We start from the raw sequence: 112,516 nt of genomic DNA on the forward strand, positions 1-112,516 counted from the left end.
CGCGCCGATCTCGTCGCGTTCCAGCACGCCTGGTTGCGGCCGGAGAAAGCGAAGATCTTCGTGGTCAGCGATCTGCCGCTGGCCACCGTCAAGGCGGCGTTCGACCAGCGCTTCGGCGACTGGAAGGGCACCGGCCCGGCCGGCAGCAAGACCTTCGGCCCCACCGCCGGCACGGCGACTCCCAAGATCATTCTGGTCGACCGCCCGGATTCGCCGCAGTCGCAGATTTCCGCCGGGCTCGTCACCGGACTCAATGGCAGCGACGATCTGCTGCCGGTGATCACCGCCAATGATGCGCTGGGCGGCAGCTTCCTCAGCCGGATCAACATGGATCTGCGCGAGGGCAAGCATTGGTCCTACGGCGTGAGCGGCTATTTCCAGCGCAGCGAGAATGCCGCGCCTTATGTCATCAGCGCGCCAGTCCAGGCCGACAAGACGGGCGAGTCGATCAAGGCGCTCCGCCAGGACATTGCCGAGTTCGTCGGCGCCAAGCCGCTCACCCAGGCCGAGTTCGATCGCTCGATTACCGGCGCGACGCGGTCGCTGTCGGGCAATTTCGAAACGTCGGGCGATGTGCTGAGCGCGATGCAGCAGAACGATCTCTACAAGCGCCCGGACGATTATTACGCCACCGTAACGCAAAAATATCGCGGGCTGACGCGGGACCAGCTTGACGCTGCGGCACGCGCGGCGATCGACCCCAAGAAGATCGTCTGGGTGGTGGTTGGCGACGCCAAGACGGTCCGGCCGCAGCTTGACAGTCTCGGCCTGCCCGTCGAGGTAATTGCCGCGGCGTCCGTTGCGGGCGGCGCCCCGAATTCAGGAGAAAAATGATGGCCGATGTCGATGGCACTTGGGATACCGTTGTTAAGTCGCCGCTGGGCGACCAGAAGTCCACGCTGACCGTCAAGAGCGACGGCAGCACCTTCACCGGCACCAACAGTGGCGGCATGGGCTCGGTCGAGATCGAAGACGGCAAGGTCGATGGCAACACGATCAGTTGGACGATGAAGATGACCGTGCCAATGCCGATGACGCTGGATTGCACCGCGACCGTCGACGGCGACACGATCACCGGCAGCGTCGGCGCCGGCGCGTTCGGCAGCTTCCCGCTCGCAGGCACGCGCGCGGCGTAAGCCGCAACGCGCTACGGCGTTGCAGAGCCCGCTTCTCCTATTTGGGGAAGCGGGCTTTTCTATGACTTAAGAGTCAAAGCGCGGCCTCCAGCCATGGCGGTATGATGGCATCGCCCAGCGCTTCGACGCGGCGATGCTCGACCATCAGGTCGAGCTCGGGATAGGTCGCGCGGGTGCGATCGGTCGGTTCGCCCAGCGGGGCGACCACCAGGCGGCGGTTGACCTTGCTGCGGTGGTGCATCCGCGCGGTATTTTCCTGGCCGACGTAACAGCCCTTGGTGAAGCTGACGCCGTTCAGCTCGCGCGCATTGCATTCGAGCCACAGCGTCTTGTCGCTGCCCAGTTCGGCCACGCCTTCGGTGACGCCGAGCGACAGGCGGTGGGCGGGCCAGCCGGTGGCGGGTTCGCTTGGCGGTGCGAGCCAGCGATAGCCCAAGGCAGCAAGCCGCGGATCGGGGGTGCCCTGCGCAGGCGCGGACGACCAATGCACCGTGCGCTCGTCCACCTCGATCGTAATTGCGCGGCGCAGGCGGTAGATCGACAGGCGGCGCTTGAGACCTTCAGCGGCGCTCGCTTCGCAATCGAGCAAGATGGCATCGCCGTCGGGCCACAGGATGAAGTCGAACAAGGCCTTGCCCTGCGGCGTCAGCAACCCGGCCCAGACCGGCAGCGGCCCGGCCAGGTCGGCGGTGACCAGCCCTTGCAGGAACCCGCGGACATCGTCCCCCGACAGGCGCAGCAGCGATCGATCGGCGAGCATGGTGGCAGTCATCCCGCCGAGGTAGGGCGGGCAGGGGGCAGCGGCAATACGCGGCTGGCGATTTGCCCGCCCAGGCGTTAGGCGAACAGCATGACCGAACGCCTGACCATCCGCCGCCCCGACGACTGGCATGTCCACCTGCGCGATGGCGATATGCTGCACGCAGTGGCACCGTATACCGCGCGCCACTTCGCGCGCGCGATCATCATGCCCAATCTCGCGCCGCCCGTGACAACGGTGGCCGCCGCCGCGGCGTATCGTGCGCGCATCCTCGCCGCGCTGCCCGCGGACAGCGATTTCACCCCGCTGATGACCTGCTACCTAACCGATGCGGCCGACCCGCAAGAGATCGCGCGCGGCTATGCCGAAGGCGCGTGGGCGGCGTGCAAGCTCTATCCGGCCAATGCGACGACCAATTCGGCGCACGGCGTGACCGACATCCGCGCGCTCGCACCGGTGCTCGAGACGCTGGAGCGGATTGGCATGCCATTGCTGATCCACGGCGAAGTCACCGATCCCGAAATCGACTTCTTCGATCGTGAGGCGGTGTTCGTCGATCGTACGCTCGGTAGCCTGGTGCGCGATTTTCCCGCGCTGAAGATCGTGCTCGAGCATATCACCACCGCCGAGGCGGTCGATTTCGTGACGGCCGCCGGGCCGACTGTCGCGGCGACGATCACCCCGCAGCATCTCCATCTCAATCGCAATGCGCTGTTCGCCGGCGGGCTGCAGCCGCACGCTTTCTGCCTGCCGGTGGTCAAGCGCGAGCGCCATCGCCTCGCGGTGCGCGCGGCAGCGGTATCGGGCTCGCCCAGCTTCTTCCTCGGCACGGACACCGCGCCGCACGTCCGCGGGCGCAAGGAAATGGCGTGCGGCTGCGCCGGCATCTTCAACGCGCCGTTCGCGCTGGAAAGCTATCTCGCCGTGTTCGACGCGGAAGGCGCGCTGGACCGGTTCGAGGGCTTCGCGTCGGAACATGGCGCGCGCTTTTACGGCCTGCCGTTCAACCAGGGCACGGTGACGCTCGAGCGACGCGACGTCGTGGTGCCCGACCTGTGCGGCGCAGGCGACACTGCGGTCGTCCCGTTCCACGCCGGCCAGACGCTCGCCTGGCGCATGGTCGACTGACCGCCGGCGCGTTTATCCCTGAGGACGCCGGTGCGTGAACGGCCAGTTGGTCACGCGGCCGGCAAACAGCGCCCACCACACGATCACCGGCTGCAACAGCAGGCGCGGCACGTGGTACCACAGGCTGCGCATTTCACCGGCGACCAGCACCTGGTCGATCGCGTGCTTGATGTTGGCGGGGTAGACGCAGACCGCATAGGCGGCGAGCAGCACGCCCGCCCACCAGCGCAGCCGCGTCGTCAGCAGCGCGACGCTACCGGCGAGTTCGCACAGGCCGGTGATGAGGATGATTTGGCTTGGGTAGGGTACCCAGGCCGGCGTGATCTTGAGGAACGGCTGCGGGATGGCGACGTGCGCGATGCCGGCGACCAGATAGGCGGCGGCGAGCGTCCAGCGCAGGATCCTGCGGGTGCGTTCGGTGCGGGGGGAGAGGGGCTGGAGCATGGGCGGGTAGCATGACGAGATTTATCTCACCCGTCACCCCGGCCTCGAGCCGTGGCTTGGCTTCCTGGTCGGCGAGGAAGCGGCCGCCTGAGGCAAACCCGGGTGACGAGGCATCCCTTTTGCTGGGCGGGCGTGGGCAAAGCCCACGCCGTCGGCCGGGCTGGTGCCCGCCGGCCGAGCTTTGCGCGAGTCAGGCGGGCGTGGCCGCCTGCCGCGCGGCACTCAGAACGGGAACCACTTCACGTCGTGGCTGAACTTCATATAGCCGATATTGACACCCTGCCGCCAACCGACGCCGAGCCGGATCGGGATCACTACCTGATTGCCCTTGCGCAAATAGCTGGCTGCGACGCCGCCGACGAAGAACAACCGGCCCTCGCCCGCGGCGAAGCGCTTGCGATATAGATCTTCGGTGTCGTTGAGGTTGTAGACCAATACGAACACCTTGCTGGCGTCTCCGCCGATATCGAAACCGACCGACGGGCCGGTCCAATAGACCGGCTGCTGCCCCTCGATCTTGTGGAACATCTCGCCCTGGCCGTAGCGCAGGCCGACGACGAACGCGCCGCCCGCCTCACGCCCGGCGATATAGGCATTGGGCTGGCCCTGATCCTTGAGGATCTTCTCGAGCATGCCGGCAAGCCCGGCAGTGCCCTTGCCCAGCGTACCTTCGGCGGCGCTGAGCAATTCGGCGCGGTTAAACGTGTCGCCTTGTTCGGCAATCGCGGTGGCGCCGTCGCGCGCGACGTCTTGTTGCTGGTCGCTGCCGGTGGCCGGCGGCGCAGCGGGCACGCGCGGGCCTTGCGGATCATAGGGCGGATAGGCCGGCGGCCGGTCGGTCGAGCTTTGGGCCGGTTCCGCCGCGCGATCGGGCCCGCGCGGCGCGGAAAGATCCGCGTCGATCGCCTGGTTGGGATCGATGGTGCGCACTTCCTGCGCCATGGCGGGGCCCGCGGCAAACAGCAGCGCGGTCATCATTATCGTCGAATACAGCCTGCCCATGGTCTACTCCCCCGGCGCTCAAACATGGTGAATAGCGCGCGTCGTGCTTGACCGGCAATGAACGATATCGCCCGCGGCGACGGGCTGAGTCGATTTTGCGATGATCGACGCACGGACGGTTGATCGCGCGCGCGACGCTCGCTATAGCCGCCGCTTGCCGCCGGGTCTGGAGACGTGGGTGAGTGGCTGAAACCAACGCTTTGCTAAAGCGTCGTACCTCTTAAAGGGTACCGAGAGTTCGAATCTCTCCGTCTCCGCCACCTAGTCCCAAGTCATTGTAATCGAACGACAATTTGAGCAAATTGGGCTCGAATTCGCGCGATTCCGCGCCCTTCGAATCTCGTTCGGTACCGCGGAGAGTCAGGGAAAAACGAAGAGTATCGATTTCCCCGCGGATTTCTCTGCGGCTTACCGGGAAGGTACCGTTTGGAATTCGGGACCCAGGTTTTGCCTGATCTGCCGGCCACCTGTCCTGAGATCTAGGGCCCATCGTCCATAGGCGGCCGAAAGTTGCGCGAGCCCGCGCCATTCAGTCGATCAATCGTGCCTCGGAGAACTCTCCGCGCATCTGTTCCCAACGAATTGCCGCGCATTCTCTGGCACCGAAGTCCGCAGCGCCGTCTAGCAAACCGCTGACACTTTAGCGCCGGAGGCGATCGCGTTGCCGTGCCTCTTTCCCTGCGAACAGGGAAAGATACAGGTCGCCAGTCGATAACAGGGAAGCAATCTGGTTCATTCCGCGGATGTTACCCCGTGCTGCACGGGCTTCAGCTGTTAGGTCGCTCTAAGAAGTGAACAGGGAAAGCCGCAGTCGGAACAGGGAATCACTCGCGATTTTTGGGGAACAACTGCTCGGACGGTGAACGAAATAGGGCGAGCGCTGTATATTGGTCCTTCACCGGAGCACCGACATGAAAGCGAAGATATCTGAAGGCCGTTCGCAGGCGCAGGAGCCTGTACCGCTGCCTCTTAAAGACGGCGAATGGGCCCACATTGAGAAGCACCTCACTCGCCATTCTTCAGGAGGCGGCCGGCCGACCAGCAACCGCCGCCAGCACCTCGAAGGAATGCGCTGGGTGGCGTGGACCGGCAAACCCTGGATCGACATGCCGAAGGAGTTTGGCAACGCCAAGACCGTTTACAAATACTACTCACGTCTGCGCGCGAACGGCGTTCTTATGACGCTGCTGACGGCGTTCCCGAGCACAAGCTATAAGGAAAGCCTCAACACGGTTCGTGCGCAACTGGAATGCCTTCACAAGCTGGAAGATCGTCGACCCAGAGGGACTGCTGCCCTGAATATGGCTGCACTGAAAGAAGGCGGTTTGTCACCAATTGGAGACAAACCTCGAGCCTTTCTCGAGTTCTGGTCACCGCCTGATCGGCTTTAAGCCATCCTGTTAGCGCGTTGCTGCCCCGGAAGGTCGACCGGACAAGACCGGTACTTACGGAGGTATCATGACCCAAACAGCCTATCAGCCCTTAGCGTGGCGGGAAGTGCCATGACCAAGAAGGTCGGGTACGGCAGCACCCCAGAATACACGCGCTTTCAGCCGGGCCAGTCAGGCAACCCAAAGGGGCGTCCCAAGGGCTCGCTCAACATCCTGACAGAGTTGGCGGCAGAACTCAACGAGACAATCGTGATCACCGAAGGCGGGAAGCCTAAGAAGATCACCAAACGTCGCGCGTTGATAAAGTCGCTTCTGACAGCGGCGTTCAAGGGCGACATGAAAGCCGCTCACTTGGCGCTTCAATGGGCCGCCGCAGAAAGCGCTCAGCCGCAAGGCGCGAGCGGTAACCTGCCGCCGCTCGGCGCGGACGACCTGCAAATTCTCAACAGCTTTATGAAGCGGCACCCGTTGCCGCAGGGAGACCAATAATGGACCAGCTTCTCATGCGCATTCTCGCGAGCGATTTTCTGAGCTTCGCGATCAAGTTCTTCCAAGTGCTCAACCCGGGCATAAAGTTCGAGGACAATTGGCACCTCGATGCGATGGCGGCGCAAGTCGACAAGCTGATGAGCGGGACGACCCACAACCTGCTTATCACGATGCCGCCGCGCTGCTTGAAGTCTTTCATCATGTCGGTGGCACTGCCGGCATTCTTGTTGGGCCGGTTCCCGTCCACCCGGATCGTCGTCGTCTCCTATAGCGAGCAGCTCGCCGAGTCGCTTGCCGTTGATACCCTCCGCCTGATGGAGACCGACCTATATCGTTTGCTGTTCCCCAGCGTGATTATGACGAAGCGCACGCAGCGTGACATCAAGACCTCCGCTGGTGGCCGACGCTTCGCCACAACGATCGGCGGCTCCATCACCGGTATGGGCGGCGAATGGATCATCGTCGACGATCCCCTTAATGCCTCGCATGCGTATTCGGATGCGCTGCGCGGCGAAGTGAATCGCTTCTTCGACCAGACGCTGTCCTCCCGCGGCGACAATCCCAAATCGACCAAGTTCATAGTCGTGATGCAGCGCCTGCATGAAGCCGATCTGGCCGGCCACATCCTTGCCGAAGGCGGTTGGGAGCACCTCAAACTGCAGGGGCGGGCAACCGAACCGGCGGACGTGGATTTGGGCGGTGGACGATCGCATCGCATAGAGCCTGGCGATCTGTTGCACGAGGCGCGTTATGACGATGAGACGCTCCTCCGGCTGCAGAAGCGAATGGGCACCCCCGGTTTTCAGGCAAACATTCAGCAGGAGCCAGTGCCGGCTGAGGGTAACCAGATACGCCGCGAGTGGCTGCAACACTATACGGTGCTGCCGACTGACGATCCGGGCATCGTGGTGCAGAGCTGGGACACCGCCAGCAAAACAGGCGTTGCCAACGACTATTCGGTCTGCACGACGTGGCGTTTGATCAACGGGACGAGCTACATGCTCAGCTGTTGGCGCGGAAAGCTCGAATTCCCCCAACTCGCACACAAGGCGATCGAGCTGGGTTCCACCTGGGGCGCAACATACGTACTTATCGAGGACGCGAGTTCCGGGCAGGCACTAATCCAGCAATTGCGGGCCGTTAGTAACCTGAACATCAAACCACAACGTTCGTTACTCGATAAGAAGGCGCGTGTCGATGCCGTTTCGGGCGCGATCGAAGGTGGGCGTGTCTTATTCGCGGTCGACGCGCCGTGGTGGGGCGACTTCGTGCATGAGCTGCTCTCGTTTCCAGGCGGTCGTCACGACGATCAGGTCGACAGCTTCACTCAATACACCATGTGGGCGACCGAACGCGGGCTATTCCGCTTTGAATTCGACTTTGGCCTCCACGATCAGCTGACGATGGAGGAAATTGCCAATCACCTCCTGCACAGGCGCGGCCGCTAAGGCGCGGCGTGCTTTCCCGGAATGCGGCTGAGCCAAGCGGCTCAGCCGCATCTCGCGGCCGCAACCAAGCAGACGGGTACGTGCCTCGATCACCACACTTTTCCCACCGCAAACGGTCGGCAATCGACCGGTAGGAGCATTTAGAATGGCCCATCCCCATCAGCTGGCGGCGGCTTCAAGGCAGCTTGACATCATTTACTTGCCCATCGGCGCGCTGGTGCCTGACCCCAAGAACGCTCGCAAACATCCGAAAAAGCAAATCGAACGGCTCGCCGCCGGCATGCGCGAGTTCGGGTTTACTAACCCGGCATTGATCGACGAGCATAACCAGATAATTGCTGGTCATGCACGTCTCGAAGCGGCAGCGCTGGTGCCGTTGGAGCGGGTTCCTTGCGTGCGCATCTCCGGCCTCACCGCGGCTGCCCGGAAAGCGCTAGCGATCGCCGACAACAAGATCGGCGATATGTCGACGTTCGACCTCGAGATCCTCAGTGCGACGCTGATGGAGCTCGAGGAGCTCGAATTCGACATGGAATTGACCGGTTTCGAGACCGCCGAGATCGATCTGCTGCTCGATCAGTCGGCCGGTCCAGGAGCGGCTAGTGTCGATCCGGCCGATCGAGTTGATGCCATCGACCCGAATGCCGTCCCGGTGTCGCGTCTGGGCGATCTCTGGTGCCTTGGCGACCACCGTCTGCTCTGCGGCGATGCACTCCAGGCCGCGAGCTACGAGCACCTGCTCGGGACGGATCGCGCCGACATCGTGTTCACTGACCCGCCTTATAACGTCGCCATTCAAGGTCATGTGTCAGGCCTAGGGAAGGCGCGTCACCGTGAATTCGCGATGGCCGCTGGGGAGATGTCGAATGCCGAGTTCACGACGTTCCTCACGACCAGTCTAAACCTTCTCGCGCGGTTTAGCCGTGACGGATCGGTCCACTACGTTTGCATGGACTTTCGGCATATGGGCGAGATGCTAGCGGCGGGCGAGGAGGCCTACGACGAACTAAAAAACCTTTGTGTGTGGGACAAGGGGTCCGGCGGCATGGGGTCGCTTTACCGCTCTCAGCATGAGCTTGTGTTCGTGTTCAAGAAGGGCAACGCCGCCCACGTCAATAACGTGCAACTTGGGCGGTTCGGTCGTTACCGCACCAACGTTTGGAGCTATCCAGGGCTAAACACTTTCGGACGCAGCCGTGACGAAGATCTGGCCAGCCACCCAACCGTTAAGCCGACCGCGCTGGTGGCAGATGCACTTCGTGACTGCTCAAAGCGAGGCGATCTCGTGCTCGATGGCTTCAGTGGCTCCGGCACAACCATCATCGCTGCCGAACGCACAAAAAGGCGCGCCGCGGTCATCGAATTAGACCCGCTCTATGTCGACGCCGCGGTGCGGCGGTACGAGAAGCTGTTCAGTAAGGTCGCGGTGCTTGAGGGCGACGGCAGAACGTTCGCAGAGATCGCGGAGGATCGCGCCCCGATAAGGCCTTTGGACTGCGAGTCGGTTGCCGGTCCTGGTGATCGAGGGCCTGTCGATCCTGGCGGCTGACAGTGTCGCCATTCTGCGCAATGATCACGATCTCGTCATCGTCTTGCGCGGTGAGCGACTGACTTACGATCTCGGCTGCGAGCGGCTCGCTCGCCGACGTGGCCAGCGTTACTGTCCCATCGGCGGCACTGACCCCGTTCGCGGCATCCCAAAACCCTCTCTGCAGGCGCCGAGTGACTTGTCGGGTGCTGCCGCGGCGGGAAGGGCGATTAGCTCGACCGTCCACCCGAGTGGCGCAACACTGGACGTGAGACGATGGATCCGCGTGGGACTGAGGTCCGCCGCGTCCAATCGATCGGATGCGGGCAACGGGCGGCTTTGGCGCCCTCGGGCGCATGAAGGACGGCGGCCAAGCGATCGGAGTCCGGGAGCCATGATGCTGCACGATCAACTGCGATCTGGCGCGACCGATCGATGCGTCAATTCCTGTGCCTGCTCGTACGTCGGTTGGTTACGCCTCGAGCCCGTCGATTGAGCCATATCTGGCCCGGATGACCTCGGCTGCGCGCGCTAGCACCACGGCATCGCTAGCAGCTGACCGGATCATCTCTATGCGCGTCCCGGCAGATGAACTCGCGCTGCGCACCAGCGCAACCTCGTGAACGTCCTCCAAGAGCATCCCAGCGAATGTGCACAGCCTATCGATCAGTTCGGTCGTGTTGGTCATCGTACCTCCTGTCCACAGGAAGGTACGGCGCCGCCGCAATGTCCATAACCAGCTTTTCGAGCCTTAGCAGAACGTCGCCCAGAGTTGATTCATGTCCGCCTCGCCGACTTCCTCTTCAACAGCGACCGTCCCGCCGACCACGAACCGTTTGGCTCCGTTCATGCCACCAAACCCATTTTTGGAGTTTACCTTGCCGCACACGATGATCGGCTTGCCGCCTCCAGCCGGTATTACGCGAATGTCGCTGAATTCAGCCGATGATGGGTCATGCAAATGTTGTTTGACCAGCTCTTGAGCAGCGGCGCGATAGGTGCCTGTGGTAATGCCAGTGTCGGACGTTACACTATTAGTGCCGTCGGACGTTAGATCACTGCTCCCGGGATTCGCGGAACGCGACATAGCGGCAACTACAAGCATCACCAGTATGGCGGCCGACACGATAAGGATGACCTTGGCGGCACTCACTGGTCGCGATGGGGCGGCGTTCGGCGGTGTCATAGCCGGCTCACCGCAAATTGGTTTCGGCTTGGCTGACCAAGCCGATATACTTACCGTCAGCTCCAAACATCAGCATGACCGACCGCGCCTGGCCCCGGCCAAGCATGTCACCGCGCGAATGAATCCACATCAGTTGCTGCTTGCCATCAGGAAGCGAGGCGACCGAGGTCGGACGACCAAGCTGAGCGATCACCGTAGCTTTATCCATGCCCGGCCTGAGCTGCTCGACCGCCGCCGGGTCATAGTCGGGTCCCATTGAAACGCATGCTGTTAACAGCGCCCCGGCAACAAGCGCCGAGGCTATCGATATACCGCGCATAGAAACTTCCTGTCGTTGATCAGTGACATGACGATGCTTGGTGCACCAACCATGTCAACCAGATTGTCTCTGATCGTCTGTAGATCAGTCAGTGACAGGCAGGCTTGAGTTGCGCGTGGATATTCGCCAGCGCCTTGCGACCAATCTGAAGCGACTGCGCGCCGAGCATGGCTGGTCGCAGGAGCGTTTCGCCTTTGAGGCCGGAATACACCGGACTTACGTCTCCGACCTCGAGCGGGCGGCGCGCAACCCGTCGATCACCATACTGGACAGGCTTGCTGCCCCGCTTGGGGTAAGCGCTTCGGTGCTGGTTGCCGCGGACCCGGCCGCCTCATAGCTGGGTGTAGGCTTGAACCGGCGGGGATGCGCCCTTCCCGCCGAACGTGGAGGGCGGCACGTCGGCCTCCTGGGTGCTTTGTCGACGATGGGCTGATCAGTGCCGACACGGTCGGACCGGACAGATCATGGGTGATAGGCGCCGCTGGATCGTACACTTCTGCCGGCCAGCACCTGTGCAATCGTCGGCTTGCGGACGGTGCACCCTTTGGGCAGAGCAGACTGGTATAACAGGAGCTGAAGAATGGCGTTGCGCCTCGAGATCGATCAAGCAAGCATCACCGACAACCATATCGCCCGGCAAGTGGAGTTCACGGGCGATCTTGATGGAGACGAGCGCGACTTTGCCGTTAAATATTCCGTGCTAAAAGAGTTGAGCGGCGACGAACCCGAGGCTGATGCGCTCGAAATGTTCGAGCGGTTTAGCGACGAGATCGTAGACGTCTGCATCGAGGCCGCTCTGCAACGACCTTCCGCAACCGTGGTCGCCATCGACGAGGGCGACCTGGAATAAGCCGCCGTGTTTAGCAGTTTATTACATGAATGACGGGGAACAGCCGGCCCTGGTGCAGTAATACCAGGCTTGGCAGGCGCTCCGTTTGCGGTGGTAACCGCTTTCTATTTTACGCGGCCGCTTCGACGATGGCATTTTAGTGATCGCGTACACTCCCTGTGACGCTGAACGCCAGCACGTCGTCGAAAGCGCCGTTTGCCGAGTGGTGGATGTCTGAAACCGGAACGCTATGGGCGGTGGGCGGACAGTCTGCTTTCATGGTGATTTGGGTGGAAACCGGCCCGGCCGCTTTAGAGTAATGCGGTGCAATAATGCACTTTCGTTCATCTCCGGGGGGCAGGCGCATATCACTGGTAGAAGCAACCCTCTGAGTGAATGGAGTCAAATCTTAAGCGGCTGCCCGCGGTGCATCGTTGCCGGCCGGCTCAACCAGTTCGATCGCTGGTGTCGCAGTCTCCCCACCAGTATGGCCGACACGATCGCCGCACTGGCGGCATCAGTGATGACCATTGCGAACCGCTCCTCGCCATCGGTGCGCCAGGCAGGGCCGGTGGTCAGGCCGTCCACCTCATCATTATAACGACCGACCTCGTCCAAAACGAGCCAGATCCTGGTAAGTCTGACAGTACCCCGCCGGAGCCCATGTCGGTCAAACTCCGCCCGTTCAGGCGCTTTTGCGCGCAAGTTGATGCAGCGTGTCGAACGAATCACGGATTCGTTGGACGCGCTCGGCCCGCGGCCATTGCCCAATTCCGGCATCGAGCGCCGCGGCTGCCTCACCCAGTTCGGCCTCCCCGAACATGCCCGCCGTGCCCGCCAGATTGTGCGCCAATTTGGCTACTTCGCTCACTTCGCTGTCAGTGAACTGTCCGGCGCGGATCATCGCATCAAGCGCCTCGAGCGTCGTCGTCCGCCTAATGGCGTATCGCTCGCGCAGCGATGGCGCAGCTTTCTGCACCAACTCGGGTCCGGGGGTGGGCTCGTCCTTGGCGGCAGCGCCAAGATAGCGTTCGAGTACAGCCTCCAGGGCTTGCGGGTTGAGCGGCTTGGTCAGGTGTTCGTTCATACCCGCAGCGCGGCACCGGGCCAGGTGCTCAGGCTGAGCACTCGCCGTCAGCGCGACGATCGGCATCTTCGCGGCGGGCCCGGTCTGCTGGCGGATCGCCCGTGTCGCTGCAAAGCCGTCCATCACCGGCATCTGGCAGTCCATGAGGACGAGGTCGAAGCTCTGCGTCTCGAGTGCCTCGAGCGCCTCTGCGCCATCATCCGCCAACTCTATCGTACAGCCATACTTCGACAGCATGGCGAGCATCAACTCCCGGTTGAGATCGACGTCATCGACGACCAGGATCCGCTTATCGTATAGCAACAATGGTCGCGGTGCGGACAGGTCCCGCTCGCTGCATTCTTGTACGTTGGCGACAGGAAGCGTGATTTCGAACCAAAAGGTTGATCCCGTGCCGACTTCGCTGGTGACGCCGATCTTGCCGCCCATCAGCGATACGAGTTGCCGCGATATGGCAAGGCCGAGGCCCGTCCCGCCATAATGGCGCGAGACTGAGGCGCTCGCCTGGACGAACCGATTGAACAGCATCGCAAGCTTATCTTCTGCTATCCCGCCGCCAGTATCGATGACTTCGACCCGGAGGCGCGCATCGCCGCCCGGACGCTCGACGAGCTTGACCCTGGTTGTCACGGAGCCGTTCTGCGTGAACTTCACCGCATTCGACAGCAGGTTGAGCAGTATCTGGCGAAGCCGTCCCGCGTCCCCCACCAGCTTAGCGGGCAGGTGCGGATCCACATCTACGTGCAGCCGAACATCCCGCGTCGCCGCTTGTGGCTCCAGCAGTGATACAGTGCTGGTGAAGAAAGCGTCCACGTCGAACGCACTACAATCGAGCACCAGCTTGTCCGCCTCGAGCTTCGAGAAGTCGAGAACGTTGTCGATGACCGCGTGCAACGCCAAGCCAGCGCTATGCACCAGTCCAACCCTACGCCGAACCTCCGGATCGAGCCCGCTGCTTTCGGCGAGCAGGCGGGAGAAGCCGATGATGCTGTTGAGCGGGGTGCGGAGTTCGTGGCTCATATTAGCCAGGAAGTGCTCCTTAGAGTGCATAGCCTCTTCGGCCGCAAGCTTGGCTGCCGCCAATGCATCCTCCTGCTCCTTCTGGGCGGTTACGTCACGGATGACGTCGAGATACCCGGTTACTGCTTGTGTAACCGGATCGCGAAGCAACGCCGGACTCGATTCTGCCCATACCCAGCGCGCTTCGGTCTTATGCCACACGCGCCAGCGGACATGCTCCCCGGTCGTACCGTCCTTCAGCCTGTGGAAGGTCGCCAGTAATTCCGTAATGTCATCGGGGTGCGTAATGTTCGCGGCGTGGTGGCCCATGCGCTCCTCGCTGGTGTATCCGGTGACGGCGACCGACGACGGCGAGACGAATGTCGTGCGGCCCTCAAGGTCGCTGGTGACGATGACGTCGCTCGAGTTCTCCGCCATCAGCCGGTATCGCATGTCACTCTCGCGCGCTTTCTCCTCGGCGCGCCTGAGTTCGGAGACATCGAGCAGCACGCCGAAGACGCTGAGCGCGACGTCGCCCTCGCGGTGGATAGTCCCCCGCGCGAGAATGTGGCGGATCTTGCCGCTCGGCAACAGCAGGCGATAGCTGCTCTCGTATTCGTGCGCGCCACTGGCGATCGCGTCCGCCATCACCTGCTCTGCCCGTTTGCTATCCTCGGGATGGCGACGGCCGAGCAGCTGGTCGATTTGGGGGACCTCGTGCTGCGGATCGAGCTCGAGCATGGTCAATAGTTCATTCGACCAGATCACCTCCTGCGTGATCAGGTCGAGCGTACAATATCCCATGTGCGCGATCTTCTCGGCGGTTTGCATCAGCACGTTGGCCTGCAGAGCGGCCACCTCCGCGCGCTTCAGTTCGGTAACGTCGCGCTTGCCGACAAAGACGCGGCGGACCTGACCGGCGGCGTCATGCAGCGGCACCACCCTCACATCGAAGATCACGTCGTTCCCCGAAGCGTTTCGCTCCTCGGCCGTGTGCCGCCCCTCTCCCAGAGCGATTGCCTCCTCCATATTGCGTTGCCCGCGCTGCGCACGTGCGGGGGGGAACAAGTCCCGAAGTTCCTTTCCTCGTGCCTCCGCGATGGTAAATCCCAGCGACCGTTCTGCAGCTTCGTTCATCGTGTTCAGTGAAAAGGTGTCGCCCGTCAGGTCATAGACGATGTTCACGTCGGGCGAACTCTCGAAGATGCCCTTGAAGAGCGCCTGAGCTTCCTGGATCACTGCCGCCGAATGTTCAGCGACGATGTTGGCGTGGATTAGCTCCCTTGTCCGTTCCTCCAGGGCTTGCTTTGCCTCGATACGAGCCGTGACGTCGCGGCATGCCGAGACGATGTACAGCGCGCCATCCTCGCCCGCCGCCAACCGCATAGCTATTTCGATATGGACGAGATGGCCGTCTCTGTGACGCAACCGGGTAAGGTGGGTCACGGTGGCGCCCATGGGCTCGGCTTGCAGCCGCGCAGCCGCTCCAGCCATCGGCCCGCGTTCCTCGGCTGGCATGAAGCCGAAAACCGTCTTTCCAGTTAGCGCTTCCGGCGCATAACCAAGTATCTTCTCGCTTGACGGTGACATGTAAGAGCTACGACCGCGTACTGAATATAGGCCGACCATATCACTCGCAGTGTCCGCGAGCAGGCGGTAGCGGTCTTCGGACTCGCGTTCAGCCGACAAATCTTGGATCTGGGCGATCAGATGTTTCGGCGTGCCGTCGCTTTCCAGCACCAGAGATGCCGATAGCCGCACCCACACCACCCGGCCGCTCTTGCGGATATACCGCTTCTCCAGCTGATATGACGGAATGTCACCGGCGATCAGCCTCTCCAACAGATGTAGATCGCCTGTCAGATCGTCGGGATGGGTGATCGTCTGGAAATCCAGGGTCGTAGCTTCATTATGCTCATAGCCGATCAGGTCGCAAAAGGCCGAGTTCAACTTCATCAGGCGGCCGTCCAACGCCACTAGCGCCATGCCTATCGGGGCATGGTCGAATGCGTTTTCGAACAATTCGGTCTGTGCGCGCCGCTCGGAAATATCCTGTATCAGCGCCGTGAACTGCCAGTCCTCGTCGATATTGGTGGCGCTGAGCGCAAGCTCGATCGGGAAGACGTCGCCATTGCGGCGCAGCGCCGTGAGTTCGATTTGGCTACCGATCAGCCGGGCCGTACGGCTCGACATGTAACGCGCCAATCCCGCGTCGTGCGCAGCGCGCAGTTCAGGCGGGACAATGATCTCGGACATGCGCTGTCCAATCACTTCCTCGGCGCTCCATCCGAAAGTCAGCTCGGCGTGGCGGTTCCAGCCGCTGATCATGCCGATCTGGTCGATCGTCACGATTGCCTGATGCGCGGTGGCGAGGATGCTCTTGAGGCGCTGCTCGTTGGCGCGCACTGCTTGTTCGAGAAGGCGCCGCTCCGCCGCTCCGTCGGCCAGCGCCTGGCCCGTCAGTTCGGCCGTTATTTGCTCGGCAGCCTCCCGCCGGGCCACTTCCCCCCGCAGCTCATGGGAGCGTCGCGCAAACAGAAAAAGCGACGCGGCCCCAATGAATAGCAGGACGATGATCGCCTCGTCGATCTGCCACACTTCATTCCTTTCGGCGAAGGCCGTGAGTTGCTCGAACGCGTTAGCCTTGACGCAAAAAATGCTCAGAAGCGCCGCGCCTAGCATCGCCAGGATCAGATCTGATTGTTTTCTTTGCAGTCGGCCTGTCGACGGATGGTTCAGGGTCCATCTCCTTCGCGCGTAATATGCCGCAAAGCCGATAACAGGTAGTGAAGACGCAATGACGACGGCTTACACGGACCGTTTGCCTGCACTGGCCATGTCACGTCGTTGCGCCAACGTTTCGCGGGAAGCGGGCGTGGGGCGGGCGGAGGCGCCCGCGCTCGGCAATGCCTCAGCTTGGATGGCGATCGAACCGGATTGCTGCGGCGTGGATGAAGGCGTGGTTTCGCAGCCGAGCGTCGCTTGAACGCGAGCGCTTCAGGCTGAATGGGAGTCATTTCCACAGGCTAATGGAACTTGGTGTCGCTGAGAAGCACCGCGCCGCAGATCTCGCACCGCAGCTACCAATGCAAAGTTAGCCTTTGAATCGCATGAACAAGAGTCCGTTATCGGAGACCATCCAGGCGCTCTGAATGACAGACTAGGGCCGTCTGCCATGAAAATCAGGCGGCGTAGATCTGGAGACTACCAGCTTCCTTCCGTCATCCGGCGCTGGCGCTCGGCTTCCGCCGCGCTGGTGCTTGGGTGAGGATGGTTGACCGTCGGGACTGGCCCTGCCGGTTCCCAACGCGTCACGATCGCGCCCTTTGCACCGACCTGATGGTCGAGCAGGCGCAACGCGCCTGACGGCGTGCCGGCGCTGAAGAGGCGCTTGCCGGTCCCGAGCACGACGGGAAAAGACATAAGAACCAGCTCGTCGATCAGGCCGGCAGCGAGAAGCGGCGGGTAGAGTGTCGATGACCCTTGGATCAAGAGGTCTGGGCCGTCGCTTCCCTTCAACGCTCGAACACCAGCGATGCCGTCGACGCGCTGGCTGTTGAGCCAGTCTAGCGGCTGGTCGCTACGCGTCACGACATGCTTTTCGGCCGCGGTCAGCGCCTCGCCCATACCGGCCATCTCGCCGTCTATGAACGGCCAGTAAGCCGCGAAGATGTCGTAAGTCCGGCGCCCGAGCAACAGGGCGTACGGAGGGTTAAACAGCCTACCCAGCACCGGATCGACCACATCGTCGCCAATGCCAAACACCCAGCCACCATGGTCGAAGCCGCCGGTGGGGTCCTCGGTTGGCCCTCCCGGTGCTTGCATTACGCCGTCGAGCGATACGAACGCCGCGCCGGTCAGCTTACGCATCGATCATTTCCCTTCCTGCGCACCTTGTTGATAGCCATTCTGGTCGAAACATTGTGGACAGCAAGCGCCCGGCTCCAGGCTCGGCCGCGCCTGTATGAATGACGCTTCCGAGAAGCCATTCAACGCAGCTGGATGTCGCTTTGTGGGTCGAAGCGGTCGGCAGGGGCATAGGTCTGGCCGGCCGCCAGTTTGCCGGTAGCCATGCACTATTTCAAGGCATTCGAGCAGATCTGGTTGTTCACCCGCAACCTAGCTTAGCGAGGGCAAACAGCCTTGGATGAGGGGGGCGCCGCGTTCACTCGCGCCTCTATCCAGAGATGCGTGGTAGAACGGACCTTGTCCGCCATACCCGTCGGGAAATGGATGAACCCGTGCGGCGCTTCGGGCAATTGGTGCAGCTCGACGTCGGCCGCCTCGCCCCATCGCTCCGCCATGCGGAGCGTATCATCCATCAGTGGGTCGCGCTCACCGACGAACATCAAGGCTGGCGGCAGGCCGGCAAGATCCCCGTAGAGCGGCGACAGGGGCGGCTGGCGACGTTCTGCGTCGCTCATCCCCGGTGTGAGCCGGCGCAGGCCGCCCACCATGCCAGGCCCGTCGAGCACCAGCGTGTCGGGTCCGGCCCGCCTGACGCTGTCCGTGCCGGACAGGTCGTAGACGCCGTAATAGAGCACCGCCCCGACCACGCGCCGGAGCAGTTCAGGCCAATGCTTCAGCCGTAGCAGCGTGGCGGCCGCGAGATGGCCGCCGGCGGATTCTCCGACGATGAAGACGGGGAGGTCGCCAAATTCGGCTATGCCGCCGCCGAGCAGCCAGCGTGCGGCCACGAGGCAGTCGTCCATCAGCCGCTGGATGGGAGTGTGGCCCGCGAGCCCGTACTCCACCGAAACCACCGCCACGCCGCATGCCTTGATCAGGGCGATGTTCTGCGCATCGTTCATCCGCGCATTGCCGATCACCCAGCCCCCGCCATGGATGTCGAACACGACGCCGCGCACCTGCCCCGCCGGGCGGAGCATCCGCACGCGCACCTTCTCGGCCCCTGTTCCGACGACACTTTGCTCGACCGACAGGCCTGCCTTCCTGGCCCTGTGATCGGCTCCAAACTGCGAAAGCCGCAGAAGAGATTGGATCAGGAGCGGTGCGAAGCGGTTTCGGACGCGAAAGCGCGGCGACTTGGCCAGCTTGTCGTTGAACCGCCGCGCTTCGGCAAGATCGCTCTCGTCGATCGAGATCATTTCAAGCCTCCTTCGGGCTCATGGGACCGAACACCAGCCGGTCGATGATGTCCGCAACCGCCGCCGCATCGTGCGGCCGATCCTGTTCCAGCCACCAGCGCAGGATCGTGAGTGTCGCGGCGACGCCGTGGACGATGCCCAGATCGCGCGGAAGCCATTCCGGCACGGGCGCCTCGGCAGTAGCAGCCGCCGCGACCGCGCGTGCGGTGATGTCGCGGCGCATCGCCTCCCCGGCGCCGACGAGTAGGCCCCGGCACAAGGGACGGCGAACGTCCACGAAGCGGGTCAGCGCCGACGCGGCTGCGGCGGTATCCTGCGCCAGCAAGAGCGGAGCGATGAGGACGAGAAGCTGACCGATGATATCATCCGCGATCTCCGCCAGCAGCGCTTCGCGGGACGTGTAGCGGCGAAAGAAGGTTGCATAGCCGACACCCGCGCGCGTCGTGATGGCCGCCACGGTCACCTCCTCGAACGGCATCTCTGCCACGAGGTCGAGCAAGGCCGCCTGAAGCGCATGGCGGGATTTAGTGATCCGCGCGTCCTGGCGCGGCGGCTCTCTTGACTTGTCGGCGCGCGTCGCCATTTTATGATCTATCATGTATCATAAATAGGCGTTTCTGATGATTGATCAAGCCATTTCCAGTCTCTGTCCTGTATCCGGTCGAGACGACCGCAAATCGGCGGCGGTCGCCCAATCGGGCGCGGGCGGCGCGCAAATGCGCATGGTCCGCGACTTCGCCGAAGCCCGTGAGCTGCTGCGCAATCCCGATGCCCGACAGGCGGGGTTCCTGGCCGATCTGGTCAACAAGGTGTCGCTGTCCCACCCTCCGATTCTCTACCAGCACGGAGCGGAGCACCGTCGTCAGCGCGGCGCGACCGCGCGCTTCTTCGCGCCCCGCGTCGTAACCACCGCGTATCGCGCGCTGATGGAGCGGACCAGCGACGAGCTGGTCGGGCGCCTCGCGACAGCAGGACATGCCGATCTGGACGAACTCGGACTCGAGATGGCCGTGACGATTGCAGCGGAGATTGTCGGGCTGACCGACAGTGACCGGGGCGGCATGGCCAGGCGGCTGGGGGCGCTGGTGACCGGCATGCCACAGGGTGGGTCGCGGCTGGCGACGGTGTTCGGCTTCGCGCGCGGTCAGGCACGATCGCTGAACTTCTTTTTGCGCGACGTGAAGCCGGCGATCGCCAGCAGGCGGCGTGAGCGGCGCGCGGACGTGATCTCGCACCTGATGGAGGAGGGCTATTCCGAGCGCGAGATCCTCACCGAATGCCTCACCTATGGCGCGGCCGGCATGATCACTACGCGCGAGTTCATCACCATGGCCGGCTGGCACCTGCTGGAGAATAATGTGCTGTGCGGGCGCTTTCTCGACGGCGACGAGGCATCGCGGATTTCGATCCTCGAGGAAATACTCCGCCTTGAGCCCGTCGTTGGCATGCTGTTCCGCAGGATCCACACCGATGCTGCGGTCGTCGCGCTCGACGTGCGTCAGGCAAATGCCGACGAGGCGGCGGTCGGCGGATGCCCGCATCGGCTCGATCCGGATCGCAGGACCGCCGACAAGGTGAGCCGGGCCGGGCTTGCCTTCGGTGACGGGGAGCATCGCTGCCCCGGCGCGCAAGTCGCGCTGCAGGAGGCGGCGATCTTCCTGGATCGGCTGCTGCGGGTGCCCGGCATCCGGCTCGCGCGAACACCGAAAATCGGCTGGAACGCGCTGATCGCCGGCTACGAACTGCGCGGCGCGACGCTCGCTTGCGATGGGGCGGCATCGTGATCGCGCGGGTCCTTGGTGCCGTAGCCGGAGTCTTGTCGCTGGCCTTCGCGATTCCGGCAGCGGCGGCGCCGACGAGTCCCGTCGGCCGCTGGCTGACCGAAGGCAATCAGGCGATTGTCGAGATCGCCCCGTGCGGGCCGGCGCTATGCGGCGCGATCCACAAGGTTCTGAAAGTAGATCCCAAGGCACCGAAGACCGACATCAACAACCCCGATGCGCGCCTGCGCAACCGCCCGACGAGCAGGCTCCGGATCCTCACCGGCTTCGTGCCGGATGGCTCCCGCTGGAGAGGACAGGTGTACGACCCGCGTAGCGGACGGACATACAAGTCCTTTCTCGAGGTGCGGCCGGACGGCGCGCTTGCCCTCACCGGCTGCATCTGGAAGCTGTGCAAGACCCAGTCGTGGCGGAAGGCGCACTAAGCACACGAATGATGGGCAGCAATCCCACCGTGGCTGTCCCAGTCAGATGAGCCGGACACTGAAACCCGAGTCGAAAACGGAAGCTTAATGAGTGTCTGGCTTCAGGAAACACTAAGGGCGGCATAAACGTCCAGAAGTGGGTCTTATAGCCGCGGGGCCGTCCACCGGCTATCGCTCGGTGGCGGTCAGTTGCCTGCAATTTGCATCGTAGTTGGGGGCGGCGCTTCTCTGTCCCCAAGTTCTAGACCGTATCAGCATCAGCGCGGCCAGCGTGCGACCCGGCTCCTCGATCATCGGTAGGTGCCCCGAGTTCTCGAACCAGCACAAGATCCGGCTCGGTGCCTTGAGCCTGCCTAGCCAGCTGGCCGCGATCTCTGAGGGGGTGGTCTTGTCGCGTCGGCCGAGCAGGAAGGCAGCGGGAACATCAAGCCGACGGATGGGCATGAAGGAGACGTCTGCCAGTCGGGGCCAGAGCGCTGTCACGGTGAAGGCGCTGCCCTTCGCCCATGCTTCCCGGTCTGCTGAGGTGTAGAGCGGCGACAGCTTCGTCGAGTTGAAGTAGAAATTGGCATCAGGACGCAGGCCCGCGAGTGAGCCATAGCGGTTGGCGTATTTTCGCCAGGCGTCCGCCTGCACGATGGTGAACGGCCCCTGTCAGGGTATGGCCGCAGTGCGGCGATAGCCTGCACCGCCTCATCGTCGCCGCGCTCGCGCGCGATCGCCAAGGTTTGCTGCATGCCGACCCGCTCGTTCTCGCGAAAGTCGATGAGCTGGCCCATGCCAATGTAGGCGTGAAGCAGGTCAGGTCGCACCTGTGCGACCGCAAGCCCCACCGCCGATCCGAAGCTGTGGCCGAGGACGAACACCTTGTGTTGACCCAGGCGCGCGCTGAGCTGTTCGATCAGCTCGATCGCGTCATCCCGATAGCGTTCCAGCCGCAGCGTCGGGGCGATGGTTGCAGGGTCGTTGAGCGGGTAGGAGCGTCCGGCGCCTCGTTGGTCCCACTGGACGACCGTGAAGAAATCCTCCCACGGATGCTGGAAGCTCCACGCCATCGGCATCTCGACCGAACCTGGACCGCCATGGATGTAGAGCAGGATCGGATTCGCGCGATCGGCCCCGCGGATGTTCACCACTTGCCTTGCGCCGCCCAGTTCGAGAACCAAAGTTTCGTCAATGCCGTTCGGCGTCACGATCCTCTGGACGTCGGCGATGATTGCGCGGGCTGGCGCGAATTCTTCAGGCGCCGCGGGCAAAGCCGCTGCCTTTTGCGCGTGGGCGGGCTGGAACAGTGAGGCAGCAAGCAATAGCACTGCGGCGAGTATCCGGATCGTGGCCATGCCCTTACCCTTCGTTAGCTGACCGTCGCCCACTAGATTATCGTATGTATCGTGTGGACTGCATCGATGAGTCAACGAACTGCGGCACCGATCGGCACATGAACCAACGGCTGGTTCAGGGAGCTGCATTGATGGCATCTTCGTCTGGTCTTGGGTCAGATCGCCGAAAAAGCATCTAGCTTGGACCTTATCGCGGGTCAGCTTCGGCGCAATCCGGCATGACCAGGTTTGGGTTCCAAGACGTGCAGAGTGCCGCGCTGAGTTTCACACCAGCCCCGTGTTGCCACTTGGTCCAGCATCCTACGATTAACGCGCCCCTCGTCGATGAGCCGAATGCGCCATCGGCCGGCGATCCTTTGCGCGTCAGCGACATTGATCGCACCGCCAACCGCCTCGAGCCAGAACGCATCTGCCGCGATCGGCGATGGCGTGCGGCGGACGCTACTTCGTATCTCGCTGGCGACCTGATCGGCGATCGGGCCGAGCACGACTTGGAACGCGTGCCCCCCTGGCCGGAAGACGCCACGCGCACCGAGCGCCTTCAGCGACGGTTCGTCGACCGCCGCGACATCGACCAGTTCGAGGCGCAGCCGAGTGGTGCAGGCGTCGATCGTGCGCAGATTGCCGCCGCCGCCGAGGGCGGTGATGAAGCGGGAGGCTCGATCGCCGGGTGTGCCTGCCTCCATGGCTACGGGCACCGCCTCAGTGTCGCGCCCCGGCGTTTTGAGCTCGAACCTGACGATGCAATAATGGAACGCTGCGTAATAGATCGCGAAATAGGCTGCGCCGACCGGCAGCAGCAGCAGCGGGCGCGTCGCCAGCCCGTAATTGAGCACGTAATCGAACAGGCCGGCGGAGAAGCCGAAGCCGAGCCTGACGCCCAGCGCATCCATGATCACCATCGCCAGGCCGGTGAGCACCGCGTGCACCGCGTACAGCACCGGCGCGAGGAACATGAAGGTGAACTCGATCGGCTCGGTGACGCCGGTCAGCAGCGAGGTAAGCGCAAGGCTGAGCAGCATGCCGCCGACCGCCTTGCGCCGTTCCGGCAGCGCGGTGCGATACATCGCTAGGCAGGCGGCGGGCAGGCCGAACATCATCACCGGGAAGAAGCCGCTCATGAACGCGCCGGCACTGGGATCACCGGCGAAGAAGCGTTTGAGATCGCCGGTCGCGCCGTTGAAGTCGCCGAGGATGAACCAGGCGATATTGTTAAGGATATGGTGAAGCCCCGTGACGATCAGCAGGCGGTTGAGCAGGCCATAGAGGAACAGGCCGACCGGCCCGGCGCCGACCACCCAGCGGCTCAGCGTATCGATTGCCGCCTCGAGCGCGGGAAAGCCGAGCCCGAAGATCGCTGCGCCGATCAGCCCTGCAAAGCCGGCGGCGATCGGCACGAAGCGGCGGCCGCCAAAAAAAGCGAGATAATCGGGCAGCTTGATCGTGGCATAGCGATTGTAAAGCCAGCCCGAGATGAGCCCCGAGAGGATGCCGGCAGGCACGCTCAGCTTGCCGAGTTCCTTTGCTTTCCACGCGACAGTGGCGAGGGTCTGCGCCGCCTGATCAGCGAATGGGGCGGCGACGCCCGGCGGTACGGCCAGCAGTGCCTTGCCGCCCTCGATCGTCACGAGATAGGCGATCGCGCCCGCAAGCCCCGCCGCGCCGTTATTCTCGCGCGCCAGCCCGACCGCGACGCCGATCGCAAAGATCAGCCCGAGATTGGCAAAGATCGCTTCGCCCGCCGCGGCGATGAAGGTGACGTCCAGCAGATCCGGCTGGCCGAGCCGCAGCAGCAGCCCGGCGACCGGCAGTACGGCGATCGGCAGCATCAGCGCGCGGCCGAGCGGCTGGAGGGCATCGAAGCGCAGGCGCATCACACGGTCTCCAGCAAGGCGCGAACGTCGGCGGCAGTAGCGCAGGCGAGCGCGCGGGCGGCGAGCGCCTGGCACGCAGGCAGGTCGTGCCGGCGCACCACGGCCTTGAGCGCGGGAATGGCGGCGGACGTGGCCGACAATTCGGTGATGCCGAGCCCGATCAGGATTGGCGCCGCGCGCGGATCGGACGCGATGCCACCGCATATGCCAAGCCAGCGGCGATGTGCGCGGGCGCCGTCCGCAGCGCGGGCAATGAGGTGCAGCACGGCAGGGTGGAGCGCATCGACCATCGCCGCGACCGCCGGATTGCCGCGATCGGCGGCGAGCGCATATTGCGTGAGATCGTTGCTGCCGATCGATAGGAAGTCGGCGTCACGCGCAATGCTTTCGGCAAGCAGCGCCGCGGCGGGGGTCTCGATCATCACGCCGAGCGGCACCGGGGCGACGATGCCGAGCGCGACGCGTGCCTCGTCGAGGATCGTGCGGGCGGCGGCGAGTTCGCCGGCATCGACGATCATCGGCAGCATGATGCGGCATTGCGCCGCGGGCACGCCGCGCAAGATCGCGCGCACCTGCGTGGCGAGCAGATCGGGGCGCGCCAGCGAAAAGCGGATGCCGCGTGCGCCGAGCGCCGGATTGTCCTCATGGGGGAAGGGCAGATAGGCGACCGGCTTGTCGCCGCCGATATCGAGCGTGCGCACGATCAGCGGGCGTCCGCCGAGCCCGGCGGCGACTGCGGCATAGGCGGCACATTGCTCGTCTTCGGAGGGCGCGGTGTCGCGGTCGAGGAACAGGAATTCGCTGCGCAGCAGGCCGCAGCCCTCGGCACCAAGCGCCACGGCGTGCGTCGCCTCGGTGGGGCTGGCGAGGTTGGCGAAGATCTCTATCCGCGTGCCGTCCGCCATCACGCAATCGTCGTGCGCGGCGGCGGTGTCGGTAGTGATGCGGTCGCGCCGGCGCGCCATCCGCTTGGTCGTCATCGCCAACGTGCCTACGTCCGGCGACGGATTCAGCGTGCCCTTGTCGGCATCGAGGATAACCGGTGACGCATCGGTAAGATCGAGCACGTCCGCCCCCGCAGCGACGATCATCGGAATGCCGGCCGCGGCGGCGAGGATCGCGGCGTGTGCCGTAGGTCCACCGTACGCGGTGCAGATGCCGGCGATTCCCGCGCTGGAAAGAATAGCGAAGTGGGAAGGCAGTATCTCATCGGCAATTACGATCGCGCCGCGGGGCGGGGTGGGCAGGCTGGCCTCGGTACCGGTAAGCCGCGCGATCAATTGGCGTTCGATGTCCTTCAAATCCGCAATACGCTCGATCAGTAGCGGATCGCGCGTGGCGAGGATCGCCGCGGCATGATCGGTGGTCGTAGCGCGCCAAGCGAAGGCGGCGCTCTTGCCGTCCGCAATATACCGCCCGGCGGCGGCGAGCAGTTCGGGATCGTCGAGCAAGGCGTGGTGCGCGGCGGCGATGTCACCGTGGGGCGTTATGGCTAGCAGGGCTTTGCGGGCGGCGGCGAGGTGGGCGGTCTCGGTTGCGACATCGGCGGCGTGCTCGGCCACTTGGATATCGGTGGCGCGCCATTGGAACACCGCACCGATAGCAAGTCCGGGCGCGGCGCGGACGCCGAGGACCAGGCCGTCAAGTGATGCGGTCGCCTGCGGTGTAGCGGCGGCCTGCGCGGTTTCTTCGATGCCGTGTTCGATCAGTGTCGCGACCGCGGTAACGGCGGCGCGCGCGTCGGGGCCGTGCGCGACGATCTCAATCTCGTCGTTATGCGCGATGCCGGCGGCGAGCAACGCGACGATGCTGCGCGCATTGGTGGGCTTGCCGTGCGCGGTGATCGTGACCTCGGCGGCGAACGGCTTGAGCGTGGCGACGATGCGCGCGGCGGGGCGGGCGTGGACGCCGTTCGCAAGAGGGACGCGGAGGCTGATCCGGGCGGTATCGTGGGCCACTCCTTCGTCACCCCGGACTTGTTCCGGGGGCCACGGTGCCGCTGAATCTGCCGGCGTTGTGGTTGCGTCCAGATGGACCGCGGCACAAGTCCGGGGCGACGATTGGGGAGGGGGCGGTGCGCAATCTGCGCGCGCTTCGATCTCGGCAAGCATGTCGCCGCTCGCTACGCGCCGACCAAGCTCGAGCGGCCGCAGCGCAAACCCTTCGTTCATCACCGTAATCGGCGTCACCAGGCTTTTGGCACGCAACGCCACGGCATCGAGATCGACCTCGAGCAACGGCTGACCGAGCACGACCACGTCACCGTCGCGCACCTCGGCGGTGAAGCCCGCGCCCGCCAGCGCGACCGTCTCCAGGCCGACATGGATCAGCAGTTCGGCACCATTCGCCAGTCTTAGTGTCACCGAATGCCGCGTCGGCGCTACGGCTATCACCGTCGCGTCGCACGGCGCGCGGATTGTGCCATCAAGTGGGTCGATCGCGAAACCGTCGCCCATCATGCGTTCGGCGAACACCGGGTCGGGCACCGCGTCGAGCGGCATCGCCCAGCCGGCCATCGGCGCATGTAACACGATCACGAGGCGGTCACCAATTGCACGCCGCTCAGCGCCCACAGCGGGTCCACGCCTGTCGCAGTATAGGTGATGCACAGATCATGCGCGCCGGTCAGCGGCGGAAGGGCAGCGCTGAGTGTGGTGACACCCGCGCGGCGCACCGCCGGCGCAAGCGGCAGCACGGCGAGGCGCGGGCCGGCGCAGCCGTCGCGCACTTCGACTTCGCCGGCCGGCGTGGCGGGGGGGCGGAAGACGATATTGTCCTTGTCGCGCCCGATCTGGAAGTTGAACGGCAGCTGCCCGACACTGATCTCGATGCGGCGCACGCCGTCCATCGGCGCGGCCTGATAGATCCAGCACGGATTGGCGATGTCGATCAGGAACGCCGCGCGCGGCTCGCGCGCGGGCGCGTCGTCGGCGAGGCGCAGCGGGATGCCCTGCGTGCAGAGCTTGAGCTCGGTATCGTCGCGGTGGCGCAGCGCGTCGGGCGTGAGGCGCAGGTCGATCGCGCCGGGTAGCGTGGCACGGTCCAGCACGCTGGCGGCGCGCAGGCGCGTTCCGGTCGGCAGCGTCAGCGGCGCGCTGTAAAGCGGCGCGGCCGGGCCGGGCGGCGTGCCGTCGATCGTGTAATGCACCGGCACGGCGGATTGCGTCGACAGCTTAACACCGGCCTGGCCATCGATCGGCGCAAGCGTGACGATCGGTCGGAATAGCGCCGCACTAGGCGTGATCCCCAGCGCGGTCAGCCGCGCCATTTGTGGCGCGAGACGGCGCACGAAATCGCCGAAGTCATGCGTCGCGGCGGGCGACCAGCCCAACTCGGCGATCGCCGCAGCGCGCGGGAAGGCGGCGGCGGCGACAAGGTCCTCGCGGCGCAGATGCTCGGTCCACACATTGCCCTGCAGCCCGAGGATATGGCGCTGCTGCGCCGCCGGGATCGTCGCCGGCGCGGGATCGAAGGCATAGACGTCGGCCAGCGGCACCCACGCGCCGTGCGAGGTCCCTTCCGCCGCGGCGAGGCCCTGGCGGTTGTTGAGGTACAAGGTCGGCGCGGGGGTCAGCACGGCGTCGTGACCGGCCTTGGCGGCGGCGATCGCGCCGTCCAGCCCCCGCCACGACATCACCGTGGCATCGGCCATGATGCCGCCGTCGAGGATCTCGTCCCAGCCGATCAGCTTGCGGCCGTGCGCGGCGAGATAGCGACCGATGCGCTGGATGAACCAGCTCTGCAACCTGTCCTCGGAGGCGATGCCGAGCGCCTTCATCTGTGCCTGGATCTTGGGCGAGGCTTTCCACTGATCCTTCACCGCTTCGTCCCCGCCGACATGGACATAGGCGGAGGGAAACAGCGCGATCACCTCGTCGAGCACGTCTTCCAGGAAACGGAACGTTGCCTCGTCGGTATTGTAGAGCCAGGGGAACACGCCCCAGTCGCTTTCCGTGCCCTTGGGCCAGGGCACGCCCATGCCGAGCGCGGGGTAAGCGCGGATCGCGGCGAGCGCGTGGCCCGGCATCTCGATCTCGGGCACGATGGTGATGCCGCGCTGGGCGGCATAGGCAACGATGTCGCGGATCTCGCCTTGCTTGTAGAACCCGCCGGTACGCGGCAGCGGCGGCGCCCCGGGGGCGGTGGCGGGCTGGCGCCAGCCGCTGATGCTGGTGAGCTTCGGATATTTCTTGATCTCGATCCGCCAGCCCTGATCGTCGACCAGATGCCAATGCAGCGTGTTGAGCTTGTTCGCCGCCATCGCGTCGATCAGCCGTTTGACGAGGGCGGGAGACTGGAAGTGTCGCGCGCTGTCGAGCATCAGCCCGCGCCATTTGAAGCGCGGGGCATCGTTGACAGTGACGGCAGGGACAATGCCAGTCGTCCCGGCGAGCTGCCACAGGCTGACCGCGCCGTAGAACAATCCGGCATCGTCGCTGGCGGAGATCGTCGCGCCATTGGCGTCCGTTACCAGGCGATAGGCTTCGGCGGAGAGGCCGGGGACGCGCTGGAAGCGGATCTTGCCGCTGGGGGTGACGGCCAATTTGGGGCCGCCGGTCTTGCCCAGCAGCTCGGCCAGCCGCTCGGCCGCATTGTCAGCGCCCGCATCGTTCGCCGGCACCGACATGCCAGCGCCCTCAAGCCGAAAACTGCCGTCACCCTTCACCATCGATTGCGGCGCGGGAAGCAAGCTTTGCGCGGTGGCGGTGCCGATCGTCAGGAGGCTGGTCAGCGCGAGGAGTGGGTAACGTACAAACCGGATGCGCGGCACGGCAGATCCTTCACGTCGACGGGCCGGCGGACCGGCCCGTCCTTGCTATCAGAAGCGCAGGCGCGCGCCGACATAGTATTGCCGGCCATTGTCGTAGATCGCGCGGAAGCGATCCTCGCTGCCGGAATATTGCTCGATCTTGGCATTGGTCAAATTTACCGCATCGGCGGTGAGCGAGATATTGTCGGTGACCTTGATGCTGGCCGAGGCATCGAGCGATTCGGTCGCCTTCTGGTTGAGCGGCGCGGCGCGATCGATGTTGATGAAGAATTTCGAGCGATAATTGTACGACAGGCGAACCGAGGCGAAATCGTTCTCGTAATAGCCGGTCAGGTTAATCGCGTGCTTGGAATTGCCCGGGATCGGATCGCCGGCATCCGACTTGGCGTCCGAGTAAGTGTAATTGACGATCGCGCCAAAGCCGTAGGCGATCGGCCGCGACACCTGGAACTCCGCGCCCTTGTTGGTGCCGCCCGACCCGTTCGAGCGGCGGTTGATGTCGAACAGGCAATCGAACAGCAAATTGCCCGGTGTTGATCCCGCCGATGGCGTGCATCGCGAGGCGTTGGGGTTGGTCGAATTCTGCACCGGATAGCGTTCCTGCACCGTGCGATTGACGATGTAGGACGAGATATCCTTGTAGTAGAGCGCGGCGGCGACGATCGTGTCGCGATCGGGATACCATTCGATCGACGCGTCGTAATTGTTGCTGCGATAGGGATTGACCGAGGGATCGCCGCCATCGCCGGTGAGCGAACCGGGGTTGAGCGACACGCGCGGCACGATGTCGGTATAATCCGGCCGCGCGACGCTGCGGCTGGCGCCGAAACGCAGCACCACGTTGGGCGTCACGTCGACGCTGATGTTCGCGCTCGGCAGGAAATCGGTATAGCTGCGCTTGACCTGCACCGGCACGTACACGCCGAACGCGTTGGTCGTTACAGCGCCGGGGGTCGAGGCGGGCACGCCGAGCAGATTGCCGCGTGAATCCTGATCGGTGCGGATCACGCGCAGGCCGAAATTGGCGTTCCAGCCGTCTTCCTTGCCGCCCAGCTTGGCCATCGCATAGCCGCCATAGGTTTTCTCGTTGATCGAATAGTTTTCCGGCGGATTGATGATCCGCTCACGAGCCGAGGCGGGCAGGCCGTTCAGGATATTCTGCAGCTTGGTGCGATCGACCTGGAAGAAATTGGTCAGCGTGCCGGGTAGCGCGACCCCGTCGAGGAAGTCGTCGGGCGTACCGCCGCCGGCGAAATCGTCCGAGGTGCACGGGCGTCCGCCACACCCGGAGCCGACCAGGTTGAGATAGAAGGCGCCGTAGGTGGTGGCGAGGAAGCGCGTGACGCGATCGTGATCGGTGAACTTGCCGCCGATCTTGATCGCGTGCAGCGGGCCCCACTCCACCTCATGCTCGTAATCGGCATAGGCGTATTTCTCTTCGTCCTTGTTGGTGATCTTGTGGAGCGAGGCGAAGTCGAGGATCAGGTCGGCAGGTTTGGTCGGGTCGATGCCGATGAAGCTGACCTGCGGCACGTCGCCCGAAATGTCGAACGTGAACCCGCCGGGGGCGGCGCCTTCGTAGAAGGGCTGCGACTCCGTATTGCCGTTGGCCTTGGTATAGCCGATCTTGAGATGCAGCGTGCCGGCATCGCTCGGGTGCCAGATCAGGTCGGCGTCGCCCGACAGCGTCTTGGCATAAGCGGTGCGATCGATCGCATCGTACACCGCGGCGCGGCTGGTGGCAGGCGAAGTGACGGTGCCCGACACGACCGTGCCGTTGCGCACCACCGGGTTGGTCAGCGTGCCGCCGTCGCCCAGCGCCTTCGATCCCCAGGCGAGATAATTCTGATTGAAATTGTTCGCGCCGAAGCGGGAATAGAGCCCGGTCAGGTTGATCTCGAGATCGTCCGACGGGCGGAACTGCAACGCGATATTGCCGCCGTAGCGTTCGCGCTCCTGCTGGAACAGCGCCGAGCCGATCAGCGAGGGGATCTGCGCGGTCTGGCCGCCGACGGTGACCGGCTGATAGCCCAGCACTTCGACGCCGTCGCGGCGGATGTCGCGCTTCTGGTACACACCGCCGACCAGGATGCCGAACGTCTCGGCATCGTTCTTCCAGCTGAACAGCCCGGAAGCCTGCGGATCGAACGAGTCGCGTTTTTCGGAATAGACGCCCTGCACCGAGGCCGAGACGGTGAACGGCTTCAGGTCGAGCGGGTTGCGCGTGTGGACGTTGATCGTGCCGCCGATCCCGCCTTCCTCGACATCCGCCTGGCCCGACTTGTAGACGTCGAGCTGCCCGACGATTTCGGCGGGGAGGGTGAGATAGTTGAAGCTGCGCGTCGCGGCGAGCTGTTCGAGGATGAACCAGTCGGCGGTGGCAATGGCATGGCCGTTGACCAGCGTCTTGGTGAGGTTGGGCGCGGTGCCGCGGAGCGAGACGCGCTCGCCCTCGCCGAATTCGCGGTTGATCACCACGCCCGGCACGCGCTGTAGCGCCTCGGCGACGTTCTTGTCGGGAAACTTGCCGATGTCCTCGGCGGAAATGATGTCGGCGATGACGCTGGAATTGCGCTTGGCGTCGACCGACTGGCGCAGCGAGCCGCGGATGCCGGTGACGATGATGTCGTCGTCGCTACCGGTATCGCTGGGCCCAGGCTGGACGGCGCCCGACGGCACGCTGTTGGAGGGGGCCGTGTCGCTCTGCGCGTGCGCGGTGGCGGCCAAGGCGAACGAACTTACGGATGCAGCCAGAAGTCGTAATACGGTCATTGCCGATCTCCCCATTGTCCCTGATTGATCCGGCAAATTCGTTATGACCAATGCCAGACCAATGTTAAGAACATGTTTCATACCAATGACACCGTCAAGCATCTATTTTGCTATCTTTTCACGTCAGAAACACTTTCCTATGGAAATAGGTATTTCATTGGTACTATACGTCTCCCCAACGGTAGAACGATGCGAACGGGTCGCGATCGAACGGGGGTGCGCCGATGACCAATCTGGCCGACAAGATCGGCGCCCTGGGCGATAACGGTCGTGCGCCGCTGTATCAGCAGATGCAGGATGCGCTGCGCCGCGGGATCGAGACCGGGGCGCTCAGGCCACAGGAGGCGCTGCCACCGGAGCGCGATATCGCCAGCGAATTCGGCATCTCGCGCATCACCGTGCGCAAGGCGATCGACGGTCTGGTCGCCAACGGCATGCTGACGCGGCGGCAGGGCGCGGGCACGTTCGTCGGCGGGCGGGTCGAGAAGCAATTCTCCAAGCTGACGTCTTTTTCCGAGGACATGGCGGCGCGCGGCCGCACCGCGCGCAGCGAATGGATCACGCAGACGGACGGCACGGTCAATTCCGACGAATCGCTGACGCTGGGCCTGAGCCCGGGCTCGCGCGTGTTCCGCTTCCACCGCATCCGCTATGCCGACGAACAGCCGATGGCGCTGGAATATTCCACCGTGCCTGGCTTCGGCCTGCCCGGGCTCGAGGTGGTCGGCGTGTCGCTGTATGCAGCGCTGGAAGCGGCTGGGCATCGCCCGGTGCGCGCCTTGCAGCGGCTGCGTGCGGTGCTGTTCACCCCTGAACAGGCCAAGTTGCTCGGCATCGAAGCCGGCGCGCCGGGGCTGTTCATCGAACGCCGCGGTTTCCTGGAGGATGGGCGCGCGATCGAGACCACGCACAGCTGGTATCGCGGCGACGCTTATGATTTCGTCGCCGAACTGAACGCGTCGGCATGAGCGTCGCGCCAGAATCGACGCTGATGTTCGCCGAGGCGGCCGAGGCCGGCGCGGTCGTGGTGCGACAGCGCGCGGCGAATGCCGCGGTGGTGGCGACACTGGCGCGCCGCTTGCGCGAGCAACCGCCGCGCGCCGTATCGACGATCGCGCGCGGCAGCTCCGATCATGCCGCGACGTTCGCCAAATATCTGATCGAAACGGTGATCGGCTTGCCTGTCGGCTCCACCGCGCCGTCGGTCAGCTCGGTCTATCACGCGGCATCGCGCGCCGAGGACACGCTGATGATCGCGATCTCGCAATCCGGCCGCAGCCCCGATCTGCTGAGCGCGGTCGAGGCCGGGCGCGCCGGCGGGGCGTATCTCACCGCTCTGGTCAACGACGCCGCTTCGCCGCTCGCGGCGATCGCCGATGTCGCGCTGCCGCTGCACGCCGGTGCCGAACGCAGCGTCGCCGCGACCAAGAGCTATATCGCGTCGCTCGCCGCGATCCTCGATCTGGTCGCCGTCTGGTCCGGCGACGCCGCACTGCCCGCGGCGCTGGACGACGCGCCGGCATTGCTGAGCAGATCGTGGGAACGGGATTGGACGCCGCTGGTCGATGGCTTGGCCGATGCGCGCGGCCTCTATGTCATCGGTCGCGGGCTCGGCCTCGGCATCGCGCAGGAAGCAGCACTGAAGTTCAAGGAAACCTGCGGGCTGCATGCCGAGGCGTTCAGCGCCGCCGAGGTCCGCCACGGCCCGATGGCGCTGATCGGCCCGGATTTCCCGCTGCTGGTGTTCCGGCAGGACGACGAGACCGGCGCGGGCGTCGATGCTTTGGTCGCCGCGGCACTGGCGCAGGGCGGCACGGTCTATTGCGCGGGCGCGGCGCTGCCCGGTGCGATTACGCTGCCGACGATCGCCGCACCGGCGGCGATCCAGCCGATGCTGCAGATCCAGTCCTTCTACCGCGCGGTCAACGCGCTATCCATGGCGCGCGGCTTCGATCCGGATTCGCCGCCCAATCTGCGTAAAGTGACCGAAACCCTCTGATGCCCATCGCTCTCTTCAATGCGCGCACGCTGATCGACGATACGCTGGTCGACGGCCGCGCCGTGATCATCGAACGCGGAACGATCGTCGCCGTGGTGCCCGATACCGACATTCCCGCCGATGCCGAACGGCACGACCTGAACGGCGACATTCTCGCTCCAGGCTTCATCGACTCGCAGGTCAATGGCGGCGGCGGCGTGTTGTTCAACGATGCACCGACGGTCGAGACGATCGCGACGATCGGTGCGGCGCACCGGCGCTACGGCACCACCGGCTTCTTGCCGACGCTGATCAGCGACGATCTCGCCACCGTCCGCGCCGGCGTCGCGGCGGTCGACGCGGCGATCGCCGCCGGCGTGCCCGGGGTGCTCGGCATCCATATCGAGGGGCCGTTCCTCAACGTCGATCGCAAGGGCATCCACGATCCCGACAAGATCATCACGCTGGACGATGTGGGATTCGCGGCGATCACCGGGCTCAGGCACGGCGTGACGTTAGTGACGCTGGCGCCGGAGCGCACCACGCCTGCGATGGTCGCGCGGCTGACGCAGTCCGGCGTGATCGTCGCGGCCGGCCATACCGACGGCAGCTATGACGAGATCGGCGCGGCGTTGGCAGCAGGAATGAGCGGCTTCACGCACCTGTTCAACGCGATGTCGCCGCTGACCTCGCGCGAGCCCGGCGCGGTCGGCGCGGCGCTCGATGCCAGGGCGTGGTGCGGACTGATCGTCGACGGCCGGCACGTCCATCCGGCGACCTTGCGGATCGCCGCGATGGCCAATCCCGATCGCCTGATGCTGGTCACCGATGCGATGCCCAGCGTCGGGCAGGTCGACAAGAGCTTCATGCTGCAGGGCCATTACGTGCAGGTGATCGATGGCGTGTGCATCAACGACGATGGCACGCTCGCCGGCTCCGACCTCGATATGGCCGCCGCCGTACGCAACGCGCAGTCCATGATGGGGGTCACGCAAGCGACAGCCTTGACGATGGCGTGCCGCAATCCGGCCCGCTTTCTTGGGTTGGATCGCCAGATCGGTTGGATAGCTGCCGGCTTCAGAGCTGATTTGGTGGTGTTGACGGAGGACGGCCACGTGCGATCGAGCTGGATCGAGGGCGTGGCTTCTACTTAGAATCGGCATGGCGTGGAATCTGAACAAATCGTGGGACGCGCTAGCCATATGATTCCGGCTTTAGATTGTTTGTTATAGCTTTGGTCGTGCTCGGGTCGATTGCTTCGGGCCGGATGGTCGTGGAGCAGAGCTGTCGGTAAACTGCGAGAATGGGCTTCCTCAAACCGCGCTGTGTGACATGAACAAGCGGCTGGTTTGTGGAAGCGGGAAGGGTAGCCTAATGTCGGCTTTTGGGTCATATTGCGCTCGACGCCCTGCTAGGGATGTCGCGCGCTTAGTCGCCGCGGCAGCACCAGCGATCGGATATGTCGCCCATCGGGAACTTACCCCGTCTTTCGGCCGTCTCTCCGGTAGTGTGAGGGGAAGTCATGCAGCGTAAGTTCGAGTGTATGGTCAGGGGCGGCGTTGCGGCGTTGCTTACGTTGTGTACTCCTGCGATCGCCCAACTGCCGTCAACCAGCTTGCCGGTATTTATTACCGATCAGCGGGTGCTAGTTGGCCGCTACCATTACGAAGAGAAAAGCGACAACTTCAAGATCGACGTGCACCTGAACGCCGATCACACTGCGCTGTATCGGATTACGACCGGCCCCGCCGATAGCGACTTCATCAAGGCGGAAGGCTTCTGGACTGTCGAGGGCGATGTCATACACATTCACAACCGGCCCAGCCCCGCCCGGTTGGACTCTGGCGGTTCTCCGACGCTTGATCCCACGGTCGCTATCTCGGTAACCGCGACTAATGCCGACGGCACGCCGGCAGAGGGGTTGGGCGTCACGTGGCCGGACGCGTCGGGGCTATACGCAATGAGCGATGGCCGCCATGCTAATCGGGCTGCCGAGAAGGTGCCGCGTAGAAAGGTCTCGATCGTGCGTCTTGCTGACCGAACAGTGTTGGCGACGTTCGACTTCGATCCACGGACTGCGAACAGCTTCCGGTTCACTTATCATCCGAGTGACGTGGAGCCTTTCGACATCCCCGCGATCGCGCTGGACTCGCGCGCGCAAACGCTGGAGGTCGAAGTTGGTACCGCTTCTGCCAAGTTGCAGCGCGTGGCCGGTTAGGGAACGCCGCGAGCCGGTTACATGTCACTGGCATGTCGCCCGGCCGTCAGCGCTGAGAATTCGTAGGTTCGTAGATCCTTAGAAACCGTCATACATGAATGGGCGTCCGCTTTTAGGAAGCGAGTCCATGTCCCTGAGCGTCCACTATTGGGTCCTTGTCGCTGTTGCGTGAGTCGCTCCGATCGCCAGCATCCTCAGCCCGGCGGCTTATTTAACCGTCTGGTCGCGCGCGACGGTAAGATAAGCAGATAAAGCAACCTGCCCATTTTATTAGCGGTTCCGCGTCACCAGCTGCGCTTGTATAGGCGCGATCGCTTTCGCATAAATCGCGGCGGACGGGCCAAGTTTGTCGAAGATCGCGACCGCCTCGTTCAGGGCGATCTTGCTTGTGGCGAAGTTGCCGCGCTTAAGCTCCAGCTTCGCCACGACTAGCAGTTGCAGCGCGTTGGGCAAGCCGGACGGCCCGGCAGTAACGATCCCCCGGGCATTGTCAGACCAAATGCACCGCTGATTTCCTATTTGGTTAGAGCGGCAAGTTGGTCCGCCTCGTGGTCGATTTGATCTGCTAAAGGCCCGGCTATGTTCTCACTGTGGCGCAGGCTTCGGGGCAAGGTTACGGCCGGTCGTCGTCCAAACGAACCAGATTCTGGTTAGTCTGACAATACCCTTTGGTGCACTGGCCGCAATCCATTGCCCTTCTCCGTTGCAGTGGCACGGGAGCGCACGACCGCGCGAGAACGACACAGGTAACGCTACCCTCTCAAAACGCCCAAGCGGCGGTTGGTCTGGTCCGCGTGACATAAGTTTGCGGTATTTCCTTGTCATTAGCGGGTCATATCACGATGCGATCTAGCGCTCATGAGCAAGGCTTATGACTTCATTTCGTCTCGCGCGGCTGTGTTTTCCACCGCTATCATGGCGGCGATGCTACTGGGGGTGCCCGACGCGAGCGCGCAGCAGCATCAAGCGTCCACATCGATCGACTGGGTTGCATTGGCCATGGGCGCGATCGGTGGGCTCGCGCTGTTCATGTACGGTGTCGGCATCCTTGCTGAGAGCCTGAAGCAGGCCCAGGGCGGACGCTTTCAGGCCCTGCTGAAACGATGCTCCTCGAACCGCTTCGCGGCCTTGGCGAGCGGCACTGCCGCCACAGTGGTGCTCGATTCCTCATCGGTGGTGATTATCCTCCTCATCACGATCATCGATGCAGGCCTGATTCCATTCGGCAATGCGCTGCCAGCGATTCTCGGTGCCAATATAGGCACGACGTTCTCGAGCCAGGTCTTTGCCTGGAACATCGACACTTATGCGCCTGTCGCCATTGCGGCCGGTCTGCTGTGGAAGGTTCTGGGTAAGTCGGACAAGGCAAAGCAGCGGGCCGACATCCTGCTGGGGCTGGGGCTGGTGCTGTTCGGGCTCAACATCATTGGCGCCGCGGCCGAGCCTCTTCAGGAACATCCCGAGATCATCGCGCACCTGAAGCAGTTGGAGAATCCTCTGCTCGGTGTTGCTGCTGGTGCGCTTCTGACGATTGCCATCCAGTCGTCGTCCGCAATGATGGGCATCGTCATCACCTTGGCGGGGGGCGGATTGATCACGCTGCCCGCGGGCGTGGCGATCATGCTGGGCGCCGAGATTGGCACCTGCGCCGACACGCTGATTGCGACGGTCGGACGTTCTCGGTCTGCCGTCAAAGCAGGGATCTTTCATCTCGGCTTCAACGTGGTCTCTGTCGCGCTCGGCGTGCTGCTGATCGATCAGCTTGCCAAGTTCGGCGCGGCGACGGCCACCGACACCGGACAGCGCATTGCCAATGCGCATGTGCTCTTCAACGTCGCCGGTGCGTTAATCGCGTTGCCGTTTGTTGTCGGCTTGTCTCGGCTGCTTGATCGGATTGTGCCGGAGCGGGCCAGGGAAGATGCGCCAGGCGACGCCGAACAGGCGATAGTGCAGGGGGCTTGATCAGGCGATAGACGGATGTGCCTCGCTTGGTCAGCATCTATCGATTGCACAAGCTCGGCTGCTTTCCCAGCGAACCGATCAGGGCTGATCGAAGTGTGGCCCCGCAGTCCGCGCCCAGCGACCGGCACGGTGGTATCTAACGACGCTGGTTCATCGCACCACTCCTTCTCATTATGAGAATGATGCGTTGTGACCACCCGTTGAACCCACCGATCCTTTCAGACAAAGCGGTCTACGGAACGACGGTCTGCAACGTGGCTTTAATTGGGGGGAACTGGGGTTGCCTTACCCAAGCAGGAATCGTTATTCAACGCGCATTCCGAGTGCATCTCCACACCGACCGCGCGCGGCGATGGCGGCAAAATGCGGATGGTGAGTAAAGAAGAGCACCTGCGTCGATTCCGCTAGCTCCGCGAGGACCCTGAACCCCGCCTCTGCCCGCTCGTCATCGAAGTTGACGAAGAGGTCGTCGGCAAGAAACGGCAGTCGGACACCGGCAACGACGGACTGCTCCATCACCGCCAGCCTCAAAGCGAGGAACAGCTGGTCGGTCGTGCCTTCGCTCATCGATCCCACGTCGACGATCGTCCGTCCAGGGACGACCGGTGGCGCTCGCCTCAAGCCGGCGCCCCTGCTCATCGAGCCGCCGGATAGCGGCCAGCTGCTCCGTCTCGCCCAGCAGCGGAGGTGCTGATCACCGGTCGGACGAACGGCCGGTTGCCGGACATAGTGCGGAAGACAGTGAGTTCCGTCTGGCCTGTTTTGCTCCGCGTCTGAAAGGAGGGGCGTGAAGATGTGAGATGGAGTTCGGCCGGGCCAGCCGCGCGCTCGACCCGATTCGAACGAATTGCAGGACCGCTCTAACCACAGTCGCCTCAGCCAGTGACGTGCCAGGCACAGTGGACCGCATCAAGAATCCAGCGGCAGGCGTGCCCTGCAGCTTCCGCACCAGGCGGCTCTCTGTCACGCGCAGTACTTCAATAATCGTTTAGTGGGGCCAGAAGCGCTTGCTGTCCATCAACGTAGCATAGGCATTATTCGCCTGTTTCAGAAGTGGAACGCGCAGCGAGAGATCCGGCTGAAGGGCATCTGCAGTGGGTGTGCCGACGAGGTTCAGTTCAGACAGAACAATTGGCGCTGTTGCCAGGTCGTTCAGATCGCCAAGATGCGCCTGCAGCTTTTCCATTGCATCATAAAACCCTCGGTAACGCCGAGCTGCTTTCTTTCCCTGGAACAGGCTAGCGAAAAACTCGGTGGCGTAACGCAGCTTTTTCGCCTCGATCCGGGCCTCATGCCGTTCCTCATCCCCCACCTCGTCGAGCTTGCGGCCAAGCCGTTTCAGCCGGCGCCGGTGCTTTTCAAGAGCATCCGCGGCGAACTGCTTGATCGGTTGCGCCCGTGCCTCAGTACCAGCAGCGCTGGAGGACCACGGGCCAATCGCCGTCCATTCGGACAGATCCAGCATCAACGCGCGCAACCGATCTGATGCAAGGGCCGCCTGTACGGCAGCATAGGCCTTTTTGCGTGCGGCCCGAAGTGGCTTGGTCACTTCCTTGCCCGAAACCCGCTCCAGCAAGACATCAAGGTTGCGGGCGTGGCCAAGTTCCGCGGCGATCCAGCGCAGCTCTGCCCGAATATGATCGTACCGATCATCCTGCACGACGCCCTTGAACGTCGACAGGGCGGAGCGCAGCCGTCGCAGCGCCACGCGCGCCTGATGGAGCGCGCCAGCGTTCCCGGTACGAACCAGAATGGCCTCGTTCAGACGAAACTGGCGCAGGCATGCGCCAACAATCGCCTGGAAGGCCGTCGCGGCCGATATCGCCATCTGCAATTCAAGCGGACTGGTCTTGACCGGTTTGTCCGGAGCTGCAGATCCCAGCCTGTACCCACGCTCCGACTTGGTAAGCACGCCCAGACGCATGGGTGCGGACTGATCGAGTTCTCTCGCCAGCGCGAACAGTACCGCGGGAGCACCACGCTTCAGTTCCAGTTCGACCTCGTGGACCTGATCCGAGCGATCTCCGGCGAGGATCTCGCCGCGGTCAAGCACAGCCTCGACGATCGCATCTTCCCGCGTCACCAAAGCGACAGTCCGGACAACCTTGACGTGGAAGATCGGGTCTAGCCGATCAAGCTCTGAGTCCGGAATCAAGCCTCGAAACGGCGAGCCATCGCCGTCGAACATCGGTTCCGCGCTGTCGATCTCGCGCTCCCATTCGGGCCGGACAAACAGCCCGGCTGCGGCCGTGCTTTCCGCCTTTATGGTCTGGATCCGCTTATCGCCAATCGTGCGGACGCGCAGCGAGAACCCCGCCTTGTGAAGCGATTGCTCCGGCGTATCGAAGTAGACCGAGTCCTGCTGACGATCGACTGCCTCATCACTACCCAGCGGCCAGGCGGCAAGCAGGGCGGCAAAGTTCGTCGGATCGACCTCCAGCTTCAGTTCGAATTCCTCACCGGGGCGGATGTTCTCAGTCCTGATTGCGTTAGCGGCCTCGTCAAACGCCAACGCACCGCTGTCACGCTTTGCCTTCTTTCCCAACACGGTCTCCAGTCACAGACGAGCACTCGCTCGTACCTAGGCCAGATACAACCAACGGCACTCGACGGAGGTCCGTGCTGTGTGATCCAGTCGAGGCGAAGCAGGTAAATCTTCCACCACTCCGAAACTGCCGGAGGACATCGGGATACGGATTGTTATTGTCACCAATCCCGCATTAATCTGATCGGTAACGATTGTCCGTTGAAGGAGCAGGCCGTGCCGGGAGCTCAGACCCAACCGTCGCCACCGCAGAATGGAAGCATTCCCTATGCAATTGGACAGGCCAGCGTTGTCCGGATCCCGGTGCCAGGTCAGGGCTCGCTCGCGATCGAACTGCGGCCCAGGGGGCACGTCCCTAAGGGAGGCTCGACCTCAACTCTGTTTTTCCAGGACAAGACGGGCAAGCGCCACCTCCGACTTGATTATGGCTACAACGTCAAGACGAAGACCATCGACTATCACTGGAACCAGAAAGGCGTAGCAGCCAATTTCGGCATCACTGACCACACCCCGGTGGGACGCGCAGGTTCAATCGCATACAAGGCGGCCAAGTATTTCCGATATGGGGGGCGGGTACTGATCGTGGCCGGTGTGGCCGTGGACGCTATTTCAATCGTGCAGGCGAGCAAGCCGCTGAAGCGAGCGACCGAAGTCGTGGCGGGCTGGGCGGGTGCGTGGGCGGGATGCAAGGTCGTCGGCGCCGGTGGTGCTGCACTCGGTCTTGCCGCATCTCCATTGGGGAGTGCCGTTGGTGGAGTCGGTGGCTGCATTATCGGCGGTCTGGGCGGCTACGCCGTCGGCTCGGCAGCAGGCCGCGAGGTTTATGACTGGGCGGAGCAGACCATGTTCACGCCGCTTCCGGAGGTACGTCAGTGACCCACGGCATTCTTGCAACGTGTCGAGGACCTGCGGATAGTCGTTGGGGGCTCGGTGGTAGTCCAGTAAACGATGGCGTGCTCGACATGATCGGCTGGCGGATCGAGCCCGCACCGGAGGATGCCGGGGTGCCTCCGTGCGTCGCTGAACTGCTCGCTCGCACCTTTACCGACGCTGCGCAGGTGACATTCAGGACCTCACGTCGGGACCTTTCAGTTGCGCCGTCCCAGACAGGCGCGGACCTGATAACGGAATTGTCTGTCGGCCTGCTGGATACCTTGCGCGGACGGCGTCGAATCCAGGTGTCAACACGGTCTGCCGCGACTGCGGCTTCATTATTCGACGATCCGGAATACCCGTGGTGGCTCGGCGCGCAGGCGGCGTTGTTGTCTGCGCAGGACGTACTGCCGACAGCCATGCGATCTGAGGATTGGGACGCGCTGATGGGTGACAGCTGGACCACGGCGTCAGCCGGTTTGGCGTCGACCGGTATTACTGCTGTCTGCCGGGCGGGGGTGGACGGCGACGTCGTCGGCCTGTGGAGCCGGGACACCGCGATCGCAGACGCTTTACTTGGCTCGATCAGGACCAACGCCGAAGCCGTGGGATTAGGGTGGGCAGAAGTGAACGAAGCCGAATTCTAGATCCGGGAATGAGCTGCTGCCGGTTTCGTGGACACGAGGTTATCCACTTCCTCGCCGAAACTTAACGGTCGCGTAGGCTATCGGCCAGTCCGAGCCGAGTCCAATTATGAACGAATGGCGGGTTTAGGGGTGCGGGCAAGTGCACTGAGTGGCGACATTCGGGTCTTACCGTCGCAGAGACTTCCGTTGGTACACGTCAGTTCTGCGCATTGACGAGACCGCCGAACCGGTCGGCGTTAACGACATGCCGACGCTTCTGTCGGGTGGAAACGCCTGCCTCTGCAGTGCCATCCGTCTGCCAGGATATTAGCATCTGTAGCGCCCTCCCGTAGCCGCCGCTGCCGGTTAGCCAGCTTGAATTCGATATTCACGAGGTGACAAACTGGCGAGGAGCGGACGTACTGACAAGCGCGACCGGCCTTTTGCTATGCGCTCGGGCGATTAATGATAACCGGTAACTCGTCTTCCATAAGCCATGCCAGTGCTTCCGCCTCGTCCGCAAAGGTAGAATGACCCGTGTCGGAGGCAACTCTCGCGGCCTGTAGCTTTGATAACGCGCTCTGCATGACCAGAGCCACGCGGGCCTCGCCGCGGTCCCTTACGGTTCGAAGGAATGCGGCATGTCCCTCCGCAATCTTTTTCGACTGAATGGGAAAGTCGCTCATATTTATCAGGATGCGTTTGCATCCTTCTGCTCGACGAAGTTCCGACGATTTTTGAACAACGATTTCCGAATACCGGGCCATTGTGTCGTCGTTCCAGAAACCCTGCATCACAATGTGCAAAAGCTTGCGGCGGCCATCGATCGTCACTTCAAACATAACCTCTCCCATGGGCCGGAAAACGCGCCCTAATCGAAATATGTCCGCGTTTAAGAAGCTTACCCAAGCGTTCTCTGAAACCCGCGGGATTGGGTGCTCAACTATTGAGGGGTGAGTCCGCGAAATCTAAAGGCCGAATTCAAAGTGCCGCCGCTGCTCAGTCCAGCAGGCGGGCAAGCCAGCCGTCAACGATAGCCGCTTGGCATCAACCGTCGCGACCTGCCGCCCGGCCAGGACGTCATCGACGATCGAGGGTGCCAAAAAAGCCAGCCGCACCACGCGCGTGACGTAGGAGTCCACGACCCCCTCGGCTTCGGCCAGTTCTTTGATGGTGATCTCGCCACGCTGCAGCTGCCTCCACCAGCTATGTGCTTTGACCAGCAGCTTGATCATCGACGCATCCGGGGGAGTGGCGGCAAAGCTGCGCCCATCGTTCTGTACGAGCCGGAGCCGGTTGCCAGTGCGGGTCATCCTAACCGGGCAGGTGAGCGTAATCACGGCGTCAGCCTCGGCCGCCATCTCGACCGATAGGGTCTCAGCTACTGCTGCGGTGGCGAGGTCGATCTGCAGAGCAGCAGGGTGCACGATGATCTGCCTGACGTGCGCGCGCAGCATCTGCGTCTCCCTTCGCTGTATCGCCGACGCCGCGACGCTCGCAGTACTGAAGATGCTTCCGACGTCCGCCGTTGCGAATGGGATCCCTAAGCGCGCCATGAGCGACATCGGATCATGGAACATCAACGCCAGCGCTTCGACGGTGGCTGTTTCGATCTCACGCGCCGGGATGCGCATGGCCTTGCCGTCACCGGTACCATGGTGAGCGGATTGGCTGACGTAATAGCGATAGCGTCTTTTGCCTTCAGCCCCGCCTGAACCTGGCTTACAGGCATGCACGGCAATCAGCTTTTCGCCCGTCTCATCGACGATAAGGCCAGCGAGAAGACTGCCGCTGGCAGTGTTGGACTTGCGCCGCAGGCCCGGGACATGTCCGGCGAGCAGGGTCTGGGTCGCCTCCCAGACAGGGCCGTCCATGATGGGCGCGTGAAGTCCCTTGTGGCGCTTATCCCGGTGCGGGATCTCGCCGATATAGATCGGGTTCTTGAGAATGGCGTAGACCTGCCCCCGGCTGAACGTGGCGCCGCCAAAGGAGCGACCATTGGCCATCTGTCGTACCGGCGTGCGGATCCGCTCGGCATTTAGCTGGTTCACCAACAGGCGAACGTTGCCGATATCGAGGTAGCGCCGGTAGATATCGCGCACGATGTCAGCATGCGCCTCGACGATCGCCAGCGTGCGACCGTCTGGCCGATAGCCAAGCGGCGGGAGACCGCCCATCCACATGCCCTTGGCCTTGGAGGCCGCGATCTTGTCGCGGATGCGCTCGGCGGTCACCTCGCGCTCGAACTGCGCGAAGCTCAGCAGCATGTTGAGGGTCAGCCGTCCCATGCTGGTAGTGGTGTTGAACGACTGGGTGATCGAGACGAACGAGACCCCGGCCTTGTCGAACACCTCGACCAGCTTGGCAAAGTCGAGCAGCGAGCGGGTCAGCCGGTCCACCTTGTAGACGACGATAATATCCACCTTACCCGCCGCAATATCGCCGAGCAGGCGCTGCAGGGCAGGGCGCTCAAGCGATCCGCCGGACAGGCCGCCATCGTCGTAGAGATCGGGGAGCGCATTCCAGCCCTCGCTGGCTTGGGACAGCACATAGGCGGCACAGGCCTCACGCTGCGCGTCGAGCGAGTTGAACGCCTGCTCCAGACCCTCCTCGCTCGACTTGCGGGTATAGATCGCACAGCGCACCCGGTTCATGCCGCAACCTTGCGCTTCAGCCCGAAGAAGGCCGGGCCTGACCATCGCGTGCCCGTGATCGCGCGGGCGACCTCGGACAGCGAGTTCCAGTCACGATCATTCCAGCGAATCACATTGTCCTCGCCGATAGTGACGATGTGCGCTGTCCCCTGCCACTCGCGGATCAGCCGGGTGCCGGGGCGGGCCGCCTGGGTTACGGTCTTGGCCGCGCCAAGCTGGGCAAGCCGTTGCTGACTGGCACGCGACAGGCCACCCAAAGCCTGCGCCTGCAGCTCATACCCTAGCGCAAGCCGCAACATGCTCGGGCTGATCAACGGCGCAGGCGAAGCCTTCAGCGCGCGCCACTGATCGCGCAATTGCGCTGACGACATCGTCGTCAGCGCCAGCATCTTATCCTCTAAGCGCGCCATTATTCGGCCACCGCCGCGATGCGGTAGCAGGTCTGGTCGGCGCGCTTGTACTTCTCGATCTGGTGCCCCTTTTTGCGCAAGCCTGTCAGCGCAGCCCGCGTCGTGTGCGGCAGCCAGCCTGTCGCTGCGATCATGTCGCCAAGCGTTGCGCCCTCTTCGCGCCGGAGCAGCGCCATCACGGCGCTGGCCTTGGTTACCCGCGGCGTATCCGGCTGGGCGGGGGAGGGGGGCGCCACCCCCTCACTGTCATCATCGCCACCGGCGATGCCGATTGCGGCGTTGCCGGCGTCGGTGATGTACACGCCGTATGCCATGTCATCCTCGGTGCGATGTGTTGTGGCCTTGTCGTGGGTCTCACGTTCCTCGGCGAGACCGTGCTTCAGCAGCGCGCTGATCGACTTGGTCAGGCGTGCGCCGGCCCCGCTCACATTTTCAGGGACAGGCAGCAGGCTGCCCGTGTCGCGTTGGGCAGCCGCGGACAAGAGGATGGTATCGAGGTCGGTCAGTTTGGTCATGATGATGGTCCTTGTTCGAGGTGAGCAGCACCGTTGCTGCTCCCACCATCATCAGCCCCACGGACCTGCGTCGGCGGGGCGGGGCGACCTATCGGGGCCGCGATTCAGTGCGCCGACGATTGCTCTGCTGGCAGCACAAGTCGAATGGTTTGTGCGGGTACGGTCCCCGTCGTGAACCGTGATGCCTGCTGGCAGGTCGTCGTGCGTGTCGCAGTCGGTCTTCCAGTCCGGCTTGAGTTCTTCTCTGAAGACGGGTCAACGTTTGGGCTGCGCTCAGCTGAAAAGCCGAGCGTTTCTCTGCAGGAAGGCGATCACCAGGGCGATCCGCTGGGGAGTGTGTTCCTGTGCCCGTCGGAGGACGGTGATGTCCATCGTGTGAGCGGTCAGATCCGTAAGGATGGGCTGGAGGCGGCCAGCCTCAATGGCCTCGATGGCGTTCCATTTTGGCGTCCAGATAATGCCCATGCCCGCGACGCCGGCTGCACGGATCGCGTTGCCCTCGTTGACGATCAGCATCGGCGTCGGATCCCTTCGGATCGCCGTCTCGCCGGAGGCGGTCCGCATGCGGTAGCGCCACGCTTCGATCAGGCCGGTGCCCTGATTGCGGAAGGCGATGAGATCGTGATGGGTCAGATCGTCCAACGTCATCGGCATCCCCCGCGCCGCCAGATAGTCGGGCGATGCGCATGTCACCCAAGGGAACGTAAACCAGCTCTGGCGTAGATGACCGGGGATCCCGCTGATCGGCCCGGCACGCAGCGCGAGGTCGATCCCCTCGTCCGCCAAGTCATCCATCGCGTCGCTGGCGCGGAACTCGAGCACGATGTCGGGATGCTCGGCACGGAAGCGGAATGCGAGCGGGATGAGGCAGGCGCTCAGGAACGCGATCGGCGCGCTGATGCGAACCTTGCCGCCGGCCCCTCTTGTCGCGACATCCTGCATCGCCGCTTCGACGCTGTCGATCCGGTCAAGCGCTTCACGCACCGAAGGCAGCAGACGCTCGCCCTCCGGTGTCAGCGACAGCGCGTGCGTAGACCGGTTCAGCAGGCGGATCGATCCAACCTTCTCCAGCCGGGAGATCGTCTTGGACACCGCCGAGGTCGATATGCCGAGCTGACGACCGGCTGCCGCGAAGGACCCTCGATCAACGATCGCCGAGAAGCATCGAAGCTGGAGGAGCGTCAGATCCGCGATCATCGGTGTTGATGTCATGGCAACACTGAATAGCTAGGTAGACGGCTACAGGAAATACCCTGAGACCGTATTTGAATGTCGCTTTGGAGCGATATTCATGAGCCTAGCATATAGTGACACCGGCACACCGACAGCGACGCGCACCGCGATCGCCTGGCCTGCGATCATGTCGTTGTCGCTGGGCGTCTTTGGGTTCGTGACCTCCGAGTTCCTGCCGGCCAGTCTGCTCACGCCGATGGCGCGGGACCTGGGAACCAGCGTCGGCATGGCCGGGCAGTCGGTCACGGCGACTGCCTTCGTAGCGGCGATCGCAGGTCCGACCGTCGTCATCGGCACGAGCCGCTTCGACCGACGGACGACCCTCCTTGCGCTGACGCTGTGCCTGATCGTGTCGAGCGTGCTGGCCGGATTGGCTTCCGATCTTACCGCGCTCATCGTGTCGCGCGTTTTACTCGGCGTCGGGCTCGGCGGCTTCTGGGCGATGTCCGTGGCGCTCGTCATCCGACTGTCTCCTCCCGGATCGGAGGCGCGCGCCATGGCGGTCATCATGACTGGCGTGTCCGTGGCGACCGTCTGCGCGGCTCCGCTCGGAGCCTGGATCAGTTCGACGCTCGGGTGGCGCCTTGCCTTCCACCTGACTGCAATTGTGGGCGTAGTGGCGCTTGTCGTTCAGATGGCAACGGTGCCGTCGCTGCCCTCGATGGGCATGACAAGCCTGGCCACGCTCGGTGCTGCGCCACGGCGGCCCGCGATCAGGATCTCGCTCTTCGCGACCTTCTGTATCGCCAGCGGCCACTATGCAGCCTTCACCTACATTCGACCCTTCCTTGAGGACATTTCGGGGCTCGACGCGCCATCTCTATCCCTGCTCCTGTTGGGGTTCGGTATTGCCGGCTTCTTCGGCAACATCTTGGGCGGCGTCGTCTCACAGCGGACAGCTCGCGTCGCCATCGCCGCTGCGGCGATCGGCATTGCCGGCGCGATGGCGGCCGCGGTCGTTGCAGGCACGTCGCATCTCGTCGCCTCGGCAGCTGTCGTCCTCTGGGGGCTCTCATTCGGTGCCTATCCGGTCAGCATCCAGACGTACCTGACGCAGGCCGCGCCTGACGATGCGGAGAGCGCCGGAGCCGTCCACCTCAGCGTCTTCATGATTGCCGTCTCTCTGGGAGCGATCTTTGGCGGCATTCTAGTCGACCGCCTCGGCCCGGTCACCACTTTCGCCGTGGCAGGTGTTGCCGCGCTTCTCGGCGCGATCCTGATCTCGGCGGCAAAACCTCTCCGCAAGGTGGCCTAGGCCTGACCGCGGCCGGACAATTCTCATCTTAACGCAAGAAGGATAAGCATCATGACGACGCCAGAAGTTCAAGCCGGCCTGACGATGGAAATCTACGAGGGGTTCAAGCTCAACCAGACCGAGCGTTGGAACGCCATCGTTCATCCCGACGTCATGACCAACAGTCCGGCCGGCCGCGACATTGCCGGCCGCGAGGCACTCCAGAACTGGATCAAGGCCTTTCACGAAGCGTTCGATCTTCGTGTCGACCTGATCGATCACTATCTGGTAGGCGATCGGGGGCTGGTGACGATCAACCTGCATTGGAAGCATGACCGGGGTCCGTTCTTCGGCCTCGAGCCGACTGGTCAGAGCGGCACATCGATCGAGAGCTTCATTCTCCAGTTAAAGGACGGACTGGTGACGTATTTCACCGTCGCCGACCAGTCGCTCGACCTTGCCATCTATCTTCACGAGCAAGGCATGGAGATGCCGAGCCGAGCCACGCCGCCAGCGCTGATCGCGGGCTGATCACCGCCTGTCGTCCGATCGGCAGCGCAACCGCTGTCGATCGGATCAGAACCGAAGGGCGCTAAACAGGCCCTGATCGTCGTTCAGTGACCATCAGCGACCATCGCCCGCACGCGGCGAAAGCCTCGCGTTCGAATGGCCGTATTGAGACGGTCTGCGGCGCTGCTCAGAGCTTACCGAAAGGAGACGAGATTTTGCCCCGTCATATAGAATTTTCCGAGTTCGGTGATCCCGAGGTGCTGACGTTCGTAGAGGCGGAAGCAGGAAAGCCAGGCCCCGACGAAGTGCTGATCCGCATTCGCGCGATCGGCCTGAACCGGGCCGAAGCCATGTTTCGTCGCAACGAGTACATCTTCGCGCCGACCCTCCCTGCAGCGCTCGGAAGCGAGGCGGCGGGAACCGTCATTGCCGTTGGCCAGAACGTCACGCATGTCTCTGCGGGGGATAGCGTCAACATCGTGCCCGGCTTCCCACTCGGAGACTACGGAATCTACGGTGAAATTGCCATCGCGCCGGCGCGCGCGGTGATCGCCAAGCTGCCCACCTTGTCCTTCGAAGAGGCGGCATCCGTTTGGACCATGTTCCTCACCGCCTATGGTCCTCTGATTGAAGAGGCGAAGATCCAGGCCGGCGAGCACGTGCTGATCTCTGCCGCGTCCAGCAGCACCGGCCTCGCGGCCATCCAACTCGCCAATCTCGTCGGGGCGATCCCGATCGCGCTGACGCGCACCAACACCAAGCGGCAGAAGCTCCTTGAGGCGGGTGCAGTTCACGTCGTCGCCTACGACGAAGACGATATGGTGGCGGAGGTGATGCGGATCACCGACGGGCGTGGTGCGAGTGTTGCCTTTGATCCGGTCGGGGGTTCTCTCCTGCCCAGGCTTCTCAAGGTAATGCCGTGGAAGGGCACCATCTACCTGTATGGGGCGCTCGGCGGGGACACCATGACGATTCCCGTGCTGGAGCATCTCGGGCAGATGGCGACAATACGGGGATGGATTGTCGCCGACCTGCTGGCCGATCCCGACCGGATGAACGCCGCGACCACCTACATTGGACAAGCCTTTGAGGCGGGTAATTTACGGCCGGTCATCGACTCAGTCTTCGGCTTTGACCAAATGGTCGAGGCACACTGTTACCTTGAGTCTGCGCAGCAGTTCGGAAAGATCGTCGTGACGGTCACTGATTGACCCACATCGGCGGAGGCCTGGCCGCCTCGGCTACCGCTCGCCTCCCGTATGCAAGCGGCCGTCATGCCATCTTGGCCGCTTTGCATCGGAGACGCGCATCAATCAAAACCTCACCGGATCAGCTGTTGCGGGCAGTCAGGCTTACCGCTGCAACAGTCCTCTCGCGTCCTTGACATGCTTGTCGGCCGAAGCGAGAAAATCCGATGGTTCGGGCACGTCGACGCCGCGCATACACCCCGGACGAGCCGCCATACGCTCTTCCCAGGCCCGGAGTTTGTCGAGGCCGCTCACGTCGATGCCGCCCCACTCATGGATGCGGATCCAGCACCAGTGAGCAATATCCGCGATGCTAAATTCGTCGCAGAGGAAGTCCCGCCCCTGCAATTGCCGGTCGAGGACCTCGAAAAGACGGCGGCATTCGCTCTGGTAGCGTTGGATCGCCACGGGGATTTTCTAGGGCATGTACCGGTAGAACACATTGGCCTGTCCCATCATAGGCCCCACGCCCGACATCTGGAACATTAACCACTGGAGAACACGCGACTCCCCGTTCGGGTCCGACGGGAGAAACCTGCCGTACTTGCGCGCGAGATAGATCAGTATGGCGCCGCTTTCGAACACCGCGAAGTCCCCGTTCGACCGGTCCACGATCGCCGGGATGCGTCCGTTGGGGTTGATCGCGAGGTAGGCCTCTTGCTTCTGCTCCTTGCCGACAAGGTTCATCGGCGCCACCTCGTAGGAAACGCCGAGTTCCTCCAGCATCACGGATACCTTCCACCCGTTCGGCATGGGCGCCGTGTACAGCAGGATATCGGGCTTGCTCATTGCGCTGTTCCTTGGTTCGGAACCGTCGGGCCAGGAGCGCCGCGATCGACTTGCACTGTCGACAGGAGCAGGGTCACCCAGCCAAGTGCCAGGCAGACGGCTCCGACGGAACGGACGATGTCGAGGCTCTCGCCCGGTGGCCAGGAGAGATAGATCGGGACACTGTAGAAGACCGTGCCGAGCACAAACAACAGCGGCACCCGCGCTGCGGAAGAAGCGCCCATGTTCATGAAGGCCGCGCAGGCGATCGTGCCCATTGCATGCATCAAGGCGATCTAGGCAGCTTGACGCAGCAGCGCGCTGTCAGCGCCTTGCCCGAGTGTGGAATGGCTCATCATCACGATTCCGGCGAGGAAAGCGTTGATGACCGCCGTACGCAACCACATGCGCCGCGACCACCATCGATACGGCGTGAACCGGCGCAGGATGTTCGGACGACACCGACCTTTGACCTGCGCGCCATCCAGCTTCTCGCAGTGTCAACCGGCCCGACGAAGACACGCCGTTCCTAATCGGCAAGCTCGATCGACACCCGGTCTGGATAGAAAGCGAGGTGGTTCGCGATCTCGCCCACCGCTTCAAACGGCGCCTCATAGGTCCACACGCTGTTCATGCCTGCCTCGCCGAGCGCCGTAATGCTGTAATAGTTCGCGTCGCCCTTGTACGGGCAATAGGTCGTGTGTGTGGAGCGCTCCAGCTGCAACATATCGACGTCACCGCGCGGAATATACCGGACCGGTAGGTAGGCCGCTTCTGAAAGCGTCAGCGCGCTGCTCGTCCGGGCGATCTCAAGCTGGCCCTTGCTGACGATGACCGTCGACGAACAGTCCTCGATCTCGATCGGGTGACTTGCGTTCGGGATCAGTATCTTGCGGTCGGTCATCGAAAATCCTCTCGTCAGGGAAGTCGCGGCGTTCGGGGCATCAGGCACGGCGGTTCTGCAGCGGGCTCACGCTGCGGGCAGACCAAGCGCCTTGCGCACATCGGGCCCGGACATGCCGGTGTCGTAGACGGGCGCACCGAAATCGAACTCGCGCGAGCGATCGAGCGACCCGACGATCACCGGATCGAAGCCCGCGTCCGTCACGAGCGTGGCGGCAACGCCCAGCGCTTCGCCGTCATCCGACGCGAGCGGGATGCCGACGCGGGGCGGGCCCCGATGCGCCTCCGTCTCCAGCGTGCAATCCCACACGCTGTTGAAGGCGCGCACGATCCGCACGCCCGGAAACCACTCGCGCAGATAAGGCCCGGTTCCGCGGCCCGATTGCCGCACCTCCTCCGCCATCGCCCCGTCCCGATCCGGATAAGGGTTCGCAGTTTCAAGGACGACCTTGCGACCAAGCGCTTCGGTCATGCTGCGCCCGAAGTCCGGCAGCGCAACGAACGGGATCGACAGCAGGACGACGTCGCCGAAGGCGATCGCCTCTTCCGGCGTGCCCGCCCGGGCAGCGCCGCCCGCTTGCTCGACCAGCTCGGCCAAACTCTCCGGATGTCGCGACGAGAACAGCACCTCGTGGCCCGCCTGCGACCAGAGCTTCCCGATCTGACCACCGATCTGGCCACTTCCCACGATTCCGATCTTCATGGTTCGTCCTGTCCTGTTGCGTTTGGAGATTGGAGGCGCCTCAAAGGCTCCTGTCGAGGGTCGCCGCCGCCTAGAAACCGTTCACGGCACCAGCACCGAGATGCCCGATGCGGCGCGGCTCTCGACCTGGGCATGAAGCGTCACCGCCTCGCGCAGCGAGTATCGTGCGGGGGAGATCTCGCCGAAGGCGCCGCTAAGATAGAGGGCGAACACATCCGACATGCCGGCGCGAAGCTCTGTCGGCGTTTTGATGTAGTTCGGGACCTGCGGTACAACGACGGTGGCGCCGCGCCGCGCGATTGCGCCGGCGTCGGCCCTGGGCCAGCCCCCGGACGCTCCGGACGAGATGATCATCCCGCCGGAACGCACGGTCCCGGCGTCGAGGAGGCGGTTGGCGGTATCCGCGCCGATCCCGTCGAACACGACATCGACCCCGTTTCCGTCGGTGAGCCGCGCGACCAGTTCGATCGCCTCGTCCAGCCCGACGGCGACGTCGCCTGCGCCGCTCTCGTGCGCAAGACCGCGCTTCGCCTCGCTACCCACCGCGCCGATCACGCGCCCGCCGCGATAAGCAGCGAGCCGTGCCGTCAACGACCCGACCCCGCCGGCAGCGGTGGTGACAAGCACAGTCTGGCCGGGCTGAACCTCAAAGAGCCGCACCGCGCAGAGCCAAGCCGTGAAGCCCTTCACGGTCAGCGCGGCAGCGGTCTCGAAGCTGATACCTTCCGGCAACGGGAACAGCAGATCCGCTTCCATCAAGCGCTTGCCCGCATAGGCTCCCTGCGATCGGAGATATCCGACGCGATCGCCGACCGCAAAGTCGGTGACATCCGCGCCGATCGCCGTCACCACCCCGGCGCCTTCGATCCCCATCACGCGGCCCGGCTCGTCCTCGGAGATCAAGCCGCGGCGCTGCAGGACATCGAAATAGTTGAAGCCGATCGCCTTCTGCTCGATTTCGACCTGCGTGGCGGTTGGCGCTGCAACGTCGCGCTCCTCCGCACGCATCACTTCCGGGCCACCCTGTCCGTATTGAGCAATCACCAATGTCATTTCGACCACCTTCGAATCCTGGAGTTGCTACGCGAATGTCAGGCGCAGATCGTTCTCGATGCTGGAGTTCAGGCGACGAACCGCACCACTCCGCCATCGACGCGCAGGGCGGCGCCGCTGGTCGCGGAGGCCTGTTCGGAACAGGCGTAGACGATCATGTTGCCGACTTCCTCGACGGTGGCGAAACGCTGGATAAGGCTCGTCGGGCGGAACGCTTGCAGGAAGCCCTGCTCGGCCTGCTCGACTGTCATGCCGTTGTCCGCTGCCTGCTGGACCATATAGTTACCCATGATCTCGGATCGGGTCGGCCCCGGAAGCACCGCGTTGACCGTGACACCCGTGCCCGTGACCGCTTCGGCCAAGCCGCGCGAGATGGCGAGCTGCGCGGTCTTGGTCATGCCGTAATCCAGCATCTCCTTGGGAATGTTGACCCCGGACTCGCTGCTTACGAAGACGACGCGTCCCCAGCCTTTGCCGACCATGCGAGGCAGATAGTGGCGCGACAGGCGCACGCCGCTCATCACGTTGAGCTGGAACAGCCCAAGCCAGTCCTCGTCGGGGATGGCTGCGATGTCGTCGATACCATTATAGTCCCGCAGGAACGCGGTGCCGACGTTGTTCACGAGGATGTCGGAGTCCGGCGCTTGCGCGATGAAGGCGTTTGCGCCTTCCGCGGTCGCCAGATCGGCGGCGATGCCGGAAATTGTAGCTTGCGGAAACGCAGCGCGCATCTGTTGCAGCGCTTCATCAACCCGCGTCTGGGTGCGGCCATTGATGATCACCGAAGCGCCCGCCCGCGCCAGCCCTTCCGCAACTCCTCGGCCGATGCCGGCGGTGGAACCTGTTACGATGGCCGTGCGGCCGCTCAAGTCGATGTTCATGGAACTGCCTTTATGGTTTGGCGCCGGTCACCCCCAAGGGTGCCGGCGCCATAGCTTCAGAGCGTGATACCTGCGCCGGCCAGAGCGCTGTCGATGCGATCATCGACTTCGCACTTCGTTGCAGCCCATGCGGGCACCGTATCCAGCAGGCGCTGCTGCCAGGCGACGAGGTTGGGGAACTCGTTGAACGGCACCTTCGTGCGCTCGTTCTGCGAGAAGGGGGCCGCGATGTCGATGTCCGCCAGCGTCAGATGATCGCCCACGATGAAGTTCCGCTTCGCGAGGTGCGCATCGAGGACGGCGCCGGCGGCGCGGATCTTGGCGAACGTCAGGTCGGTGACGCTCTTGTCCTCGGGCTGGCCCATGAAGCGCTTGCCGATCCGCTCATCGAACGTGAGCACGGAGAAGATCCTCCACTGCTCACCCGACCAGAACATCCACTGCAGCACTTCGTACCGCTCCCGCGGCGTGGCGCCGAGCAGGTCGCTGCCGACCTTCTCCGCGAGGTAGATGTTGATCGCCGAGGATTCGTAGAGGACGACGTCGCCGTCGACCATCACCGGCGACAGGCCGTGCGGGTTCAGCTTCAGGAAATCGGGCGTGTGGCTCTCGCCCTTGAAGAGGTCGAGGCGCACGCGCTCGATGTCGATGCCCATGACGGCTGCTGCCGACGTCACGCGACGCAGGCTGCCCGAACCGGGATCGCCGTAGATCTTGATGGCCATTGGAAAATACTCCTTCTTGTTAGGTAACTTCGAAAATCAGGCCGGGATGCCGGCACGCAGCCGATCGAGCACCGGCAACAGCTCGGACGGATCGGGGCGCCGGGTGTAGTCGGGGTTGACCTCGGCATAGGCGATCACGCGGTCCGTCCCGATGACGTAGCGCGCCGGCATTGGCAGCACGCCTGACGGATCGTCGTTGACCGTCGCCAGGTCGGCGCCAAACTGTCGGTACACCTCGATAAGATCAGCGGGCAGCGCGAAGCGCAGGCCGAACTCGGCGGCGACGGCGGCACCCGGATCGCTCAGGATCGGAAAGTCGAGCTTGTTGTCGCGCTGCGACTTGCGGCTGTTCGCCTGTGTCTGGGGCGAAATCGCGACGAGGCTTGCGCCGCGTGCCTCGATCTCCGGCCGGACTTCTTCCAGCGCCTGAAGATCGTAGTTGCAATAGGGGCACCAGATGCCGCGATAGAAGGTGGCTACCAGCGGCCCGCGCGTGAGCAGCTCCCGCGAGCTCACGGTGATACCGTCCGCGTCCTGAAGCGTGAATTCGGGCGTCGTGTCGCCGGCCTTCAATGCGTGATCGGCCTGCCCGCTGTCTAGGAGCGCCTGCGTGGCCCGGTTCATTGTGTCTAGCTGTTCGCGGTTTGGTACGAGCGGAAAACGTCCGTTCTCGAAATCCTCGCGCATCGCGTCGAGCTTGTCCTGCAGCGTCATCGCCATTCTCCGTATTGCGGCAGAGCCGCCGCGGACGGAGATCTAGGTTATCCCAGAGCGACGGTGTATCTACTCGATGTGGACAACATATATCCGGATATTGAATGAGTGATCGTTGGCAGGAGATGACCGTGTTTGTCCGCGTTGCGGAGAGCGGTAGTCTTTCGCGCGCGGCGCGCGAACTGAAGCTGTCCCAACCCTCGGTCTCGCGTATCGTCGGCACGCTGGAGGCGCGGCTGGGCACGACGCTCCTGTTGCGCACCACCCGCAGCATCTCACTGACGGAAGCCGGCGCTTTGTACCTGGAGCGTGCGAGAAATCTGGTTGCGGAGATGGAGGAGGCGGAACAGGCGACCCGCGGCGTGGACTCGCTCCACGGAGTGATCCGCCTCGCGATGCCGGTACTCTACGGATCGCGTGCGGTGATCCCGGCGATGGCGCCCTTCCTGGCCCGGCATCCGGATCTTCGGGTCGAGATGATCATGAGCGACGCGCGCCAGAACCTCATCATGGACGGCATCGATGTTGCGATTCGCCTCGGCGTCGGGCCGCTGAATGACTCCACCTTCGGTGCCCGCAGGCTTGGTCTGGTCGAGCGACTAGTGGTCGCGGCCCCGGCCTACCTCTCGACGAACGGCGTCCCTGCCAATCCGGCGGAGCTCGCCCAGCACGACTGCATCATCCAGCATGGGCTGTTCGGTAGGGAGAGCTGGCGCTTCACCCACAATCAGACCGTTACCTCGGTCAATGTGCACGCGAAGCTCTGGATCAACTCGGCGTCGGGGGTGCTCGCGGCCACGGTCGCGGGACTGGGCGTCGCGCTGGCAACCCGGATTATGGCGGGGGAGGAACTGCGCACCGGTCAGCTCGCACAGATTCTGGACCGGCACCGGCTTGAACCCGCCGAGGTCTACGCCGTCTTTCCCGCAGGTCCAAAGCCATCCGCAAAGGTCCGGGCGATCGTGGATCATCTTGAGGCTTCGCTACGCGGCCCAGACTGATCGACCCTATGTTTTACAGCCGCGGATCACCATGCGGAACCAGGTCTGGTTCCTGTTCCGGGCGTCTCCCCCTCACGATGCGTTCGGGAGACGGGCGATGATTGTCTCGGCGTGCTGTTCGACCCAGTGATCAAGAGCCTTGACCAATGGGCTCAGTGACCAGCCGAGGTCGGTCAGCTCGTATTCCACCCGGGGCGGAACCTCGGCGTAGCTGGTCCGGGTGACGAGAGATGCCGATTCCAGGCGCTTGAGCGTCTGGATCAGCATCTTCTCAGAGATGCCCCCGATCCGTCGCCGCAGCGCGCCCGTCCTCTGTGTGCCCTCGCTCAGGGCGTGCAGGATCAGCATCGACCATTTCTCCGCCAGAAGCGTCAGCACGGACCGGGCCGGGCAGTCCGGCAGGAACACGTCGCATGGCAGATCGCGGAACGGCGGACGGGTTCCCTCCATGCTAACCTCCGGGTAGGTACTTGAGCCTCAGGATGTGCCGGTTATCTCCTCTGGATGCAATCAGACCATCACCCGCATGACGGGGAGCTACCCGCATGATTTACCATATCGGCAACGCGACCGTTCAGAGGATCTGGGAGACCGACCTGAACGGCATGACCTTCGCGCAATTGCTGCCGGGGTTGGATGCTGATGCTCGCCGCGCTCATCCCGACTGGTTTCTGGCCGGAACGTTCGACGGCGAAGGTCATGCCTTCATGAGCCTGCATGCCTGGCTAGTTCGCCACGAGGGCCGCGTGATCCTCATCGATGCCGGTGCAGGCAACGATAAGAAGCGTCCCCAGCAGAAGGTGCTGGACAGGCTCTCGACCGAGTTCCTCGCGCAGTTGCACAAGGCGGGTGTCGAACCGGAGGAGGTCGACTTCATCCTCCTTACGCACATCCATTCGGACCATGTCGGCTGGACCACAAGATTGGAGAAGGACGGTTGGGTGCCGACCTTTCCCAAAGCACAGGTCATCGTCTCGGACCTGGAATATGACTATGGCCTGGCCCTTACCAGTAAGGACGGAGCGGGGATCAGCGCCGCTCGGGCCCGGGCCGGAATGGGCGAGCCGGTCCGTTTGCCCGTGTCGGGCACCTTTGCCGACAGCATCATGCCGCTGGCCGGTCAGATCCCGGTGCGGCGCGTTCCGGTTGACGGCTCCGAAGTGCTGCCGGGCATCCGCTTCCTGCCTACGCCTGGGCACAGTATCGATCATGCGTCGATCGAGTTGGTCAGTGGCGATGAGACTGCTCTATTCAGCGGTGACGTGTTCCATCATCCGGTCGAGGTATACGACCCCGATCTCGTTTCGGTATTCTGCGAGTTCCCGGACGCCTCCCGTCGATCGCGCCGCCGGCTCCTCAACCATGCGGCTTCGACCGGCAGCATGGTGTTCTCCAGCCACTTCCCCAATTCGTCGGCAGGCCGGATTTCACGCTCGGACCGCGGTTTCCAATGGAGCTTCGGCTGAGGCAACGCGAGCCGCTGTCCTGCGCACAGCCTGCCAGCCCAAGGCATCAGACCCCTGGCATCACGCTTCGGGGAGGGACAGGGAGAACCCTCGTTCCTGACTTCGCGTGTTGGATGTGTGGCAGACGGACCCGGCTGCGGATCGAAGCAGCCGGGCACGACGCCCACGTAGGACTTACTTGGCCGATGAGCCTTGCGCTGCCTGTTCGATCAGTTTCGTCACCGCGTCCGGGTGCGACAAGTAGACGGCGTGACTGCCGGGCGATTCCACCACCGTGGCATGGGCGCGGCCGGCCATGCTGCGCTGCGCCGGCGGCGGGATCATCTTGTCCTCCGTAGCGACGAGATACCAGCTGGGCTTGGACTTCCAGGCCGGCACGCTGACTGTTCCCTGAAGCGCGGCGACTCCCCAGGGCACCTGCGAGTCCGCCATGAAGGCTGCGACGTCAGGCTGCACGTCAGCCGCGAAGGAACTGGCGAACTTCGCCCGATCGAGGAGAAGGTAGCCGTCCACCGGCGGCAGGATCGGAGGTACGGGCGCACCAGCGGGTGGGTTGGCGATCAGGCTGGCGACCGACTCGCCCACGTCGGGTGCGAAGGCCGTGATGTAGACCAGACCTTTTACCTTAGGATCGTTGCCTGCCTCGGACACGACGAAGCCGCCATAGGAGTGCCCGACGAGAATCACGTCGCCCTTGGCCGACGCGATGGCCCGCTTGGTAACGGCAACGTCGTCGTCCAGGGTGCTCGTGGGATTCTGAACCACGATGACGTTGTAGCCATCCTTCTTCAGCAGCTTGTAGACGCTGTCCCAGCCGGAGCCGTCGACAAAGCCGCCATGGACCAGAACCACCGACGTGTTGGCGGCGCTTCTGGGGGCCGCCAGAACAGGCGACGCGAGCAGCGTCAGGGATGCCGCCGAACCCAGCAGCTTCAACAATTTAATCATTTTCATCTCCTTGAAACGGTGAGCGTCTTCTTCTCGCTTACGATTGCCGATCCAGGCGGACGGCGGTGCCGTGGCGTGCCAGGTGGGAGTACGGGCAGACGATGTGGGCCTGGGCGATCAGCGCCTCGGCCACGTCAGGTTCAACGCCGGGCAGGGTGACCGAAAGCGCCACGTCTAGCGCGAAGCCCTCACCGTCATCGCGCGGTCCGATGCCGACCGTAGCGGTGACCGTCGTCTGGTCGGAGACCTTTACCTTTTTCTGGGCAGCGACGTGCTTGAGCGCACCGAGGAAGCAGGCGGCATAGCCCGCCGCAAAGAGCTGCTCGGGATTGGTGCCTTCGCCGCCGCTGCCGCCGAGTTCCTTCACGGTGTCGAGGACCACCGCGAGCCGTCCATCGCCTGTCTTGGCTGTCCCGGTGCGGCCGCCTGTGGCGGTGGCATTGGCGCTGTAAAGAATGTTCATGTCGTTCTCCATCGAGCTTAGAATCGTATGCCGCGATATTCGTTATCGTGATAACTGATAAATGGGAGAGGCAGACGGGCTTGTAAAGGCTTTTATTTATCGCGATATCTAGTTCGACGATATGGTTCCGCTGAACCACCGTGGAGACGCGACGTGAACACCCCGCCTGATACCCTGCCGCTCGACGATCATCTCTGCTTCGCCATGTACTCGGCGAACATCGCGATCAATCGTCTGTATCGGCCGGTGCTCGACGAGCTGGGTATCACCTACCCGCAGTATCTGGTGCTGAGCGCGCTTTGGGAGACAGATGGCCGCACGATCGGCGAGATCGCCGAGCGGCTGGCGCTCGAATCGAGCACCATCACGCCACTAGTCAAACGGCTAGAGACAGCCGGCTTCCTTGGACGTAATCGCAATCCCGATGACGAGCGACAGGTGAACGTCGCTCTGACCGTTAAGGGCAAGGCTCTCCGGCAAAAATCGAAATGTCTCACCGAGACGCTTCTGGATCGTTCGGGACTTCCTGTCGCGGACATGGTCCGATTGAACAGGGAGGTAGGCGCGCTTCGTGATGCATTGACGGCGCGCGCAGACCTGCGAGCCTGAAGGCGGAGTTTCCTTTGTCACCGTCCGCAAAATCGCGGCTGATCCATGAAAGCGGGGAGCGCTGATCGAGCCCCCTGGCGCGGCTTTATCTACATCCACCAATTATCGGCGCAGGCCAGATCGTCTTCGCAGAAGGTTCGCTCGGTCGTCGGCTATATTTCTAGGACGGAGAGTGGGCCTTCAAGCTGGGCGCGAGCCTGAGAAGGTGGCAAAACATCCTTCTTGTCGCCGTAGTACCATCCATAGGCCGCGAAGATCGACTTCACGAGCTCGAGGAGGTGCTGGTCCAGCTCATCGCAGCGGGGATGGTTGCGCATCTCCACGCCCTGCCGCTCGCACCTGATCAGGCCCGCCTCCCGCAGCACCTTTATATGCGCGGAGAGCGAGGACTTCGGGATCACGCGGTCCCGGGCGTGGGCATTTGCAGAACACGTCCCGCCGGAACCCTCACCACCGATGCGCGCGCAGATCGCTGCTCGCTCCGGATCGGCGAGCGCATGCAGGATCATCTCGGGTCGGATGTCCTCGACGGCAGGGTGAAAGAGCGGCCTCATGCCAAATTACATAGGTGGCCTTGACAGACAGATCAATTGTTCCGATGTTCTGAACTTCAGAATTTGTCCTTACCTCGTAGAGCTGGCTGCCAGCGGCTTCCGCTGGTCCTTCCGAACGGAGCATTCCCGATGTCCTCTACCGATACCAGTGCGCTGTTCCGGCCGTTCAGCCTGAAGACGCTAGATCTCAAGAACCGCATCGTCATGGCGCCGATGACGCGCGGCATGGCGCCCGGCGGCATCCCGCGTGAGCCGAACGCCGCCTACTACCGCCGCCGTGCCGAGGGTCAGGTCGGCCTGATCCTGTCCGAGGGGACGGTCATCGACCGTCCGGCGTCCCGCAACCATCCCGACGTCCCGTCCTTCTACGGCAACGACGCGCTCGCCGGTTGGCAGGGCGTGATCGACGCCGTCCATGACGCTGGCGGTCGGATGGCGCCGCAGCTCTGGCACACCGGATCGACCCAGTTTCAGGATTGGGAGCCCGCGTCCCCGGTGGAGAGCCCGTCAGGCTTGCTGGCGCCCGGCCAGCCCCGCGGCGAGGCGATGAGCGAGGAGGCGATCGCCGATACGGTGTCGGCGTTCGCCAGGGCGGCTGCCGACGCCAGACAGCTGGGTTTCGACGCTGTCGAGGTCCATGGTGCGCACGGCTACCTGGTCGACCAGTTCTTCTGGTCGGGGACGAACCTCCGCACCGATCGCTACGGCGGCGCCTCCCTGAAGGAGCGGGTGCGGTTCGCCGGCGAGATCGTCGCCGCGATCCGTGCAGCGGTCGGCGCCGACTATCCGCTCATCCTGCGGGTCAGCCAGTGGAAGCAGCAGGACTACACCGTTCGCCTGGCGGAGACCCCTGAACTGATGGCCGAGTGGCTTCAGCCGCTCGTCGACGCCGGCGTGGACATCCTGCACTGCTCGCAGCGCCGCTATTGGCAGGCGGAGTTCCCCGAGGTGGACGGCGAGAACGGCCTCAATTTCGCGGGCTGGGCGAAGAAGCTGACCGGCGCTGCGACGATCGCCGTCGGTTCGGTCGGCCTGTCGCAGGACTCGGCCAGCGCCTTCCGGGGCGAGGGTTCGACCAGCGTAAGCCTCGATCCCCTGATCGAGCGCATGGAGCGGGACGAGTTCGACCTGATCGCTGTCGGGCGGGCGCTGCTGAGCGATCCCAATTGGGTGCTGAAGACCCAGGGTCAGGACAGCGAGCCGCTCAAGGGCTTCGATGTCTCCTCGCTGGCCGAGTTGGTCTGATGAAGACGACAGCCCTGACAGCACGCCGTTACGGTCGACCCGACGTGCTCGAATACGTCACGTTCGACATGCCAGACCTTGCCCGCGACACGGCCCGGATCGAGGTGAAGGCGGCGGGCATCAACCCGGTCGATGCCCGTCGAATGACAGGTGAGCTACGGTTCGGGGAGTTGCCGCTGCTCTTCGGCACCGAATACGCCGGCACGATCGTCGCGTTGAATGCCGACGATGGTGAATGGACGGTCGGCGACGAGGTCCTCGGTGCCGGTGGCGACTTTACCCACGCCACCATCATCGACGTTCCTATCGCCAATCTGGTGCGGCGGCCGCCGTCGCTGTCGTGGGAAGTGGCTGGATCGCTCGCCGGCGCCGCCCAGACTGCGCTGACGATCCTCGATGAGCTCGGGCCCGTCTCATCGCTTCTTGTCCATGGCGGCGCTGGCGGCGTCGGCTCTATCACCATCCAGCTCGCGCGGGAGCAGGGGTTCGCCGTCGTGGCGACGGGGTCGGACGCGAACCAGAGCTACCTTCGCTCCTTGGGCGCGATTCCCGTCGTGTACGGACCTGGGCTGGTCGAGAGATTGGGGCAGGCGCACGCGGGCCTGTTCGACGCCTCGATCGACATGGCGGGCTCGCAGGAGGCGACGGAGGCCTCGCTTGCCCGCGTGAAGCCTGATGGCGTCATTGGGTCGATCACGGCAACGCGACCAACGTCGCCACGGGTGATTCCGATCATGCGACGGCGTGATCCGACGCTCGTCGAACGTGTCGCGACCGGGATCGCGAGCAGCGCGCTCAGGTGGGAAATCAGCGCCACCCACGACTTTAAAGATGCCCGCGCGGCCTACGAAGCAATTCTTGGACGCCACGTCCGGGGCAAGAGCGTGCTCACGTTCTAGTCGGCGACGCCGGCGTACGGCTCACCGGATCGTTGCCCGTCATCATCCAACTTATCAAGAAGTATCATGACCAAGAAACTTGAAGGCAAGGTGACGCTCATCACCGGTGGCTCGCGCGGCCTCGGGGCGGCGACGGCCCTGGCGTTTGCCGACCAGGGATCCGACGTCGCGATCACCTACGTCGCGTCAGCGGAGAAGGCCGCGGCGGTCGTCGAGCTGGTCAAGGCCAAGGGCGTGCGCGCAGTCGCCATACAGTGCGACCAAGGCGATCCGTCGGCTGCCGATGGCCTCATTCGCGAGGTGGTGGCGCAACTCGACAGGCTCGACATCCTCGTCAACAACGCAGGGATCGCCGTCCAGGGCAAGCGCATCGACGACGGCGACGTCGACAACGCTGCGCTGGATAGACAGTGGACGATCAACACGCTCGGCGTCGTGGCCAACATCCGCGCGGCCGCCAAGGTTCTTCCGGACGGGGGCCGCATCATCTCTATCGGCTCGGGGCTGGGCAGCCGGGCCCTATTCCCGGGAACGGCCGACTACGCCGCCAGCAAAGCGGCGATCGTCGGGTACTCGAAGGGCGCCGCCCGCGACCTCGGACCACGCAACATCACGGTCAACGTGGTGCAGGCCGGCATCATGCCCACCGACATGGCTGCGGCGTCTGCGGACCAGATCCCGGATGCGGTGCTGGACATGCATCCGATTCGCCGCATCGCCACTCTCGAGGAGGTCGCCACGTCGGTCATCTACCTCGCCGGGCCGGACGCTGGCTACATCACCGGGTCGGTCATCGACGTGAGTGGTGGTGTGCTTTCCTGAGCAACCTCTCGTCGGGGGAGGGCAATTGCCTTTGGCGACCAGCGCCCTCTCCCGAAAAAACGACGGTTCATTTCGAACATCGGGCAGTGGAATACCGGTGGAGCAAACGGAGCAGCAACATGCCTTTCTCTCTTTATGACGCGGTGGTTCCCTCCAATATCCAGATATTGGAGGCGCTCGATCAGGTTCTGCAGAAGGCCAAGTCGTTCTGCGTCGAGCGCGGTTCGCCCGAAGCGGAGATGATCGACGCACGGCTCGCACCGGATATGCAACCGCTCGGCTATCAGGTGAAGTCCTGCGCCGTGCACTCGATCGGTGCAGTCGAGGGCGCGCAAGCCGGGAGCTTCTCGCCGGACTGGAGTGCCTGGCCCACCGACTTCGACGGGCTTCGCGACGTCCTTCAACGCGCCGGCGCAGCCCTTCACGCACTTGATCGAGACAGGGTCGACGGTCTGACCGGGACCGACATGAACATCTTGGCCGGCGAGCGCAAGCTACCGTTCAACAGCGCGAACTTCCTGCTCTCCTTCTCGCAGCCCAACTTCTATTTTCACGCGACGACAGCTTATGCGATATTGCGAGCGCAAGGCGTAGACCTCGCCAAGCGCGACTTCCTCGGCACCATCCGCGCCAACCGCTAGCCGAACCGAGCTTCCGCGATACCACCGATGTCTCCTGAGGAGTTGCGACTGTGAACGACCTGTCGACCTTTGCGATCACCCGGCGCTGGCCCGCCGAACATCCAGATCGGCTGCAGCTCTACTCGATACCGACGCCCAACGGCGTGAAGGTCTCGATCTTGCTCGAGGAGCTTGGCCTGCCATATGAGCCTCATCTGATCGATTTCACCAAGGACGATCAGAAGAGCGCCGAGTTCGAATCACTCAACCCGAACGGCAAGATCCCTGCAATCATCGATCCAAACGGACCGGGCGGCCACCCGCTTGCCTTGTTCGAATCCGGCGCGATCCTGCTGTATCTTGCCGAGAAGACCGGTCAGTTCCTGCCGACGGAACCGGTGGCGCGCTGGCAGACCATCCAGTGGGTGATGTTCCAGATGGGCGGCGTCGGGCCGATGTTTGGGCAGGTTGGCTTCTTTGTGAAGTTCGCCGGCGGGGACTTCGAGGACAAGCGTCCGCGCGACCGCTACGTCACCGAGGCGAAGCGACTGCTTGGTGTGATGGACCGGGTGCTTGAGGGTAAGACCTGGTTCATGGGCGATACCTACACGATCGCCGACATCTCCATGCTCGGCTGGATCAACAGCCTCACCGGGTTCTACGGTGCGGGCGAACTGGTCGGGTTCGACGATTTCCATAATGTGAAGGCATGGCTCGAGCGGGGAATGGCCCGACCTGCCGTGCAACGTGGATTGAAGATACCCGCGCGCGACTGATGCTCAACAGCTCGGTCAACCTGGTGCAGGGGCGGCATCATGCCGACCGACATGGCTGAGGCGTCCGCGGACGAGGTTCCGGCTGCGGTGCTGGACATCCATCTCGCTGGACCAGACGCGACGTGAGCGGTGGCGTGCTCTCCCGACGCGTTGCGCATCCAGAAGACCTCGCCTCTCGAATGCCTGACAGACAACCTTATAGGTAGTTGCCCATGTCCCGACCTCCCTTGCCTCCATTCACCCTTGAAACAGCTGCGCAGAAGGCGCGGATGGCCGAGGACGCCTGGAACAGTCGTGACCCGGAAAGGGTGTCGATTGCCTACACGCCTGATAGCATCTGGCGAAACCGGAGTGAGTTCCTGACAGGCCGAGACGCCATAGTGGCGTTTCTAACGCGCAAGTGGGCGAAGGAGTTGGATTACCGTCTTATCAAGGAATTGTGGGCGCATGACTGCAACAGGATTGCGGTGCGCTTTGCCTACGAATGGCGCGACGAGCGCGGCAGCTGGTTCCGGTCCTACGGCAATGAGAACTGGGAGTTCGACCACGCCGGTCTGATGGCAAGGCGTATCGCTTCTATCAATGATCTCCCGATCACGGGAAGCGAGCGCAAGTTTCACTGGCCTCTCGGCCGTCGCCCGGACGATCATCCGTCACTCAGCGATCTCGACCTCTAAGCAAAAAACGCGTCCTGACCTATCGCGCTGGTGACCTACCTGCACCGGCGGGAGCGCTCCGCAAACACAGATGAGGGCGCGAGCCTGGCGATGCTGCAGAAAGCGACTGGCTGCGGAAAAGGCAGGCTCTGCGGCTTCTTCCTCGGTGGGAAGGAAGAGATGATGGACTCAGTCCTTGCCGATCTCTCGGGAGGGCACTGTCAGACCTAATGCACCGCTGATTTCCTATTTGGTTGGGGCGGTCAGTTGAGCGTCCTCGCTGTCACTTTGTTCAGCGAAAGGGCTGCCTATGTTCTCGCCGTAGCTCCGGATCGGAACCGAGTTTCCCGCTGATCGCAGGCTAAACGAACCAGATTCTGGTTAGTCTGACAGTGCCGCTCTGAGCCATAACTAACGATGGTAAGCTTCGAGCTTGGGTTGTTGCCGAGCACCCATGCCGGAAACGAACCTGAGACAAGCTCGGATTTGCCATGCCGCGGCGGCAGTGTGATGATCAGCTTCCTGATCTCGCCGGACGCAAGCTGCGCAAGGCAATGCACCATCGCATCGATATGATCGCCTGGGGTAATCTCTTCTCCGCCATGCAGGATACGAAACGCCTCGGCATGAAAGTGTCCAAGCGAGCGCCGCATGACCTCGTCGGCAAATGCATGACGGGCCAGGGGCGAAAGGTCAGGAAGCATCTTCACTTCGAGTCCTTTCGATTGGTCTGACGGATGACGGGCCTTTTAGGCAGATCCAACTCGGCCAGCAGCTGGTCGATAGCTTCCTGCTCCCACGTATCAACCTCGGGACCGGGCTCCTGGTCAGCGACTCTGCGAATAACCGTGACATAGGAATCCAACAGGATCTGCGCGGCCTTAACCGATCCTTTGGCAGCGGCACTCTTGAGCGTCTGCACGGCGAACGTATCGGTCGTTTCACGCTCCTCGGCAAAACCGCGCTTGAGCAGGCTGGCGACCGCCTTGGTCAGCCGGGCGGGGGTGCCGCTCAGATTGTCGGGCGCCGGAAACACGCTGCCGGTGTCGCGTTGCGCTGCGTTGGACAGCAGGATGCCGTCGAGGTCGGTCAGTTTGGTCATGGGTGGTGGTCCTTGTTCAGGCAAGCAGCGCCGTTGCTGCTCCCACCATCATCAGCCCCGCGGATCTGCATCGGCGGGGCGGGCGGCCTCATCCGGGCCGCGACTCAGTAGGTCGACGATTGCTCTGGTTGCAGCGCAAGTCGAATGGTTTGTGCAGCGCCAATCGTTGCGAAAATATGGTCCAATACGACCGATTGACGGTTTCTAATAAGGTCGATAACATCCTAATCAGAAACATGTAGGGAGTGGGCATGGGTGGTCTGACGCGGAGGGGCGTGATCGGTATCGGATGTGCGGCGGCCGTCCCGATGATCAACGTGCATGCGTATCAACTGACTGCCGCGGTGCCGACGCGCTACTCGCGCCGCGCGGTCGATCTGGTACGCGAAGGCCTGATCATCGACATGCTCGCGCCGATCAAGATCAACTTCGATCCCAGCTTCTACGCGGTGCGGATGAGCGCGCAGGACGAGGCGGATTTCCGCGCCAGCGGCGTTACCGGTTTTCATCACGCGATCGGGCTCGGCGGCCCCGATGCAAAGGAAAGCGCGCTCGCCTTTTTTGCCATCTGGGGCAATTACGTCGCTCGTCACGCGCACCTGTTCTGCGCGGTCGACAAGGCGGTTGACCTGCTTCGCGCCAAGCGCGACGGCAAATGCGCGATCATCATGGGCCTGCAGAATGCCGATCATTTTCTGAGCCCGGCCGACGTCAAGTATTTCTACGAGATCGGGCAACGCGTCTCGCAGCTGACCTATAATTCGCAGAACCGCATCGGCTCAGGCTCGACCGACCGTGTTGATGGCGGGATCAGCGACTTCGGCGTGTCGATCATCGAGGAGATGAACAAGGTCGGCATGCTGATCGACGTGTCGCACAGCGGCGACCGCACCACGCTGGACGCGATCGAGCTGTCACCCAAGCCGATCGCCATCACGCACAGCAATTGCCGCGCGCTGATTGAACATCCACGCGTCAAGACCGACGCGGCGATCGCCGCGCTGGGCAAGAAGGGCGGAGTGATGGGCATTACGGGTGTGCGCAATTTCGTCAGCAAGACCGATCCTACGACAATCGCCAACATCGTCGACCATATCGACCATGTCGTGAAGATCGCCGGGATCGATCACGTCGGCATCGGGACGGATTCGGATCTCAACGGCTATGACGATACGACACCCGAGATGAACAAGCAGCTGCGCGGCGCCTATAAGGACAGCTACGCCTTTCGCGAGAAGATCGACGTCGACGGGTTCGATCATCCACGCAAGATGTACGACCTGACCGAGGAACTGATCCGCCGACGCTATTCGGATGCGAACATCAAAGCGGTGTTGGGAGGCAACTTTCAACGCCTGCTCACCGCGACCTGGGGCGGCTGAACGATGAATGCGCAGATCCCCCCCCCCACCGCCGCCGCTTTGATCCTTCCTCAACCCTACTTGTTGTTTCTGGGCGACGTGACCGAGCCCGGGTTCGCCAAGACCGCCTTCGGCCTGCGCGACTGGGCGGTTGAACAGTGCGTCGGCGAACATGTCCTGCCCGGCGCTACGGTGACAACCGGGCTCGTCCGGTTGACGCCGGCGCAGGCAGCGGCGCGGGGCGCGCGCTCCATGCTGATCGGCGTCGCCAACCAAGGTGGCGTGATCCCGCCGAACTGGCGCGCATCTCTGATCGAGGCGTTAAACGCGGGGCTCGACCTGATCAGCGGTATGCACGCGCGACTTGGGGACATTCCCGGCGTCGCGGCCGAAGCGGCGCGACTGGGGCGGCAGCTGATCGACGTGCGCGTACCGCCAGCGACCCTGCCGATCGCCACCGGGCGCAAGCGGGCGGGTAAAAGGTTGCTGACGGTCGGCACGGATTGCGCGCTAGGCAAGAAATACACCGCGCTGGCACTCGCCCGCGCGTTCGTTGATCGAGGCATCAATGCCGATTTCCGCGCCACCGGCCAGACCGGAATCATGATCGCCGGAGGCGGCATCCCGATGGATGCGGTGATCGCGGACTTCGAGGCGGGCGCTGCGGAGACGCTGTCGCCCGACGCCGACCCTGCGCATTGGGACGTGATCGAGGGGCAGGGCTCGCTGTTTCACCCGGCCTATGCCGGCGTATCGCTTGGGTTGCTGCACGGGAGCCAGCCCGACGTGTTCGTCGTCTGCCACGAACCCGGCCGTGTCGCCGTGCTGGGCGCGCCGGGTTATCACCTGCCGGCGGTCGAAGAGGTGATCGAGGCGACGCTGCTGCTCGGGCGGCGCACCAATCCCGCGATCCGCTGCGCCGGTATCGCCTACAACACGTCGCAGCACGATCCGGATGAGGCGGACCGGGCGATGGCCGCCGATGCACAGCGCCTGGGGCTGCCGGTCGCCGATCCGATCCGTGGCGGTCCTGCGTTCGACCAGCTGGTCGCGAGCTGCCTCGCATGATCGCCGCCGCCCCGCCCGTCGCCGCGACGTCGAGCTGGTTCCAGCGCTACTTGTTGCCCGGCTTCGCCTTCAAGGCGGTGGTGATCGGCGGCGGGTATGCGACGGGCCGCGAGCTCGCCGAATTCTTTCTGCCGAGCGGGCCGTGGGGCGGCCTGGCCGGCATGATCCTGGCGACATTGATCTGGAGCGGGGTGTGCGCGCTGACCTTCGCCTTTGCCCGCGTGGTGCAAGCTTACGATTATCGCAGCTTCTTCAAGGCGCTGCTCGGCCCATTCTGGCTCGTGTTCGAGATCGCCTATATGGCGTTCGTCATCCTGATCCTGTCGGTGTTCGGTGCCGCCGCCGGCGCGATCGCCGCGGCGACGCTGGGGGCGCCGCCGATCGTCGGCACGCTGGCGCTGGCGGTCGCGATTGCCGGCTTCGCGACGTTCGGCAACAGCTCGGTCGAGCGACTGTTCAAATGGGTCTCGTTCCTGCTCTACGGCGTCTACGCGCTATTCATCGTGCTCGCACTGTCGGGCTTCGGTGATCGGATCGCAGCCAATTTCGCCGTACCTGCGCCGAGCGGCGGCTGGGCGCTCGGCGGGCTGACCTATGCGAGCTACAACATCGTTGGGGCGGTCGTCATCCTGCCGGTGATCCGCCACCTTACCAGCCAGCGCGAGGCGGTGACCGCCGGCCTGATCGCCGGCCCGCTGGCGATGATCCCGGCACTGCTGTTCTTCGTCGCGATGATCGCCTTTTATCCCGGCATCGCCGCCGAGACGTTGCCCTCCGATTTCCTTCTGCGGCAATTGCAGATCCCCGCCTTCCACTACCTGTTCCAGCTGATGATCTTTGCCGCACTGCTGGAAAGCGGCTGCGGCGCGGTGCACGCAATCAACGAGCGCGTCGATACCGTGTTGCGCGTCCGGCGGGGTACTGGATTGAGCCACCCGCAGCGGGCGATGCTTGCCGCGACGTTGCTCGTCGGCTGCATCTTCGTCGCCGGACGCTTCGGCCTGGTTGCGCTGATCGGCAGCGGATACCGCTTCCTCGCCTACGTCATCCTTGCGGTCTACGTCGTCCCGCTGATCGTGATCGGCCTGCCGCGGCTGATCCGTGGCCTCAGCCCCATTCCGAAGCCTGCGCATCCCTTGGGGATCGTCGAATGATCCTGCTCCGCAGGCGCGGCATCGCCATGCCGTTGTCGCTCGCCCTGCTGGCATCGAGTGCCATGCCGGTCACGGCGCAGACCAGCGCCCGGGCAAGCACCGCCGCGCTGGCGGCGATCACCACCTTGCCCGCGTTCATTGATGGCGTGATGGCGCAGCAGATCGCCACGCGTGAAGTCGCCGGCGCAGTCGTCACTGTCGTGCAGAATGGGCGCGTGATCATGTCGCGCGGCTACGGCTATGCCGATGTCGATCGCGCCATCCCGGTCGATCCCGCCACCACCTTGTTCCGGCCCGGATCGGTGTCGAAGCTGTTCACCTGGGTCGCGCTGATGCAGCAGATCGAGCGCGGCAACGTCAGTATGGATGCCGACGTCAACCAGTACATCGATTTCAAAGTGCCGGCGTTCGAGGGGAAACCGATCACCGTCCGCGACCTGTTCCAGCACACCGAGGGCATGAGCGACGTCGGCGGCATCATCATCCCCGATCCGGCAAAGGTTGAGCCGTTTGGCAAGTGGATCGCGACCCACATCCCCCGCCGGGTGTGGGCACCGGGTACTGAGACGTCCTATTCGAACTGGGGGGCGGCGCTGGCCGGCTATATCGTCGAGCGCGTGTCCGGCGAGCCGTTCGCGACCTATACCGAGCGTCATATCTTCCGCCCGCTGGGCATGAGTTCGACTACGTTCCTCGAGACCTTCGACGCGCCGATGCGGCTGCGCTCGGCACTCGGCTACAAGCTAGAGAACGGCCGCTTCGTTGCCAACGGCATCGAATATGTCGGCAATATCGCCCCGGCCGGATCGGTATCGGCGCCGGGCGCCGACATGTCGCGCTTCATGATGGCGATGCTCGGCGGCGGGCAGTTGGGTGGCGCGCGCATCCTCAAGCCGGCGTCGGTGCGGATGCTGATGTCGGACAGCTTCGCCAACGTGCCCGGAATGGAAGGCATGGCGCACGGATTCATGGTGCGTGGCCTGGCACCGCGGCTCGTCGGCCACGGCGGCAACACGCGCGACTTCCACTCCGATCTGGTGCTCGCACCCGACCGGGGGTTCGGCTTCTTCATCTCGATGACCGGCGGCGAGGGCAGCTACGGCGCGCGGACCGAACTGACCGAGGCGATCATCGGCCGGATGTTCCCACGCCAGCCGGCGGTGCGCGTGGCAGGGCCGTCTCCGCGCATCGGCAGCTATCGCACCAATCGTCGCGACTATGACAAGCCCCCCAGTCCCGAGCGCGACCTGAAGGTGTCGGTCGCGGGTACGGGCGCACTGAAGCTCGAGCTTAGCGGGCGCACCTCCTATTGGCAGCGGATCGGCGCCGACACGTACGAGCAGGTCACCGGCGCCCGTGCCGGCGGACCCTATGAGCAGTTGCGCTTCTACGGCGACGATCGTGATCCGCGCCTGTCCTTCTCATCGCAGCCGCACGTCACCTATCACTTTGTCAAACCCTGAAGGACGCGCGATGCCGATCGGCCTGAGCTCCAGTCTGCGTCCCCGCCCTCGGAGTTTCGGCGGCGCGATCCTCGCCCTGCTGCTCGTGCTGGCGCCTGGTGTGGCGCTTGCTGATCCGCCCGCCGGCTTCGATGCGCGGGTCGAGGAACTGCGCAAGTCGGTCGGCATACCCGGCATGGCGATCGCGATCGTCGAGAATGGCCGCACGACGCTCGCCAAGGGCTATGGCATGCGGCGCATCGGGGGGCGCGATGCGGTGACCCCCGACACGATCTTCCCCAATGGATCGACCGGCAAGGCGTTCACCTCCGCCGCGCTGGCGGTGCTGGTCGACCAGGGCAAGATCGGCTGGGACGACAAGGTGATCGATCGTCTTCCGGGATTCCAGATGTACGATCCCTATGTCACGCGCGAGATGACGATCCGCGACCTGCTGGTGCATCGCAGCGGGCTGGGTCTGGGGGCGGGCGACCTGCTGTTCGTGCCGAGCACCAACCTAACCCGGCGCGAAGCGGTGCGGCGGCTACGCTTCATCAAGCCGGCGACGAGTTTTCGCAGCGGCTATGCCTACGACAACGTCCTCTACATGGTCGCCGGCCAGCTAATCGAGGAAGTGTCCGGCCAGACCTGGGAAACGTTCGTCGAGCAGCACGTGCTGCGCGCCGGTGGCATGAAGACCGCAACGTCCGATGAAAAACGCTTTGCCACACGCGATCGTGCCTTTCCGCACGCGCGCATCAGCGGACCGTTCCGCGGCGTCGGCGAGCAAGAGATGCTCGACGAGCGCAAGGAACTGGGGCGCACCGCCGCGCCCGCCGGCGGAATGGCGGTCAGCGCGCGTGACATGGCGCGCTGGATGACAATCCAGCTAGCGCACGGCAAGCTACCCGAGGGCCGCCAGCTGTTCAGCGAGCGTCAGGCCGCAGAGATGTGGACGCCGGTCGTGCTGACGCCGTCCGGGCCGATGCCGCCGTCGCTCACTTCCGCGCAGCCGATGTTCAGCGCCTATGCGCTCGGCTGGTCGGTGCGCGACTATAAGGGCGCGAAGATCGTCTGGCATGACGGCGCGGTGTTCGGCTTCCAGGCGACGGTGGTACTGATCCCTGAAAAGAACATCGGCTTTACCATGTTGATCAATTCGGAAGATGGCGAGCTCGTCCGCGGGCTGATGTACGAATTGCTCGACCATTATCTTGGGCAGCCCACGCAGGATTGGGTGAGCGATTGGCGTGCGTTCAAGCGCGCGCGGCAACAGCGCGCGCAGGCCGCCGTGTCGGGTGCCGAAGCAAAGCCTACGGCGGTCGGCCCCTCGCTGCCACTTGCGCGCTATGCCGGCGACTATGCCGACCCGTGGTACGGCCCGATCTCGATCCGCGCGGACGGGGAGCGGCTGCTCATCGACTTCAAGCAGTCGCCCGGCCTTACCGGCACGCTCGAACACTGGCAGTATGACAGCTTCCGCACGCGGTGGGACGACAAGAGCTTCGAGCCCGCTTACGTCACGTTCGCGCTCGATCCCGCGGGCAAGATCGACCGCGTCACCATGCGCCCCGTATCGCCGGTTGCCGATTTCAGCTGGGACTATCAGGATCTGCTGTTCACCCCGGTGAGCGCGGCACAATAATTATCCACGGAGACGCCATCATGAAGCTCGCTTTCGCACTCGCCCTTATGGCCCTTCCGCTGCCCGCCATGGCGCAGACCGCCGCCACGTCGGACACGCCGGGCAAGACCGCCAGTGGCATCGCCTATGTTCAGCCCCGTGACTGGACGCGGACGGTCGTGGGCAATGCGACGATCTTCACGGCACCCGAAAGCACGCTGAAGATCGCCGTCGTCGAGGTCGGGACCGCGGCCGACGCCGCCGCCGCCGCCGCCGCGGGTTGGACTGCATTCGCCCCGCAAGCCAATCGCACCGTGCGCCTGGTGACCCCTGCCGCCCCCGACGATGGCTGGGACGAGCGCGTGAGCATTGCCTATGATACGTCGCCCAATGAACGGGCGTCGGTATCGGTGCTGGCGCTGCGCAAGGGCACCGCCTGGACGGTGGCCATCGTCGACGGATCGGAAGCGGTCGCCAACAAGCGCTCGGCGGCGACCGGCGCGATCGTCAGCGGCCTGCGCCCGGCGGGGTATCAGCGCGAAAGCTTCGCCGGCAAGACCGCGCACCGCCTGACCCCCGACCGTATCCAGTTGCTGCGCGATTTCGTCACGGCATCGGCAAAGACGCTGGAGGTCCCCGGCGTTGGTCTGGCGCTGATCGATGGCGGCAAGGTCGTGTGGCAGGGCGGCATCGGCGTGCGCGCGCTCGGCTCGCCCGAGCCGGTGACGGCGCACACCAAATTCATGATCGCCTCGAACACAAAGGGCATGGCCACGTTGCTGCTGTCGGTGCTCGCCGACGAGGGCAAATTGCGCTGGGACCAGAAGGTCACCGAGCTTTATCCCGATTTCCGCCTGGGCAGCGACGAGGTCACGCGGTCGGTGGAGGTGCGGCATCTGGTCTGCGCCTGCACCGGGCTGCCGCGCAAGGACTTCGCGTTCATTCTGGCCGATGGCGGCGCGCCGGCATCCGACACGTTCAAGCAACTGGCGGTGACCCAGCCGACCAGCAAGTTTGGCGAATTGTTCCAGTACAACAATCTGATGGCATCTGCGGCCGGCTATGTCGGCGGTCATCTCGCCTATCCGAACATGGAATTGGGCGCGGCATTCGATCGTGCCATGCAGTCCCGCATCTTCACGCCCCTTTCCATGCGCGACACGACGTTCGACCTGAAGGTCGGCGAGAGCGGCGATTGGGCGAAACCGCACAGCTACAACCTCGGCGGGCAGATGACGCTGATGTCGAACAGCTTCAACCACCTGATCACGCCGCACCGCCCGGCCGGCGGCGCCTGGTCGAGCGCGGCGGACATGACGCAGTACGTGCAGCTCGAACTCTCGAAGGGCGTCGATTTCGAGGGCAAGCGGATAGTCAGCGAGGCCAACATCCTCGAACGCCGCAAGCACAATGTGCCGCTGGGTGAGGATGCGTGGTATGGCATGGGGCTGATGGATCGCACAGATTACGGCGTGAACGTCGTCACGCACGGCGGCACGCTGCAGGGCTATCACAGCACCTTCTACGCGCTGCCCGAATCGGGCATCGGCGCGGTCATCCTGACCAATTCGGACACCGGCCCGGCGATGTTCACGCCGTTCCTGCGCCGCTTGCTGGAAGTGGTCTATGACGGCAAGCCCGAGGCGGTGCAGGCGATCGCCCCCGCGGCGGCGCGCCTGAAGGCCAGTGTCACGGCGCGACGTGCCAAGCTGACCGTGCCGGGCGATCCGGCGGTGCTGTCGAGCCTCGCCTCGGCCTATCGTTCGCCGGATGGGCTGAACATCAAGATCAGCGACCGCGCCGGCGTGAAGTGGGTAAACGCCGGCTTCATCGAAGGGCCGGCCGCGACGCGCAAGAATGCGGACGGCACGGTATCTCTGGTCACGGTCGCGCCGGGATCGATCGGCGTCGACGCGCTGGTCGGCACCGCCGACGGCAAGCGCACCCTGTCGATCCGCGATAGCCAGCACGAGTACCTCTACACCGAGGTCGGCGGGTAAGCTTAGCGGTACTCCCGCGCAGGCGGGAGCCCAGCGCTGGAGAGCGAAGGGCCGGGTGGCTTTACGCTCCCGCCTGCCGGGGAGCGCGCCGGTTCACATCGTGCAGCGGTGGCGCAACACCATCCCGCTGCGTGACCCCGTCGGCTGGCCGCTGCGCAGTGCCACCACGCCGTTGACGATCACCTCGCCGATGCCCTCGGGCGCCGCGGTCGGCGCGTCATAGGTCGACCGGTCGCGGATCCGGGCGGCATCGAATACCACGATGTCGGCGCGCAGTCCCTCGCGCAGCACGCCGCGATAGGTCAGGCCCAGGCGCCCGGCGGGCAGCGACGTCATCTTGCGCACCGCGTCTTCCAGCGTCAGCACGCCGCGCGCATTGATATATCAGCGATGATCCGCGGAAACGTTCCGTAGGCGCGCGGATGCCCCCTGCCGAGTGCCTCGGGCGGCACGGTGCTGTCCGACACCGAGGCATCGGTGCCGACGCTGACCCAAGGCTTCTTCATCGCCAGCGACACGTCGCGTTCGTCATGAAATAGAGCGCACCCGCGCGCTTGGGCAACGCGGCCAGCCAGATGTCCCACGCGGCGTCGGCGGGATCGCGCGTCAGCGCCGCGCCGATCTCGACGAAATTCTTGCCCTCGAACTTCTTGTATTCGGGGTTGTGGGCGCTCGATAGCACCACGTTCTTCCATCCGCCCGATGCATTGACGAGGTTCGACCAGTTGGCCTGCGGCTCGGCCTTGAGTTCCTTCTTGAGCTGCGCGCGGACCGCCGGGTCGCGGAGCGCGGCATGCGCCGCATCGCGCCCTTGCGCGAAGACATGCGTCGGCACCGTGGCGTCCAGGCCGGTCCCACCGGCGGTATAGGGATAGATGTTGGCCGCGACGTCCACGCCGCGCGCACGCGCCGCCTCGATCCTGGCGAGCGCCTGCGGCATCAGCTTGCCCCACAGCGGCGCATAGGCGGCCTTGACGTGGAAGATGTCGACCCGCGCCGCTCTTCTCACCGATCGCGACGGCCTCGTCGATCGCGGTCAGCAACTTGTCGCTCTCGTCGCGCATGTGCATCGCATAGAGCCCGCCGCACTTGCCCGCGGTCGTAGCCAGCCGGGTAAGGTCGGCGGTCGACTGGAACGTGGCGGGCGAATAGATCAGCGCGCTCAACACGCCGAACGCGCCGGCCTGCATCGCAGTGCGAACCTCGGCCTCCATCGCCTGCAGCTGCGCTTCACCCGCGCTTGCACAGCTCCGTACGTGGTGCCGAAATTGACTGCGATGCCGCTGGTCGACAATGTCGTGAAGTAGCCGGCGAGCTCACCCGCCGGAACCGCGGTGCCCGCTTCGCCGGCCATCAGCGTGGTCACGCCCAAGCACAACTTGCTTGCCGCAGACCCGTCCTTCAGCAGCGTGTTCTGCGAATGATCGAGCATGTCGATGAAGCCGGGCGCTATGTAGCGGCCGGTCGCGTCGATCTCTTCACGGCCGCGGCCTTCGACTGTGCCGACCAGGACGATCCGGGCGTCCTGCACCGCAATGTCGGCGCGTACCCACGGACTGCCGGCGCCATCCAGGACCCGCCCGCCATGGATCACGATGTCATATGCCGGTCGATCCTGTGCTGCCGCCACGCCGGTCAGCACGAGCGCGGCGGCGCCGATCCAGTAGCTCTTCATGTGCCATCCCCTGCCACCGATGATAGCGGCGAGGGTGCTTAGCTCAGCTGAAAATTACAAACCTATTCGGGACGCTTCGCCTTCCTTGTTCCTGAATGGAGATTTGCGGCGACGCGTTCCGTGGCCTCCATTACGCGCAGTACGTTGCCGCCCGCCAGCTTGGCGATGTCGGCGTCGCTCCAGCCGCGTCGCATCAGTTCGGCGAGAAGAGCCGGGTACGTCGCAACGTCGGTGAGGCCGCTCGGCAGCGCTTCACCAACGCCGTCAAAATCTGACCCCAGCCCGACATTGTCGACGCCGGCGACGCGCGCGATGTGCTCGATATGGTCGGCGACTTGCGACAGCGTCACTGTCGGGGCGGGGTTGGCCCTCAGCCATCCGGCATAATCGGCCGCCGCCTTTTCCGGCTGGCCGATGTCCAGCCCGTCGAACGGTGGTGAATTCAGCCGGGTCTTCTGTGCCGCGGAATCGGCCGACCAGCGCCGATAGGCGTTGGAGACATAGGCCGGTGCGTAATTGACCATCACCACGCCGCCATTCGCATGCACCAGCTTCAGCACGGCATCCGACACGTTGCGCGGATGATCGTCGATCGCGCGTGCGCTGGAATGGGAGAAGATCGCCGGCGCCTTCGTCACGGCCAAGGCGTCGCGCATCGTCGCTTCGCTGACATGGCTGAGGTCGACGAGCATGCCGAGCCGGTTTAGCTCCAGCACGACCTTGCGACCGAAATCGGTCAGGCCGCCATGCACCGGGTTGTCGGTGGCGGAATCCGCCCAGGCGATCGTCCGCGAATGCGTCAGCGTGAGATATCCCGCGCCCAGCGCCGCATAGCTGCGCAACACCGACAGATTGTCGCCGATCTGTCCGCCGCCCTCGACCCCAATCAGGCTTGCGATCCGCCCCGACGCATGCGCGCGGCGCACGTCGGCTGCGGTTCGTGCCAGCATGAACGTCTGCGGATAACGCGCCGCGATCGAGCGGACGAGATCGATCTGCTCCAGCGTCTGTTCGACCTGCTCCTTGCCAGGCAACGCCGACGACACCCACACCGACCAGAATTGCCCACCGACCATGCCCTTGCGCAGGCGCGCAATATCGGTGTTGTAGCGCACGGGGCGGCGCGACAGGTCGTTCAGATCGGTCGTCCAGCGCGCTTCGCCCTCTCGCTCGCGCAGGGCCTCGGGCCAGTCGTTATGACCATCGATCAACGGCGTCGCACGCAGCACGCGCGCGACCCGGCCGGCATAATCCTGCGCCGCCAGCGGGGACGAGGCTGCCATGGCCAGGAACGTGGCGATCAGCCACCGCGACGGCCGCCTCATCGACGTTTCCGCGTGGGCCGCGCGTCGGCGGGCGGCGCCTCGTTCTCGTTCACCGCGACCGCGTTCTGTCGCCGCTCCTCGTGTAGGGTCAACAATGATTCCATGAGTTCCTCTTCGTCGCTGGACATGACCGCGAGCACCTCGGCCTCCTCGCAATCCTCGGCGGCCAGGTAGGCGTGGCCCATGCTCGAATCGATATACAGCGCTTGCCCCGGCCCCAACGTCACCGGATCGTAAAACTCGGTCTGCACCACGACCTTGCCGCTGAGGACATACAAGAATTCCTCACCGCTATGATGCACCAGTTCGCCGAACTCCTCGGCCGACCGCGCGCGGATTTTCGTAATAGCGGGGATCATCCGCTTGCGGCGAAGCTCGGTGCATAAGTAGTAATAGTCATAATTCGGCGTCTCGATCCGCACCGATTGCGCGATATCGCCCAGGCTGCGCCGCGCGGTAACCGACTGTGCGGCTTCCCCCTCGGATTCGGCGAACAGCTCGGACATGCGGAGGCCTAGCCGCTGTCCGAGCGACTGCAGCTTGTCATAGGTCAGCGTCAGCCGGTCATGCTCGATCTTGGACAGCGTCGAGACCGGGATGCCGGTCTTCGAACTCATCTCCTTCAGCGTCCAGCCTTTACGGGAGCGCATCCCGCGGAGCAGGGCTCCCAGTGTAGGTGGAGGTGTCGACACAGAAATCCTCTCGCTGGCCATTGACGATCTCTCCGATCAGGATCAGGTTGTCCTGAATGGACACGTAAGCCAATCTTATCGCGGTCGGTGGGATGCAGCAACGGGTAAGAAGGAGAAGGTCATGCGCATCGCCAAACGACTGGCCATGATGGCCGTGATGATCGGAAGCATCGCGTCCGCGCAGGGACCCTCGCTCCGCTCCGCTCCGACGGCATCAACGCCGGCAGTGTCGTCGTCCACCGCGCCAGCACCGGCTGGACAGCATCCGCTGACCGCCGCCGATGTCGATGCGTGGCTCGACGGCTACATGCCGTATGCGCTGCACAGCGGCGACATTGCCGGTGCGGTCGTCACGGTCGTCAAGGACGGGCAGGTTATCGCCGCGCGCGGTTACGGCTATGCCGACATCGCCAAGCGCCGCCCGGTCGATCCGGCACGCACGCTGTTCCGGCCGGGATCGGTTTCGAAACTGGTGACTTGGACGGCGGTGATGCAGCAGGTCGAAGCCGGCAAGATAGATCTCGATGTGGACGTCAATCGGTACATCGATTTCAAAATTCCGGCGCGCGGCGGCAAGTCGATCACGATGCGCCAGATCATGACGCACACCACGGGCTTCGAAGAGGCATCGAAAGACATCATCTTCTACGATGCGAACCACAACATATCGCTGGAGGCGTATCTCAAACGGTGGACGCCGACACGGATCTTCGATGCGGGCACGACCGCGGCCTATTCGAACTGGGCGACGGCGCTGGCCGGGTACATCGTCCAGCGGACCTCGGGCATGCCATTCGACGACTATGTCGAGCGCCGGATCTTTGCGCCGTTGGGCATGCGGACGGCAACCTTCCGGCAGCCGCTGCCCGCAAACCTGCGTTCCGATATGGCGACGGGCTATCCGCAGGCGTCTGCGCCAGCCAAGGGTTTCGAAATCGTCGGTCCGGCACCGGCAGGCTCGCTGTCCGCGTCCGGGATTGACATGGCGCGGTTCATGATCGCGCATCTCGACAATGGTCGCGGTATCCTGCGCCCGGAAACCGCGGCGATGATGCACAACAGCCCGTTTGCGCGTGTCGATCCTAAATCGCTGATTCCGCCGCTTAACCGAATGGAACTTGGTTTCTTCGAGACCAACTATAACGGCCGTGAGATCATCGCCCATCTGGGCGATACGAACGAATTCCACACCTCATTGCACTTGTTCCAAAAGGAACGCGTCGGCTTCTACGTGTCGTTCAACAGCCGCGGGCGCGACGGCGCGGTGGGCGTGCTGCGCACTCAGTTGTTTCAGGATTTCACCAGCCGCTACTACCCGAACATTGCCCCGCGCGACGGACGGATCGATCCTGCGGTTGCGGCCGAACATGCGCGGATGATGGTAGGGCATTGGGAGGTCAGCCGGCGGTCGGTTTCAAACTTCGTCAACGTGCTAAACCTCGTCGGGCAGGTCGAGGTCGGCCTCGACGATAAGGGCGGCCTGTCGATCGCGTCGTTGAAGGGTCCGGGCGGGGCGGTGAAGCATTGGGACGAGATCGCGCCGTTCGTCTGGCGCGAACGCGGCGGCACCGATCGGGTTGCCGCGCAGGTGGTGGATGGCAAGCCCGTGCGTTGGAGCTTCGACCTGGTCGCGCCGTTCATGGCGTTCGACCGCGTGCCCGGCTGGCGTTCCGCCGGCTGGCTGATGCCCGCGTTGTACGCGAGTCTCGCGGTGCTGTTGCTGACCTTGCTGTACTGGCCGGTCGCCTGGTTCGTCCGCCGCCGCTTCGCCGCGCCGATCGCGGTGTCGGGCACGGCGCTCAAGGCCTATCGTGCGACGCGGATCATGGCCGGGCTGGTCCTGCTGGTGCTTGGCGGCTGGGTTCTGGCGTTTACCTTTCTGTTCGCCGACCGCCTGTCGCCAGGGGGGCTGAGCGCGCTCTTGTGGCTGCTGCAGATCGGCGGCGCGATCGTCTTTGCCGGCGCGGTCGGCATCGCGGCCTGGAATGTGCGCGAAACGTGGCGCGATGGACGCCGCTGGACGCGCAGGGTGTGGAGCGCGCTGGTGCTGCTGGCGACGCTCGTCGTGCTGCTCGTCGCCTGGGCATACAGCCTGATCGCCATGACGGGGAATTATTGATGGCTCGCCTTACGCTCGACGTGACCACCGCCGTCCTGCGGTTGGCGCAGCCGTTCCGCATCTCCGGCTATGTGTTTGAAACCGCGGAGGTGCTCGTCGTCACGCTGGGTGATGGCGAGCATCGCGGGCAGGGCGAGGGGGCGGGCGCCTATTATCTGGGCGACGACCTAGCCAACATGCGGTCGCAGGTCGACGCCGCGCGCGCGGCGATCGAGGCCGGCCCGACACGTGAGGAATTGCGCGGCATCATGCCGGCGGGTGGCGCGCGCAACGCGGTCGATGCGGCATTGTGGGATCTGGAGGCGGCGCGCGCCGGCCGGCCGGTGTGGCAACTCGCCGGCCTGGCCGAGGCGCCGCGGCCGATCGTCACCACCTTCACCGTCAGCGCCGATACCCCGCAAGCGATGGCAGCGCGCGCGACCGGCTATGTCGGGGCGAAATCGATCAAGGTGAAGCTGACCGGCGAACTCGAGCTGGATCTGGCGCGGGTCGCGGCGATCCGCCTGGCGCGGCCCGACGTGTGGCTGGGAGTCGACGGCAATCAAGGCTTCGCGCGTGGCGATCTCAAGGCGCTGGTCGCGGGCCTTGCCGAGTATGATATTGCCTTGCTCGAGCAACCGCTGGCGCGCGGGGACGAGGCCCAGCTGGAGGATTTCCACTCCTCGATCCCGCTGGCGGGTGACGAAAGCCTGCTGACGCTTGCCGACGTCCCCGGCGCGGTCGGGCGGTTCGACGTCGTCAACATCAAGCTTGATAAATGCGGCGGGCTTACCGAAGGGCTGCTGATGGCGGCCGAGGCGCGGCGGCTGGGGCTGGGCGTCATGGTCGGCACGATGATCGGTACGAGTCTCGCCACCGCGCCGGGCTTCGTGCTCGGCCAAGTCGCCGACCTGGTCGATCTTGATGGGCCGACCTTCCTTGCAGAGGATAGTCAACCAAGCGTCACCTACACCGACGGCACGTTGTACGCGGGGCCCGAGGTATGGGGCGCCGGCGACCCTGTCTCGCGATGACGACAGTGTCGACCGACGAGCGCACTTGGTTCGGTCAGCCGCGCGGGCTGACCATTCTGTTTCTGACCAACATGTGGGAGCAGTTCTCCTATTACGGCATGCGCGCGCTGTTAGTCTATTACATGACCAAGCAGCTGATGATGGCGCAGGGAACCGCCTCGCTCGTCTACGGCACCTATACCGCCTGCGCCTATTTCACGCCGATCATCGGCGGCGTGATCGCCGACCGATGGCTCGGTAAGCGACGGGCGATCGTGATCGGCGGATCGATCATGGCGACGGGCCATTTCATGATGGCGTTCGAGCCGCTCTTCTACCCGGCGCTTGCCGTCATCGCGATCGGCAATGGCCTGTTCCTGCCGAGCCTGCCGAGCCAGATCGACGATCTGTACGCACCCGGCGACCCGCGCGTCGGCTGGGCTTACAACGTCTATTATGTCGGCGTGAACATCGGCGGGTTTCTGGCGCCGCTGATCTGCGGGACGCTCGGCGAATTGTACGGCTGGCATTACGGCTTCGGCGCGGCGGGTGTCGGCATGCTGCTAGGCCTCGGCATCTATTTGTGGGGGCAGCGTTACCTGCCGCCGCAGACGCGGCATCCGGCGGTGGAACGCGGCGCGGCGCCGCGCGCACGCTTCCCGCGCGAGATCGTCCTGCTGCTCGGCGCGATCGCGCTGTCCGTCACGGTGTTCCGCGGCGCTTACGAACAGGTGGGCAACACTGTCGCGTTGTGGGCGGATGTCGGCGTCGATCGCAGAACTACGGCCGGGGCGATCCCGGTGACCTGGTTTCAGGCGCTCAATCCGTTACTGGTGATGGTCATGACTCCGCCGTTGCTGGTAATGTGGCGGCGCCGCGCCGCGACCGGCAAGCTGGAACGGCCGGCGCGCAAAATGGCGCTTGGTGCCCTGGCCGTGGCTGGCGCCTACGTGCTGCTCGGCCTGCTCGAACTCGCCGGCGGGCCGGCGCACTGGCTATGGCTGGTGGCGTTCTTCGTGATCCTGACGTTTGGTGAATTGTACATCCTGCCGACCGGCCTCGGGCTGTTCGCACGCCTTGCGCCCAAGGGGCTTGGCGCGACGACCGTGGCCGCATGGTTCCTGGCGACCTTCGCCGGAAGCCTTGCGGCTGGCTTCGTCGGCACCTTGTGGAGCCGGATGGACCATATGAGCTATTTCTTCCTGCTCGCCGGCATCGGCGGCGTGGCCGCGCTGATGTTGCGCGCGATCGATCCGTCGGAACGAAGGATTGCCGCACGACACGCTTTGGACAAACTGGATTGACTATTCTCTAAACAGGCTAATAATCTCACAGTCGATAAAAAGGGGAATAAGATGACCAAGGCAGCGATAGCAGCATCTGTGTCTAGCATGATGGCGATTGCGTTCGCCGCCGCACCCGCCTGGGCTCAGGTGACGAACGCGAGCGACACATCGCCTGAGCGCACCGCCCAATCCGAGGATATCATCGTTACCGCACAGCGTCGTGAGCAGACGCTGATCGACGTGCCGCAATCGGTGTCGGTCATCACGCAAGACACGTTGGAGCGCCAACAGGCAAACACCTTCAGCGATTACCTGAAGCTGGTGCCGGGGCTGCAGCTGACCCAGTCGACGCCCGGCGAGGGCCGACTGATCGTGCGCGGCCTGAACACCGGCGGCGTCTCCTCCACGGTCGCGGTCTACCAGGACGAGACGCCGTTCGGATCGAGCAGCGGTCTGGCCAACGGCGCCGTGCTCGCTGGCGATTTCGACACGTTCGACGTGGCTCGCATTGAGGTGCTGCGCGGGCCGCAGGGGACTCTGTACGGGGCCAGCTCGCTTGGTGGCGTGTTGAAGTTCGTGACCAACGCGCCGAGCACGGAGAAGATCGAGGCGCGCGGGCGCGCGGGGATCGAGACCACCCGCGGCGGCGAGATGTCTTATGTCGGCAATGCAATGATCAACATTCCGCTGGGTGACACGCTCGCCTTCCGCGCGTCGGGCGTCTACCGCGACATCGGCGGGTGGATCGACTCTATCGGCACCGGCGGGTCGCGCGTGCGGAAGGACATCAACGGGTCGCGCGTTTACGGCGGCCGGGCGTCGCTGCTGTTCAAGCCGGACGACAGCCTGTCGATTCGCCTGAACGCGCTGATACAGAACATCGACAGCGATTCGCCGTCGGTGGAGGAGAGCGACGCCGTAACGCTGAAGACGCGCTATGGCAGCCCCACCGCGTCGATCTTCGTACAGCCGTCGCGCACTGTGGCATACAGGGTGTACAACGGCACGATCGACTATGATTTCGGCTTTGCTGAGCTGGTGTCGTCGAGCAGCTACAGTACGCAAAAGCAGTTCCGCCGCGAAGATCTGACCGTCAACCTTGCCGGCACGGTCGGCTTCGTTTTCCAGGTACCGGCAGCGGGCGCGACCCCTGCGCGCTTCCTGGCCAATGAACTGTATCAGGCGCAGAACACCAACCTGGAGAAATACACCCAGGAAGTTCGCTTGGGCTCGTCCGGCGAATCGATGTTCGACTGGACAGTGGGCGGCTATTACACGCATGAAAAAGGGCTCATCCGGCAGGAATTTATCGCCGTCACGCCCGGTACGCTGACGCCGATCACCACGCTGCCGGCCGGCACCGTCAACCTCCTGACCGGCGGCACGCCGATCACCACGCTGCCGCTGCTCGCTTTGGCGCAGCTGCCATCCACCTATGAGGAATATGCCGGCTTCGCGAACGTCACGTTGCATCTGGGCGATCGCTTCGACCTCGATTTTGGGGGTCGGTACAGCCACAACAACCAGCGCGTGACGCAGTCGCTGGGCGGCGCGCTGGTCGGCGGCGCGACCAATGTGTTCAGCCAGCGGTCCTCGGAAAACGTGTTCACCTATTCGGTCGCGCCCAAGATCAAGTTCGGCAACAATGCGTCGATCTATGCCCGCGTCGCCAAGGGCTTCCGTCCCGGCGGGCCCAACGCGCAGGCGCCCGGGGCGCCGGACAGCACGCGATCCTATCGATCGGACAGCACGATCAACTACGAGCTGGGCGTGAAGGCGGAGACGGTGGACCGGACGTTCGGTATCGAACTGGCCGCGTTCCGCATCGATTGGGACGACATCCAGCTGCTGACCACGACCATCGACCAGAACGGCACGCCGTTTAATTTCAACGGCAATGGCGGCAAGGCACGCAGCGAAGGCGTTGAACTGACGGCGACGGCGCGTCCAACTCAAGGGCTGCTATTTTCGCTGATCGGCGCGATCACCAATGCGCGCCTGACGCAAGACGCACCAGCGGCAAGCGGTTTCAACGGCGATAGGCTGCCCTTCTCTCCACGCTATTCGGCCAGCGTGAACGGCGATTATGCCTTCGAGGTCGGCAACGGTGTGGAGGCCTATGTCGGCGGATCGATCCGGTCGCTGTCCAAGCAGCGCGGCCCGTTCGATGCGCAATATATCGCGACGGTTGGGCAGCGCAGCACCATCCCGTCCTATGAAGTGGTGGACCTGCGCGCGGGGGTCGACTTCGGCCGGTTCACTGCGGAGGTCTACGCCAAGAACGTGGGCGATGCGGACGGCAAGCTGTCCGTGTCGGCGCTCAATTCCTACCCGGCGGGGCCGGGCGGGCGGGCGACGGTGGCGACGGGCATGATCCGGCCGCGGACCATCGGCCTGTCGCTCGGCGCGCGCTTCTAAACCAACTTCGGCCGGTCTTGCACCGACCGGATCGTCATTTGAACAGGGCAAACGACATGAACCTTCGCATTCTGGCTGTGTCGTTTCTCGCCTTCGCCGCGCCGGCGCGGGCGGACCCACCTGCGGGTTTCGACGCGCGCGTAGAGGCGGTCCGCGCTGTATCGGGCACACCCGGCATGGCGATCGCCATCGTCGAAGACGGCAAGGTCGTGCTCGCCAAGGGATATGGCGTGCGACGGCTGGGCGCGCCGGAGGCGGTGGACGCGGACACGATCTTCACGATCGGGTCGACCGCCAAGGCGATGACCGCGGTGGCGCTCGCGACGCTGGTCGACGCGGGCAAGCTTGGCTGGGACGACAAGGTCGTTGATCGGCTACCCGGGTTCCAGATGTATGATCCCTGGGTGACGCGCGAGATGACGGTGCGCGACCTGCTGGTCCACCGCAGCGGATTGGGCCTAGGTGCGGGCGACCTTCTGTACATTCCGCGCGGCAGCTATTCGCGCGACGAGATCGTCCGGCGACTGCGCTACATCAAGCCGGCAACGAGCTTCCGCAGCGGCTATGCCTATGACAACGTCCTGTACATCGTCGCCGGCCGGGTGGTCGAGGCGGTCAGCGGCCAGACGTGGGAAGACTATATGCGCGAGCGGGTGTTCGCGCCCGCCGGCATGGCGAGTGCGACCAGTGACTATGCGCGGATGTTCACCAATGCCAATCGCGCGCAGCCGCATGCGCGCTATGGCGGTCCAGTGCGCGGGACGGGGCCGCAGCGCGTGCTGGACGAGCGGGAACACCTGCCGCAGGCGTCGGCACCAGCGGGGCTGATCGCGGCGAGCGCCAAGGACATGGCGCGGTGGCTGCAGATCCAGCTTGGCCAGGGCGTGGTGCCCGGTGGCACGCCGCTGTTCAGCGCGGCGCAGGCGCGCGAGATGTGGACGCCGGTCACCCCGATCCCGATCGCCGACCTCCCGGCGCCGATCACCGAGACGCAGCCATCTTACCAATCCTATGCGCTCGGCTGGGAAGTGCGCGATTATCGCGGCACGAAGATCGTGTGGCATGCCGGCGGGGTGTACGGATCGACCTCGGTCGTCGTGCTGATCCCGGACAAGAAGGTCGGCTTTTCCATCGAGCTGAACAGCGAGGAGAGCGAGCCGCGCCACGGCCTGATGTACGAATTGCTCGACCATTATCTCGGCGTGCCGCCGCGGGACTGGCCGGCGAAATTCGGCGCCTATCGCAAGACGCGCATCGCCGATGCGCGAGCCGCGATCACGCAAGCGACGGCGGCGCCGGCCAAGACCCGTCCGTCCTTGCCCTTGGCCGGCTATGCCGGGCGCTATGTCGATCCATGGTACGGCCCGATCGCGATCGCGCGGGATGCCAAGGGGCTCAAGGTCAACTTCACGCCGACGCCGAGGATGAGCGGACGGCTGGAGCATCACCGCTACGATACGTTTATCATCCGGTTCGATGATCCGGGAATTGAGGCGGCGTACCTGACCTTCGCGCTCGACGCCGACGGCAAGGTCGCGCGGATCACCGCCAAGCCGGTGTCGCCGATCGCCGATTTCAGTTTCGACTATCGTGACCTGGCATTCGAACCCGAACGGGCTGGTTCGTGAGCCACCGACGCACGATCCATGAAAGGGTCTATCCATGATCGGCAGGAAGAGCTTCGCCGTGGTGCTGGCGTGCGTCATGCTCGCGGTGCCGGCGCTGTCGCAGAAGGCGCCGCCGGTCGCCCCGGCGTCCGTGGTCCCGGCCGTGCCGGCGGAGCGGCGCGTGGCGACCGAACGGTCCGCGAGCGCGCCCACGCCAGGCGCGGTGCCGCTTACCGCATCGGACGTCGGCGCCTGGCTCGACGGCTTCATGCCATCGGCGCTGGAGGCGGGCAAGATCGCCGGTGCGCAGGTCGTGGTTGTGAAGGACGGCCAATTGCTGTTCAAGAAGGGCTATGGCTATGCGGACGTCGCGGCCAAGCGGCCGATGGATGTCGACCGCACGCTGATGCGGATCGGATCGACCTCCAAGCTGTTCACCTGGACCGCGGTGATGCAGCTGGTGGAGGCGGGCAAGATCGACCTCAACGCCGACATCAACAAGTATCTCGACATCAAGATCACGCCCAAGGCCGGGCGTGCGATCACCATGAATGACCTGATGCGGCACCGTGGCGGATTCGAGGAAGGGCTGAAGGACCTGATCGCGATCGACCCCGCGCGGTTCAAGAGCAACGAGCAGTATCTGAAGGAGAACGTCCGGCCGATGATGTTCGCGGCGGGCGAGGTGCCGGCCTATTCAAACTACGGCACCGCGCTTGCCGGCTATATCGTCCAGCGCGTGTCGGGCGAGCCGTTCGACGCCTATATCGAACGCCACATCTTCGCGCCGCTGAGGATGGGGCGGGCGACGTTCCGCCAGCCGGTGCCGCCCGCGCTGCGTGGCTCGCTGTCACAGGGCTATATGCGAAGCGACCAGCCACCGGGACCGTTCGAGTTCGCGACGACGTCGCCCGCAGGCAGCGTGAGCGCGACGGGTGCCGACATGGCGCATTTCATGATCGCGCACCTCCAGAACGGCCGCTTCGGCGACCAGCAGATCCTGCGGCCGGAGACCGCCCAGTTGATGCACCGCCCGGCCGTGCAGCCCGAACCCGGGTTCGACACGATGGCGCATGGATTCTTTCAGGGGCGGCAGAACGGACGGCTGATCATCGGCCACGGCGGCGACACCATCGTGTTCCACACCGACCTGACGCTGTTGCCGGAGGAGGGCGTCGGTATCTTCGTCAGCTTCAACAGCCGGGGCGAGAACGACGCGGCTTACGGCGCGCGGGAGCGTTTAAAGAACCTGTTCCTCGACCGCTATTTTCCCGGCCGGGCGGCGCCGACGCCGCCCGCGATCGCCGGCGCGGCCGACCATGCCGCCGCGATCGCCGGCGGGTATGAGGGCTCACGGCGGGTGGAAAACGGCTTTATCGGCATCTTCTACCTGCTGCAGCAGGACGGTGTTGCCGCCAATCCGGACGGTACGATCAGCCTCGCCTCGATCCCAGCCAAGAGTTTCCGCGAAATCGCCCCCGGCCTGTGGCAGGAAGTCGACGGCACGCGGCGGCTGAGGGTCGGCCCGGTCGCTGGTCGCCTGTCGATCATCGACAGCGCGAACCCGATATCCATTCTGCAGGCGGTACCGGCTGCGCGCAGCTCCAAGATCAACACGCTGGTCGCCGGACTGTCGTTCGTCGTGCTGTTGCTGACGGTCATCGGCTGGCCGATCGCGTGGTGGCTGCGGCGCAAGTACAAGGCGCCGGCGCTCGTCACCGGCCGCGCGGCGCTCGTCCAGCGGCTTACGCGCGGTGCCGCCTTGGCCGACGTACTATATCTCATCGGCTGGTACACGGTGCTCGCGCCGGTGCTGCAGATGCGATATTACGAATACAATGCCGGCATGGACGGGCTGGTCCGCACGCTGCAGATCGCCAGCATCGTGCCGATCGTGGGCGCCGTGATCGGTATCTACAATGCCTTCCTTGCTTTTACACATTATCGGGGATGGGCCGTGGCGACCCGTAGCGTGATCGTTGCCGCCGCGTTGATCGGTATCGTGTGGGTGGCCTGGATGGGTCAGCTTATCGGATTTGAATTGAATTATTGAGCCAATCCGGAGACATGGCTTGCGGCGGCTCTGTCAGACCAAATGCACCGGTCGTTAGGCGGTGTGACGTAAGGCCTCAGCATGCCCCGCCTTCGCAAGCCCACCAGCCCGTTCCGCTATTTCAACTCCTCACCCGAGGTGATCCGACTGGTAGTGATGATGTACGTCCGTTTCCCACTTTCGTTGCGGAACGTGGAGGACCTGCTGTTCGAGCGCGGTATCGACATCTGCCATGAGACGGTGCGCATGTGGTGGAACCGGTTTGGGCCGATGTTCGCAGGCGACATTCGGCGGCAGCGCGTGTCGCGCATGCGCGGGTTTCGTCACTGGCGCTGGCATCTCGACGAGATGTACGTGAAGCTGAGCGGCGAAATGGTCTACCTCTGGCGGGCAGTCGATCACGAGGGCGAGATCCTCGAGAGCTACATTACGAAGACCCGGAACAAGGATGCTGCTCTCACCTTCATGAAGAAGGCGCTGAAGCGGCACGGCAGCCCGGAGGCGATCACGACTGACGGTCTACGCTCCTATTGTGCGGCTATGAAAGAGCTTGGTAACATGGAGAAGCACGAGGTCGGACGCTGGGCCAACAATCGGGTCGAGAACAGCCATTTGCCGTTCCGACGACGAGAGCGAGCGATGCTCAGATTTCGACGAATGAAGACGCTTCAAAAGTTCGCCAGTGTGCACGCCAACGTCCACAATGGCACTGTCACACCTAATGCGCCGCTGATTTCCTATTTGGTTGGGGCGGTCAGTTGAGCGTCCTCGCTGTCACTTTGTTCAGCGAAAGGGCTGCCTATGTTCTCGCCGAAGCTCCGAATCGGAACCGAGTTTCCCGCTGATCGCAGGCTAAACGAACCAGATTCTGGTTAGTCTGACAGTGCCAGGCTGTGGTTCCAGGCTGCAGTTTCGAGATGGCCATCATTTTACCCCGAGCACGATCTTGCCTTGGATATGCCCTTGCGCCGCCCGTTCGTGCGCCGACCGAGCAGCGGCGAGCGGATAGATGCTGTCGAGGACCACCCGAATGGCACCATCCTCCAAAAGGCGGCCGACCTCCGCCAATTGTGCCCCGCTCGACCGGACCTGGGTGCTCGACACGGTGATGCGCAGCTTCTCGGCATCCTCGCCGCCGGCGAAGCCAAGCGGGAACACCAGGAACAAGGCGCCACCTGGCTTCAGCGTCCGCAGGAACCGGCTTGCGCTTGGGCCGCCCAGTGCATCGACGACAAGATCGACGTCGTGCACCACGTCTTCTGGTGGGCTCTTGGTATAATCGATGAATTCGTCAGCGCCGAGCTCGCGCAGCAGCTGTTCATGCTTGCCCGAAGCCACCGCAATGACGTGGGCTCCCTTCAGGCTCGAGCAACGCGCAAAGCAGAGCGAATTAATGCAGCTTCCGCAATCCCGCGAGGACGACCTTCTGGAGGAAACACGAGGGGCTTGTTCCCCGGTGCTATCGCGGCCCAGCCGCATCGACCGGCCTTTCCGAGCCGTAGCGTAATCCATCGATCAGCAGGTCCAGCATCCGCGCGATGTGCGCAGCCCCCTCATCGCCGCTCGCGACCGACAGGTTTCCGATCGCGCGCAGTAGGTCATAAGGCTCGATGTCGCCGCGCCCCTCTTTCGCTGCGGCGGCCGTCTCGAGCAGGGCGCCGAGGGCGGGTTCGAAGCGAGCCCGGAAATACGCCGGCAACGCATCGAACGCTGCGTCGCCGGAGTGCAGGGCGGTTGCCAGCCCCTTCTTGGTACTCAAAAACAGGGAATAGCGTTTGAGCCAACGCGCCAGGGCTTCACCCGCGCGATGGTTGGCCGCCAAGGTTGCGGCTTCCGCAGCACAGGCATCGACCTCACGGCGAAAAACCGCTGCGATCAGGTCCGAACGCTTGGGGAAACGGCGATACAGCGTGCCCACACCGACGCCGGCCCGGGCAGCGATCTCCCTGACAGTGGCATCGACGCCTGACTCCGTGAAAACAGCCTTCGCCGCTTCCAACACAGCATCCTCATTACGTAGTGCATCGGCGCGAACACGCCGCTTCGGCGCCGTTCCGCTGTCACCACTTGCTTCTACATTGTCCGTCAAATGCGTTTCCCGTCACAACCCGCTTGATAACGGAACAATGTTCCGTATATAGCTACCTGCATGCGGAACAATGTTCCGTATGCCAGATGTAGGCGAACCGTCGCGGCTCGCCAATAGGAGCGAGGCATTACCAGTGAACAACCTCATAGACAAAGCTCGGCACCTGCCGGTCAATGACGCCGTCACCACGATCTCGATCAGTCCCGTCATCCTTCCAGCACCCGGCCGCGGTGTGCCGCTGGAGCTACGGATCACCGCACCGATGAACGGCAGCGCCTTGCCGGTGGTCCTGCTGTCGCACGGGCACGGCCCTTCGCTCTACATCCCGTCCAAGGATGGGTACGGCCCGCTCGCGAACTTTCTGGCGGAACATGGTTTTGTCGTCATCCAACCCACTCACCCCAACTCCAAGGTGGGCGGTCTCGCTCCTGATGCGCCGGGTGGTCCGCTTTTCTGGCGCGAACGCGTCGAAGACATGACGCGCATCCTCGACCAGATAGAGACGATCGAGGCCATCGTACCAGCGATTTCCGGTCGGCTCGACCATGGCAGAATAGCTGCGATTGGCCACTCGCTGGGGAGCCACACCATCAGCGTCCTGCTTGGCGCAACGGTGGCCGCGCCCGAAGATGCAGAATCTGGCAGCGATTTGCGGGAGCCGCGGATCAAGGTAGGCGTACTGCTCGCCAGCCTTGGTCGCAGCCAAGACCTCAACGGACCCATGGGTTTGCGCTATCCGGCGCTCGGCCTGGATTTTTCGACAATGACTACGAGGACTCTAGTGGTGTTCGGCGATCATGATGTCAGTCCACACCTCACGGAGCGCGACGCTCAGTGGCATGCCGACCCGTATCATCACGGTCCGGGAGCGGACTGCCTGCTGACCCTGTTCGGAGCTAAGCACGGACTGGGAGGCGTTGCCGGGTACGACGCGAAGGAAACCGACGATGAGGATCCGGACCGCCTCGCGGTCGTCCAGCGCATGCTGTGGGCCTATCTGCGTTCTACGCTGTATCCTGGGGACCCTGCATGGTTGAACGTTTGCAAGGCGTTGAAGAACGACGTGAGTCAGATCGGCCAAGTCGACTGCAAGTAAGGTCGCAGCCTGTCGTTCCTGCTATGAGCGACAGGCTGTCTCACCATACGGCGGGCCTAAGATGTCGTACAAACGGTCGCTTTCACGAAATGGGCCCGCCGACGGGTTGATCCTTTTCCCACCGACAGCGCGAAGAAGAGTCAGCCACGGCGCGTGCAAGGTCATGTTGCGATTATGGTAAGCTCCGCCACGCAAGTGCGGCGTTATAACGTGGGGCGGCAAACGTGGCCGCTTCCACATTCCAGCCTGGGAGCCAATCCACAATGATAGAGGAAATCGAACGCCGGGAGGATGAGCGCTTCGCTGCTGTCATGGCTGGTGATGCTAAAGCGCTCGCGCCTTTGCTTCACCAAGATCTGCGGTACGTTCATTCTAGCGGTGCCGTCCAAGACCGCGCGCACTACCTAGCCGAACTCGAGAACGGAACGTGGACCTACCGCGACGTGCGCCGATCCGAGCAAAACATTTCAATCCGAGGTGGGACTGCGATCGTGGTTAACAGGTTGAACATATCCGTACTTCACCTCGGGAAGGTCCAAGAAGTACACTCAACCGCGCTCGCAATCTGGGTTCGAGAGGCTGTGGGCTGGCAACTTTTCGCGGTACAATCAACAGCGCTGTAAGAACCTGTTCGCTGACCGTGCGACAGGACGGATCCATCCGCGCCGACCTGCCGATTGAGCCATGCGCAGACCTTCTTATCAGCCTGCTCCAGGGCTTTCGCGCCTTGGGCAAGCTTCACGATCCGGGTGACCATGACGCCTTGATCGCCATGACCCTCAAAACGCTCGACTGAGCACAGGACCCGTTATGACAGAGTACCCCGACACCACGCCGTTCGAGCACGCTTTCGAGACGATCAACGGATTGCGACTTCACTATGTGACGTCCGGCCCGAAAAACGCCGAGCCGCTGGTCCTTCTTGCCGGCTATCCGGAAAGCTGGTTCGCCTGGCGCAAGGTAATGCCTCTGCTGGCCGATCGCTACCGCGTCATCGCCATCGATCTTCCGGGGCAAGGCGACTCCGACAAGCCGCTCGACGGCTATGACACCGGGACGGTTGCACGCCGCGTCCACGATCTTGTCGCGCGCCTCGGTCTGACCCATTACAATCTCGCTGCACACGACATTGGCGCGTGGGTCGGGCTCCCCTATGCGCTGATGTACTCAAACGAAGTCAGCCGGCTCGCTCTCCTCGATGCCGGCATTCCCGGCGTCACGCTGCCCGATATGTTGCCAACCGCACCCGACCGCGCGTGGCGGACCTGGCATTTCGCGTTCCACACCGTGCCCGATCTGCCGGAGGCGCTGATCGCCGGGCGCGAGCGCGTGTATCTGGACTGGTTCTTGCGGCGCAAGACCGCCAGTCCGCTGAGTTTCAGTGATGCTGACCTCGACGAATATGTTCGCATTTTCACCATGCCTGGCGCGTTGCGCGCAGGCCTCGCCTTCTACCGTGCAGTAAGCGTTTCGGCGGAACAGAACCGCGCGCTGGTTCGCGATGGAAAACTTACCATGCCAGTGCTCGCCATCAGCGCCGACCAAGGCTCTATCCCCGACATGGCCGGTCCGCTCAGGCCGTTCGCAGACGATCTGCGCGGCGAGACCGTGTCGTCCAGCGGCCACTTCATACCCGAGGAACAGCCCGAGGCTGTCGCCCGGTTACTCGGTGGTTTTTTCGCGGATCAGTGAGCGCGAGCAGAGCACCGAACAAGTTGCTAAAGTCAGAGCGACCGCGGCCATGTCGCGCCGCAAGCCAGACCCGGCCCCGTTGATCGGGCCCGAGCAAAGTGAGCCGTCAGCAGCTACTTGAGCCGGGCCGAGAGATCTTCGCCCATCTCCGATTGGGCCTCGTCCTTTATCCTGGTGGCGGGGATACTTCCCGCCTGAGATGTCACGTTCGTCACCCATCTTTGTACAGCCGCCTTGCCGTGAGCAGCCTCAAGATCACGAAAGGTCCGCCATGCGGCTTCGTAGCGTGCTCTGGTGAAGCTCCGATCGCTTGCGTCTCCCATCAGATCGTTCGGCCCGAACTTGAAGCTTCGCGCATTCATGGGCGGATAGTAACGCGGGTCAGCCTCCATCTTGCGTCGCTCCTCCTCACTGACCTGGCGGAAGATGGCTTCGCGCCTGAGTTTCAGCCCTCCCAACTTCCCAGTGCCACCGGCATCGTCGCTGCGGCCAGCTCCGCTTCATATCCGAGCGCATCTTTCTGCGCCGCTGATGGCGCGATTGCCTGCTTTACGAAGCGGCTGAGCCATTCGGCATGTCCTTCGCTAAACCAGCGGGGTCCTTGAGCACCCGCTCGCGTTTGGAACCCGTGGACCTGCGTGCGGCATGGTAAGTACCACCATGTCCTAACCTTCTTTTAGCAAAGCGCCATCCGATCGAACCGGTACATGCCAGCGAGTCACGGTTTCGCTCGCAGGCGGCACGTATGCGGCGACCGCAGCGAACACAGCACCGTACCACTGAGCATTCCGGCTCACGGTTGTTTTTGCACGCGACGCTTTAGCCTCCGTCCTGGCAGAGGCCGCGAGGGCCCAAGTAACGCAGTCCTATAATTTGAGCGGCTTGGCGGCGTAAGCCTACCTCCGATTACCGCTGGCTCCGAAGATTGGTCTTGTCGCAAAAGCGGCGACATACGCGACCTCCAAAACTCAGGACGTGTGCGACGCGACCGTCCGTCTCCCGTTCTTCCGTCACCGGCGTCCAGTTTGGGGGAAAGCCGACGGGAGCAGATTTCGGAGACGGGCAGCTTAGAAAGACAAGTTTGTTGATGCACGGGCTGCAAAAAAGCGTCGCATGTCGGCGAGGAGAAGCCTAGGCTGCTCAAGTGCCGCGAAATGGCCGCCCGCCTCCATCTCGCTCCAGTGGACGATGTTGTAGGTCTTGCAAGCTTGCGAGCGCGGGGGCGGCGGTAACAATGGATCGGGGAAGGCCGCGACGCCGGTCGGCACTTTGATGCGGCTACCGGCCGGAAATTTCTCTGACCCCTCCAACATGCGGCCGCGATACATCCACGTCGACGTAATGAAGGAACCCTCGACGAGGTACAGCATGATGTTGGTAAGAAGCATATCCTCGTCGAAGGCCTGCCAAAGATCGGGCCGGCCCTGTTCGTCGCGCGGAACGTCCGCCCACGCGCCGAACTTCTCCAGGATCCAGGCGGCGACACCGACCGGGCTGTCTGCCATGGCGATGCCGAGCGTCTGCGGACGTGTGCTTTGCTCCTGCGAGTAGCCGGTCTCTTCCTTAGCCAGCTTCGCAAGTCGTGCTGCCCAGGCAAGTTCGTCGGGCGTCTCCGGCGACACGTGTGCAGCCTGGATCTGGACCATGTTGAGGTGCAGCGCCGCAACGGCTCCAGGATAATCGTGCGCCATCCAGCTCCCGATCACCGCGCCCCAGTCGCCCCCTTGCACTAGATAGCGAGCACCGGAGAAGAGTTCGGCCATCAGGCCGTGCATCAGTTCGGCAGTTCGGCGCGGTCCAATCGGCGCGGCGGGGCGCCCGGAGAAGGCGAAGCCCGGAAGCGAGGGCACGACGACGTCATGGCCGTCGGCGACTAATGGAGCGATCAGCGCTTCGAATTCTAGGAACGAGCCCGGCCAGCCGTGCAGCAGGAGCAGCGGTGAGCGTGAACCATCGCCCCGCGCATGAATGAAATGAAGCTTTTGGCCCAGCACCTCGGTGATGAAGTGAGGCAGAGCATTCAGCCGACGTTCCTGTGCGCGCCAGTCGAACCGCGTGCGCCAATAGTCCACTAGCCGCTTGAGGTCCGCGAGGCCGACGCCCGACTGCCAGCTTCCCGCGTCCGGCAGCGCTTCCCAGTCGAACGATGCGACTTTGGCGTTGATGACGGCGAGCCGCTCGTCGGGTACTGCAATCGTAAAGGGCTTTGCGATCCCGTGTCCTAGCGTTTCGACGGGACGCGTGACGGGAATGGTGTTTCCGGTCGTTTTCATGAGGATAATCCTTTTCAGTTTGGCAGTAACGTGAGGGACGCTCGCGCCAGCGGCCGTTGATCAAGGGGATGGCTCAGAACTTGGCGTCGCGCACGACGATTGGGATCTGTTCTTCAGTTCAGATATTTTGGAAACGCAGGCATTGCCGCGAAGTCCTCGGGCGCATGCTGTATCACCACGCGTGCGTGCGTGTTCGCAGCCAAGCCAGCAAAGCGCTGCTCCGACGCGACGGTGTCAGCACGACTGAGGTTGACGCTCGGAACCAGGTTCTTCTCGTAGTTCTGGCGTGTGTGGAACAGGTCGCCGGAGATCAGCACTGGTCCGGTGTTCGGGAGCCTGACCAGCATCATCCGAGATCCCGGTGTGTGGCCGGGTGCCTTCAATATTCTCACGCTGCCATCACCGAAGACGTCGCGATCGTCATCTGACGCATCGACATGGTCCTGCGTGAGCGGTCCGATCGCTTTGGCGTCGACGCCGAATGGTGTCGGGTTGCTCTGCGCCCAAGCCAGTTCGCTCGTCGCAATCAGGAAGGTCGCCTTGGGGAACAGCGGGATGTTGCCCGTGTGATCCTGGTGGAGATGCGACAGCGCTACGAAGCGGATGTCGTCCGGCTTTAGGCCGAGTTGCGCGAGCTGGCCGACCAAGGTGCGCTTGACGGTGAAGCGACCACCGAACTTAGTCTTGCCGCCGGGCAGCGCGGCAAGCTTGTCGCCGTTGCCGGTATCCCAGAGCAGCCAGTCTTTGCCATGACGGACAAGATAGCATGGCGTTGGCAAAGCAAGAGACTTGCCATCATATTCACCGGTGTCGGCGAAATAAGCTGCATCCTCGAACTGGGTCAGTCCGCAGTCGATCGTATAGAGCCGGTCGGCGGTCGCGGTGTTGACGCCCTTCGCGACTTGCTGTGCCGATGCAGCAGGCACCATGCCAAGGGCGAATGCGCTAGCTAAGGCGGTTATCATGTATCCGGTTCGCATGTTCTTTTCCTGTCGTTGGAGGTTCGTTGCTTGGGTGAAGAGCCCGCGTCCCTGGGCGGGTCGTGCGATCTACAATTGGATGCGAGCCGAGTTCAGCTAATCGCCAAAAGGCAGCGGATCACCGTCCGCCCGCATCTCAGGCATGCGGCAAAACCGCCCGCGATAAGCCCGCTATCGCCTCCGGCGTCGTCGTAGGCGATGCGGCCTCCCTCAACCTCAAGGTATCGGGTGATCCCCGGCGCGAGTGTCTATCCGTCATTCCGAATTGTTTGCGATGATGTCTTTCCCTCGATCATGTGATCTTGAGGTAAGCCGCCAGCGTACCGGGCAAAAGGTGCCTATTCTGGACAGTCCGTCTCGTCTAAGAGACGCATCCTCGACAATTGGTCCGGCCGATGTTGATGATCGCCGCATTCGATTGCTCGGCAAACGCATCGTTTCACTCGCTAAATCAATGACTAGCCGCTCGCCACACGTCGCCGCACAGGCGGGCTCTCCCGGTTCAATGTCAGAGCAGGAACGTTCGGCCGATTGCCGACCGCATTGCGAAAGCGTCTAGCCGTAGCTACCCGACGATGACGTTGTCGCCGACGTCGTGCAGGCGGTCGGTGAGCACCGCACTGAAGCATCATTGTTCATCTGCCTTGCACTGATGTGATCTTCGCTGCTCAAGACCATGGTTGAAAAAAGCAGGGTGCCGCAAAATGGCGGCAACGGCAGTTATCGCGCAGCCACGACCGGCAATGACCCGACGAACGAGGCGATCGCAGCGGCGACGCGCTCAGGCGCCTCGACGTGCGGGTAGTGGCCGACACTTTCGACGATCAAGTTGCGAGCGTTGAGCGTCGTAGCCAATCGCTCCGCTTCCGCGACCGGATCGTCGAAATCGGGATCGCGGCTGCCCATCACGATCAGCGCGGGGACGTTACTTTCGCCGACGATCGAGGTCGTTTCGGCCTTGGACAAGGTGAGCATGGCCATCAGCGCGTCCATCCGCCCTTCCTCCCTGATGTTCGCCAGCAGCAGCGCCCGGTAATCGGCATGGTCCGCCGGCCGGTGGGCAACGAAGAGCGCGTCCCAATACGCGGTCCAGAATTCATGCCGCCACGGGCCACCGAAGCCAACCTGAAGGGCCAGCATCACCGTCGGGGCGATCTCGAGGTCACGCACGATCGGTCCCAGCAAGACGACACCTCTTACGCGCGACGGTGACTCGCGCGCCGCCCAGAGCGCCGAGCCCGCGGCAAAGGAGTTGCCGAGGATCACGGTGTCAGACATGCCAAGGGCCTCGATCAACGCGACCGCGTCCTGGCCGACTGCGCGTGCCGAATAGTCGTCCCATCCGGCCGTGGTTTCGCCGAAGCCGCGCACGTCCATCGTCACGACACGGTAACCTGCTGCGACAAGGAAAGGGCGCAGGTGGCGATACTCTGCCCTCAGGTCGCCCATGCCGGGGATAGCGAGGAGCAAGGGGCCGTCGCCGTCGGTGTCGTCATAGGCGATTCTGCCGCCCGCTACCTCGAGGAAGCGGGGCGTGCCGAGCGTAGGGATATCGATCGTCATGGTACGGGCCTATTCGTCGCTTAGAGGGCGTTCGTTGGTGGCGTCGTATTTGCGGATGTCGCCGGACATACGGTCCTGCCACCGGCGGACGAACTCCGTCGTGTCCTCGGCCGTCAGGTGAGCAGAAAGCGCCGCTTGGTCGCGCCAGCGCTCGACCACCAGTAATTGCCCGGCTGAGGCGTCGAGGATGGCAGCGTCGTAGGACAAGTTACCGTCTCGCCGCCGTGTCGCGACCGCGAGGTCTCGGAGGGCGGCGACGAAGTCGGCGAGATCGGTGGGTGGGACGGACATGGTGCCGGTCACGATCAGCATAGAGGACAAACCTTTATAGTTGAAGCCGGCCGCCGCCGGTATTGCCGGCGACGGGATCGGCTATCGTGGTTAGGCAACCGTCAGGACGATCTTGCCCTGGATACTGCCTCGCATTGCGCGTGCATGGGCGCCTGCTGCGTCAGCCAAGGGAAAGCTGCTGTCCAGATGCACGCGCACCGTGCCGTCGGCGAGCAGCCGACCGGCTTCCTCGAGCTGGGAACCGTTGGAGCGAACCTGGGTTGAGGACACTGTGATCCCCAGCTTTTGTGCCTCGTCATGGGCGGCAAAGCCCATCGGATTGACTAGGAACAGGGCACCGCCATGTTTCAATACGCGAAGGAAGCGCTCGATGTTCGCGCCACCGACGGCGTCGATCACGAGGTCGGCATCGCGGATCACCTCGTCGGCGGCCTCCTTCGTGTAGTCGATGAAGCCATCCACACCCAGCTCACGCATCAGCGTCTCGTTCTTGCCCGAAGCCACTGCGATGACGCGCGCGCCTTGCCACTTCGCGAGCTGGACGAGCAGGTGCCCGACGCCGCCTCCGGCGCCGTTGATCACCACCGTTTTGCCGGCGAGCGACACCGGTTGATGCTGGAAGCTCTGGAAGGGATTGGGTGCATCATGTCCCAACTCGATCAGGAACTGCCACGCGGTTAGCAGCGACATCGGAGCGCCGGCCGCGTGAACGTGGTCGATGCCGGCGGGCTTGTGCGCCAGCTCCGACGCGGCGACCTTGACGTACTCGGCGTAGGCGTCGCTGCCCTTCATCAGATCTTCGGGGAAACGGACCATCGAGAAGACCTCTTCCCCGACGGTGAAGCCTGTCACGTCGTCCGCGACGACTTCGACCACGCCCGACACGTCCGTGCCGATGGTGAGCGGGAACACCGGATTGGGCTGCCACTCCGGCGGCAACGCCCGGTAACCGTCACGCAGCATCAGGTCTGGCGGGTTGAGACTGGCCGCGTGGACACGAACGAGAACCTCTCCCGATCCGATCTCCGGCAGAGGCGCATCCTCGTAACGCAGCACTTCCGGGCCGCCGAATTCGTATAGCCGCACTGCCTTCATCATAGTCATCATCATTGGTTCTTCCTTCAGGCTTTATGACCTGCTAAAAAGGGTCACTGACCCGTATATCCGGGTCAGTGACCCGATTGTCAAGGATGCCATGCGAGCCGACGCTAGAAAGAATTACGACCAGATCCTTTTGGTCGCACGCGACCTCGTGGGACGCGAAGGTGCCAACGTCTCCTTGCGTGAGGTCGCACGCACGGCAGGAGTGGGGCTTGGGACGCTGCAACGCCATTTCCCGACCCGCGAAGTGCTGTTGGAAGCACTGCTGCGTGAGAGTTTCGATCGGCTGACCACGCGCGCGGTCGAATTGGAATCGTCCGACGAGACTGGGGCAGCGCTGATAAATTGGCTGCGTGAGACGGTCGCGATGGCCCACGACTATAGCGGCGCGATCAAGTCGATGGTCGCGGCGATCGAGGATGAGGAATCGGCGCTTCATGCGTCCTGCGTCAGCATGAAAGCCGCAGGCACTCGATTGCTCGATCGGGCGCAGCAGGCGAGTCAGGCGCGCCGCGACATGGACGGAGCCGATCTCTTCGCGTTCGTCGGCGCGCTGTCCTGGGTCGCCGATCAGCCGGGACTGGCGGCCCGATCTGACCATATCTTCGATATTGTTGCTGGCGCGATCCGCGCTGAGTCGCCATCCGGCCAAATCAATTGACGGCTAGCATTTCCACTTAGGGCAAGATCGCTTTTATTCGTGTGCTCACGGAAACCAAAGTGATCACGCGTACCCTGCTTTTCGTCGGTTTGTTGGATGGTCGGATTAGCCTCGCCCTACTTCAGGAACGGATTGATCGACGCCAGCGTATCGTCGAAGCGGCCTTCGGCTTCCGCGTTGCGCATGAAGTCGACGCCCTCCACCAGGATCTCCCGCGGCGTGGGTGTCATCTGGAAGAGCGCGATGACCTGATCGGCGAACGTGTTGAGCGGCATCATGCGCTGGTTGGTCTTTTGGCCGGGCGTCAGGTCCGTTTGGACGGCGGGCGGCACCACTTCGATGACCTCAACCCTGCCTTTCAAGACCGCACGAAGCGATTCTGTGTAGCTGTGGATCGCGGCCTTGATCGCCGAATAGGTAGGGGCGATGACCAGCGGCACGAACGCCAACCCCGAACTGACGTTGACGATCACCGCATCGGGCTGCCGGGCAAGATGCTCAACCAGCGCATTGGTCAACCGGATGGGCCCGAGCAGGTTGCTGGTGACGGATGCCTCCGCATCACTCAGGTCGCGGAACTTGTCGAGCGACGTCTCCATGCGCATGATGCCGGCGCTGTTGAACAGCACGTTGACGTCCGGGAAGTCGGTGACGAGCCGTTCCGCAAAAGCCGCGACGCTGGCGGGATCATCTTGGTCGAGCGTCAAAGCATGGATGTTTGGCCGATCGCCGATCGCCTTCTCCAGCGTCGCCAGGCGTCGGCCCGCGATGACGACGGTATTGCCGAGGTCGTGGAAACGGTGGGCGAGCGCCTCGCCGATCCCGGTGCCGCCACCGGTGATCAGGATCGTGTTTCCGGTCGTTTTCATTGGAGTGGTCCTTGTGAGTGTGGCGCTGGCGCGAATGGCGCTCGGCGCCAGCGCCGTTGATCGAGGGAGAGGCTTAGAGTTTGCCGTCCGCGAGCATTTCGCGGGTGCGTTTCAGCGTGGACAGCAGGGCGGCGCGGTAGCCCTTGTCGGCGCTGTCGAACTGAGCCTGTTCGGCCTGCTCTTCGGGACCGTTCGGCACCTTGCCGCGCAAGCCGGTGTAGCAGTAGAATTTTAGCTGCAGTTCGCCGGCTTCGTCCTCGAACAGTTCGTTGACGATCGCGCCTTCGCGCGGCCCTGTCGCCTGGAAGAAGGTGACCTTGCTCAGCGGCTCGAGCGTGATGATCTCACGCAGGTCGGCGCCAGCGATGGTGGCTTCGCGCACGAAGTGGGTCGCGCTTTCCTCGACCACGTCGCAGCGCGTGCAGAGGCCGGGCGGCAGGAACAGCCGTGCGTCGCGTGCCTTAAGCTCGAGGCCCTTCCAGGCCTGCTCGCGGGTAAGTTTGGTTTCGCCATCGGGGTTCACTGGAACGGTCGCGGTCGAGTAGATCATGGCATGTGTCCTTGGATGAGGGGCGTGGCAGGCTGCTCAGCCTGCGATCTGCGCTGCGTAGTCGCGGTAGGAGCGCAGCGGACGACCGAGCAGCGCGGTCAGCCGGTCGACGTCGCCAGCGTCCGGGATCATGCCGTCGGTGACGAAGCGCTCGGCCATCAGGCGCATGTCGAGCGCCATCCAGCTCGGCATGAACTGGCGCAGGTTCTGCTCGAACCCGGCCGTGTCGTCGCCGGGATAGGCGATCTGCCGGCCGAGCACGTCCGACCAGATTGCCGCAGCATCGGCGCCGGTGAGCGTGTCCGGGCCGACGACGTTGATGCGGTTGAGCGGCAGCGGCTCGGGCGACTGCTCGCGGCGGATCAGCTCGATCGCGGCGATCTCGCCAACATCGCGCGCGTCGATCATGGCAAGGCCCTTGTCGCCGATCGGCATCGGGTAGATGCCGTAGCCGGTGATCACGTGCTTAATCGTGATTTCGTTGTCCATGTAATAGGCTGGGCGCAGGATGGTGGCGTTGAGGTCCATCTGCTCGATCATCCGCTCGACACCGAACTTGCCCGCGAAGTGTGGCACGTTCACGTAGATGTCACTGTGGATCACCGATAGGTAGACGATCCGCTCGATCCCGACTTCGCGGGCCACCGCCAGGGCGACTAGCGCCTGGGTGTATTCGTCGGCAACAACACCGTTCAGCAGGAACAGCGTAGACACGCCGGAGAAGGCACTACGCAGCGAGTCCACGTCGAGCAGATCGCCCTGGGCGACCTCAACGCCAGTCGGGAAACTGGCTTTGGAGGGGTCGCGGACGAGAGCGCGCACATCGGCGCCGCGGTTGACGAGCTGTTCGACGACGTTGCGGCCGACATTGCCGGTAGCGCCAGTTACGAGGATGGTCATGTGGGTCACTCCTGAATTGAACCGTTTGGCTGTCACTAAAATGAGCGATCCACATTCAAGCCGGTAGACGCTATATCTAGACAGACCGTCTTGCAGGTGGAACATATGGATCTTCTCGCTCTCTCTGATTTCAACCTCGTCGCCCGTCACGGCGGCTTCGGAAAAGCCTCGCGCGCTGCGGGGCGGCCCAAGGCGACGCTGTCACGGCGTGTCGCGGAGCTGGAGGCTAGTCTCGACCTGCGTCTGTTCGAACGTGGCGCGCGCGTCTTGAAGCTAACTGAGGAGGGTCGCGCGCTGTTCGAACGGACCGGCCAATTGCTGACCGAACTTGACGAGACCGCCGCCGCGATTGCTTCCGGAGGACACAACCCACGGGGCAGACTGCGGATCAGTTCACCCCTGCTGTTCTCCCAGACTGCGATGGGTAAACTGGCCGCTGGTTTTGCCCTCAAGCACCCTGACGTCCGGCTTGAGGTCACGACAGAGGACCGCGCTGTCGACATGGTGGAGGAAGCATACGACCTGGTAATTCGGGTGAACCCGGAGCCGGACGAAAGTCTCGTCGGGCGGGTGTTCCTCCACGATCGGCTGGTCGTCGTGGCAAGCCCGAACCTGCCACAGCCGACCGACGGATCGGCGGTTCCGGCGGTCGTGCGCGGGCCAGCCAAGCAGGCCGAGGTCTGGACCGTGACGACGGCCGCTGGCACATCGAAGATCGCAGTCACACCAGTGCTGAGCCTGTCATCGCTCGTCATGGTCCGCGACGCGGTCGGGATGGGCGTCGGTGCGGGGCGGCTTCCCATCTCACTCGTGAGCCATGATCTCGCCGATGGCACGCTCGTTCACTGGGGGGACGTGGAAGGGCCGGAGATCGCGCTGTGGACGCTATATCCAACACGCAGGCTCCTGAGCGCGCGCGTGTCGGCCTTCCTGGAATATTTAAGGGAGGCCTTTCCCAAGGGAACGCCTGACGAGCTCGCAGCCTATTTAGCGAAATAGCGGCTCCGGGGCCTGGAACGCGGACCGGAGCCTGTCCCGTGATGCTCAAGCCTCACCCCAGGCTTGCCGAACCTTCTGTATTGCAGGCCGCGCAAGCATCCTGTCGTAATGCCGCTGGACGTTGTCTGGCAGCACGATCTTCTGCCGTGGCGTCCACCGCTCGACATAGAACAATGCGGCGTCGGCTATCGTGAACCGGTCGCCCGCGGCGAAGTCGTGCGAAGCGAGCACCGGATCGAGGATCGCGAAACCTCTTTCGACTATATCCCGACCTTGCCGCCTCACACTGTCCGCGCCTACGCCCAGCTTCCCGTGCACAGCGTCCTGCGGCTCGAAAACCTGGGGCGCGAAGATCCTGGCAAAGCCCTGTCCGTGGATGGTGCCTTCGACATAGGCCATCACCTCGACAGCCCTCGCCTCCTGCGTGGCATCTTCAGGGATCAGGCCGACATGCGGAGCCTGTCGAGCGATCCAGGTCGCGATCGCGCTGAACTCTGTCAGGACTGAGCCGTCATCGCGCACTAGCGTTGGGACCTTGCCCTTGGGATTGATCGCCTGGAAGGCTGCCTCACGAGCCTCGCCGCCAGCGACATCGAGCTGCTGGGTCTCGTAGGTCAAACCGGCCTCCTCCAGCAGGATATGAATGCCGATCGCGCAGCTGCCGGCCCCCCAGAAGAGCTTCATCTCAGGCCCCTTTCCTGATGCCGAGCGCATCACGCGCTATTCCTGATATCGTCCAGCATGTCGTGCGGCTCTGCCGACTGCCATCCCAGCGCCTCCTGCGTAGCGAGGCTCGATGCCGGTACGTCCATTCGGGCGATCCGTTCGAGCCAGCCGAAATGACCGGCAGCATCGGCCTCGGACAAGGCCATGACGGGCACCTTCAACCTATCGCCGATCGCTTCGGCGATCGCCCGCACGCGCACGCCCTGCTCGGCAACCGCGTGGTAGGATCGACCGGCAACACCGTGTTCCAGCACGAGACCGTAGAGCCTTGCGGCATCCAGCCTGTGGACCGCCGGCCAGCGGTTGGCACCATCGCCGACATACGCCGACACGCCCTTCTCCCGCGCGTGTGCGAGAAGGTAGGTAGCGAAGCCCTGCTTTACGCGGTCGTGGACCTGAGGCATCCTGATAACCATCGCCTGCACGCCGCGCTCCACCAGCGCTCGTGCCGCCTGCTCGGACCTCCGGGGCATCCCATGCCCATCGGCAGGCGGCAAATCGTCTTCCGTCGCGACCCGCCCGAACACCGGCGGTAGCCCCGACGTGACGATGAAGCGCTTGTCCGACCCTACCAGAGCATCACCGATCGCCTCGATCGCGAGGCGGTCCATCTCGCTACTCTCCGCAAGTCTGGCGAAGTCGTGATCGAACGCAGCATGGATGACCGCATCGGCCGCAGCGGTCCCGGCCCGCAGGCTGGCAGGGTCGTCCAGGTCGCCGCGATATGCCTCGGCCCCGGCCTTCGCCAGCGTTCTTACCGCCTCTTCCGAGCGGGCAAGACCCACCACCTGGTGACCTGCGGCAACAAGGTCTGAAACGATTGCGGAGCCGACAAAGCCGGTCGCGCCGGTCAGGAAAATACGCACGCTGCGCTCCATCTCTGATAAGGGGAGCCGTGGGCGCACAATGCGTCCATGGCTGAAAGTCGTGGCGGAAGCCGATCACCAGGGAACCGGGCCATTCTCGTCGGAGAAGGTGCCGGTCGGGCCGTCCTCGCCGATCAGCGCAAGACGGACCAGCTCACGCGCGCCCTCCTCTACGGTGCGGGTGCCGTTGAAGTTGTTGAGGCTGGTGGACGTGAATCCCGGACAGGCGGCGTTAACCTTAATGTTGGTGTCTTCGAGCGCGAGCGCCAAAGCCAGCATGACGGCGTGGGCTGCGGTCTTGGACACGGAATAGTTCCCGAACATGCGCCGATGCGGGTTCGACGGGTCCGAGTTCAGCGTCAGCGACGCGCCCGAACTGCCAGTGATTACGATCCGGCCGGCGGGTGCCTCCCGCAGCAACGGCAACATCGCCTGTGTGACGGCGATGACGCCGAACACGTTGGTCTCGAACACTGTCCGAACATCCTCGATCGGTGCGTCGATCAGCAAGTTCGTGTTGACCGCCTCACCGAACGATTGGTTCGGCTTGGCTCGCGAGACGCCGGCATTGTTCATCAGCACGTCCAGGCGGCCGAACTCGCTGCGGATGCGCGCTGCCGCTGCATCGATCGACGCCTGATCCGTCACATCGATCTGAACTGCGTGAGCGCGCTCGCCAATTTCCTGGGCGGCAGCTTCGCCCTTGGTGAGGTCGCGTGCGCCGACCAGCACGGTCAATCCCTTAGCGGCGAGGTCCTTGGCGACCTGAAGGCCGATGCCCTGATTAGCCCCGGTCACGAGTGCAACGCGATCATATGCCATGCTGTAATCCTTTCATCACTGGTCAAGTCTGTCGGCATCCGTTAAACGGAACGACCGTCCGTTTCACATATACGGAACAATGTTCCGTATATCAAGGGTGTTAATGGTGGAGCAGGATGGAGAACGGGCAGCGGAGATTAGAAAGTCCGCGATTGCATCACGGATGCTCGTCGTTTCGCGTAGCTGCCGGCCCCCCGAAAGAGGTTCATCTCAGACCTTCTTCTCGATGCCGAGCGCATCGCGGAGGAAGGCTCCCACGCCGTCCAAAGCCTCCGGTGCAGCCTTCAACATTCCGACATTGGCCGGGAAGACGTGGATCATGCCTTTCCAAACATGCACATCGCACGGCGGTCGTTGCGCTGCGTCGGCGAGCGCATGGAAGCGGAGCGTGTCGTCGAGCAGAACCTCGTCGTCTCCTACGTCGATGCGAACCGGAGGCAGGTTCGCCAGCTCACCTGACATGGTGTTGACGCGTGGATCATGCGGGTCACCGCTCACCAGATACTGATTGACCGCCTGCTGCAGCGCGGCTCGCGACAGGATCGGGTCCACCGCAGCTCGGCTCTCCATCGTCGCGCCGGAAAGCGACAGATCGATCCATGGCGAGAAGACGGCTGCCGCGACCGCTCGCGTCGCCGCCGCACTCGAGGCCAGCACCGCTAATCCCAGCCCACCGCCTGCCGAGTCACCGACCAGCGCCACGGTGTCGAAGCCCGCCGCCTGCATCCCGTCCAGCGCCCGGCGTGCATCCTCGAAGGCGGTGGGGAACGGGTGCTCAGGCGCCAATCGATAGTCGGCGACGAACGTCGCCGCTTTGGCCCTGGCTGCGATCTGGCTGGCGAAGCCACGATAAGCGGCGGCCGAGCCGATCACGTAGCAGCCGCCGTGCAGGTAGAGGATAGCCTTCCCCGGCACTGCTTCCGACGGGACACACCACCAGCCCGGCACGCCATCGAGCTGACCGGCAGTCCATTCCACGCCTTCCGGAGCCGGCGTTTGCGCCATCAGCTCGTCGTATCCCGGGCGACCCTCCGGCGCGACCGAAGGCGCAGCGGAGAGTGCCATGAAGCCACGCATCGCGACCATCGCAGCCCGGTCCGCAAGGTGCTCGTCGTGGTGCGTGACGGTCATCCGATGGTCTCCTTTCGAGGAGCAATGCGCTCCTCGACCACTGCCTAACGGCCTCTCTTCGAGATGTATCGACATCAACTTTGGGATACAGTGTCCTCATACGGGGACAATGAAGGCGGGCGCATGATCGACGTCGATGACATCAGGGCGTTCCAGACGGTTGCCAGTCTGTTGAGCTTTTCGGCAGCGGGACGGGTACTTTCAGTGCGCAAGTCAGCCATCAGCCGCTCCATACAGCGCCTGGAGGCCCTACTCGGCGTCCGCCTTTTCGAACGCACGACCCGTGAGGTCGCATTGACCGACGCAGGACGAACCCTGCTCGGCCGCTTCAGCGACATCGTGGACCGCGTTGACGACTTGGTCGACCTCGCGGCCAGTCTGGCCTCGCATCCGCGCGGTCGTTTGAAGGTAACGGCCGGTATCGGTTTCGGAATCGAGGTTCTGACCGAGCTCCTCCCCCAGTTCTCAATGGCGTTTCCGGAGATCGACATCTTCCTCGACCTGACGAGCCGGTCTGTCGACCTTGTCGCCGAGCAGGTTGACGTGGCCTTCAGGATGGGCCCGATGATCGACTCCACCCTTGTGGCGAGTCGACTAGGTGCGATTGGATGCACGCTGTGCGCGGCGCCGGCCTATCTCGAGCGGCGTGGCTGGCCGAAGTCGCTGGACGATCTGCGCACGCACGATCTGCTCGCTATTCCCCGCGGAGACGGCCTCCCACGACGTTGGTGCCTGAGCGACAGGGACGGCGTAGAGCACCAGTTCGATGCGGCCGCACGGCTGACGGCGAACGATCCGCACGCGATCCATGCGATGGTGCTCAACGGTGCGGGCATCGCAGCCCCGGCGAAGTACCTGGCCCTGCCGGAGATCGAACGCGGCAACCTCGTGCGCATCCTTCCGGAGTGGAGCGTGCCGGCCGTTGACGTCAGCCTGGTCATGCCGGCGGGCCGGGAGCGCAGCCCTGCCGCCCGCGTCTTCGTCGATTTCGTGCGGAAGTGGGCAGCGGACGATGCTTGCTGGTTCGAAGCATGATTTTGTTGAGAATGGGAATACCGGCGCGACGACCACAAGAGGCAACAGATTGGGGGAGCGACCGTTAGCCAGCGCCCGCAAGCGCCCACGCAAAGAGCAGCGTTGTGACAGCACCCAGCGCACTCCCGACGTTGTGCAGCTTCCCCCATCGGATCAGCATGGCACGGCTTTCCGCGCCAGCCTCGCTTACGTCCATTGCCATCAAGCGCTTGTTGACGGGCATGATGATGAAAAGCGTGAAGGGCCAGTTGGCGAGCAACAGGATGCTTCCGGCAAACGGCACTGTCAAACCAAATGCACCGCTGATTTCCTATTTGGTTAGAGCCGCAAGTTGATCAGCCTTGGTGTTAATTTGTTCCGCCAAAGGACCGCCTATGTTCTCAGTGTCGGACCGGCTCGGAATCGAGATTACGGCCGGTCACCGCTCAAACGAACCAAATTCTGGTTAGTCTGACAGTACCGCTCGACAGTAATAGAAATCACGCAGGCAGATGATGCTCGGTCGTTGGAATCGCCGAACAACATTTTGCCACAATTGCAGCCAGTGACATTTGTGTCAAACATCTGAGCGTCTGGCGCAGGCGATGGCTCTACTACTTTGCCGTCGGATGGCGCTTCCAGAGTACCCAGGCCATCGCTGCCAGCAAGGCAGTGGCGGCGAGCAATACCATCCATAGCAACGTCTTTTGCCCGGAAATCCCGGCATCCATTGCCGGCACCAGTTGCAGCACCGTTTCCGGTGCTGTTGCCGTCGCGACGGGGATGGTTGTGCCGGGTTGCGTGACGACGGAATCGAGCGGCAGGTATTTATCGGACGCGTTGACCCGGCCGCTTGCCAGCGTGAAGGGCGGCCGGCCAGCAGCGAGGAAGACGATCGCGCGTGGAGCGAAATCCAGCCCCAGCGTGGGGGGAGAGGTGAAGCCGGGCGAGCGCTGGTCCGCTTCGATCCGCAACAGGCGATGAGGTTGGCCATCGAGCGTGATCGCGCGGGGGCTATCCGCGGGGCCGGGCGGGCGGGCGGCGGTGCCCTGGCCCAATAGCGCCCAGGGTTGCTCGCGGTCCTCGCGACCGAAGATTCGCACGGGGACGATCATGTCGGTACCGGTCGGCACGATCTGGAGCGTTTCGATCGGGCTGGCGAACGGCAACGCGATATCGATGGCGTGCGGGTCGGCGATCGGCGGCAGCGCGGCTGCGATCGAGACCGTCGCGGCGGACGGGGCACCGGTCGCCAACACCGCTTTCCGCACCGTCACTGGCGCCAGCAACCTCGATGCAGCGCGCCAGGTGATGCGGAGATAGTCGTCGGCCAAGGTGGCATCCGCGAGGTCGATCTTCGTCGGTTCCCCGGCGGCGCTGCGATAGACCACCTTGTCGCCTAGCGTCCGCCAGTTCTTGAGATCGGCGCTTGCCTCGACGGTGAACGTTACCGGCTGCGCTTGCGGGGTGTCGGCGTCCAGTGTCAGGCTGGTCGGGTCGCCTTTTACGGCGCGGGCATCGAGCAGGACGCCGAGGATTGTTGCGGTCGCCGGGCCACCCGGCAGCGTGCCGACGACCTGCGCGACGCGGGATGCACCGTCGCCGTCCAGGCGCAGCGATACGCCGGTGACGTTCAGTGCGTCGGCAGCGCCGAGGATCGGGAGTGCGGGCAGATCATACAGCCGTCCCGGGCCGGCGGCGGGTGCGATGCGGGCGATCGGCATCGCCCGTTTCGTTGCATCGAACACGCGCAGATCGGCGAGATCGGCAGACCGTGACGCGGCAAGCACCGCCGCCGGTATTGCCAGACGCTGGATCGTGGATCCCGGCGGCGTCGTGATCGGCAGGCGCAGTTGATACGATTCCGGCGTATCGCCCGATCCGGCCGGGGCGGCGGCCGCCAGTGCGCATAGCGTTAGCGCCAACCCGCCGAACCTGCGGATGTTGTTCATGCCTTCACCCCCTCGTCTGCGAGCGAAGCCGCCTTGGGGGGCAGGGGGGCGAGATAGCCGACCACCAGCATCAGCAGCCCGACGACGATGAACGCGATGATGCGCGCGCCGCCACCGGCATTGTTGAGATCGATCAGCAGCAGCTTCGCTACGGTCAGCGCCAGCAGCCCGGCCCCGACCAGCCACAACGTCCGCTGGCCGCGACGATAAGCCAGCACCATCAGCGCCAGCGCGAGCGAGGTCCACAGGATCGCGAGGCCGGTCTGGACGACGACGCTGGCGAGCAGCGCGTCGCTATCCCACGGCACTCCCAGCAAATGATGCGCGATCCGCAGCCAAACCGTGTTGACCATTACGAACGCCAGCGCCGCCATCGCCGCAAACGCGCCGGTGCCGCCGAGTGTAGTTGCGCCGAGCGGAGCGGGTTCTGCGGCAAGGATCGTTCGCCGCCACATCTCCAGCGCTGCCAGCGACAGGCCGAGCGTCAGATCGACCGGGTTGAGCAACGGTATGTACGGCAGCGGTTCGGCGCCGCCTGACGACACCAAAGCCGTGAGCAGCGCGCCGGCATAGGTGAGCGCGGCGATCGGAATTGCGGCATACCAGGCGTAAGCGGTGGCATGGCGATCGAGCGGCCAGCGCTTTGCTGGCGTGCGCGTAGTTATCGATCGCCCGGCGAGTGCCAGCAAGGCCAGCACGGCCAGTGTCGCGGCGAGGAACGTCACTTGCGCCCAGGACGTGTCCCACAGCCCCGCACGATCGATGCCCTGCCACAGGCAATCAGCCAGCATCGCTGCGCCGAGCCAGACGCCGCCGATATGGATGCCGGCCAGTATCGGCCGCCATTCGCTCAAACCGTCCTGCTCGTCGTTGCGGTAGAGCAGGCGCAGGTGGAGCGCGATTGCGGCGATCCACAGCGCCCAGTCCGGCGTATCGAGGACGTAGCGACCAAGCGCAGTTACCGTCAGGAAGGCCAGCGCCAGCGCGGGCAATGTGACGTAGCTCGGCCATTGCGCGATGCGCCAGCGGTGTCGCCGGGCGATCCACTGCGCCGCCGCGGCGCTGAGCATGAACGCGAGCAGCAGCAGCAACGGCTGCAGGCCTGGATCGAATACCGGCACGAACGGCGTGCCGGCATGCAGCGGCGGGATGCTGCGTGTCACTTCGCCGGCCCAGGCGGCGCACCAGAAGGCAAAGCCGAACAGGAATGCGGGGGCAGCTAAAGCGGCTTCGACACCTGCATAGGATTGTGCCAGTCGCGAGCCGCTATGCTTCAGGGGTTCGCGCAGCCACCACGCCGTGGCGAGCGCCGCAAGCGCGATCAGCATCGCGCCGACGAACGACGGATTGACGATCGGCAGCGCGGACAGATCGCTCCATTTGCCGATGAAGATC

The 112,516-nt window shown here is 63.8% G+C and carries 113 protein-coding genes and 1 tRNA gene (2 of these 114 only partly in view); 51 read left to right on the plus strand and 63 right to left on the minus strand.

Going from position 1 to position 112,516, the window contains the following annotated elements; all coding sequences use genetic code 11:
* A protein-coding gene (locus U1739_RS17600) for a M16 family metallopeptidase (RefSeq protein WP_332709903.1) crosses the window boundary here: on the plus strand, window positions 1-834 show its 3' portion. The gene continues 2,001 nt to the left of window position 1, outside the view; 834 of the gene's 2,835 nt are visible here — the last part of the coding sequence; its start codon lies beyond the left edge, outside the window; it ends in the stop codon at window positions 832-834.
* Window positions 834-1,136, plus strand: a complete 303-nt coding sequence (locus U1739_RS17605; protein ID WP_332709904.1) for a hypothetical protein — start codon at window positions 834-836, stop codon at window positions 1,134-1,136. The genes U1739_RS17600 and U1739_RS17605 overlap by 1 nt, the downstream gene beginning before the upstream one ends.
* Before the next feature lie 73 nt (window positions 1,137-1,209).
* Here the strand turns inward: U1739_RS17605 and ygfZ are convergent, their stop codons facing one another.
* Entirely contained in the window at window positions 1,210-1,896 is a 687-nt protein-coding gene (ygfZ, locus tag U1739_RS17610) for a CAF17-like 4Fe-4S cluster assembly/insertion protein YgfZ (protein WP_332709905.1), read from the minus strand.
* A gap of 90 nt (window positions 1,897-1,986) precedes the next feature.
* Here ygfZ and pyrC point away from each other — a divergent pair, with 90 nt between their 5' ends.
* Window positions 1,987-3,024, plus strand: a complete 1,038-nt coding sequence (pyrC, locus tag U1739_RS17615; protein WP_332709906.1) for a dihydroorotase — start codon at window positions 1,987-1,989, stop codon at window positions 3,022-3,024.
* Between the two features lie 12 nt (window positions 3,025-3,036).
* Here the strand turns inward: pyrC and U1739_RS17620 are convergent, their stop codons facing one another.
* Window positions 3,037-3,468, minus strand: coding sequence for a DoxX family protein (locus U1739_RS17620; protein WP_332709907.1), 432 nt, complete (start codon window positions 3,466-3,468; stop codon window positions 3,037-3,039).
* Between the two features lie 222 nt (window positions 3,469-3,690).
* Window positions 3,691-4,470 carry a DUF1134 domain-containing protein gene (locus U1739_RS17625; RefSeq protein WP_332709908.1) on the minus strand — a complete coding sequence of 260 codons (780 nt, stop codon included), beginning with the start codon at window positions 4,468-4,470 and terminating at the stop codon, window positions 3,691-3,693.
* Window positions 4,471-4,638: 168 nt separating this feature from the next.
* Between U1739_RS17625 and U1739_RS17630 the strand changes: the two genes are divergently transcribed.
* The 5 genes from U1739_RS17630 to U1739_RS17650 all read left to right on the plus strand — a co-directional run bounded on the left by U1739_RS17630 (window position 4,639) and on the right by U1739_RS17650 (window position 9,347).
* Window positions 4,639-4,730 (plus strand) — tRNA-Ser (locus U1739_RS17630).
* A 651-nt stretch (window positions 4,731-5,381) separates the two neighbouring features.
* Window positions 5,382-5,861, plus strand: coding sequence for a transposase (locus tag U1739_RS17635; RefSeq protein ID WP_332709909.1), 480 nt, complete (start codon window positions 5,382-5,384; stop codon window positions 5,859-5,861).
* Window positions 5,862-5,972: 111 nt separating this feature from the next.
* Window positions 5,973-6,350, plus strand: a complete 378-nt coding sequence (locus tag U1739_RS17640) for a DUF5681 domain-containing protein (RefSeq protein ID WP_332709910.1) — start codon at window positions 5,973-5,975, stop codon at window positions 6,348-6,350.
* A complete protein-coding gene (gene terL, locus U1739_RS17645) occupies window positions 6,350-7,798 on the plus strand; it encodes a phage terminase large subunit (protein WP_332709911.1) in 1,449 nt (482 codons plus the stop codon). Before U1739_RS17640 ends, terL begins: the two co-directional genes overlap by 1 nt.
* Window positions 7,799-7,943: 145 nt before the next feature.
* A complete protein-coding gene (locus U1739_RS17650) occupies window positions 7,944-9,347 on the plus strand; it encodes a site-specific DNA-methyltransferase (RefSeq protein WP_332709912.1) in 1,404 nt (467 codons plus the stop codon).
* A gap of 451 nt (window positions 9,348-9,798) precedes the next feature.
* Here U1739_RS17650 and U1739_RS17655 read toward each other — a convergent pair whose 3' ends face one another.
* From U1739_RS17655 to U1739_RS17665, 3 genes are all read right to left on the minus strand, one after another.
* Window positions 9,799-10,014: a hypothetical protein gene (locus tag U1739_RS17655; protein ID WP_332709913.1), complete on the minus strand. Its 216-nt coding sequence runs from the start codon at window positions 10,012-10,014 to the stop codon at window positions 9,799-9,801.
* Window positions 10,015-10,077: 63 nt separating this feature from the next.
* On the minus strand, window positions 10,078-10,512 hold the full coding sequence (locus tag U1739_RS17660) for a hypothetical protein (RefSeq protein ID WP_332709914.1): 435 nt from the start codon (window positions 10,510-10,512) through the stop codon (window positions 10,078-10,080).
* A gap of 7 nt (window positions 10,513-10,519) precedes the next feature.
* Window positions 10,520-10,831: a hypothetical protein gene (locus U1739_RS17665; protein WP_332709915.1), complete on the minus strand. Its 312-nt coding sequence runs from the start codon at window positions 10,829-10,831 to the stop codon at window positions 10,520-10,522.
* Between the two features lie 115 nt (window positions 10,832-10,946).
* Here U1739_RS17665 and U1739_RS17670 point away from each other — a divergent pair, with 115 nt between their 5' ends.
* A complete protein-coding gene (locus U1739_RS17670; protein ID WP_332709916.1) occupies window positions 10,947-11,168 on the plus strand; it encodes a helix-turn-helix domain-containing protein in 222 nt (73 codons plus the stop codon).
* Between the two features lie 243 nt (window positions 11,169-11,411).
* On the plus strand, window positions 11,412-11,681 hold the full coding sequence (locus tag U1739_RS17675; protein WP_332709917.1) for a DUF1488 family protein: 270 nt from the start codon (window positions 11,412-11,414) through the stop codon (window positions 11,679-11,681).
* Window positions 11,682-12,062: 381 nt separating this feature from the next.
* Here U1739_RS17675 and U1739_RS17680 read toward each other — a convergent pair whose 3' ends face one another.
* Together U1739_RS17680 and U1739_RS17685 are read right to left on the minus strand one after the other, a co-directional pair.
* Window positions 12,063-12,278, minus strand: coding sequence for a hypothetical protein (locus U1739_RS17680; RefSeq protein ID WP_332709918.1), 216 nt, complete (start codon window positions 12,276-12,278; stop codon window positions 12,063-12,065).
* A gap of 67 nt (window positions 12,279-12,345) precedes the next feature.
* The gene (locus tag U1739_RS17685; protein WP_332709919.1) at window positions 12,346-16,428 is read right to left on the minus strand and encodes a PAS domain S-box protein; all 4,083 of its coding nucleotides are present in this window, start codon (window positions 16,426-16,428) and stop codon (window positions 12,346-12,348) included.
* A gap of 115 nt (window positions 16,429-16,543) precedes the next feature.
* On the opposite strand from U1739_RS17685, the gene U1739_RS17690 reads away from it, so the two are divergent.
* Window positions 16,544-16,732 (plus strand): hypothetical protein, encoded by a 189-nt coding sequence (locus tag U1739_RS17690; protein WP_332709920.1) that lies wholly within the window; start codon window positions 16,544-16,546, stop codon window positions 16,730-16,732.
* Window positions 16,733-16,950: 218 nt separating this feature from the next.
* Here U1739_RS17690 and U1739_RS17695 read toward each other — a convergent pair whose 3' ends face one another.
* From U1739_RS17695 to U1739_RS17705, 3 genes are all read right to left on the minus strand, one after another.
* Complete coding sequence (locus tag U1739_RS17695) at window positions 16,951-17,616, minus strand: dihydrofolate reductase family protein (protein ID WP_332709921.1); 666 nt, start codon at window positions 17,614-17,616, stop codon at window positions 16,951-16,953.
* A gap of 254 nt (window positions 17,617-17,870) precedes the next feature.
* Window positions 17,871-18,854 carry an alpha/beta hydrolase gene (locus U1739_RS17700; protein WP_332709922.1) on the minus strand — a complete coding sequence of 328 codons (984 nt, stop codon included), beginning with the start codon at window positions 18,852-18,854 and terminating at the stop codon, window positions 17,871-17,873.
* 1 nt (window position 18,855) lies between these two features.
* Window positions 18,856-19,437, minus strand: coding sequence for a TetR/AcrR family transcriptional regulator (locus tag U1739_RS17705; RefSeq protein ID WP_332709923.1), 582 nt, complete (start codon window positions 19,435-19,437; stop codon window positions 18,856-18,858).
* A gap of 37 nt (window positions 19,438-19,474) precedes the next feature.
* Between U1739_RS17705 and U1739_RS17710 the strand changes: the two genes are divergently transcribed.
* Both U1739_RS17710 and U1739_RS17715 read left to right on the plus strand, forming a co-directional pair.
* Window positions 19,475-20,638, plus strand: coding sequence for a cytochrome P450 (locus U1739_RS17710; protein ID WP_332709924.1), 1,164 nt, complete (start codon window positions 19,475-19,477; stop codon window positions 20,636-20,638).
* On the plus strand, window positions 20,635-21,060 hold the full coding sequence (locus U1739_RS17715) for a DUF2147 domain-containing protein (RefSeq protein ID WP_332709925.1): 426 nt from the start codon (window positions 20,635-20,637) through the stop codon (window positions 21,058-21,060). The genes U1739_RS17710 and U1739_RS17715 overlap by 4 nt, the downstream gene beginning before the upstream one ends.
* 479 nt (window positions 21,061-21,539) lie before the next feature.
* Here the strand turns inward: U1739_RS17715 and U1739_RS17720 are convergent, their stop codons facing one another.
* The 5 genes from U1739_RS17720 to U1739_RS17740 all read right to left on the minus strand — a co-directional run bounded on the left by U1739_RS17720 (window position 21,540) and on the right by U1739_RS17740 (window position 31,817).
* Entirely contained in the window at window positions 21,540-22,400 is an 861-nt protein-coding gene (locus U1739_RS17720) for an alpha/beta fold hydrolase (RefSeq protein WP_332709926.1), read from the minus strand.
* A 197-nt stretch (window positions 22,401-22,597) separates the two neighbouring features.
* A complete protein-coding gene (gene nagE, locus U1739_RS17725; protein ID WP_332709927.1) occupies window positions 22,598-24,274 on the minus strand; it encodes an N-acetylglucosamine-specific PTS transporter subunit IIBC in 1,677 nt (558 codons plus the stop codon).
* Window positions 24,274-26,811: a phosphoenolpyruvate--protein phosphotransferase gene (gene ptsP / locus U1739_RS17730; protein WP_332709928.1), complete on the minus strand. Its 2,538-nt coding sequence runs from the start codon at window positions 26,809-26,811 to the stop codon at window positions 24,274-24,276. The genes nagE and ptsP overlap by 1 nt, the downstream gene beginning before the upstream one ends.
* Window positions 26,808-29,045, minus strand: a complete 2,238-nt coding sequence (locus tag U1739_RS17735) for a family 20 glycosylhydrolase (RefSeq protein ID WP_332709929.1) — start codon at window positions 29,043-29,045, stop codon at window positions 26,808-26,810. The genes ptsP and U1739_RS17735 overlap by 4 nt, the downstream gene beginning before the upstream one ends.
* Window positions 29,046-29,093: 48 nt before the next feature.
* Window positions 29,094-31,817: a TonB-dependent receptor gene (locus tag U1739_RS17740; RefSeq protein WP_332709930.1), complete on the minus strand. Its 2,724-nt coding sequence runs from the start codon at window positions 31,815-31,817 to the stop codon at window positions 29,094-29,096.
* 224 nt (window positions 31,818-32,041) lie between these two features.
* Between U1739_RS17740 and U1739_RS17745 the strand changes: the two genes are divergently transcribed.
* From U1739_RS17745 to U1739_RS17760, 4 genes are all read left to right on the plus strand, one after another.
* On the plus strand, window positions 32,042-32,785 hold the full coding sequence (locus U1739_RS17745) for a GntR family transcriptional regulator (protein WP_332709931.1): 744 nt from the start codon (window positions 32,042-32,044) through the stop codon (window positions 32,783-32,785).
* Window positions 32,782-33,816: an SIS domain-containing protein gene (locus tag U1739_RS17750; RefSeq protein ID WP_332709932.1), complete on the plus strand. Its 1,035-nt coding sequence runs from the start codon at window positions 32,782-32,784 to the stop codon at window positions 33,814-33,816. Before U1739_RS17745 ends, U1739_RS17750 begins: the two co-directional genes overlap by 4 nt.
* Entirely contained in the window at window positions 33,816-34,949 is a 1,134-nt protein-coding gene (nagA, locus tag U1739_RS17755) for an N-acetylglucosamine-6-phosphate deacetylase (RefSeq protein ID WP_332709933.1), read from the plus strand. The genes U1739_RS17750 and nagA overlap by 1 nt, the downstream gene beginning before the upstream one ends.
* A gap of 368 nt (window positions 34,950-35,317) precedes the next feature.
* On the plus strand, window positions 35,318-36,013 hold the full coding sequence (locus U1739_RS17760; RefSeq protein WP_332709934.1) for a hypothetical protein: 696 nt from the start codon (window positions 35,318-35,320) through the stop codon (window positions 36,011-36,013).
* Window positions 36,014-36,283: 270 nt separating this feature from the next.
* Here the strand turns inward: U1739_RS17760 and U1739_RS17765 are convergent, their stop codons facing one another.
* The gene (locus U1739_RS17765) at window positions 36,284-36,466 is read right to left on the minus strand and encodes a hypothetical protein (protein ID WP_332709935.1); all 183 of its coding nucleotides are present in this window, start codon (window positions 36,464-36,466) and stop codon (window positions 36,284-36,286) included.
* 405 nt (window positions 36,467-36,871) lie between these two features.
* Between U1739_RS17765 and U1739_RS17770 the strand changes: the two genes are divergently transcribed.
* Complete coding sequence (locus U1739_RS17770; protein WP_332709936.1) at window positions 36,872-37,975, plus strand: Na/Pi cotransporter family protein; 1,104 nt, start codon at window positions 36,872-36,874, stop codon at window positions 37,973-37,975.
* Window positions 37,976-38,278: 303 nt separating this feature from the next.
* On the opposite strand, the gene U1739_RS17775 is transcribed toward U1739_RS17770, so the two are convergent.
* Complete coding sequence (locus U1739_RS17775; RefSeq protein ID WP_332709937.1) at window positions 38,279-38,542, minus strand: ATP-binding protein; 264 nt, start codon at window positions 38,540-38,542, stop codon at window positions 38,279-38,281.
* Between the two features lie 421 nt (window positions 38,543-38,963).
* Window positions 38,964-40,520, minus strand: coding sequence for a CYTH and CHAD domain-containing protein (locus U1739_RS17780; RefSeq protein WP_332709938.1), 1,557 nt, complete (start codon window positions 40,518-40,520; stop codon window positions 38,964-38,966).
* A gap of 201 nt (window positions 40,521-40,721) precedes the next feature.
* On the opposite strand from U1739_RS17780, the gene U1739_RS17785 reads away from it, so the two are divergent.
* Both U1739_RS17785 and U1739_RS17790 read left to right on the plus strand, forming a co-directional pair.
* Entirely contained in the window at window positions 40,722-41,396 is a 675-nt protein-coding gene (locus tag U1739_RS17785; RefSeq protein ID WP_332709939.1) for a hypothetical protein, read from the plus strand.
* Between the two features lie 77 nt (window positions 41,397-41,473).
* The gene (locus U1739_RS17790) at window positions 41,474-42,040 is read left to right on the plus strand and encodes a hypothetical protein (protein WP_332709940.1); all 567 of its coding nucleotides are present in this window, start codon (window positions 41,474-41,476) and stop codon (window positions 42,038-42,040) included.
* 425 nt (window positions 42,041-42,465) lie between these two features.
* On the opposite strand, the gene U1739_RS17795 is transcribed toward U1739_RS17790, so the two are convergent.
* From U1739_RS17795 to U1739_RS17815, 5 genes are all read right to left on the minus strand, one after another.
* Window positions 42,466-42,861 carry a hypothetical protein gene (locus U1739_RS17795; RefSeq protein WP_332709941.1) on the minus strand — a complete coding sequence of 132 codons (396 nt, stop codon included), beginning with the start codon at window positions 42,859-42,861 and terminating at the stop codon, window positions 42,466-42,468.
* Window positions 42,862-42,987: 126 nt separating this feature from the next.
* Window positions 42,988-44,673, minus strand: a complete 1,686-nt coding sequence (locus tag U1739_RS17800; RefSeq protein ID WP_332709942.1) for a recombinase family protein — start codon at window positions 44,671-44,673, stop codon at window positions 42,988-42,990.
* Window positions 44,670-45,062: a DUF2924 domain-containing protein gene (locus tag U1739_RS17805; protein WP_332709943.1), complete on the minus strand. Its 393-nt coding sequence runs from the start codon at window positions 45,060-45,062 to the stop codon at window positions 44,670-44,672. Before U1739_RS17805 ends, U1739_RS17800 begins: the two co-directional genes overlap by 4 nt.
* Window positions 45,063-45,082: 20 nt before the next feature.
* Window positions 45,083-45,598 (minus strand): DUF3489 domain-containing protein, encoded by a 516-nt coding sequence (locus tag U1739_RS17810; RefSeq protein ID WP_332709944.1) that lies wholly within the window; start codon window positions 45,596-45,598, stop codon window positions 45,083-45,085.
* Between the two features lie 273 nt (window positions 45,599-45,871).
* Window positions 45,872-46,795, minus strand: coding sequence for a LysR family transcriptional regulator (locus U1739_RS17815; RefSeq protein WP_332709945.1), 924 nt, complete (start codon window positions 46,793-46,795; stop codon window positions 45,872-45,874).
* A 94-nt stretch (window positions 46,796-46,889) separates the two neighbouring features.
* Here U1739_RS17815 and U1739_RS17820 point away from each other — a divergent pair, with 94 nt between their 5' ends.
* From U1739_RS17820 to U1739_RS17830, 3 genes are all read left to right on the plus strand, one after another.
* A complete protein-coding gene (locus U1739_RS17820; RefSeq protein WP_332709946.1) occupies window positions 46,890-48,086 on the plus strand; it encodes an MFS transporter in 1,197 nt (398 codons plus the stop codon).
* A gap of 51 nt (window positions 48,087-48,137) precedes the next feature.
* A complete protein-coding gene (locus U1739_RS17825; protein ID WP_332709947.1) occupies window positions 48,138-48,596 on the plus strand; it encodes an ester cyclase in 459 nt (152 codons plus the stop codon).
* Between the two features lie 86 nt (window positions 48,597-48,682).
* Window positions 48,683-49,786, plus strand: coding sequence for a zinc-dependent alcohol dehydrogenase family protein (locus U1739_RS17830; RefSeq protein WP_332709948.1), 1,104 nt, complete (start codon window positions 48,683-48,685; stop codon window positions 49,784-49,786).
* A 141-nt stretch (window positions 49,787-49,927) separates the two neighbouring features.
* Here the strand turns inward: U1739_RS17830 and U1739_RS17835 are convergent, their stop codons facing one another.
* From U1739_RS17835 to U1739_RS17875, 9 genes are all read right to left on the minus strand, one after another.
* Window positions 49,928-50,230 (minus strand): glutathione binding-like protein, encoded by a 303-nt coding sequence (locus U1739_RS17835; protein WP_332709949.1) that lies wholly within the window; start codon window positions 50,228-50,230, stop codon window positions 49,928-49,930.
* A gap of 9 nt (window positions 50,231-50,239) precedes the next feature.
* A complete protein-coding gene (locus tag U1739_RS17840; protein ID WP_332709950.1) occupies window positions 50,240-50,611 on the minus strand; it encodes a glutathione S-transferase family protein in 372 nt (123 codons plus the stop codon).
* A complete protein-coding gene (locus U1739_RS17845; protein ID WP_332709951.1) occupies window positions 50,608-50,868 on the minus strand; it encodes a hypothetical protein in 261 nt (86 codons plus the stop codon). The genes U1739_RS17840 and U1739_RS17845 overlap by 4 nt, the downstream gene beginning before the upstream one ends.
* Window positions 50,869-51,119: 251 nt before the next feature.
* The gene (locus U1739_RS17850; protein ID WP_332709952.1) at window positions 51,120-51,494 is read right to left on the minus strand and encodes a DUF427 domain-containing protein; all 375 of its coding nucleotides are present in this window, start codon (window positions 51,492-51,494) and stop codon (window positions 51,120-51,122) included.
* Window positions 51,495-51,560: 66 nt separating this feature from the next.
* On the minus strand, window positions 51,561-52,196 hold the full coding sequence (locus U1739_RS17855) for an NADPH-dependent F420 reductase (protein ID WP_332709953.1): 636 nt from the start codon (window positions 52,194-52,196) through the stop codon (window positions 51,561-51,563).
* An 81-nt stretch (window positions 52,197-52,277) separates the two neighbouring features.
* Entirely contained in the window at window positions 52,278-53,249 is a 972-nt protein-coding gene (locus tag U1739_RS17860) for a zinc-binding dehydrogenase (RefSeq protein ID WP_332710024.1), read from the minus strand.
* Between the two features lie 68 nt (window positions 53,250-53,317).
* Window positions 53,318-54,130, minus strand: a complete 813-nt coding sequence (locus tag U1739_RS17865; RefSeq protein WP_332709954.1) for an SDR family NAD(P)-dependent oxidoreductase — start codon at window positions 54,128-54,130, stop codon at window positions 53,318-53,320.
* A gap of 56 nt (window positions 54,131-54,186) precedes the next feature.
* Window positions 54,187-54,855 (minus strand): glutathione S-transferase family protein, encoded by a 669-nt coding sequence (locus U1739_RS17870; protein ID WP_332709955.1) that lies wholly within the window; start codon window positions 54,853-54,855, stop codon window positions 54,187-54,189.
* A 36-nt stretch (window positions 54,856-54,891) separates the two neighbouring features.
* Complete coding sequence (locus tag U1739_RS17875) at window positions 54,892-55,569, minus strand: peroxiredoxin-like family protein (protein ID WP_332709956.1); 678 nt, start codon at window positions 55,567-55,569, stop codon at window positions 54,892-54,894.
* A 104-nt stretch (window positions 55,570-55,673) separates the two neighbouring features.
* On the opposite strand from U1739_RS17875, the gene U1739_RS17880 reads away from it, so the two are divergent.
* The gene (locus U1739_RS17880) at window positions 55,674-56,570 is read left to right on the plus strand and encodes a LysR family transcriptional regulator (RefSeq protein ID WP_332709957.1); all 897 of its coding nucleotides are present in this window, start codon (window positions 55,674-55,676) and stop codon (window positions 56,568-56,570) included.
* A gap of 72 nt (window positions 56,571-56,642) precedes the next feature.
* On the opposite strand, the gene U1739_RS17885 is transcribed toward U1739_RS17880, so the two are convergent.
* A complete protein-coding gene (locus U1739_RS17885) occupies window positions 56,643-57,020 on the minus strand; it encodes a winged helix-turn-helix transcriptional regulator (protein WP_332709958.1) in 378 nt (125 codons plus the stop codon).
* Window positions 57,021-57,115: 95 nt separating this feature from the next.
* Here U1739_RS17885 and U1739_RS17890 point away from each other — a divergent pair, with 95 nt between their 5' ends.
* The gene (locus U1739_RS17890) at window positions 57,116-58,036 is read left to right on the plus strand and encodes an MBL fold metallo-hydrolase (protein WP_332709959.1); all 921 of its coding nucleotides are present in this window, start codon (window positions 57,116-57,118) and stop codon (window positions 58,034-58,036) included.
* Window positions 58,037-58,210: 174 nt separating this feature from the next.
* Here the strand turns inward: U1739_RS17890 and U1739_RS17895 are convergent, their stop codons facing one another.
* On the minus strand, window positions 58,211-58,984 hold the full coding sequence (locus U1739_RS17895; RefSeq protein WP_332709960.1) for an alpha/beta fold hydrolase: 774 nt from the start codon (window positions 58,982-58,984) through the stop codon (window positions 58,211-58,213).
* A 37-nt stretch (window positions 58,985-59,021) separates the two neighbouring features.
* Entirely contained in the window at window positions 59,022-59,447 is a 426-nt protein-coding gene (locus tag U1739_RS17900; RefSeq protein ID WP_332709961.1) for an organic hydroperoxide resistance protein, read from the minus strand.
* 204 nt (window positions 59,448-59,651) lie between these two features.
* Between U1739_RS17900 and U1739_RS17905 the strand changes: the two genes are divergently transcribed.
* Entirely contained in the window at window positions 59,652-60,056 is a 405-nt protein-coding gene (locus U1739_RS17905) for a MarR family winged helix-turn-helix transcriptional regulator (protein ID WP_332710025.1), read from the plus strand.
* 152 nt (window positions 60,057-60,208) lie between these two features.
* Here U1739_RS17905 and U1739_RS17910 read toward each other — a convergent pair whose 3' ends face one another.
* Window positions 60,209-60,610: an ArsR/SmtB family transcription factor gene (locus U1739_RS17910; RefSeq protein WP_332709962.1), complete on the minus strand. Its 402-nt coding sequence runs from the start codon at window positions 60,608-60,610 to the stop codon at window positions 60,209-60,211.
* A gap of 129 nt (window positions 60,611-60,739) precedes the next feature.
* Between U1739_RS17910 and U1739_RS17915 the strand changes: the two genes are divergently transcribed.
* From U1739_RS17915 to U1739_RS17940, 6 genes are all read left to right on the plus strand, one after another.
* Window positions 60,740-61,855, plus strand: a complete 1,116-nt coding sequence (locus U1739_RS17915; RefSeq protein ID WP_332709963.1) for an NADH:flavin oxidoreductase — start codon at window positions 60,740-60,742, stop codon at window positions 61,853-61,855.
* Window positions 61,855-62,754, plus strand: a complete 900-nt coding sequence (locus U1739_RS17920) for an NADP-dependent oxidoreductase (RefSeq protein WP_332709964.1) — start codon at window positions 61,855-61,857, stop codon at window positions 62,752-62,754. Before U1739_RS17915 ends, U1739_RS17920 begins: the two co-directional genes overlap by 1 nt.
* Before the next feature lie 66 nt (window positions 62,755-62,820).
* The gene (locus U1739_RS17925; protein WP_332709965.1) at window positions 62,821-63,576 is read left to right on the plus strand and encodes an SDR family NAD(P)-dependent oxidoreductase; all 756 of its coding nucleotides are present in this window, start codon (window positions 62,821-62,823) and stop codon (window positions 63,574-63,576) included.
* 119 nt (window positions 63,577-63,695) lie between these two features.
* The gene (locus U1739_RS17930; RefSeq protein ID WP_332709966.1) at window positions 63,696-64,217 is read left to right on the plus strand and encodes a DUF1993 domain-containing protein; all 522 of its coding nucleotides are present in this window, start codon (window positions 63,696-63,698) and stop codon (window positions 64,215-64,217) included.
* Between the two features lie 50 nt (window positions 64,218-64,267).
* Window positions 64,268-64,972 carry a glutathione S-transferase family protein gene (locus U1739_RS17935; protein WP_332709967.1) on the plus strand — a complete coding sequence of 235 codons (705 nt, stop codon included), beginning with the start codon at window positions 64,268-64,270 and terminating at the stop codon, window positions 64,970-64,972.
* A gap of 212 nt (window positions 64,973-65,184) precedes the next feature.
* Window positions 65,185-65,649 carry a nuclear transport factor 2 family protein gene (locus tag U1739_RS17940; RefSeq protein ID WP_332709968.1) on the plus strand — a complete coding sequence of 155 codons (465 nt, stop codon included), beginning with the start codon at window positions 65,185-65,187 and terminating at the stop codon, window positions 65,647-65,649.
* A gap of 287 nt (window positions 65,650-65,936) precedes the next feature.
* Here the strand turns inward: U1739_RS17940 and U1739_RS17945 are convergent, their stop codons facing one another.
* On the minus strand, window positions 65,937-66,338 hold the full coding sequence (locus tag U1739_RS17945) for a hypothetical protein (RefSeq protein WP_332709969.1): 402 nt from the start codon (window positions 66,336-66,338) through the stop codon (window positions 65,937-65,939).
* The gene (locus U1739_RS17950; protein WP_332709970.1) at window positions 66,335-66,730 is read right to left on the minus strand and encodes a hypothetical protein; all 396 of its coding nucleotides are present in this window, start codon (window positions 66,728-66,730) and stop codon (window positions 66,335-66,337) included. The genes U1739_RS17945 and U1739_RS17950 overlap by 4 nt, the downstream gene beginning before the upstream one ends.
* Window positions 66,731-66,981: 251 nt before the next feature.
* Here U1739_RS17950 and U1739_RS17955 point away from each other — a divergent pair, with 251 nt between their 5' ends.
* From U1739_RS17955 to U1739_RS17980, 6 genes are read left to right on the plus strand one after another with little or no spacing between them, the layout of a single operon-like run.
* Entirely contained in the window at window positions 66,982-68,112 is a 1,131-nt protein-coding gene (locus U1739_RS17955) for a dipeptidase (protein ID WP_332709971.1), read from the plus strand.
* Window positions 68,113-68,115: 3 nt separating this feature from the next.
* A complete protein-coding gene (locus tag U1739_RS17960; protein ID WP_332709972.1) occupies window positions 68,116-69,159 on the plus strand; it encodes an N-acetyltransferase DgcN family protein in 1,044 nt (347 codons plus the stop codon).
* Entirely contained in the window at window positions 69,156-70,313 is a 1,158-nt protein-coding gene (locus U1739_RS17965; RefSeq protein ID WP_332709973.1) for a YkvI family membrane protein, read from the plus strand. The genes U1739_RS17960 and U1739_RS17965 overlap by 4 nt, the downstream gene beginning before the upstream one ends.
* Window positions 70,310-71,776: a serine hydrolase domain-containing protein gene (locus tag U1739_RS17970; RefSeq protein WP_332709974.1), complete on the plus strand. Its 1,467-nt coding sequence runs from the start codon at window positions 70,310-70,312 to the stop codon at window positions 71,774-71,776. The genes U1739_RS17965 and U1739_RS17970 overlap by 4 nt, the downstream gene beginning before the upstream one ends.
* A gap of 10 nt (window positions 71,777-71,786) precedes the next feature.
* Entirely contained in the window at window positions 71,787-73,400 is a 1,614-nt protein-coding gene (locus U1739_RS17975) for a serine hydrolase (RefSeq protein ID WP_332709975.1), read from the plus strand.
* A gap of 20 nt (window positions 73,401-73,420) precedes the next feature.
* The gene (locus U1739_RS17980) at window positions 73,421-75,379 is read left to right on the plus strand and encodes a serine hydrolase domain-containing protein (protein WP_332709976.1); all 1,959 of its coding nucleotides are present in this window, start codon (window positions 73,421-73,423) and stop codon (window positions 75,377-75,379) included.
* 93 nt (window positions 75,380-75,472) lie between these two features.
* Here U1739_RS17980 and U1739_RS17985 read toward each other — a convergent pair whose 3' ends face one another.
* From U1739_RS17985 to U1739_RS18010, 6 genes are all read right to left on the minus strand, one after another.
* The gene (locus U1739_RS17985; RefSeq protein ID WP_332709977.1) at window positions 75,473-75,745 is read right to left on the minus strand and encodes an amidohydrolase family protein; all 273 of its coding nucleotides are present in this window, start codon (window positions 75,743-75,745) and stop codon (window positions 75,473-75,475) included.
* On the minus strand, window positions 75,739-75,897 hold the full coding sequence (locus tag U1739_RS17990) for a hypothetical protein (protein ID WP_332709978.1): 159 nt from the start codon (window positions 75,895-75,897) through the stop codon (window positions 75,739-75,741). The genes U1739_RS17985 and U1739_RS17990 overlap by 7 nt, the downstream gene beginning before the upstream one ends.
* On the minus strand, window positions 75,882-76,319 hold the full coding sequence (locus U1739_RS17995) for a hypothetical protein (RefSeq protein WP_332709979.1): 438 nt from the start codon (window positions 76,317-76,319) through the stop codon (window positions 75,882-75,884). The genes U1739_RS17990 and U1739_RS17995 overlap by 16 nt, the downstream gene beginning before the upstream one ends.
* Before the next feature lie 222 nt (window positions 76,320-76,541).
* Window positions 76,542-77,054: a hypothetical protein gene (locus tag U1739_RS18000; protein ID WP_332709980.1), complete on the minus strand. Its 513-nt coding sequence runs from the start codon at window positions 77,052-77,054 to the stop codon at window positions 76,542-76,544.
* 62 nt (window positions 77,055-77,116) lie between these two features.
* The gene (locus U1739_RS18005; RefSeq protein WP_332709981.1) at window positions 77,117-78,379 is read right to left on the minus strand and encodes a dipeptidase; all 1,263 of its coding nucleotides are present in this window, start codon (window positions 78,377-78,379) and stop codon (window positions 77,117-77,119) included.
* Window positions 78,376-79,092 carry a helix-turn-helix domain-containing protein gene (locus U1739_RS18010; protein ID WP_332709982.1) on the minus strand — a complete coding sequence of 239 codons (717 nt, stop codon included), beginning with the start codon at window positions 79,090-79,092 and terminating at the stop codon, window positions 78,376-78,378. Before U1739_RS18010 ends, U1739_RS18005 begins: the two co-directional genes overlap by 4 nt.
* A 100-nt stretch (window positions 79,093-79,192) precedes the next feature.
* On the opposite strand from U1739_RS18010, the gene U1739_RS18015 reads away from it, so the two are divergent.
* The 7 genes from U1739_RS18015 (at window position 79,193) to U1739_RS18045 (ending at window position 90,308) form a co-directional block, all read left to right on the plus strand.
* Entirely contained in the window at window positions 79,193-81,190 is a 1,998-nt protein-coding gene (locus U1739_RS18015) for a serine hydrolase domain-containing protein (protein WP_332709983.1), read from the plus strand.
* On the plus strand, window positions 81,190-82,203 hold the full coding sequence (locus tag U1739_RS18020) for a dipeptide epimerase (RefSeq protein WP_332709984.1): 1,014 nt from the start codon (window positions 81,190-81,192) through the stop codon (window positions 82,201-82,203). The genes U1739_RS18015 and U1739_RS18020 overlap by 1 nt, the downstream gene beginning before the upstream one ends.
* Window positions 82,200-83,486, plus strand: a complete 1,287-nt coding sequence (locus U1739_RS18025) for a peptide MFS transporter (RefSeq protein WP_332709985.1) — start codon at window positions 82,200-82,202, stop codon at window positions 83,484-83,486. Before U1739_RS18020 ends, U1739_RS18025 begins: the two co-directional genes overlap by 4 nt.
* A 51-nt stretch (window positions 83,487-83,537) precedes the next feature.
* On the plus strand, window positions 83,538-85,886 hold the full coding sequence (locus U1739_RS18030; protein WP_332709986.1) for a TonB-dependent receptor: 2,349 nt from the start codon (window positions 83,538-83,540) through the stop codon (window positions 85,884-85,886).
* 56 nt (window positions 85,887-85,942) lie between these two features.
* Window positions 85,943-87,514, plus strand: coding sequence for a serine hydrolase (locus U1739_RS18035; protein WP_332709987.1), 1,572 nt, complete (start codon window positions 85,943-85,945; stop codon window positions 87,512-87,514).
* Between the two features lie 34 nt (window positions 87,515-87,548).
* Entirely contained in the window at window positions 87,549-89,546 is a 1,998-nt protein-coding gene (locus U1739_RS18040) for a serine hydrolase domain-containing protein (protein ID WP_332709988.1), read from the plus strand.
* An 81-nt stretch (window positions 89,547-89,627) separates the two neighbouring features.
* Window positions 89,628-90,308: an IS6 family transposase gene (locus U1739_RS18045; RefSeq protein ID WP_332709989.1), complete on the plus strand. Its 681-nt coding sequence runs from the start codon at window positions 89,628-89,630 to the stop codon at window positions 90,306-90,308.
* Between the two features lie 162 nt (window positions 90,309-90,470).
* Here the strand turns inward: U1739_RS18045 and U1739_RS18050 are convergent, their stop codons facing one another.
* Both U1739_RS18050 and U1739_RS18055 read right to left on the minus strand, forming a co-directional pair.
* The gene (locus U1739_RS18050; RefSeq protein ID WP_332709990.1) at window positions 90,471-91,025 is read right to left on the minus strand and encodes a zinc-binding dehydrogenase; all 555 of its coding nucleotides are present in this window, start codon (window positions 91,023-91,025) and stop codon (window positions 90,471-90,473) included.
* On the minus strand, window positions 91,006-91,635 hold the full coding sequence (locus tag U1739_RS18055; RefSeq protein ID WP_332709991.1) for a TetR/AcrR family transcriptional regulator: 630 nt from the start codon (window positions 91,633-91,635) through the stop codon (window positions 91,006-91,008). The genes U1739_RS18050 and U1739_RS18055 overlap by 20 nt, the downstream gene beginning before the upstream one ends.
* 133 nt (window positions 91,636-91,768) lie before the next feature.
* Between U1739_RS18055 and U1739_RS18060 the strand changes: the two genes are divergently transcribed.
* From U1739_RS18060 to U1739_RS18065, 3 genes are all read left to right on the plus strand, one after another.
* On the plus strand, window positions 91,769-92,731 hold the full coding sequence (locus U1739_RS18060; RefSeq protein ID WP_332709992.1) for an alpha/beta hydrolase family protein: 963 nt from the start codon (window positions 91,769-91,771) through the stop codon (window positions 92,729-92,731).
* Window positions 92,732-92,994: 263 nt separating this feature from the next.
* Complete coding sequence (locus tag U1739_RS21270) at window positions 92,995-93,354, plus strand: nuclear transport factor 2 family protein (protein ID WP_443025598.1); 360 nt, start codon at window positions 92,995-92,997, stop codon at window positions 93,352-93,354.
* A 187-nt stretch (window positions 93,355-93,541) separates the two neighbouring features.
* A complete protein-coding gene (locus U1739_RS18065; protein WP_332709993.1) occupies window positions 93,542-94,423 on the plus strand; it encodes an alpha/beta fold hydrolase in 882 nt (293 codons plus the stop codon).
* A gap of 113 nt (window positions 94,424-94,536) precedes the next feature.
* On the opposite strand, the gene U1739_RS18070 is transcribed toward U1739_RS18065, so the two are convergent.
* The 6 genes from U1739_RS18070 to U1739_RS18095 all read right to left on the minus strand — a co-directional run bounded on the left by U1739_RS18070 (window position 94,537) and on the right by U1739_RS18095 (window position 100,640).
* Window positions 94,537-94,815, minus strand: a complete 279-nt coding sequence (locus U1739_RS18070) for a hypothetical protein (protein WP_332709994.1) — start codon at window positions 94,813-94,815, stop codon at window positions 94,537-94,539.
* Window positions 94,816-95,490: 675 nt separating this feature from the next.
* Window positions 95,491-96,696 carry an epoxide hydrolase family protein gene (locus U1739_RS18075; protein ID WP_332709995.1) on the minus strand — a complete coding sequence of 402 codons (1,206 nt, stop codon included), beginning with the start codon at window positions 96,694-96,696 and terminating at the stop codon, window positions 95,491-95,493.
* A gap of 113 nt (window positions 96,697-96,809) precedes the next feature.
* The gene (locus U1739_RS18080; protein WP_332709996.1) at window positions 96,810-97,676 is read right to left on the minus strand and encodes an N-acyl homoserine lactonase family protein; all 867 of its coding nucleotides are present in this window, start codon (window positions 97,674-97,676) and stop codon (window positions 96,810-96,812) included.
* Between the two features lie 720 nt (window positions 97,677-98,396).
* A complete protein-coding gene (locus tag U1739_RS18085; protein WP_332709997.1) occupies window positions 98,397-99,239 on the minus strand; it encodes an alpha/beta fold hydrolase in 843 nt (280 codons plus the stop codon).
* A gap of 9 nt (window positions 99,240-99,248) precedes the next feature.
* Window positions 99,249-99,551: a putative quinol monooxygenase gene (locus U1739_RS18090; RefSeq protein ID WP_332709998.1), complete on the minus strand. Its 303-nt coding sequence runs from the start codon at window positions 99,549-99,551 to the stop codon at window positions 99,249-99,251.
* A gap of 69 nt (window positions 99,552-99,620) precedes the next feature.
* Window positions 99,621-100,640, minus strand: coding sequence for an NADP-dependent oxidoreductase (locus U1739_RS18095; protein ID WP_332709999.1), 1,020 nt, complete (start codon window positions 100,638-100,640; stop codon window positions 99,621-99,623).
* Window positions 100,641-100,725: 85 nt separating this feature from the next.
* Between U1739_RS18095 and U1739_RS18100 the strand changes: the two genes are divergently transcribed.
* Window positions 100,726-101,292 carry a TetR/AcrR family transcriptional regulator gene (locus U1739_RS18100; protein WP_332710000.1) on the plus strand — a complete coding sequence of 189 codons (567 nt, stop codon included), beginning with the start codon at window positions 100,726-100,728 and terminating at the stop codon, window positions 101,290-101,292.
* Between the two features lie 116 nt (window positions 101,293-101,408).
* Here the strand turns inward: U1739_RS18100 and U1739_RS18105 are convergent, their stop codons facing one another.
* The 3 genes from U1739_RS18105 to U1739_RS18115 form a co-directional block, all read right to left on the minus strand.
* Complete coding sequence (locus U1739_RS18105) at window positions 101,409-102,161, minus strand: SDR family oxidoreductase (protein ID WP_332710001.1); 753 nt, start codon at window positions 102,159-102,161, stop codon at window positions 101,409-101,411.
* 73 nt (window positions 102,162-102,234) lie between these two features.
* On the minus strand, window positions 102,235-102,711 hold the full coding sequence (locus U1739_RS18110; RefSeq protein ID WP_332710002.1) for an SRPBCC family protein: 477 nt from the start codon (window positions 102,709-102,711) through the stop codon (window positions 102,235-102,237).
* A gap of 36 nt (window positions 102,712-102,747) precedes the next feature.
* Window positions 102,748-103,716: an SDR family oxidoreductase gene (locus U1739_RS18115; protein WP_332710003.1), complete on the minus strand. Its 969-nt coding sequence runs from the start codon at window positions 103,714-103,716 to the stop codon at window positions 102,748-102,750.
* On the opposite strand from U1739_RS18115, the gene U1739_RS18120 reads away from it, so the two are divergent.
* A complete protein-coding gene (locus U1739_RS18120; RefSeq protein WP_332710004.1) occupies window positions 103,717-104,610 on the plus strand; it encodes a LysR family transcriptional regulator in 894 nt (297 codons plus the stop codon). It begins immediately after the preceding gene.
* Window positions 104,611-104,655: 45 nt separating this feature from the next.
* On the opposite strand, the gene U1739_RS18125 is transcribed toward U1739_RS18120, so the two are convergent.
* The 4 genes from U1739_RS18125 to U1739_RS18140 form a co-directional block, all read right to left on the minus strand.
* Window positions 104,656-105,294 (minus strand): glutathione S-transferase family protein, encoded by a 639-nt coding sequence (locus tag U1739_RS18125; protein WP_332710005.1) that lies wholly within the window; start codon window positions 105,292-105,294, stop codon window positions 104,656-104,658.
* Window positions 105,295-105,323: 29 nt separating this feature from the next.
* On the minus strand, window positions 105,324-106,202 hold the full coding sequence (locus U1739_RS18130) for an SDR family oxidoreductase (RefSeq protein ID WP_332710006.1): 879 nt from the start codon (window positions 106,200-106,202) through the stop codon (window positions 105,324-105,326).
* A gap of 75 nt (window positions 106,203-106,277) precedes the next feature.
* Window positions 106,278-107,024 carry an SDR family NAD(P)-dependent oxidoreductase gene (locus U1739_RS18135; protein WP_332710007.1) on the minus strand — a complete coding sequence of 249 codons (747 nt, stop codon included), beginning with the start codon at window positions 107,022-107,024 and terminating at the stop codon, window positions 106,278-106,280.
* A 210-nt stretch (window positions 107,025-107,234) separates the two neighbouring features.
* On the minus strand, window positions 107,235-108,155 hold the full coding sequence (locus tag U1739_RS18140) for an alpha/beta hydrolase fold domain-containing protein (protein WP_332710008.1): 921 nt from the start codon (window positions 108,153-108,155) through the stop codon (window positions 107,235-107,237).
* A 123-nt stretch (window positions 108,156-108,278) separates the two neighbouring features.
* On the opposite strand from U1739_RS18140, the gene U1739_RS18145 reads away from it, so the two are divergent.
* A complete protein-coding gene (locus U1739_RS18145) occupies window positions 108,279-109,190 on the plus strand; it encodes a LysR family transcriptional regulator (protein WP_332710009.1) in 912 nt (303 codons plus the stop codon).
* Between the two features lie 64 nt (window positions 109,191-109,254).
* On the opposite strand, the gene U1739_RS18150 is transcribed toward U1739_RS18145, so the two are convergent.
* From U1739_RS18150 to U1739_RS18160, 3 genes are all read right to left on the minus strand, one after another.
* A complete protein-coding gene (locus tag U1739_RS18150) occupies window positions 109,255-109,473 on the minus strand; it encodes an anthrone oxygenase family protein (protein WP_332710010.1) in 219 nt (72 codons plus the stop codon).
* Window positions 109,474-109,783: 310 nt separating this feature from the next.
* A complete protein-coding gene (locus tag U1739_RS18155; RefSeq protein ID WP_332710011.1) occupies window positions 109,784-111,121 on the minus strand; it encodes a DUF3999 family protein in 1,338 nt (445 codons plus the stop codon).
* Window positions 111,118-112,516, minus strand: partial view of a DUF2339 domain-containing protein gene (locus tag U1739_RS18160; RefSeq protein WP_332710012.1) — the final stretch only. The gene runs 1,439 nt beyond the window's last position; only the last 1,399 of its 2,838 coding nucleotides appear in the window; its start codon lies off the right edge, out of view; it ends in the stop codon at window positions 111,118-111,120. The genes U1739_RS18155 and U1739_RS18160 overlap by 4 nt, the downstream gene beginning before the upstream one ends.

It is taken from the genome of Parasphingomonas puruogangriensis (assembly GCF_036663635.1).
Classification (GTDB): Bacteria; Pseudomonadota; Alphaproteobacteria; order Sphingomonadales; family Sphingomonadaceae; genus Sphingomonas.

Excerpts from the sequence above, each read along its gene's own strand:
- U1739_RS17700 (WP_332709922.1), bottom strand. The coding sequence starts at position 18,854 with ATGATCTCGATCGACGAGAGCGATCTTGCCGAAGCGCGGCGGTTCAAC.
- U1739_RS18105 (WP_332710001.1), bottom strand. The coding sequence starts at position 102,161 with ATGAAAACGACCGGAAACACGATCCTGATCACCGGTGGCGGCACCGGG.
- U1739_RS17720 (WP_332709926.1), bottom strand. The coding sequence starts at position 22,400 with ATGGCCACGATCCGGATACTCGCCGCAGTGCTATTGCTTGCTGCCTCA.
- U1739_RS18080 (WP_332709996.1), bottom strand. The coding sequence starts at position 97,676 with ATGCGAACCGGATACATGATAACCGCCTTAGCTAGCGCATTCGCCCTT.
- U1739_RS18125 (WP_332710005.1), bottom strand. The coding sequence starts at position 105,294 with ATGAAGCTCTTCTGGGGGGCCGGCAGCTGCGCGATCGGCATTCATATC.
- U1739_RS18140 (WP_332710008.1), bottom strand. The coding sequence starts at position 108,155 with ATGACCGTCACGCACCACGACGAGCACCTTGCGGACCGGGCTGCGATG.
- U1739_RS17690 (WP_332709920.1), top strand. The coding sequence starts at position 16,544 with ATGACGACGGCTTACACGGACCGTTTGCCTGCACTGGCCATGTCACGT.
- U1739_RS18100 (WP_332710000.1), top strand. The coding sequence starts at position 100,726 with ATGCGAGCCGACGCTAGAAAGAATTACGACCAGATCCTTTTGGTCGCA.
- U1739_RS17880 (WP_332709957.1), top strand. The coding sequence starts at position 55,674 with ATGAGTGATCGTTGGCAGGAGATGACCGTGTTTGTCCGCGTTGCGGAG.
- U1739_RS17965 (WP_332709973.1), top strand. The coding sequence starts at position 69,156 with ATGATCGCCGCCGCCCCGCCCGTCGCCGCGACGTCGAGCTGGTTCCAG.
- U1739_RS17845 (WP_332709951.1), bottom strand. The coding sequence starts at position 50,868 with ATGGGCACGATCGCCTGCGCGGCCTTCATGAACATGGGCGCTTCTTCC.
- terL (WP_332709911.1), top strand. The coding sequence starts at position 6,350 with ATGGACCAGCTTCTCATGCGCATTCTCGCGAGCGATTTTCTGAGCTTC.
- U1739_RS17915 (WP_332709963.1), top strand. The coding sequence starts at position 60,740 with ATGTCCTCTACCGATACCAGTGCGCTGTTCCGGCCGTTCAGCCTGAAG.
- U1739_RS17775 (WP_332709937.1), bottom strand. The coding sequence starts at position 38,542 with ATGAGCGAAGGCACGACCGACCAGCTGTTCCTCGCTTTGAGGCTGGCG.
- U1739_RS17900 (WP_332709961.1), bottom strand. The coding sequence starts at position 59,447 with ATGAACATTCTTTACAGCGCCAATGCCACCGCCACAGGCGGCCGCACC.
- U1739_RS17795 (WP_332709941.1), bottom strand. The coding sequence starts at position 42,861 with ATGTTTGAAGTGACGATCGATGGCCGCCGCAAGCTTTTGCACATTGTG.
- U1739_RS18070 (WP_332709994.1), bottom strand. The coding sequence starts at position 94,815 with ATGGAGGCTGACCCGCGTTACTATCCGCCCATGAATGCGCGAAGCTTC.
- U1739_RS18120 (WP_332710004.1), top strand. The coding sequence starts at position 103,717 with ATGGATCTTCTCGCTCTCTCTGATTTCAACCTCGTCGCCCGTCACGGC.
- U1739_RS18155 (WP_332710011.1), bottom strand. The coding sequence starts at position 111,121 with ATGAACAACATCCGCAGGTTCGGCGGGTTGGCGCTAACGCTATGCGCA.
- U1739_RS18075 (WP_332709995.1), bottom strand. The coding sequence starts at position 96,696 with ATGAAAACGACCGGAAACACCATTCCCGTCACGCGTCCCGTCGAAACG.
- U1739_RS17970 (WP_332709974.1), top strand. The coding sequence starts at position 70,310 with ATGATCCTGCTCCGCAGGCGCGGCATCGCCATGCCGTTGTCGCTCGCC.
- U1739_RS17815 (WP_332709945.1), bottom strand. The coding sequence starts at position 46,795 with ATGATCGCGGATCTGACGCTCCTCCAGCTTCGATGCTTCTCGGCGATC.
- U1739_RS17650 (WP_332709912.1), top strand. The coding sequence starts at position 7,944 with ATGGCCCATCCCCATCAGCTGGCGGCGGCTTCAAGGCAGCTTGACATC.
- U1739_RS17955 (WP_332709971.1), top strand. The coding sequence starts at position 66,982 with ATGGGTGGTCTGACGCGGAGGGGCGTGATCGGTATCGGATGTGCGGCG.
- U1739_RS17675 (WP_332709917.1), top strand. The coding sequence starts at position 11,412 with ATGGCGTTGCGCCTCGAGATCGATCAAGCAAGCATCACCGACAACCAT.
- U1739_RS18045 (WP_332709989.1), top strand. The coding sequence starts at position 89,628 with ATGCCCCGCCTTCGCAAGCCCACCAGCCCGTTCCGCTATTTCAACTCC.
- U1739_RS17800 (WP_332709942.1), bottom strand. The coding sequence starts at position 44,673 with ATGAACCGGGTGCGCTGTGCGATCTATACCCGCAAGTCGAGCGAGGAG.
- U1739_RS17625 (WP_332709908.1), bottom strand. The coding sequence starts at position 4,470 with ATGGGCAGGCTGTATTCGACGATAATGATGACCGCGCTGCTGTTTGCC.
- U1739_RS17870 (WP_332709955.1), bottom strand. The coding sequence starts at position 54,855 with ATGGCCATCAAGATCTACGGCGATCCCGGTTCGGGCAGCCTGCGTCGC.
- ygfZ (WP_332709905.1), bottom strand. The coding sequence starts at position 1,896 with ATGCTCGCCGATCGATCGCTGCTGCGCCTGTCGGGGGACGATGTCCGC.
- U1739_RS17885 (WP_332709958.1), bottom strand. The coding sequence starts at position 57,020 with ATGGAGGGAACCCGTCCGCCGTTCCGCGATCTGCCATGCGACGTGTTC.
- U1739_RS17925 (WP_332709965.1), top strand. The coding sequence starts at position 62,821 with ATGACCAAGAAACTTGAAGGCAAGGTGACGCTCATCACCGGTGGCTCG.
- U1739_RS17760 (WP_332709934.1), top strand. The coding sequence starts at position 35,318 with ATGCAGCGTAAGTTCGAGTGTATGGTCAGGGGCGGCGTTGCGGCGTTG.
- U1739_RS17840 (WP_332709950.1), bottom strand. The coding sequence starts at position 50,611 with ATGAGCAAGCCCGATATCCTGCTGTACACGGCGCCCATGCCGAACGGG.
- U1739_RS17705 (WP_332709923.1), bottom strand. The coding sequence starts at position 19,437 with ATGGCGACGCGCGCCGACAAGTCAAGAGAGCCGCCGCGCCAGGACGCG.
- U1739_RS17605 (WP_332709904.1), top strand. The coding sequence starts at position 834 with ATGGCCGATGTCGATGGCACTTGGGATACCGTTGTTAAGTCGCCGCTG.
- U1739_RS17665 (WP_332709915.1), bottom strand. The coding sequence starts at position 10,831 with ATGCGCGGTATATCGATAGCCTCGGCGCTTGTTGCCGGGGCGCTGTTA.
- nagE (WP_332709927.1), bottom strand. The coding sequence starts at position 24,274 with ATGCGCCTGCGCTTCGATGCCCTCCAGCCGCTCGGCCGCGCGCTGATG.
- U1739_RS17910 (WP_332709962.1), bottom strand. The coding sequence starts at position 60,610 with ATGAGGCCGCTCTTTCACCCTGCCGTCGAGGACATCCGACCCGAGATG.
- nagA (WP_332709933.1), top strand. The coding sequence starts at position 33,816 with ATGCCCATCGCTCTCTTCAATGCGCGCACGCTGATCGACGATACGCTG.
- U1739_RS17895 (WP_332709960.1), bottom strand. The coding sequence starts at position 58,984 with ATGATTAAATTGTTGAAGCTGCTGGGTTCGGCGGCATCCCTGACGCTG.
- U1739_RS18010 (WP_332709982.1), bottom strand. The coding sequence starts at position 79,092 with ATGGCCAGCGAGAGGATTTCTGTGTCGACACCTCCACCTACACTGGGA.
- U1739_RS17980 (WP_332709976.1), top strand. The coding sequence starts at position 73,421 with ATGAAGCTCGCTTTCGCACTCGCCCTTATGGCCCTTCCGCTGCCCGCC.
- U1739_RS17890 (WP_332709959.1), top strand. The coding sequence starts at position 57,116 with ATGATTTACCATATCGGCAACGCGACCGTTCAGAGGATCTGGGAGACC.
- U1739_RS17745 (WP_332709931.1), top strand. The coding sequence starts at position 32,042 with ATGACCAATCTGGCCGACAAGATCGGCGCCCTGGGCGATAACGGTCGT.
- U1739_RS17685 (WP_332709919.1), bottom strand. The coding sequence starts at position 16,428 with ATGCTAGGCGCGGCGCTTCTGAGCATTTTTTGCGTCAAGGCTAACGCG.
- U1739_RS18145 (WP_332710009.1), top strand. The coding sequence starts at position 108,279 with ATGATCGACGTCGATGACATCAGGGCGTTCCAGACGGTTGCCAGTCTG.
- U1739_RS17820 (WP_332709946.1), top strand. The coding sequence starts at position 46,890 with ATGAGCCTAGCATATAGTGACACCGGCACACCGACAGCGACGCGCACC.
- U1739_RS18035 (WP_332709987.1), top strand. The coding sequence starts at position 85,943 with ATGAACCTTCGCATTCTGGCTGTGTCGTTTCTCGCCTTCGCCGCGCCG.
- U1739_RS18040 (WP_332709988.1), top strand. The coding sequence starts at position 87,549 with ATGATCGGCAGGAAGAGCTTCGCCGTGGTGCTGGCGTGCGTCATGCTC.
- U1739_RS18110 (WP_332710002.1), bottom strand. The coding sequence starts at position 102,711 with ATGATCTACTCGACCGCGACCGTTCCAGTGAACCCCGATGGCGAAACC.
- U1739_RS17635 (WP_332709909.1), top strand. The coding sequence starts at position 5,382 with ATGAAAGCGAAGATATCTGAAGGCCGTTCGCAGGCGCAGGAGCCTGTA.
- U1739_RS21270 (WP_443025598.1), top strand. The coding sequence starts at position 92,995 with ATGATAGAGGAAATCGAACGCCGGGAGGATGAGCGCTTCGCTGCTGTC.
- U1739_RS18050 (WP_332709990.1), bottom strand. The coding sequence starts at position 91,025 with ATGCGGCTGGGCCGCGATAGCACCGGGGAACAAGCCCCTCGTGTTTCC.
- U1739_RS18005 (WP_332709981.1), bottom strand. The coding sequence starts at position 78,379 with ATGAGGCGGCCGTCGCGGTGGCTGATCGCCACGTTCCTGGCCATGGCA.
- U1739_RS17975 (WP_332709975.1), top strand. The coding sequence starts at position 71,787 with ATGCCGATCGGCCTGAGCTCCAGTCTGCGTCCCCGCCCTCGGAGTTTC.
- U1739_RS17865 (WP_332709954.1), bottom strand. The coding sequence starts at position 54,130 with ATGAACATCGACTTGAGCGGCCGCACGGCCATCGTAACAGGTTCCACC.
- U1739_RS18090 (WP_332709998.1), bottom strand. The coding sequence starts at position 99,551 with ATGCTGATCGTGACCGGCACCATGTCCGTCCCACCCACCGATCTCGCC.
- U1739_RS18095 (WP_332709999.1), bottom strand. The coding sequence starts at position 100,640 with ATGATGATGACTATGATGAAGGCAGTGCGGCTATACGAATTCGGCGGC.
- U1739_RS18115 (WP_332710003.1), bottom strand. The coding sequence starts at position 103,716 with ATGTTCCACCTGCAAGACGGTCTGTCTAGATATAGCGTCTACCGGCTT.
- U1739_RS17710 (WP_332709924.1), top strand. The coding sequence starts at position 19,475 with ATGATTGATCAAGCCATTTCCAGTCTCTGTCCTGTATCCGGTCGAGAC.
- U1739_RS18020 (WP_332709984.1), top strand. The coding sequence starts at position 81,190 with ATGGCTCGCCTTACGCTCGACGTGACCACCGCCGTCCTGCGGTTGGCG.
- U1739_RS17640 (WP_332709910.1), top strand. The coding sequence starts at position 5,973 with ATGACCAAGAAGGTCGGGTACGGCAGCACCCCAGAATACACGCGCTTT.
- U1739_RS17950 (WP_332709970.1), bottom strand. The coding sequence starts at position 66,730 with ATGACCAAACTGACCGACCTCGACGGCATCCTGCTGTCCAACGCAGCG.
- U1739_RS18065 (WP_332709993.1), top strand. The coding sequence starts at position 93,542 with ATGACAGAGTACCCCGACACCACGCCGTTCGAGCACGCTTTCGAGACG.
- U1739_RS17825 (WP_332709947.1), top strand. The coding sequence starts at position 48,138 with ATGACGACGCCAGAAGTTCAAGCCGGCCTGACGATGGAAATCTACGAG.
- U1739_RS17805 (WP_332709943.1), bottom strand. The coding sequence starts at position 45,062 with ATGCTGGCGCTGACGACGATGTCGTCAGCGCAATTGCGCGATCAGTGG.
- U1739_RS17960 (WP_332709972.1), top strand. The coding sequence starts at position 68,116 with ATGAATGCGCAGATCCCCCCCCCCACCGCCGCCGCTTTGATCCTTCCT.
- U1739_RS18135 (WP_332710007.1), bottom strand. The coding sequence starts at position 107,024 with ATGGCATATGATCGCGTTGCACTCGTGACCGGGGCTAATCAGGGCATC.
- U1739_RS17930 (WP_332709966.1), top strand. The coding sequence starts at position 63,696 with ATGCCTTTCTCTCTTTATGACGCGGTGGTTCCCTCCAATATCCAGATA.
- U1739_RS17995 (WP_332709979.1), bottom strand. The coding sequence starts at position 76,319 with ATGCCGCAGGCGCTCGCCAGGATCGAGGCGGCGCGTGCGCGCGGCGTG.
- U1739_RS17770 (WP_332709936.1), top strand. The coding sequence starts at position 36,872 with ATGAGCAAGGCTTATGACTTCATTTCGTCTCGCGCGGCTGTGTTTTCC.
- U1739_RS17855 (WP_332709953.1), bottom strand. The coding sequence starts at position 52,196 with ATGAAGATCGGAATCGTGGGAAGTGGCCAGATCGGTGGTCAGATCGGG.
- U1739_RS18085 (WP_332709997.1), bottom strand. The coding sequence starts at position 99,239 with ATGACGATCGATATCCCTACGCTCGGCACGCCCCGCTTCCTCGAGGTA.
- U1739_RS17860 (WP_332710024.1), bottom strand. The coding sequence starts at position 53,249 with ATGACATTGGTGATTGCTCAATACGGACAGGGTGGCCCGGAAGTGATG.
- U1739_RS17660 (WP_332709914.1), bottom strand. The coding sequence starts at position 10,512 with ATGACACCGCCGAACGCCGCCCCATCGCGACCAGTGAGTGCCGCCAAG.
- U1739_RS17850 (WP_332709952.1), bottom strand. The coding sequence starts at position 51,494 with ATGACCGACCGCAAGATACTGATCCCGAACGCAAGTCACCCGATCGAG.
- U1739_RS17740 (WP_332709930.1), bottom strand. The coding sequence starts at position 31,817 with ATGACCGTATTACGACTTCTGGCTGCATCCGTAAGTTCGTTCGCCTTG.
- U1739_RS18000 (WP_332709980.1), bottom strand. The coding sequence starts at position 77,054 with ATGAAGAGCTACTGGATCGGCGCCGCCGCGCTCGTGCTGACCGGCGTG.
- U1739_RS17695 (WP_332709921.1), bottom strand. The coding sequence starts at position 17,616 with ATGCGTAAGCTGACCGGCGCGGCGTTCGTATCGCTCGACGGCGTAATG.
- U1739_RS17810 (WP_332709944.1), bottom strand. The coding sequence starts at position 45,598 with ATGACCAAACTGACCGACCTCGATACCATCCTCTTGTCCGCGGCTGCC.
- U1739_RS17940 (WP_332709968.1), top strand. The coding sequence starts at position 65,185 with ATGTCCCGACCTCCCTTGCCTCCATTCACCCTTGAAACAGCTGCGCAG.
- U1739_RS17920 (WP_332709964.1), top strand. The coding sequence starts at position 61,855 with ATGAAGACGACAGCCCTGACAGCACGCCGTTACGGTCGACCCGACGTG.
- U1739_RS17875 (WP_332709956.1), bottom strand. The coding sequence starts at position 55,569 with ATGACGCTGCAGGACAAGCTCGACGCGATGCGCGAGGATTTCGAGAAC.
- U1739_RS18025 (WP_332709985.1), top strand. The coding sequence starts at position 82,200 with ATGACGACAGTGTCGACCGACGAGCGCACTTGGTTCGGTCAGCCGCGC.
- U1739_RS17750 (WP_332709932.1), top strand. The coding sequence starts at position 32,782 with ATGAGCGTCGCGCCAGAATCGACGCTGATGTTCGCCGAGGCGGCCGAG.
- U1739_RS18015 (WP_332709983.1), top strand. The coding sequence starts at position 79,193 with ATGCGCATCGCCAAACGACTGGCCATGATGGCCGTGATGATCGGAAGC.
- U1739_RS17655 (WP_332709913.1), bottom strand. The coding sequence starts at position 10,014 with ATGACCAACACGACCGAACTGATCGATAGGCTGTGCACATTCGCTGGG.
- U1739_RS17620 (WP_332709907.1), bottom strand. The coding sequence starts at position 3,468 with ATGCTCCAGCCCCTCTCCCCCCGCACCGAACGCACCCGCAGGATCCTG.
- U1739_RS18030 (WP_332709986.1), top strand. The coding sequence starts at position 83,538 with ATGACCAAGGCAGCGATAGCAGCATCTGTGTCTAGCATGATGGCGATT.
- pyrC (WP_332709906.1), top strand. The coding sequence starts at position 1,987 with ATGACCGAACGCCTGACCATCCGCCGCCCCGACGACTGGCATGTCCAC.
- U1739_RS17905 (WP_332710025.1), top strand. The coding sequence starts at position 59,652 with ATGTACTCGGCGAACATCGCGATCAATCGTCTGTATCGGCCGGTGCTC.